The following is a 112,489-nucleotide window of genomic DNA, read 5'->3' on the forward strand; positions in this document are numbered from 1 at the left end:
CCGCCCGATGATGCCGGACGGTTGGCTTGCCGCGAGGGCCGATCCAGCCGGGGCGGAAGGCCCCGCTCGCGTGTCTCTGCAGACACCGACCGATCCCGACAGCTGTACCGAACCATGCCGGCTGGGTTGACCGGCCGGGCCGCCTTGGGTTCGACGGAGCCACCGCAATTGAGGTGCCGGGTCTGATGTTCGAACGCGGCGTGGGTGCGTGCCTCCACCGATCATGCCGTCGCACCGTCCTTGTCGCAGCGCCGGTAACCCGCCTCCCGCTGGAGGGCTGTGTTGCCTTGGACCCGGAACAGGAGCTCAGGCCCGAACGCATTCCCACGATCCGTCTCATGGCTGGACCTTCCTGGCAACGCGGCTCGGTGCACGTCCGGGTCCACGACACCAAGTTCAGACCGGCTGGCAACGGTCGGCGACCCGAGCCTGGACGCGACCAGGGGAGGGTGCCGAATTCCGGCCACCGTAGACGGCACCGGATAGGGGAACAGACGGCACGAGGAGCCGACGCAGCCGGCACCATGAGCGGAAGCCGGGTAAGGCCGTGTTCGAAGCAGGAGACGGATGAAGGCACCCAAGGTTCGCACCAGGCCGTTACCGGGTCGAGCCGACATACGGCCTGACCAGGCCTCAGCCGAGGCGAGCGTCAACCCGGACCAGGGTAAAAAGAAGCGGGCCGCCTGATCTGGCGGCCCGCTTCATCAACCTAGTCTATTCCTGGTTCTCCACGCCGATGATCCCGACGATGCGCTCCAGGTCGTCGACCGTTGCGAACTCTATCGTGATCTTTCCTTTGCTTCGCCCGATGTCGACCTTCACCTTGGTGTCGAACCGGTCCGACAGCCGGTCCGCCAGGTCGACCAAGGCCGGGGCGTGCGGCTTGGCGCGCCGCTTGGCGGCGGGCTGCTTGGCGTCGCTCTCCGCGTTGGCCAGGGTCACCAGCTCCTCGGTGGCCCGCACGGACAGCCCTTCGGCGACGATGCGCGTCGCCAGCTTGTCCTGGGCGTCGGCCTCGTCGAGGCTGAGCAGCGCCCGTGCATGGCCCGCGGACAGCACTCCGGCCGCCACCCGCTTCTGCACCTGCGGGGGCAGGTTCAGCAGGCGGATGGTGTTGGAGATCTGCGGCCGGCTGCGGCCGATCTTCTTGGCCAGCTCGTCGTGTGTCGCACCGAACTCCTCCAGCAGCTGCTGGTATGCCGCCGCCTCTTCCAGCGGGTTCAGCTGTGCCCGGTGGATGTTCTCGAGCAGGGCGTCGCGGAGCATGGCGTCGTCGCGGGTATCCCGCACGATCGCCGGGATCATCTCCTTGCCGACGGCCTGGGCGGCACGCCAGCGCCGCTCGCCCATGACGAGTTCGTACTTGTCCTGGCCGAGTTCGCGGACGACGATCGGCTGCAGGAAGCCGACCTCCTGGATGGAGATCTTCAGCTCGTCGAGCATCTCGTCGTCGAAGATCTGCCGGGGCTGCTTCGCGTTGGGCACGATCGAGCCGACCGGGATCTCCGCGAACCGCGCACCGGGCACCGGGGCCAGGTCCATGACCTGAGCCGGTGGTGGCATTTCCACAACCTGGGGGGCCTCCACAGCAGCGGTGGTGGCCGGGGGAGCGGAAACCGGCGCGAACTCGACCGGGGCGGACTGCGCCGGCACCGGGGCCGAGACGGGCGCGGGAGCCGACGGCTCGGGTGCCGCTGGTGCCACCGGAGCCGACGGGATCAGCGCACCGAGACCGCGACCGAGGCCTCCCTTACGTACGGGGGGCGGGGTCATGCCACTGCCTCACCCTCGACAGTGGTGCTGTTCCGCGTGCTCATGCCGCAACTCCGATCTTCGCGCCACGCTCGGCGATCTCCTGCGCGGCCTCGAAGTAGCTAGTGGCTCCACGCGAACCGGGATCATAAGTCATGACCGACTGGCCGTAGCTCGGTGCCTCGGATACGCGCACGTTGCGGGGGATGACCGAGGTCAGCACCTTCTCGCCGAAGTGGTTGCGCACGTCCTGCTCGACCGCGTCCGCAAGGCGGGTCCGGCGGTCGTACATGGTCAGCAGGATGGTGGACACGTCCAGGTTCGGGTTGAGGTGGGCCTTCACCAGGTTGATGTTGTTCAGCAGCTGGTTGAGGCCCTCCAGTGCGTAGTACTCGCACTGGATCGGGATCAGCACCTCCTGCGCGGCGCACAGCGCGTTAACCGTCAGCAGGCCTAGCGACGGCGGGCAGTCGATGAAGACGTAGTCGAACTCCATCGGGAAGCCCTGGATCGCACGGCCGAGCCGCGACTCGCGGGCAACCACGGAGACCAGCTCGATCTCGGCACCGGCGAGGTCGATGGTGGCCGGCACGCAGTAGAGGTTCGGGATGCCCTCGACCGCCTGCGCCACCTCCTCCATCGGCACCTGGTCGATCAGACAGTCGTAGACGTCCGGCACGCCCGCGTGGTGCGGCACGTTGAGTCCGGTCGAGGCGTTGCCCTGCGGGTCGAGGTCGACCACCAGGACCCGGTTGCCGTGCAGGGCCAGGGCCACCGCAAGGTTCACGGTCGTGGTGGTCTTGCCCACGCCGCCCTTCTGGTTGGCGACGCACATGACGCGCTGCCGGGTCGGGCGAGGCATGGTCACCTCGCCGCTCGGGTTAAGGATCTGTACGGCGCGCATCGCTTCCATGGCCAACGGTGGGTCCTCCGAACTACCGGACGCTGTCGTGTTCGCGTCAGAAGCACCGTACGCGGTCGCACTCTGATCCTCACCCGCGACATGCGTAGAACTGGGTTGAGGGCGGGGCGACGGCGGCCGGTTCGCCGGGGGAGCGGATACCGGCACGTAGCCGGTGGCACCGTGCGGAGCCGAGGAGAACTCCGCGGGCGGCACACTGCTCCCCGGCGGCGGCACCGAGGCCGTCGCGCGGAAACCGGTCGCGTCAGGGCTCGCCGGACCGCCGGGTGCCGGATATGACCCTGCCGCGCTCGACGAGTACGTGTTCGCGACGGTCGGCCTCATACCGGAGCCCTGGTTGGCGGCGCCTCGCTGCGCCGGGGTTGATGTTTCACGTGAAACAACGCCGTAAGAGCCCTGGGGGAGGCTCATGCCGTATTCCTGCACCGTGTCATCCCTGCCCGCATCGGATCGGATGGCTGCGCCGGCCGGTCCGGCGCGCGCTGGCGTCTCTGCCGGCGGTGCAAAGACCGCACCCGCGACAGTCGGGTCCACATTATCGACGCGCGGCCAGCCTACGGCGGACGGGCGACGGAAGCTACCACCGTCCTCCGGTTGGGCACGCGTGTGACGGCCTTCTGGCTGGACATACACCAAGAATCCCGGCACCAGTGACATGCGACATCCGAGCCGCCGCTGCGCCGGGGAAGTGCCCGGCCAACCCGCGGCTACGGGTGCGACGGGGGACGTGCGCATCACCCGCCGAGCCGGTGGCGCACCGGTCGCCAACACCGCGCCGGACAGGGGCGACCGGATGGCCGCCCCTGCACCCGGAAAGGTGCCGGCATAGGTACGCGGGCGCGGCAGGTCGGCCGAAGCGGACGTGCCGGCTCCGTCGGTTCGCAGGACACCCATCGTCGTGCGCCCTTCCGTCAGCGGAGGGCGCATCGCTCAGCGCCGGCGTCCTCCGCGCCCTGCCCGCCGGGTCGGCTTGGCAGTCTTCGGCACGACCTCGCGCTCCCGAACGATCTCCACCACCGTGGTGGGCGGGTCGATCAGGCCGACGCCGCACTGGTGGATCACGGCCGGGCTACCGCCGAGGCGGGCGACGGCGTCGCCGTGCTCCGCGATCTCCTCGGTGGCCGACATCCCCTTGAGTGCCAGCAGGCGGCCTCCCAGCGAGGCCAGCGGCAGGCACCAGCCCGCAAGCCGGTCCAGCGGTGCCACCGCACGAGCGGTGACGACGTCCGCGCTGAGCCGGCCGATCTGCTCCTCCGCGCGGCCGCGTACCACGGTGACCTGACCGGTCAGGCCGAGAGCCGCCACCGCCTCCTCCAGGAAGGAGGTCCGACGTGCCAGTGGTTCAACCAGAATGACCGAAATATCCGGTCTAGCCACTGCGAGCACGATACCGGGCAGACCCGCTCCGGAGCCCACGTCGACGACCGTGGCGGACGGGGAAATCAGCTCGGCCACGGCGGCGCAGTTCAGCAGGTGCCGCTCCCATAGCCGGGGAGCCTCGCGCGGACCGATCAGACCGCGCACCACCCCGTCGGTGGCCAGCAGGTCGACGTAGCGCGCCGCGACGTCCAGGCGGTCGCCGAACAGCGTCTCGGCCGCCGGGCGAAGGTCGGGGGAGAGCACGGAGCCGGTCACCCCGTCGGGGATGACCGGCTCCGTCTTGTCGTCGGAACTCACGCCGGACGTACCACGATCCGGCGGTTGGGCTCGACGCCCTCGGACTCGCTCTGCACCCCCGCCGCGGCGTTGACCACGTCGTGCACGCACTTGCGTTCGAAGGCGGACATCGGCTCCAGCTTGACGGCCTCGCCGTGCTGCTTGACCTTCTCCACCGCGTTCTTGGCCAGCGCGCCCAGCTCCTTGCGGCGCTGGTCGCGGTAGCCGCCGACGTCCAGCAGCAGGCGGCTCGGCTCGCCGGTCTGCTTGAAGATCGCCAGTCGGGTCAGCTCCTGCAGGGCCTCCAGCGTCGCGCCGCGCGGGCCGACGAGGGACTGCAGGCGGCTGCCGACCACCTCGACCACCGGGCGGCCACCGGAGACCAGCTCGTCGATGTCGCCATCGGCGTCCAGGATGTCCAGCAGGCCCTCGATGTAGTCCGCCGCGATCTCGCTCTGCCGGAACAGGTCGGCGTCGCTGGCGGCCTTGCGCTTGGGAGCGGCGGCCTCGTCGGCGCCCTCCTCGGTCTCCTCGGCCTCCGCCGTGCCCTGTGCCGCCTCGGTCTCGGCGAGGTCTTCGACTGCCACGTCGTCCAGCTCAGTCTGGTCGGTCACGTTCTTCTCCGGGTGTTCGGTCCGATCAAAACCCCGTGATCGGCCCCGCGCCTCACGATGCGGGGATCACGAGCAGGTCTGTGGGGTGGCAGTCAGCCGGCCCGCCGCCCGCGCCTACGGCCCCCCGGCGTCCTCCGCGGCGAGGCGGAGGACGGCTTCGGGCAGGGCCGCGATCGCAGGGCGATCATGGCTGAGGTCAGCCGACGTTCTTCTTCACCGTCTTGCGCTTGGTGTTGGTCGGCTTGGCGCCGACCTTCGGCGCGAGCGCCTTGGCGACCTCCGGGTCGATGACCTTCGGCTCCGCCTTGGCGCCGGCCATCTTCGGCGGCGGGTACTTCTTCAGCACCCACATCTGCTGGCCGAGCGTGAAGAGGTTCGTCGTGGTCCAGTAGATGATCAGACCGAGCGGGAAGGCCACCGCGGAGATGATCAGCGTCGCCGGGATGCCGTACAGCATCAGCTTCTGCATCATCTTCTGCGTGGGGTCCTCGGACCAGCCGGTCTTCAGGATCATCTGGCGGCTGGTCATGTAGGTCGTGATGATCATGACCACGCCGAGGATGCCGCAGAGCACGGCGGCCGCGCCGCCCTGGGTGAAGGTCGCACCGATGGACACACCGAACAGGTCGGCGGCCATGCCGCTCTGGAACTGCGCGGCGGTCCAGCCGTAGAGGGTCTCGTCGACGGTGCCCGTGCCGAGGCGCTTGATCACGTGGAAGACGCCGAAGAAGATCGGCATCTGGATCAGCAGCGGAAGGCAGCCCATCAGCGGGTTGGCCTTCTCCCGCCGGTAGAGCTCCATCATCTCGCGCTGGAGCGTTTCCTTGTCACCCTTGTGCTTCTCCTGCAGCGCCTTCAGCTGCGGCTGGAGGGTCTGCATGGCCCGCTGCGACCGGATCTGCTTGATGAACAGCGGGAACAGCAACACGCGCACCGTGAGCACCAGGAACACGATCGCCAGGACCCAGTCCCAGTTGGTGGCGAGCCAGGTGCCGTCGCCCCAGAGTTTGTCGAAGAGGCTGTGCCATAGCAGCAGGACCTTCGAGACGATCGTGTAGATCCAGTCCATCATGAGGGTGTTGCTCCAGTCACATCAGTACTGCGGCGGGTGTTGGGTGGCACTGGGTCATATCCGCCCGGGTGAAAGGGATGGCAGCGACCGAGCCGCTTGACCGTCAGCCAGAACCCCCGCGGCGCGCCGTGCTGCGCGATGGCCTCCAGCGCGTAGGCGCTGCAGGACGGGTAGAACCGGCAACGGGCTGGCAGGCCCGGACTCACCCAACGACGGTACGCGATGATGGGTAGGGCCAGCACGCGCCCGGCGAGTGTCGTGGGTCGCGACGGCTGCGTCATGTCTTACCCCCGGTCGACCTGCGGCGCGATGCCTGGCCGGGGTCGCGCTTGAGCGCCGCGGCGAGCGCGGCGTCGAGGTCCCGGCCCAGTTGTTCGTACGAGGCGGACGCCGCTTGCGGCTGCGCGCGCACCACCACGGTGGTCCCGGCGGGCAGCCGGTCCAGCCGGTCCGCCGCCAGATGGCGCAGCCGGCGCTTCACCGTGTTGCGGGTCACCGCGTTCCCCACCGCCTTGGAGACCACGAACCCCGCCTGTGAGACCTGCCCGGACACGGCAACGGCGTGGCCGGGATCGACTCCCTGCCACGCCGTTTCATGCTCGATGGCCGCTGCGGGCACCGTCAGGTGCACCACCACGGCGCCACGACCGGCTCGGCGGCCTGCCCGCACGGCGGCGGCGAAGTCAGCGCTTCGCCTCAACCTGTGCGCAGCCTGCAGCATCGCCAGGCCCGTCCGGGGTCTCAGACCGCCAGGCGGGCGCGGCCCTTGCCCCGGCGCGACGACAGCACCGCGCGCCCGGCGCGGGTGCGCATACGCAGCCGGAAGCCGTGGGTCTTCGCGCGCCGACGGTTGTTCGGCTGGTACGTGCGCTTGCTCACGTCAGGTCTCCTGGGGATCGCCCCGCCGTCAAGCGGGGAAGTTCTAGCTTTTCGCGGATGCACCGCCCGGTTGACGGCAGGATCGGGAAGAAGAATCTCGATCTTGTCTGAGTCAGGGCGGACGCCGCAACCGACACCCTAGCAGAGGGTGATGGAGCAACCGCTCCAGGGTACACGTGCCGTCGATGTCCGCCAAGAACTCTTCGCAGCTCACTCACCGTGTCAACAGCGTCGCCCTCACCGCAACCCACAGTGTCGTTATCAACACTCACCGAGAGTGAAGCTGTGGACAACGAGTGGACGCCTGTGGATAACCCTGTTAGCGTGCCGGAGTGCCTGGCTGACGGGGCTGGCCGTTAATTGTGGCAGTTACCGCAAAACCGGGCAATAAGGTGGCTCGTTCGGCACGGTGGGCCGTGTTGCAGGCGCTCGTGCGCCGGATAGGGCGACCCATACCAGCCGGACCCCGGATACCGATCGACACACAGCCTGTGGATAACTTGTGGAGAACCTCGTTGATTCGGGGGATAACCCGGGGGAAAACCACGGTCCGTGATGACACCGTCATTGATCGGAGCCGTCGGGCGGGAGCTGACGGGCAGCCCGGTGCGAGACCGAGCCCCGCTACACGGAATCGAAGGGTCGAGCGCATGAACGAGGCTGACAGGTGAGCGACCTCAATGCCGTGTGGCTGGCTGCCACCGACGAGCTCGCTGACGAGATCGTCTCGGCGCAGCACCGCGCTTATCTCCGGCTCACCCAGGCTCTCGCGGTGGTCGACGACCTGGTGCTGCTGAGCGTGCCGGACGCGTTCATCCGCGACATCATCGAGACGAAGCTGCGCACCGCCATCACCGACACCCTGTCGCGGATCATGGGTCGGCCGGTGCAGGTGGCGGTCAAGGTGCGCCCCCCGGACGAGTCCTCGGCCCGGCCCGCGCCCCCGCCGCCGCCCCCACCCGCCGAGTACGCCCCGGTGGCGTACACCGCCCCCGTCTACACCCCGCCGCCCGCCGAGCACTCCATCGTGGCGCCGGCCGCCGACGGCGAGGACGCGCTGTTCGCCGTCCCGGTCCCGCGGCATCCCGAGGTCGCCCCGGTGCGCGCCGCCGTGCTGCGCACGCCCGACCGCGACGGCCCGTCCGACTCGGGCCCCGGCCGGGGAACCGGCCCGGTGGACAGCCGCGCCGTGCCGCACCCGCTCGCGGCGGTACGCGAGGAGCGCGAGCGCCGTCCCGGCGCCACCCCCGGCTCGGCTGCGGGCGACGCCGGCGGCAACAAGCTGAACCCGAAGTACCGCTTCGAGACGTTCGTCATCGGCTCCTCCAACCGCTTCGCGCACGCCGCATCGGTGGCGGTCGCCGAGTCCCCGGCGAAGGCGTACAACCCGCTGTTCATCTACGGCGGCTCCGGGCTGGGCAAGACCCACCTGCTCCACGCGATCGGCCACTACGCACAGGAACTCGGCCACGCCCGCAGCGTCCGGTACGTGTCGACGGAGGAGTTCACCAACGACTTCATCAACTCGATCCGCGACGACAAGGCCAGCGCGTTCCAGCGCCGCTACCGCGACGTGGACATCCTCCTGATCGACGATATCCAGTTCCTGGAGAAGCGTGACCGGACCCAGGAGGAGTTCTTCCACACCTTCAACACGCTGCACAACGCCAACAAGCAGATCGTCATCACCTCCGACCGCTCGCCCAAGGCGCTGTCGACGCTGGAGGACCGGCTGCGCACCCGGTTCGAGTGGGGCCTGCTGGCCGACATCCAGCCGCCGGACCTGGAGACCCGCATCGCGATCCTGCAGAAGAAGGCCGCCCAGGAGCGCCTGCACGCGCCGGCCGACGTGCTGGAGTTCATCGCGTCGCGGGTGTCGAACTCGATCCGCGAACTCGAGGGCGCGCTGATCCGGGTCACGGCGTACGCGAACCTGAGCCGCGAGCAGGTCAAGCTGTCGATCGCGGAGGAGGTGCTGCGCGACTTCATCCCCGACGACGCCGCCCCCGAGATCACCGCCGACCAGATCATGCTGTCGACCTCGGAGTACTTCGGCGTAAGCCTGGAGGATCTGCGCGGCCACTCGCGCTCGCGGGTGCTGGTCAACGCGCGCCAGGTGGCCATGTACCTGTGCCGCGAGCTGACCGATCTGTCCCTGCCCCGGATCGGACAGGCGTTCGGGGGACGTGACCACACCACGGTCATGCACGCCGACCGCAAGATCCGGCAGCAGATGGCGGAGCGGCGATCCCTCTACAACCAGATCGCCGAACTCACCAACCGCATCAAGCAGATCTAACGCGGCAGCGGCGACGGCCGCGTCGTCGGACCGCTCACCTGGACGAAGGCACCGTCGCGGTACGCGTACCCCCGCTCCTGCGGGGTGATGCGCTCCGCGCCGTCATCGTTGCCGTACCCCTCGAAACGCACGACGACCATGTCTCCGCGGACCGACACCTGTCCCGGATCGACCCACGGGAAGAAGTCGAAGGCCTTCGCGTCGAGCACGAACCCGAGCGGGCGGAGCGAGCCGTCGGTGACGGTCAGCGCCAGCACCTGCTTGCGGGTGAAGATCCCTTCGATCCGGCAGCTGACGAGCACCAGCAGTTCGTCTCCGGGCACCCGGTCGAGATCGGCGCGGGCGGGCGGGGACAGCTCGGCCACGGTCAGAAAGTTGTACGGGCCCTCCCGTTCCCTGCCGTCGACGAAGGTCCGGCGGCCCGCCGGGCACAGCGCCATCGCAGGCACCTCGAACGACGCGTTGCGCACCTCCGGCGCGACGAGGCCCGTCCCCGGCGACGGCACCGTCGGGGCTAGGGTCGCCGGCCGAGCGGTCACCGGGCCGGGTGAGGTGGACGGCGTGGTCACCGGCGGCGCGGCGGACCTGCCGACGACCACCACGGTGGCCAACAACCCACCCGCCAGCGCCAGGACCGTGGCGACCGACGCGACCACCCTGCGCCGCGCCCGTCGGCGCGAGGTGGCCAGCACCCGGGGATAGAGGTCGACCGGAGTCGCCTGCGCCGCGAGCTCGGCGAGTTGGGCGCGGAAGAGGTCGCTCATCGCAGCTTCCTGTCGCTGGTCGGGAGGTCGAGCAGATGCGGCGCGACGGTGCGGAGTCTCGCCAGCGCCTTGGCGGACTGCGACTTGACCGTGCCGACCGTGATGCCGAGCAGGTCGGCCACCTCTGCCTCGGTCCGGTCCTCGAAGTAGCGCAGCACCAGGACCGCACGCTGGCGGACGCCGAGCCGGCCGAGCGCCTCCTGCAGCGCGAGCCGGGTGACGGCTCGGGCCTGCTCGTCGACGGCGACGTGAGAGGAGGAATGGACCCCGGGTTCGGGCAGGAGGTCGGTCAGCCGCTCCGGGGCGCGCCTGCGGCGACGCCACCACGAGATCTGCAGGTGATACATGATCTTTCGGGTGTACGCCTCGGGGCTACCGTCCCAGACCCGGTGCCAGACCTGGTGGGTGCGGCTCAGCGCGTCGTTGACGAGATCCTCCGCCAGATGCTGGTCACCGGTCAGCAGGTACGCGGCCCGCAGCAGGGCCGGCGTCCGCGCCCGCACGTACGCCTCGAACTCGTCGGCGTGCGATGCACTCATCGGGATCCGCCTTGTGGGTAGAGGGTGTCCGGAGCCGGGTACGCCCCCTAGAAGTCGCCCACGACGGCGAAAGGTTGCCCGTTGTCCACAGCGTTCGTGGATAAGTCCGTGGATAACCCGGTGGATTGCCTGTGGATCCGCTGTGGACGGATGTGGACGAAGAATCCGCCGAAAATCTTGCTGTGGAAAGGGTGTGGACGCCCGTGTGGACGGAGCCCTTGATCCGTGGACAGCGAGCCATGATCGGTGGATATCGCTGTGGAGGACGTGGATGCCCGGTGTCCACAGTTTGGGGAGAACTGCTGGGGATTGCCGGTGGATAACCTGTGGACGCCAGTGGACAACCGGTGGACGAAGCCCCGGCTGTGGAGAACCGGGCCGGTTATCCACCGGCCGTCCACCGCTCCTCCACACCCCTGCATGCGTGCTGAACAGGGATTACGGCGTTAATCCACAGTTTCCACAGCACCGATGATGAAGACGGGAGTTATCTCTAAGAGAGAAATCAAGAAATCATCGGGGTTCGGGAAGTTGTGGATGCTCGGCCGCCGCCGATCCACAGGGGTCGCCGAGGGGAGATCGCCCGAGGGTCCTAAGGTTTCAGTGGTCAGCTTGGCAGCATCGACGTGACCACAGGAGGGCTGAGATGAAGTTTCGGGTAGAGCGTGACGCGCTTGCCGACGCCGTGGCCTGGACCGCCAAGAGCCTTCCGAGCCGGCCCTCGGTGCCGGTCCTCGCGGGTGTGATGCTGCGGGTCGCCGACGGCCGCCTGCACGTCTCCGGCTTCGACTACGAGGTCTCCAACCAGGTGGACGTGGAGGTGCAGGCCGACGCGGACGGCGCGACCCTGGTCTCCGGCCGCCTGCTCGCCGAGATCACCAAGGCGCTGCCGGCCAAGCCGGTGGAGATCGCCGCCGTCGGCGCGCACCTGGAGCTGGTGTGCGGCAGCGCCCGGTTCACCCTGCCGACGATGCCCGTCGAGGACTACCCGACCCTGCCGGAGTTGCCTGCCAGCGCCGGGCGCGTCGACGCCGCGGTGTTCGCCTCGGCCGTGTCCCAGGTCGCCATCGCGGCCGGCCGCGACGAGACGCTGCCGATGATGACCGGCGTGCGGCTGGAGCTGTCCGGGGACACCCTGGCGCTGCTCGCCACCGACCGCTACCGGCTCGCCATCCGGGAGATCTCCTGGACGCCGGACGACCCGGAGATCAGCGTCAACGCGCTAGTCCCGGCGCGCACCCTGGCCGACACCGCCAAGACGCTCGGCCCGACCGGCGGCGACGTCACCATCGCCCTCGCCGACGGCGGCAAGGGCGAGGGCATGATCGGTTTCCTGGGCGGTTCAAAGGTCGGCGGCTCCCGTCGGACCACCAGCCGCCTGCTCGACGGCCAGTCGTATCCGCCGGTGCGCTCGCTGTTCGCGCCCAGCTACGCCTCCGAGGCCCGGGTCACCGTGTCGGCGCTGGTCGAGGTCGTCAAGCGCGTCTCGCTGGTCGCCGAGAAAGCCACGCCGGTGCGCCTGAGCTTCAGCGAGGATGGTCTCGTGGTCGAGGCCGGCGGCACCGAGGAGGCGCGGGCGAGCGAGGCGATGGACGCCACCTTCACCGGTGAGTCGATGACGATCGCGTTCAACCCGCAGTACCTCATCGAGGGCTTGGGCGCGCTCGGCGCGCCGACTGCGGTGTTCTCGTTCAACGACCCGTTCAAGCCCGCGGTGATCACCCCCGCCGACGCCGACGGTGCGGTGATCCCCGGGTTCCGCTACCTGATCATGCCGATCAGGGTGGGCCGCTGACACAGCGGCCAGGCTCCAACGCACCAAGGGGGAAGACATGCAGCTCGGTCTGGTCGGACTCGGCAAGATGGGCGGCAACATGCGTGACCGCCTGCGCGAGGCGGGTCACGAGGTCGTCGGATATGACCGCAACCCGGCCCTGTCCGACGCCGAGAACCTGGCCGACCTCGTCGCCAAGCTGGCGGCGCCGCGCGCGGTGTGGGTGATGGTGCCCGCGGGCGTCACCGAGGCCACCATCGACGAGCTGGCTCCGCTGCTCAGCCCCGGCGACCTGATCATCGACGGCGGCAACTCGCGCTTCTCCTCCGACGGCCCGCGGGCCGGTCGGCTGAGCACGCGCGGCATCGGCTACATGGACGTCGGCGTGTCCGGCGGCGTCTGGGGCAAGGAGAACGGCTACGGCCTGATGGTCGGCGGTTCCGACGAGAACGTCGCCCGGATGATGCCGGTCTTCGACGCGCTCAAGCCGGCGGGCGAGTTCGGCTTCGTGCACGCGGGCCCGGTCGGCGCCGGCCACTACGCCAAGATGGTCCACAACGGCATCGAGTACGGCCTGATGCACGCCTACGCCGAGGGCTTCGAGCTGCTGGAGGCCTCCGAGCTGGTCACCAACGTGCCGGGCGTGTTCCGGTCGTGGCGCGAGGGCACGGTCATCCGGTCCTGGCTGCTCGACCTGATGGACCTCGCGCTCACCGACGACGAGCACCTGGAGAAGCTGAAGGGCTACGCCGACGACACCGGCGAGGGCCGCTGGACCGTCGAGGAGGCCATCCGCCTCGCCGTGCCCATGCACGTCATCTCCGCGTCGCTGTTCGCCCGCTTCGAGTCCCGCCAGGACGACTCCCCGGCGATGAAGGCGATCGCGGCGCTGCGCAACCAGTTCGGTGGCCACGCCGTGCAGCAGGCCGGCTGAGTTGTACGTCAGAAGGCTCGAACTCGTCGACGTCCGCTCGTATCCACGGGTGGGCGTCGACCTCGAGCCGGGGCCGAACGTGCTGATCGGCCCGAACGGGGTGGGCAAGACCAACCTGGTCGAAGCGCTCGGCTACATCGCCACGCTGGCCAGTCACCGGGTCTCCACCGACGCCCCGCTGGTGCGGGTGGGCGCGAGCAGCGGTGTGATCCGCTGCGCGATCGTGCACGAGCGTCGCGAGCTGCTGGTCGAGCTGGAGATCGTGCCGGGCAAGGCCAACCGCGCCCGGCTCGGCCGGTCTCCGGCCAAGCGGCCCCGCGACATCCTCGGCGCGCTGCGGCTGGTGCTGTTCGCACCGGAAGACCTGGCCCTGGTGCGCGGTGAGCCCGACCAGCGGCGGCGTTACCTCGACGACCTGCTCACCGCCCGGCAGCCCCGGTTCGCCGGGGTGCGCGCCGACTACGACCGGGTGCTCAAGCAGCGCAACGCCCTGCTGCGCACCGCGTACCTGAGCCGCAAGGTCGGCGGAGCCCGCGGCGGCGACCTGAGCACCCTCGAAGTGTGGGACACCCACCTCGCCGAGCACGGGGCGCAGTTGCTGCGCGCCCGCCTCGGCCTGGTCGAGCAGCTCGCGCCGTACCTGGAGGACGCCTACCAGCAGGTCAGTGCCGGGGTCGGCAAGGCGGTCGCGGAGTACCGTGCCTCGGTGCCCGAGCCGACACCCGAGGCGATGCTGGCCGCACTGGCCGAGGTGCGCGCCGACGAGATCGCCCGGGGCACCACGCTGGCCGGGCCGCACCGCGACGACCTGGTGCTCCGCCTCGGCGACCTGCCCGTCAAGGGCTACGCCAGCCACGGCGAGTCCTGGTCGTACGCGCTCGCGCTGCGGCTGGCCGGCTACAGCCTGCTGCGCGCGGACGGCATCGAACCCGTGCTCATCCTCGACGACGTCTTCGCCGAGCTGGACACCGGCCGCCGCGAGCGGCTGGCCCAGCTCATCAGTGACGCCGCGCAGGTGATCATCACGTGTGCGGTCGAGGCCGACGTGCCCGCCGCGCTGCGCGGCGCCCGATACTTCGTGACTCCCGGGGAGGTGAGCCGTGGCTGACGCCGTACCCCCCGCGGAGCAGAACGGTCCGGAGCTGGCACGGGCCGCGCTCGACGCGGCGCTCAAGAAGCGCGCGGCGCGCCACCAGGCCGCAGCCGAGGCGCGGGCCAAGGGCGAGAGTCCCGCCCGCTACCGGCCGCGTGGCTACTCCGGCCCCGGGCCCGACCCGCGCGACCCGGCGAAGCTCGGCGACGTGCTGTCCCGGCTGATGAAGGCGCGCGGCTGGCAGCGCCCGACGGCCGAGGCGACCGTGTTCGGCGAGTGGGAGAAGTGCGTCGGACCCGACATCGCCACCCACAGCCGCCCCGTGAAGCTGGAGAACGGCGAACTGACCGTCGAAGCCGAGTCCACCGCCTGGGCGACCCAGCTCCGCCTGCTCGCCCGCACCATCCTCACCCGCATCGCGGGCACCGTGGGCAACAACGTCGTCACCAAACTCCACATCCACGGCCCCGCCGCCCCTTCCTGGTCCCACGGCCGCAAACGCGTCCGCGGCACTGGCCCCGGCGACACCTACGGCTGACCCGCCGCGAAGCAAGGGCACCTTCACATCGCCATACGTAGAGGAAGGTGCCCTTCTTAACGTGCCCGGTGGGCGCGGCGGGCGATGATCGCTGGTTCGGGTCAGGATGTGCGTTCGAACCGCACATCCTGACCACAGACGGCGATCATGAACCGGCCGACTCGCTGGTGCCGGAGGGACGGATCTTTGGAACCTCGGTGGCGGGTGGGGCATCTGAGGGCCATGCGGAGACTGTGGGGACATCTTGCGGCGCTGCTGGTGCTGACCTCGGTGCTGGTGGTCGGGCCGTCAGGGGCGGCGTGCGCGTGCAGCTGCGCCGAACCCGATCCGGTGGAGAACACAGCCTGGGCCGACCTGGTTTTCGTCGGGGTGGTCGTCGACGTCGACCGGCCCGCGTTCAGCATGTCGTCCGGCGACCTGATGACCGCCCGCCTCACCGTCGAGCAGGTGCGTAAAGGCGACGCGCAGGGTCACGTCGAGGTGAAGACCCCGGTGGAAGGCCCGAGTTGCGGTTTCGACTTCGTCGAGGGCAACCGCTACCTGGTGTACAGCCGCGAGGGTCAGACCAGCCTGTGCTCCGGCAATCAACTGCTCGGCGCGGCTCCCGAGGTCGAGTTGGAGGGCGACGTGCCGGTCGCCGTACTGCTCGGCGGCGGTGCCGTGGTGCTGCTCGCCGCGTTCGCGCTCTGGTGGGTGCTGCGCCGCCGTTCGGCGCAGCCGGCGTCCGGCCCCACGGAGGCCGGGACCGGGCAGGCGGCCGTTGCCGGGCAGGCGGACCCCGACCCCGTAGGACAGGACGAGGCCCGCCCGGATGGTCAGGACTCGGCGTAGACGGCGAAGCCGCGGTCGGCGCAGCGGCGGTAGAACTGGGCCAGCACTCCGAACTCCGACAGCGGGAAGCTCCACTGGGGGTCGCCGTCGGTCTCCTCGCGCAGCGCGTCGAGGCGCGTTTCGAGCCAGCGCAGCTGCTGCTCGGGGAGTCGGGAATCGGTCAGTGCGGCACGAAGCACCGCGGCGACGCTGTCGAACGTGACGGTGTCGCCGTGCGGTGCGTGGCCCGCGACGAACTTCTCCAGGCCACCCGCGATCCAGGCGCAGCCGTCGGGGTCGATGACCGGGTCCTCGTCCTCCTCGGCGGCCTCGGTGGCGTAGAGCACACCCTTGAGTCCGAGCAGCAGATCGACGACCTCGGTGTAGGCCGTGGCGCGGACCGTGCCGGTGCGGGCGATGTGACCCGCGAGCGCGGCGGTCGGCGCGGCGGTGCTCGGCTGTTCGGCCAGCTCGGCGAAGTCGACGAATTCCGCGGGCGCCACCGGGTCGTAGAAGCGGCCCGTGGCCGGCCACTGCACCGCGACGTTGTCCAGACCCATGTCAGCCTCTCGAGCGCTTGAGTTCCAGGCCGTGCGCAACTTACGGCATACGGAGGACATTGCGCGACCCTCTGAACCGGTGCTTCTGGGCCCGCTCGCCAGCGGCCCTCGGGAGCATCACGTCCGTGGGGGGAGTTGCGACCGGAGGCTTTCGGGCGGCTACGGGGCTGTGAGGGCCTCGAAACGACGTTCTGTGGGTGCCGCGTGCGGCAGATGTCGGCACTACACAGTAGGATCGACAGCGAGAGCAGAACACTGGGTGGACCGTGTACGCGACACCGGTGGGTTGTCCCGCACACCGCAGGTCCGCCCTGTGTTGCGCCGTGTGTCACCCCCCGTCCCGCGTATGCCTGCCCGGCGAAGCCTGTCCCCGGTGCCTGGGTATGCGGACGCGGTGGGACAGGACTGGTTGTCGTCCCCGTCGCCCCGAGCGGCGGAGGAGGGATTGAGAGTGGCAACGCCGAAGCAGAACGACAAGGCCTACAACGCGTCATCGATCACGGTCCTGGAAGGCCTGGAGGCGGTACGCAAGCGCCCCGGCATGTACATCGGCTCCACCGGTGAGCGGGGCCTGCACCACCTCGTGTGGGAGGTGGTCGACAACGCCGTCGACGAGGCGCTCGCCGGCTTCTGCGACACGATCTCCATCACGCTCACCAAGGACGGCGGGGTGCGCGTCGTCGACAACGGCCGCGGCATCCCGGTCGACATGCACCCGGTGGAGAAGCGTCCGACCGTCGAGGTCGTGCTGACCGTGCTGCACGCCGGCGGCAAGTTCGACGGGCAGGCGTACGCCGTCTCGGGCGGTCTGCACGGCGTCGGCATCTCCGTGGTGAACGCGCTGTCCACGCGCATCGACCTGGAGATCCACAAGGACGGCTTCGTGTGGCGGCAGCGCTACAACAACTCCAAGCCCGAGCCGCTGGAGAAGGGTGAGGCGACCAACCGCACCGGCACCAGCGTCACGTTCTACCCGGACCCGGACATCTTCGAGACGGTCGAGTTCAACTTCGAGACCATCTACCGCCGTGTGCAGGAGATGGCGTTCCTCAACCGGGGGCTGACCATCGCGCTGCGCGACGAGCGCGCGCTGGCCACCGACGGCGAAGAGGCCGAGATCCGCGAGGTCACCTTCTGCTACAAGGGCGGCATCGCCGACTTCGTGCGGCACCTGAACAACACCAAGAGCCCCATCCACAAGTCGGTGGTGGAGTTCGGCGCCGACGGCGAGGGCATGGCCCTTGAGATCGCGATGCAGTGGAACGAGTCGTACGGCGAGTCGGTCTACACCTTCGCCAACACGATCAACACGCACGAGGGCGGCACGCACGAGGAGGGCTTCCGCGCGGCGCTGACGACCATCGTCAACAAGTACGGCGCGGACAAGAAGATCCTCAAGAGCGACGAGAAGCTCTCCGGCGAGGACATCCGTGAGGGTCTGGCCGCGATCATCTCGGTGAAGCTGGCCAACCCGCAGTTCGAGGGTCAGACCAAGACCAAGCTGGGCAACACCGAGGTCAAGAGCTTCGTGCAGAAGGTCTGTAACGAGTGGCTGGCCGACTGGCTGGAGCGCAACCCGGCCGAGGCCAAGACCATCATCACCAAGGCCTCGCAGGCCGCCCGTGCCCGCATCGCCGCCGCGCAGGCGCGCAAGCTGGCCCGGCGCAAGTCGCTGCTGGAGTCCGGCTCGATGCCGGGCAAGCTGGCCGACTGCCAGTCCACCGACCCGAAGATGTGCGAGCTGTTCATCGTCGAGGGCGACTCGGCCGGCGGCTCGGCCAAGCAGGGTCGCGACCCGCGGGTGCAGGCCATCCTGCCGATCCGCGGCAAGATCCTGAACGTGGAGAAGGCGCGCATCGACAAGGTGCTGCGCAACAACGAGGTCCAGGCACTGATCACCGCCCTGGGCACCGGCATCCACGACGAGTTCGACATCGAGAAGCTGCGGTACCACAAGATCGTGCTGATGGCCGACGCGGACGTCGACGGCCAGCACATCCAGACGCTGCTGCTGACGCTGCTGTTCCGCTTCATGCGCCCGCTGGTCGAGCTGGGGCACGTGTACCTCGCGTCGCCGCCGCTGTTCAAGATCAAGTGGAACAAGAAGGGCGACGACGCGCAGTACGCCTACTCCGACCGCGAGCGGGACGGCCTGATCCGGCTGCGCCAGGAGACCAAGCCGAACGCCAAGCCGGACGACATCCAGCGGTTCAAGGGTCTGGGCGAGATGAACTACCCGGAGCTGTGGGAGACCACGATGAACCCGGGCACCCGGACACTGCGTCAGGTGACCTTGGACGACGCGGCAACCGCAGACGAACTCTTCAGCGTGCTGATGGGCGAGGACGTTGAGGCACGCCGCTCGTTCATCCAGCGCAATGCGAAGGATGTCCGCTTCTTGGACATCTGAGCCGGGACGGATGTCCGAGTTTGGGCATCTAAGGCCAGGAACCTGCCGACCTGTGGATAGACACACTGTTTATCCACAGGTCGGGCCCTGATCCACAGCGTTATCCACAGCTTCCTCAGCTTCATACGCAGGAAAAGAGTTTTAGACAGTGAGCGAGACTCCTGACCCTCGGCCGGAAGAGGTCGGCGTGCACGGCCGCATCGAGCCTGTCGGGCTCGAGGTGGAGATGCAGCGGTCGTACCTCGACTACGCGATGAGCGTCATCGTCGGCCGGGCGCTGCCGGACGTGCGCGACGGCCTCAAGCCCGTGCACCGCAAGATCCTCTACGCGATGTACGACGGCGGCTTCCGCCCCGACCGCGGCTACTTCAAGTGCGCCCGCGTCGTCGGCGAGGTGATGGGTAACTACCACCCGCACGGCGACACCGCGATCTACGACTCGCTGGTCCGCATGGCGCAGCCGTGGTCGCTGCGCTACCCGCTGATCGACGGCAACGGCAACTTCGGCTCGCCGGGCAACGACCCCGCCGCCGCCATGCGGTACACCGAGTGCCGGCTGTTCCCGCTCGCGATGGAGCTGCTGCGCGACATCGACGAGGACACCGTCGACTTCATCCCGAACTACGACGGGCGCAACCAGGAGCCGACGATCCTGCCGGCCCGGTTCCCGAACCTGCTCGTCAACGGCTCCGAGGGCATCGCCGTCGGTATGGCCACCAAGATCCCGCCGCACAACCTGCGCGAGATCGGCCAGGCCGTCCAGTGGTGCCTGGCGAACCCGGAGGCCACCGAGGCCGAGGTCCTCGAGGCCGCCATCGGCATCGTGAAGGGCCCGGACTTCCCGACCCGCGGTCTGATCGTCGGCACCAGCACGATCGAGGAGGCGTACCGCACCGGTCGCGGCTCGATCCGCATGCGGGCCGTGGTCGAGGTCGAGGAGGACAAGAAGGGGCGCGCCTGCCTCGTCGTCACCGAGCTGCCCTACCAGGTCAACCCGGACAACCTCGCCGAGCGCGTCGCCGAGCTGGTCAAGGAGGGCAAGCTGGGCGGCATCGCGGACATCCGCGACGAGTCGTCCGGCCGTACCGGCATGCGCCTGGTGCTCGTGCTCAAGCGCGACGCCGTGGCCAAGGTGGTGCTGAACAACCTCTACAAGCACACCCAGCTGCAGGAGACGTTCGGCGCGAACATGCTGGCGCTGGTCGACGGCGTGCCGCGCACGCTGAACCTGGCCCAGTTCCTGATGTACTACGTCAGCCACCAGATGGAGGTCATCCAGCGACGGACGGCCTTCCGCCTGCGCAAGGCCGAGGAGCGGGCCCACATCCTGCGCGGTCTGGTCAAGGCGCTGGACATGCTGGACGAGGTCATCGCCCTCATCCGTCGCTCGCCGAGCGCGGAGGAGTCGAAGACCGGCCTCATGGCGCTGCTCGACGTCGACGAGATCCAGGCCACCGCGATCCTCGACATGCAGCTGCGCCGCCTGGCCGCGCTGGAGCGTCAGAAGATCATTGACGAGCTCGCCCGGATCGAGATCGAGATCGCCGACCTCAAGGACATCCTGGCCAAGCCCGAGCGGCAGCGGAAGATCATCTCCGACGAGCTCGGTGAGATCGTGGCCAAGTGGGGCGACGACCGGCGCACGAAGATCATCCCGTTCGACGGCGAGGTCTCCATGGAGGACCTCATCGCGCGCGAGGACGTCGTGGTGACCATCACTCGAACCGGGTACGCCAAACGGACAAAGGTTGACCTGTACCGCTCGCAGAAGCGGGGCGGCAAGGGCGTCTCCGGCGCCACGCTGCGCCAGGACGACATCGTCAGCCACTTCTTCGTCTGCTCGACGCACGACTGGATCCTGTTCTTCACGAACAAGGGCCGGGTCTACCGCGCCAAGGCGTACGAGTTCCCCGAGGCCTCGCGCATCGCGAAGGGCCAGCACGTGGCCAACCTGCTCGCCTTCCAGCCCGACGAGCAGATCGCCCAGGTGATCGAGATCCAGAACTACGAGGTCGCGCCGTACCTGGTGCTGGCCACGAAGAACGGTCTGGTCAAGAAGACCGCGCTGGCGGAGTTCGACTCCAACCGCAGCGGCGGCATCATCGCGATCAACCTGCGCGACGACGACGAGCTCGTCGGCGCGGCCCTGATCGCCGCGGAGGACGACCTGCTGCTGGTGAGCAAGCAGGCCCAGGCCATCCGCTTCAACGCCACCGACGAGGCACTGCGCCCCATGGGCCGCGCCACGTCGGGCGTCATCGGCATGCGCTTCGGCGACGGCGACGAGCTGCTGGCCATGGAGGTGGTCCGGGACGGCATGGATGTCCTCGTGGCGACCAACGGCGGCTACGCCAAGCGCACCCCGATCGACGAGTACCCGGTGCAGGGCCGGGGCGGAAAGGGCGTACTGACCGCAAAGATCACCGAACGCCGTGGCGGACTGGTGGGTGCGGTCGTTATCAGCCCGGAAGACGAGCTCTTCGCTATCACGAGCAACGGCGGAGTTATCCGAACTCCGGTGAAGCCCGTGCGGCGGACGCGCGATCGGAACACAATGGGTGTCAAGCTGATGGACCTCCCAGAAGGCGTAACCCTCGTCGCCATTGCCCGCAATGCCGATGAGCCGGACGAACAGGACTAGTGCATGACGGAGACACAGGCGATGTCGGAGACCGCGGGGGCTCCGGCGAGTCCGGTCGAGAAGGACGGCGGCGACGCCGCCTCGTCGACCGGCCGGGCGGCCGTAGGCCGCGCGACAGTCCCCGCTGATCAGTCCGAGCCGACCCCGGCCCGGTCCGCGACCGGGGGTGACGAGCCGGCCGGCAGCACCGCTGCTGCTGCCGCCACGACCACCACCGGCACCTTCACCCGGCCGGCGGGCATGCCCGTCCCGGATTCGGAGCCCACGGGCGCCATCGCGACCTCCGACCGGCCGGCGACGGCCACCGGTCGGGCCGCGGCCGGCTCCTCGACGCTGCGCTCGGTGGTCAACAGCGCCAGTGCCGGCGCGGTACGGGTCACCGAGGCCGTGCGTGCCGCTCGGACCAGTGCCGGCTCGGCCGCCTCGCGCGGCCCGCGCCGGGCCCGGCTGAGCATCAAGCGCATCGACCCGTGGTCGGTCATGAAGTTCTCGTTCGCCGTGTCCTTCGTGCTCCTGGTCGTCATCGTGGTCGCCACCTCGGTGCTGTACCTGGCGCTGGACGCGATGGGCGTGTTCAACTCGCTGAACACGACCCTGGCCGATCTGTTCGCCTCGAACGGCAGTGCGGGCGACTTCCGCATCAGCGCCAGCGCGGTGATCGGGACGTCGGCCATCCTGGGCGCGATCAACGTGGTGCTCTTCACCGCGCTGATGACCCTGGGCGCGTTCATCTACAACGTCTGCGCCGACCTGGTCGGCGGCGTCGAGATCACGCTCGCCGAGCGCGACTGACCTCACGCCACACCACAGCGGTCCGCGGCTCGCCCACGGACCGCTGTGGTGCGCCCGCACCCCGCGCGGGCCGGCGTCTTTCAAGATCGCTGTTTGCGGTCAGAACCTTGCGTGAGACAGCAGGTTCTGACCGCAAACAGCGATCTTCCGGCTCGGCCGGAGCCCGAACGGGACACGCCACGCGGGGAGGGGATACCGGTTTGGAAGAGCCGAGACGGGTGCGGTAAGGTTCGTTGTCGCACGGGGCTATAGCTCAGTCGGTTAGAGCGCAGAGCTGATAACTCTGAGGTCGCTGGTTCGATTCCAGCTAGCCCCACTCCCGAGCGTAAGGTGCTCATCATGTGGAAGAAGTTGCTGATCGTCGCCGGAGTCGGCGTGGCGGTCGCACTGGTCGCCAAGAAGCTCAAGGCGGCCAGCGACGAGCGGGAACTGTGGCACGAGGCCACCACCGCACCCGACCTCCGCTGAGTCAGACGGGCCGAGCCCGTCCCTCGGGGCCTTAGCTCAATTGGCAGAGCACCGCCTTTGCAAGGCGGGGGTTAGGAGTTCGATTCTCCTAGGCTCCACTCACTGCCCAAGCTGGTCACCGCCGTCATTCGGCGAGTGGCCAGTTTCGTTTTCCGGGTCAGGAAGATCCAAAGTCAGCATTTCGCCAGCGGCAGGCATGAGCGAGGTGGCAGGTTCAGTGTCCTGCATCGGTCTTGACCTCGTTTGCGAGTTCGCCCACCGTGACGATGCACCGTACCGGGGTGGGCCGCGACGAACGAGCCCAAGCGGCGGAATTCAAGCGGAGACCTTGCGCTTGAGCAACAGGAACTGCACAGGCACACATTCTCGGTGCATGTTGTTGTCGTCCACCGGTGTTGTTTGAACAGGTCCTACCGCCTCCCAGCCTTGCTGGCCGAGGGCGTTCAAGGCTAGTACCCATTCCTCGACCGACTTGGCCAAGTGATCCATCGGAGATGGTAAATAATTTCCCATGCCGTGGTGGACCGGAAATATGGCGTACTCCCATCGATCGCTCACTGGCAGAGGGTCGCATCCGTCTCAACGATTGACCATCGGGGATACGGCCCTTCAACCGGCTCGTGCGGCTGGTCGGTCAGGTGAGCAGTCGCCTTCCAACGGCTCACCGAAGCGGATACCGGCTGGTACGTCAGCCTGGTTGTGGGAGAACGACGCGCAGTCCATGAGGAACCCGGCGCGCTGCTGACCCGGTGTCCAACCACGGTTCGGTCCTACTCGGTACGGAAGGCCGCGGGTTCAACTTCCGGTGCCGCGCTCTGTGCCGTGGGGTCAGGCGTACGTGTCGAAGAGGGCGTTGCGGAAGACGGGAAGGGGATCGATCCGGGATTTGGCGGCCATCGCGGCCTCCCAGCCCGGGTAGGCACGGCGTACCTGCTCGCGCGCGGCGTGCAGCCGGTACGGCAGGTAGAAGGTCCCGTTCACCTCCAGCGCCGCGTCGACCAGTTCCCGGGTCAGCGCCCGCATCCGGGCGTCCGCCTCCGCGGTGCGTTCCTGCCGGAAGTTCATGACCAGCCCGAACACGTCCTCGCGGGCGTACGCGAGCACGCTGCGGGTGTCCGCCGTACGTCGCGGACGGTGACGTTGAGCAGTTCCTGCCCCGAGCGCTGGATGATCTCGCGGGCGCTGGCGATGAACTTGGCCAGCGTCGCATGCGGCACGAAGTACTCGTGGAGGATGTCGGACGTCTGCTCGGAGTGGTCCGCGAACACGGCCGCGGGCTGGTTCTGGATGCTGTTGCGGCTGAGCGGCCCGGCCAGCCATGGTGCGGCCTCCCGTTCCAGGGTCCAGCGCAGCATCTTGCCCAGGCCGCTGCCGGCGGAGTTGCGGAAGACGGCCCGCTGCAGCGACGAGGTGTCCGGGCCGGCCAGCGGCAGCACGGTGCCGACGGTGCCCGCCTCGGGCGTGAACCGGACGATGATCGCCTCTTCGAGGAAGCTGCGCGGGTCGACCGACAGCCGTCCGTACGCCATCTCGGCGGTCGAGTCCGAGCCCGGCACGAGCCGGGTGAACTCCTCGACGTAGTCCAGCGCGGGCACGCTGTCGAAGTGCGGGACGTAACGCGCGTTGGGCCACACCTCCAGGTCGGCTTCGAGGATCACCCCGAACATCCCGTAGCCGCCCAGCACCAGCCCGAACAGTTCGGCGTTCTCGGCCGGCCCGCAGTCGACGACCTCGCCGGAGGCGGTGAGCAGGCGCAGCCCGCGTACCGTGCTCGCGATCGGCGGGTGGCCGGCGTGCCAGCCGTGGCAGTTGACAATGAGCGAGCCGCCGACGGAGAAGTCGTGGTTCGACTGCATGACCTTGGGCGAGAACCCGGCGGCGTTGAGCACCGGGATCAGGTCGCGCCAGGTGGCGCCCGCGCCGACCCGGACGACCCGGGCCGCGCTGTCCAGGGAGATCCGGTTCATCGGGCGGGTATCGAGCACCCAGCCGCCGGCCAGCATGCTCTGCCCGCCCATCGAGTGGCGTACCCCCGCGACGGCGAGGGCCGGATCGTCCCCGGCGGTGATACGGCGCAGTAGTGGGCCGACCACCCGTGCCGTTTCGTCCGGGTCCGGGGCTGCGTACAGGACACCGCGGACCGCGGTCGGGTTGATCCGGCTGGCGTCGTCGAGCAGGGCGCCCGGCGGCGGCCCCGGCGGGATCACGCCCTCCGCGGCCCAGTCGCTGACCGCGAGGGTGGCGGCGCTGCCCAGGGCCAGTGCCCCGGCCGCGGTGGCGCCGTGGGTGAGCACCTGCCGCCGCGTCGGACGCCACCGCGTCATGCCGCCACCTCCGGGTGGGTATGGGGGACCGGACTCTTTCTACCGCCGGAGTCCGTCGTGCACAGGCGGGCGAACGGCCAGGAACCTGATGCGCCGCAATGGGCCGTGAACTGCGCACACACATACCGCGGAAAATGAGGTTGCCTCGTCGACTCGGCGCCAATACGGTATGCCCACACCAAGAACGACACCGCTAGAAAACGGACCGGAGACAGACATGAGCAGCTTCTCGAACGCGATGCAGCGGCTGACGCCGTGCGTTCAGTGCGCCATGCCCGCCGCCGCCCGACGCGGTGCGGGTTATGGCTGGGAACTCGTCCCCGGACGAGGCGGATGGCGCTGCTGACGCGCCATGACAAGCGGCTTACGCCGCCCGCCTCCGGACTCGGAAGCGGGCGGCGTTTTCGTTATCCGGCAGCTGTGAGCAGTGAAGACAGCACGAAGCCCCGGCCCCGGCCGGTGATGTCGCACCTTGAGAACTCCACAGTGGATGGCGTAAGAGAAAGCGTGTCGCATTTCGCGGCGCAGCGGTCGATTCGGCTATGGGTAGGCCTCCGCGCTCTCGACGCGGGAAAGCGGGTTCGAGTCCCGCATCGACTACGCAAGGAAAGAAGCTCGCGGTTGTCGCACAACGGCAGTGCGCTGCCTCGCCATGGCAGAGATCCGGGTTCGACTCCCGGCTACCGCTCCGTATCCATCACAGCATTCCAGGAGGTGACCCGATGAACGCAGTACTCGTCCTCAACGCCGATCTCGGCCCGCTCCACCGGGTCAGCCTGCGTCACGCCCTGCGCATGCTGTGGCGGCAGGTCGCGGTGGTGCACGAGGCTGAGCCCGACCAAGCCATCGGCGTCTGGCCGATCCCGAAGGTGGTGCGCCTGGTCAGCTACGTGGTGACCCGCTGGCGTTACCACGGCGGGCCGACCTGGTCGCGGCGCGGCGTGCTCGCCCGTGACCAGCACCGGTGCGCTTACTGCGGCGGTCCGGCGTACACCATCGACCATGTCATGCCCAGCTCCCGGGGCGGACGTAACACCTGGCTCAACACGGTGGCCGCCTGTGGCGGCTGCAATCAGCGCAAGGGTGACCGTACGCCCGCCGAGGCGCGGATGCCGCTGCGGTTCAACCCGTCGGCACCCTCGTGGACGGTGCTGGCCAGGCGCTGACAAGAGCTGCGGGGACCACGGGGGTCCTGCGGCTCCGGGCTGCGGGATGGGGGTCCCGCAGCCTGTTCCGTAGTCCAACGGCAGGACACCTGACTCTGGATCAGGGAATCGAGGTTCGAATCCTTGCCCGCGAGCGTTGTACACGGGCCTGTAGCTCATCTGGTAGAGCGCCGCTCTTGCAAAGCGGAGGCGGCCGGTTCGACTCCGGCTGGGTCCACGGTTCCACCCGCCCTGATGGCGCAACTGGACAGCGCACCGGTCTACGAAGCCGGGGGTTGCAGGTTCGAATCCTGCTCAGGGCACGCAGTGAAGAACGGGATGTGGCGCAGCTTGGTAGCGCGCTGCACTGGGGGTGCAGAGGTCGTCGGTTCGAGTCCGGCCATCCCGACCAGCAAGTCCACGGCGCGGTGGACGAACGGAAGAGTCACCCGCCTTTCAAGCGGGAGTGTTGCGGGTTCGAATCCCGTCCGCGCTGCTCGAAGGCAACACCACGCGGATGCGCCGACGTAGGAGAGTCGGGCCTGGCTGTAAACCAGGTGCTCTGCTGAGGGAGTTCGAATCTCCCCATCCGCACGTTCTCGGCTTCGTGACGTCCCGGGTGGGGCGCTCCGTCTGCAAAACGGATGGTCTCGGGTTCGACTCCCGGCGAGGCCTCTTTCGCTACGCCATCCACCGTGGGTTCCCGCTGCTCGGTTATGGTGCCCGAGTGATCACGAAAGTCGACGTGGCCGACGCGGCCGCCCGCATCGCCGGGCGTTTCCGGCGTACGCCGCTGGCCTCGATCGAGCCCGGCGGGCTGTTCGGCACGACCTGGCTCAAGTGCGAGTACATGCAGCACACCGGCAGTTTCAAGGCGCGCGGTGCGCTCAACCGGGTGCTCGCGGCGCAGCAGGCCGGCGAGCTCGACCCGGCGGTCGGCGTCGTCGCGGCGTCGGGCGGCAACGCGGGGCTGGCGGTGGCGTACGCGGCCCGGGCCTGCGGGGTGCCCGCGACGGTATTCGTGCCGGCGACCGCTCCCGCCTTCAAGGTCGGCAAGTTGCGCGGCCTCGGTGCACGGGTGGAGCAGCACGGCACCGAGTACGCGATGGCGTACGAGGCCGCCGTGAAGCATGCCGCGGACGCGGGTGCGGTGTACTGCCACGCGTACGACCAGGCGGAGATGGCTGCCGGGGCCGGGACGATCGGGTTGGAACTGCTGGCCGACATTCCCGGCGGGTTCGACACCGTGCTCGTCGCCGTGGGCGGCGGCGGCCTGATGGCGGGGCTCGCCACCGCGGTGGCAGGCCAGGCCAGGGTGGTCGCCGTCGAGCCCGAACGCGCGCCGAGCCTGCGCGCCGCGCTCGCGGCGGGACGACCGGTGGACGTCGCGGTGTCCGGGGTCGCGGCCGACTCGCTGGGCGCACGCCGGGTCGGCGACATCGCGTACGCGGTCGCGGTCCGCGACGGGGTGCACAGTGTGCTGGTCAGCGACGACGACATCGTGGCCGCCCGCCGCGCGCTCTGGGCCGACCGGCGCATCGTGCTCGAACACGGGGCCGCCGCCGCACTCGCCGCCCTGAGCGGCGGCGCCTACCGCCCCGCCCCCGGCGAACGCGTCGTCGTCATCGCCTGCGGCGCCAACACCGACCCCACCGACCTCTGACCTGCGGGGTCAGAAGACCTGCGTGAAGTATTCGCGGCTGAGGATGCGGAAGTAGATCCAGGACGGGAGCTTGTCGTAGCCGGGCTGGACGGCCTGCAGGACGGTGACCTGGCTGACGTGGGCGTCGAGGGCGGCGCGTTTCTCGCTCGCCACGCTGTCGATGGTCATCGCGACGGTCGGCGCGGGCAGGCCCTGTGCGGGGTCGGTCGGGTACATGTCGCGGAAGGTGGGGGACAGGTCCTTCGCCACCGAGATCATCGACTCGGGCAGGGTGGCCTGGTAGAAGTGCTTGACCGGAAAGTCCGGGGCATGCCGCCGGGTGTTCAGCACCGTCTTGACCCACACCCCGACCTGGGCGTGATCCGGGTGGCCGTAGAAGCCGACCCGGTCGTCGAAGCTGATGACGACGCTGGGCCGGTACTCGTCGATCAGGTTCGAGATGGTCTTCTGCGCCTCGTCGGCGTCGGCCGCGGGCAGGCCGCTGTCGCGGAAGTCGAACAGCTCGACGTTGTCGGCCCCGAGCACCTTGCCGGCGTTGTCCGCCTCGACCGTACGCCGCTGCGCGAGGTCGGACAGGGAGGTCTTGGGCACGTTCGCGGCCTCACCGCGGGTGAGGTACGCGATGGTGATCTCGGCGTCGGCCTCCTCGCTCATCCGGCGCAGCGAGCCCGCCACGGTGATCTCGTCGTCGGGGTGCGCGAAGATCGCCAGCAGCCGCTTGGGGGCGCTTTCCGGGAAAAGGCTGTCGGTCAGCGGCACCGAGGTGTCGTTGACGTACCGGTTGAGGCCGAAGACGGTGACCACCGGCAAGACCAGCAGGCATGCCAGCACCGACAGGAGGATCTTGTTTCGCCGGGTGACGCGCATGTGCTGTTCCGTTCCGAGGGGGTGGGCGGAACCCGCCGCTCCCGGCGCGGCGACCCGCCACACCCGGACCAGGCCTGCTCCGGTCGGACCACCTTAATGGGTGTTCAGACTCGTCAGCGGGCCGGACCGCGATAACGCAGGAACGCGGGCACGGCCAGAGCGAGCGCCGTCATCGCGACGATCACGAGCACGCCGCCGCCGGCCACCGCCGCACTCGCCCCGGCCACCGGCACCGCGACGCCGTGCAGCAGGTCGGCCAGGCGCGGCCCGCCCGCCACCACGACGGTGTGCACGCCCTGCATCCGGCCGCGCATCTCGTCGGTCGCCGCGGCCTGCAGGATCGCCCCGCGGAACACCATGGAGACCATGTCGGCGACGCCAGCGATGCCCAGGAACACCACGGCCAGCCACAGTGAGCTGCTCATCCCGAAGCCCGCGATCGCCGCACCCCAGGCGCAGACCGCGATGACCAGCATCAGCCCGTGCCGGCGTACGTGCGAGAACGTGCCGGAGAGCAGGCCGCCGAGCAGGGCGCCGATCGGGATCGCGGCGTAGAGCAGACCCAGCGCGAAGTTCTCGTCCACGCCGGGGAACGCGGTGTCGGCCAGCTGCGGGAACAGCGCGCGGGGCATGCCGAAGACCATGGCGATGACGTCCGCGGCCATGGAGACCATGAGCAGCCGGTGGGTCGCCAGGTAGCGGAAGCCGTCCAGGATGTCGCCCAGCCCGGCCCGGCGGGCGACGCCCGACAGCGGGGGAAGCGACGGCAGCCGCCAGACGGCGTACAGCGCGGCGCACAGCGCGATGGCGTCGAACAGGTACAGCAGGGGCAGGCCGAGCAGCGGGATCAGCGCGCCGGCCAGCATCGGGCCGACGATCTGGCCGCCCTGCATCACGGTCGAGTTCAGCGCCCCGGCCGCGGGCAGTTCCGCGGCGGGCACCAGCCGGGCGACCGATGCGGTGCGGGCCGGCATGTTCATGCCGAACAGCGCCTGCTGCACCGCGACCAGCACCAGCAGCAGCGGGATGGAGCGTACGTCCAGCGCCGCCTGCAGCCAGAAGACCACGCACAGCAGGGCGATGCCCGAGTTGGTGAACAGCAGCATCCGGCGGCGGTCGACGGTGTCCGCGATCGCGCCGCCCCACAGCGCGAAGACGATCAGCGGGGCGAGCCCCGAGATGCTGGCGATGCCGACCCAGACCGAGGAGCCGGTCATGTCGTAGATCTGCTTGGGCACCGCGACCGCGGTCAGCTGGCTGCCGAGGGCGGTGACGATGGTCGAGGTCCAGAGCCGGCGGTACGGCCGGTGCCGCAGCGGCCGGGTGTCCATGAAGAACCGGCGACGCTGCGCGGGAACGGCCGTGCCCGGTTCGGCCTGCTTCTCGGCTACCTCGCTCACGCGCAGAACCTTAGCCGAGCAAACGATCTGCGGGCCAGGGCTGGTGACCGAGGCAACGGGCCTGCGAAGAATATTCAGTCGGCGGCGGCAACCTTCCGCGCGGAGCACGCATCTTGCAGGTCGTCAATACGGCAGGAACACCTCGCCTGCCGCCACTCCTCATTCAACGGGGGCATACGTGGTCGACTCGCCATCAGCGGAGTTCGACAGCTTCATCCGACACCGCTCGCCGGCGCTGCTGCGCGCCGCCTACCTGCTCACCGGGGACCAGCATCTGGCCGAAGACCTGGTGCAGTCCGCACTCGCCCGCACCCACCGGTCCTGGCGGCGGCTGCACGACAGCGGCAACGCCGAGGCGTACACCCGCAAGGTCATGTATCACCTGCAGGTCGCCTGGTGGCGCCGCGGCAAGGTCGCCGAGGTGCTGCCCGGGGAGCTGCCCGAACGCGGGCGCGGCGGGGATCACTCCGGTGCGTCGGCGCTCAAACTCAGCCTGCGTGCCGCACTGCTGAAGCTGTCCGACAAGCAGCGGGCGGTGCTGGTGCTCCGCTTCTTCGAGGACCGGACGGAGGCCGAGGCCGCCGAGGTGCTCGGCGTGTCCGTCGGCACCGTGAAGTCCCAGACCGCCAAGGCGCTCGCGCGGCTGCGTGTGATCGCCCCCGAACTGTCCGACCTGCACGTCGCGAACGGAGCTGCCCGATGAACGCCCCGATGGACAACCTGCGGTCCGGCCTGGCAAACCTCGCCGACGACGTGAACCCGGTGGACCTGCGCGACCGCGCGCTGCGGACCTCGCACCGGATCGGCGTGCGGCGCACCGTGCTGACCTCCGCGCTGTCGCTGGTCCTGCTGGGCAGCGCCGGCGTCACCGCCGTCGCGATGACCGGCGGGGGCGGCGGAGACGTCGTTCCAGGCGCGACGGCTTCCGCCTCGGTCGCGCCGCCGTCACCGTCCGCCGCCGCACGACCCGCGGTGACGGGCGACTACTACTTCCTTCGGGCGGTGGGGGCCACGAAACTCGAACTCCACGTGCAGCGGGAGACCTACCCGTGCGGCACGCCGGAGCCGGGGACCTGCGAGCCGGTCACCCGCACCGAGAAGCTGCGGACGATCACCCACCCGGCCGACGACCGCTGCCCGTCGAACTCGATCGTCGTGTCGCCCGACGGCCGGCAGGTCGCGTGGGTGGTCAGCGCCGGTGACTCGTACGGGAGCGGCGGCGACCTCATGATCGCCGACACCCGCGGCGGGCAGGCGCAGAAGCGGGGCAGCACGGTGATGTGCCTCGGCACCCGGGGCCTGGTGTGGACGCCGGACTCCACCGGCCTGTACGTCGGCAAGGTCAGCAACACCGCGACCGCCGGCGTGGTCGAGGCGAGCACCGGCAAGTTCACTCCGCTGGAGCGCGAGGCGTGGGTGGAAGCGCAGACGCTGGCCACCGGTCCGTTCCGGGGTACGGTCGCCGACGGCCGGCTGACCGTCACCACGGCAGACGGCACCGCGCCGAGGTCGGTCGCCTACCAGCCCGAGCACGACACGGACGTGGTGGTGATGGCCGTGTCCCAGGACGGCCAATACGCGTCGGTGAGCACCGGGGGCAGCGATCCCAGCCGGCAGCTGAACGTCGCCGACGTCATCGACATGACCACGGGCAAACCGGTCGAGTTCCCGGTCGGCAAGGTCTCCCGGGTGTGGTTCCAGGCGGACGGTTCGCTGGCCGTGGGCGTGGCGGGTGATCCGGGCAAGCTCTACCGCCTTGCCCCGGACCTGCGGGTGATCTCCGAGATCACGGTCGACGGGGCCGCCGTCGAAGGCCGGCTGCCGTTCCAGGTGATCCTCGGCTGAGCGGGCCAGGGCACGCCGCTGCCAGGCGAGGCGAAGCGGTGCGGGACTGCGGTCCCGCGCCGCCTTTTGCATGTTCGGCCAGTGTCTGGCTTCGGCCGGCCACCGTAGGCTCCGCGGCCATGGGCATCCTGGGACGGATCGAGAACTGGCGGGCGAAGTTCTTCGTGTGGATCGGCCTGCCGGTCATCGCGGCGATCGGCCTGCTGTACGGCACCCAAGATCTGGTGCCGGCCTGGCAGGCGCACTCCGGCAGCGGCACTCCCGGCCTGTTCACCGCGATGCGCGAGGACTGCGGCAAGTACAGCTGCTCTTTCTACGGCGAGTGGGAGACCGCTGACGGCAGCACCCGCAAGGACGTCATCCTGTACGACGAGCCGGACTCGATGCGGGTCGGCAAGACCGTCGACGCGCTCGACACCGGTGCCCGCAAGGGCGTCTTCGCCACCGCGGGCGGCTCCACGTATCTGCTGATCACAGGGTTCACGCTCGCGGGGATCGCGGCGGCGATCGGCTGGGTCTTCGTGGTGGTCCGCGCCCTGCGCCGGCGGCAGGCGAAGGCGCGGGCGAAAGAGGACGACAAGGCGCTCTTCCGCATCGGCAGTTGACGATCTTGTTTCACGTGAAACATCGACAAAACGGATGAAAAAGGGCCCCCCATTCCGGGGGCCCTTTCGTGTCGTGCCGCAGGTCAGATCGTGCAGGAGTCGTCGTCGCACACCGCGCCACGCGGCGTCGGCAGGACCGTGAGCGGTGCCTTGCCCTCGCGGCGGTGCACCTCGTCCAGCACCTCGCGCAACGTGGACGGGTCCTGTGCGCCGCTGATGCCGTACTTGCCCGCGAAGACGAACATCGGCACGCCGGTGATGTCGAGTTCACGGGCCATGGCGAGCTCACCCTGCACCTCGGCGACACCATCGGTCGAGTCGAGCAGCGTGCGCATCTGCTGCTCGTCGTGGCCGAGTCCGGCCGCGACCGCCGCCAGCACGGCACGGTCGCCGATGTCGAGGCCGTCAGTGAAGTGGGCCCGGTGCAGCGCCTCGACCATCGGCCGCTGCTCGCCGTGCTGACCGGCCCACCAGATCAGCCGGTGGGCGTCGAAGGTGTTCGCGTTGATCGCGCGGTCGAAGTTCATGGTCAGACCTTCGCCCTTGCCGACCTCGGTGACCTGGGTGAACATCCGCCGGACGTTCGACTCGCCGCCGTAGCGCCGGCCCAGCCACTCCACCAGCGGCCCGGACTCGGCCGACGGGTCGAGCTGGAAGGCACGCCAGGTCAGGGTCACCGGCTCGGCGAAGCCGTCGAGCGCCTTCAACAGGCGCTGCTCGCCGATCCAGCACCAGGGGCATACGACGTCGGAGTAGATCTCGATCTGCACGTCCCCATGAAACACGGTGGCGAGGGGTTCTGTTCCCCACACCGCGCGCGGGTGTGCGCAAGGGCACTACCCGCCGGTAGGCCCGGCGGTGGCAAGATGTCGCGGTGAGTTGGAGCAGGTATGTGGCGCTGGGGGACAGCTTCACCGAGGGCATGGACGACCCGTACGCCGACGGGGTGTTCCGGGGCTGGGCCGATCTGGTCGCCGGGCGGCTCGGCCAGGTGACCCCCGGGTTCGGTTATGCCAACCTCGCCATCCGCGGGCGGCTGTTCGACGGCATCGTCGGCGAGCAGCTCGAACCGGCGCTGGCCATGAAGCCCGACCTGATCAGCTTCGCGGCCGGCGCGAACGACGTGCTGCGCCGCAAGTGCGACCCGCCGACCCTGATGGCGCGGTTCGACGCGACCGTGGCCAGGCTCCGGGACACCGGCGCGGACGTGCTGCTGTTCCGGTTCGCCGACGTGATGTCGCGGCTGCCCGGCAACAACCTCGTCGCGCCGCGGATCCGGTACCTCAACCAGGCCGTCGGCGAGGTCGCCGACCGCAATGGCGCGCGCCTGGTCGACCTGTGGAACGACCACGAGTACGCCAACCCCGCGTTGTGGAGCATCGACCGGCTGCACCTGTCGGCGGCCGGGCACCGGCGCACCGCCGCCCACGTGCTCGCGGCGCTCGGCGTGCCGACCGACCCGACCTGGTGGGACGTGCCGCCCCGGCCGACGGTGAAGTCCTGGCCGGCGGCCCGCGCCGACGACCTGGCCTGGGCCGGCCGCTACCTCGCCCCCTGGATCAAGCGCCGCCTCACCGGCCGCTCCTCCGGCGATACCGTCACCGCGAAACGCGCCGAGCTCGGTCCGATCGATCCCACCGCCTGACCACCGGGTCAGGGCCGGGTCATGGGGCGATGTTCAGGTGGTCGAGGACGCTCTCGGCCAGGGCGACGTCGCCGGTGAGCCAGACCTGCTGCCGGTCCCGGGTGCTGCGTCCCGTCGCGAGCAGGGTGTACGCCTCCCAGCTCAGCGTGGCGTGGGCGGTGCACCGATGGCTGTCGCTGGGCACCACCGAGGCGCGACCGTGCTCGTCGACGTACACCGTGAAGTCCTGCGGCAGCTCGCCCAGGGTGGTGAAGCGCACCGCGGCGCCGGGTGGCGCACCGGCCTTCTTGACCACGATCCGCGGTAGCGCCTGCAGGACCAGGTCCCGGGCGTTCTGCGCGCCGGGGGAGCCGAGGTTGCCGGGCCGGCGCAGGGCGCGGCGCACGTCCTGCTCGTGCACCCACAGGTCGAACGCGCGCGCCGACAACTGCACCGCGAACGGCACGGCCGTGTTCGCCCACACCCACCAGCCGGGCGCGTCCGCCGCCCGCAGCTCGTCGGTGAGCTGACGCTCGCGCACCGGCAGCAGCTCGTGCAGGGCCGCGAGCACCTCGCCGCGGGTCGTGCCGCGCCACCGCTCGACCCCGGAGTCGATCAGCTGCTGCGGCGGGCTGTCCGGGGGCATACCGCCGTCGGCCATCCACTGTTCCAGGCTCACCACGTGGGCGTACACGTCGGCCACGGACCACCCGGGACAGTCGGTCGAGGCGGCCCACTGCTCGTCGGTGAGCTGGTCACCGATCTTGGCCAGGGCGTGCAGGCTGTGGCGGCAGGCCGCGGCGGCGCGGTCGTGTGCGGACATGGCCGCAGCCTTCCGCGTTCACCCCCTCGATGCAAGCTTCCGCGGGACGGCACGATGTCGGGCACGGATCGGGGTGCAACCGGTACCGGAGATCGCGCGTGTTGGTGCCATCCACCGGATCCGACCGGTGACATCGGGGAGGAAGGACCGTGTGACCGCCATGGCCACGCAACACGGGGAGGTCTGGGTCGCGGACTCGGCGGCATCCGCCGTGTCACGCGACTTCGACGAGTTCTACGCGGCGAGTTTCACGCCGCTCAGCCTGCAGCTGTACGCCTACCTCGGTGATCTCGGCGAGGCGCAGGACCTGGTGCAGGAGGCACTCTGCCGGGCGTACGCCCGCTGGAGCCGGATCAGCAGGTACGACGAGCCGGTCGCCTGGGTGCGCCGGGTCGCCTGGAACCTGGCGACGAGCAACTTCCGCCGCAAGCGGACGGCGCTGAACTTCCTGCGCCGCCAGCGTGAGGAGCACACCGCGGGACCCGACCCGGACCGGGTCGCGCTCACCCGGGCCCTCGCGAAGATCCCGGCCCAGCAAAGGCGGGCGGTCGTCCTGCACTACATGGCGCAGCTGCCGGTCGCGGAGATCGCGGCGCAGGAAGGTGTCGCCGAGGGCACCGTCAAATCCTGGCTCAGCCGTGGCCGCGCCGCCCTGGCCGCCCAGCTCAAGAAGGAGAACTGAGATGACCGACTTCGACGACGACCTGATCACGGACGCCTTCGCGGGCTTCGCCGCCGGTGCCGCGCCCTCGGTACGCCCCATTGGTGCGGGCGCGGTGCGGCACACCGTCAAGCGCCGCCGGGCCCGCACGACAGCAGCGCTGAGCGTGCTCGGGGTGCTGCTGCTGGCCGCACCGGCGCTGGCGTACGCCTCCCTGGACCGGGGCAGCCAGGGCCCGCCCGACCCCATGGCGTCGACGCAGGTCGCGGTGTCGCCGAGCGGTGCGTCGTCCCCCTCCGCGACGCCTTCGCGCTCGGCGACCCCGTCGCCCGCGAACACTGCCGCGAAACTCGTGCTCGGGCCGCGCGGCTACGGCGATCTGCTGCTCGGGCAGAGCCCCGCCGAAGCCGTCGCGACAGGCCTGGTGGTCGGGAACGGGACGATCGACGACGGTATGACGTGCGACAGTTCTGCCGTCCTCAAGGGAACGCCGACGCCGGAGGACGACCGCGACATCGACGGGAAGTTGTTCTTTTCCCAGCGGCTGGGCCTCGCGGCGATCTACGCCATGCCGGGCGTCGAGACCCCCGAAGGGCTGCGTCTGGGCATGACCTACGAGGAGCTGATCGCGATCTACCCGAGCTGGGAATCGGTCGTGGAGCCGGATCGCCCGCTCGGTCGTGGTTACGTGGACGTGCCCGGCAACCCCGCGGCCAGATATCGGATCGAGATGGGCCACACATCGGTGATCCAGATCAGCCTGCAGCTGCGCAATCAGGACTGCTACGAGTGACCGGGTGCTGCTGAGGGTCGGCGGGCGGCTCCCCCTGGGGAGTCGCCCGTTCGGCTGTGTCGCGCGCGCGTCGCCGCGTCCGGGTACGGTGTCCGACGTGGAGCACTCGTTCCAGGGCGGTTCACGGGACGCGATCGACCTGTCGGGCCTGCGGCTTGCCGCCGTGCGGGCCGTGCCGTCGTGTCCGCAAGTGGTCGCGGTTCGCCGCCACCCTTTGCCCCCGCCCAGCGCGTCTCTACCTGAGCCGGACCCAGGGAGCCGGGTGTGAGCACCGACGAGGAGAACCCCGCTCCATGACCAACCCCAACCCCGACCGGATCCGCGCGCTCATCGAGCAGTGCTGGGACGCCCCCCGAGGTGCGGGTCAGGTGGCGCTGGCCGAGGAGGCGATCGCCCAGGCGGACGCGCTCGGTGACGAGCAGCTGCGGTTCCACGCCCGGATGGCGGCCACGGAGGCGTACCAGCGCGCCGGGCGGCCGGCCGAGGGGTTCGTGACGTTCTCCTGGTGCCTGGCCCGCTTCGACTCGTATCCGGAGCGGTACGGGGACCAGGAGTACCTGCTGCTCTGGCACTACAAGTACGTGATCAACTCGGCGACCCGGTTTCCGGACGTGCCGCTCGCCCGGACCCATGCGGTGCTCGACGACATGCAGCGCCGTTATGAGGAGGGCGGGCACAGCCCGCAGGCCGTGCACAAGCACCGCTGGCTGCTGGCGTTCCATCTCGGTGACCGTGCGGCCGCTGACCTGCACTACGAGCAGTGGTTGGCGGCTCCGCGCGACGGCAACTCGGACTGCGTCGGATGCGACCCGACCGACCAGGTGCGGCACCTGACCGAGCGCGGCCGTGACGCGGAGGCCATCGAGCTCACCGAGCCGGTGCTGGCGGGGCGGCTGACCTGCGCCGAGCAGCCGCAGGAGATCCTCACCGCGCTGCTGTTGCCGTATCTGCGTACCGGTCGGCTCGACGAGGCGCGCAAGGCGCACCATCAGGCATACCGCGCGATCCGGGGGGACCGCGGCAAGCTCGGCACGATCGCCGAGCACGTGTACTTCCTCGCGGTGAGCGGCAACGCCGTACGCGGCCTGGAACTGGTCGAGCGGCACCTGCCGTGGCTGGCCGAGGCGCCCTCCCCGATGGTCGAGCTGGAGTTCGCCGCCGCGGCCGCGCTGGTGCTGCGGCAGTTGGCCGCCGCCGGGCAGGGGGCGCAGCCGGTGCACGGCACGGAGCAGAGCATCGCGGAACTGGCCGAGCACCTCGCGGAGCGGGCCGGCGTGCTGGCGAAGCGCTTCGACGCCCGCAACGGCACGCTCGCCCAGAGTGCCCGGGTGGCTGCGCTGCTGGCGGCCGAGCCGCTGGTGGAGCGGCTGCCGTTGAGCCTGACCGCGCGGGTGGGCGCGGCGGCGCGGCGCACGCCCGAGGTCGCGGCCCCGCCGGTCGTGGCGGACCTGCCGGACGTGCCCGCGGACGCCGGCCTCGACCGGCTGCTCGATCTGATCGAGGAGGCGCTGCGGTGTGACGACGAGCCCCGGTCCGAGGCGCTGTGGCAGCGCATCGAACCGTTCACCGGCGCGGCCGGGCTGACCGCGCTGCAGCAGGGGCGGCTTGCCGACCTGCGTGGTATGCGGCTGCACGGCGAGACGGCCGAGCAGACCGAGCACGCCTGGACCGAGGCGTTGGAGCGTTACACCGCGGCCGGCGACGAGGTGCGCTGCCAGCGGATCCGGGGGCGGCTGGGGCTGCACCGCAGCCGGCACGGCCAGCCGGAGGAAGGGCTGGCGCAGGTCCGCGCCTCCTCGGACTACCTGCTGGCGCACGGCGGGCCGAAGGACCAGGCCGGAGCGCTGCGGCGGCTCGCGGTCGCGCTGCTCCACGCCCAGCAGCCGGGGGAGGCGCTGCGCGAGCTGGACCGTATCGCCGGAGTCGGCGAACCCGACCCGGGGGCGCGGGTGCGGCTGCAGGTCATGCTGCTGCGGGCGCAGGCGCTGGGCGCGGACGGCCGGGTGCAGGAGTCCGTGGACGCGGCCCGGCACCTGATCGTGCAGGCCGTCGCCGAGGACCAGGACGAGATGACCGGGCTGGGCGAGTTCTTCCTCGGCCAGGGCCTGAGCATGCTCGACGACAACGCGGGCGCGGCGGCGGCCTTCGACCGGGCGCTGGCGAGGGTGCTGCCCGAGCCGCTGGAGCGTGAGGTCCGCGAGCGGCGGGCCGTCCTGCTGGCGGGCACGCCGCGGGCCCGGGAAGTGGTCGACGACCTGGCCGCCATGGTGGTCAGGCTCACGGGTGAACCCGAGGCGGGGGAGGAGCACGGCGACGACGCCGAGCACGCCCGCTTCCACCTGTCCGTGGCGCTGTTCAACACCGGCCGGGTCGAGGAGGCCGCCGAGGTCGCCGAGGAGGCGGTGCACGGCGCGGACCGGGCCGGCAACCAGAACCTCGCCGATCAGGTGCGCCACTTGCTGGCCGCGATCCACCAGCGGCTGGGAGAGACCGACCAGGCGCTTTCCTACCTTGATCAGCTCGCGGCGAACCTGGACGGGTTCGACAACGCCGCGGGGCGGGCGCGGGTCCTGGAACAGGCCGGTGAGCTGCTGTTCGACCTCGATCGCGACGCGCTCGCGGCGACCCGGCTCGGTTCGGCCGCCGCCGCGTACCGGTTGGCGCGGCTGCCGCTGGACGAGATGCGCGCCCGGCGCCGGCAGGCCGTGGCGGCGATGTACGCCGACGACCCGGACCGGGCCCGCCAGGCGGTGGAGTTGGCCGACGCCGCGGCGGCGGAGCTGCCACCGGGGCTGGCCAAGGAGCCGGAGGCGCAGTACGAGCTGGCCTGGCTCGCCTTGGACGGGGCGCGGGCCGTGGCCGGCGCGGGTGACCCGGAGGCGGCGCTGACCCGGGTGCGCGGCGCGGCCGAGCGCTTCCGCGGGCTGGAGGCGTTCGGGGAGGCGTTCCTCGCCGACCTGACCATGGGCGAGGTGCTGCTGACGCTGGGCCGGGCGGAGGAGGCCGAGCGGCTGCTGCGGGAGGTGCTCAACGGCCTGCCCCGCGACTCGGCGACGCTGCCGCGGGCGGCGTACGCGCTCGCGCACGCGTTGATGCAGTGCGGCCGGGGCGAGGAAGCGCGCGAATTGGCGGGCGAATATGGGTTCGAACTGGACTAAACGGACGTTAAGCTGCGGCTTGACCGGCGAGTAGCATGTCTCGGGTGACGGCAGTGGAGCAGCAGGTAGACACCCCCCCAGCGAAGCCGGCGCGCAGGTCGCGACGTGAGGAGATCCTCGAGATCGCCGTCGGCCTGTTCGCCGCGCGCGGCTATCACGGCGTGTCCATGGACGACATCGGCACCGCGGCCGGTGTCACCGGGCCCGCCCTCTACCACCACTTCGCCGGCAAGGAGGCGATGCTTGTCGCCGCGCTGATGCCGGTGAGCGAGGGCCTGCTGGCGGGCGGCCGCGGACAGGTCTCCGCGCACCCCGGCGACCCGCGCGCCGCGGTCGAGGCCCTGGTCGACTTCCACGTCGAGTTCGCGCTGGCCAACCCCGCCGTGATCGCCCTGCACCTGCACGAACTGGACCGCCTGCCCGAGGAGCCCCGCCGGGAGATCCGCCGCCTGCAGCGCCAGTACGTCGAGGAGTGGGTCCAGGTGCTCACCTCGGTGCGCAGCGACGTCACCGGCGGCGAGGCCCGCGTCCTCGCCCACGCCGCCTTCGGCCTGATGAACTCCACCCCGTTCCTCGGCGGCGAGGTCGAGCGCCAGCGCCGCGCCACCCTCCTGCGCGCCGCCGCCCTGGCCGCCCTGCTGGGCTGACCCGCCCATCCCGTTTTCGCAGTTTCGGGGAAACTGCGCCTTCGGCGTGCCCGGAAGCCGCAGTTTCCCCGAAACTGCTGGTCCGTGCCGATGCGGCGGCCCCGGTGGGTGCGCCGAACTTAACGTGCGTTTAGGCTCAGGTGTGGTTGGCTGAGCGTAGGAGGGACGCGGGCATGATCGAGTCGTTGCTGGTCGCGAACCGGGGAGAGATCGCCCGGCGCATCATCCGCACCGCCAGGGGCCTGGGGATCCGGACCATCGCGGTGTACTCCGAGGCCGACGCCGAACTGCCGTTCGTGCGCGAGGCCGACGAGGCGGTGTGCGTCGGACCGGCCAACCCGGCCGAGTCGTACCGCAACGCCGAGGCGATCCTCGCCGCCGCGAAGCAGACCGGCGCGCAGGCGATCCACCCCGGCTACGGCTTCCTCTCCGAGAACGCCGACTTCGCCCGTACCGTCGCGGCCAGTGGTCTGATCTGGGTCGGGCCCGGCGCCGAGGCGATCACCGCGATGGGCGACAAGATCAACGCTCGTAACCTGATGGCCGCCGCGGGCGTGCCGGTCGCCCCCGGCACCGCCGACCCGGCCGTGACTGTCGAGGCCGCGCTGGCCGCCGCCGAGGAGATCGGCTATCCGGTCATGGTCAAGGCCGCGGCCGGCGGCGGCGGCATGGGCATGGCCGTCGCGAACGACGCCGCCCAGCTGACCGCGCAGTACGAGCAGGTGCGCGGCTTCGCCGAGCGCACGTTCGGCGACGGCTCCGTGCTGCTGGAGCGCTACTTCCCCCGGGTGCGCCACGTCGAGGTGCAGATCCTCGGCCTGGCCGACGGCACCGTGCTCGCCCTGGGCGAGCGCGAGTGCTCGGTGCAGCGGCGCAACCAGAAGCTGGTCGAGGAGTCGCCGTCCCCGGCGCTCACTCCCGAGCAGCGCGAGAAGCTGCTGGCCGCCGCGGTTCGCGCGGGCGAGGCGGTCGGCTACCGCAACGCCGGCACCGTCGAGTGCCTGTTCGACCCGGCCACCGGCGACTTCTTCTTCCTGGAGATGAACACCCGGCTGCAGGTCGAGCACCCGGTGACCGAGCTGGTCTTCGGCATCGACCTGGTCGAGGCGCAACTGCGCGTCGCCGCCGGCCTGCCGGTGCAGTTCGAGCCGTCCACGCTGGCCTCCCAGGGCCACGCCATCGAGCTGCGGATCAACGCCGAGGACCCGAAGCGCTTCCTGCCCGGCCCCGGCGCGATCAAGACCTGGGTCGAGCCGCACGGCGAGGGCGTGCGGGTGGACTCCGGCTACGCGGAGGGCAATGTCGTCACCCCGAGCTACGACTCGCTGATGGCCAAGGTCATCGTGTACGGGGCCGACCGGGCCGAGGCCATCGCGCGGGCCAAGGCGGCGGTCGACGCGTTCGAGCTGATCGGCCCGAAGAACAACCTGCCGTTCTTCGCCGAACTGATGGACAACGCCGAGTTCGTCTCGGGCGACTACGACACCGGCCTGGTCTCGCGGATGCGCTGAGCAGACATGACAAAGGGGGCCCAGCGACCGCCGGGCCCCCTTTGTCGCATGATCAGCGGATCTCGTACGCCCGGATCACGGTCTGGTCGAAGGTGTTGCCCTTCGAGTCCGCACCCGTTGCCTGCAGCGACACGAAGCCGCCCGCCTTCGGGTGCGCGACCATGACGACCCATTCGCCGCCGACGCACAGCACCGGCACCTTGACCCAGGTCTTGCCGTCGTCGTACGACGCCTTCACCGACAGCTTGACCACGCGGCCGGAGCCCTCGGTCTGGGTGAAGGTCGCCGGGTAGACACCCAGGCCGCCGGCCTTGCCGACGTTGTTCGCGTCCAGCTTCGGCGCGAAGGCGACCGCGGTCAGCGGCAGCGATGCCCGCGTGTCCGCGTGGCCGGAGCGGAACGTCCAGCTCACCGACATCTTCGTGGTGAGCCGGGAGTCACGCTCCAGGCTGCCGTCGAAGCGGAACGAGGCCTTGGCCGCGTCCACCTCCTCGGCGTAGACGTACGGGCCGTCCGTCGCCTCGGCGATCAGCTCGCCGTTGCGGTAGAGCGCGCCCCGGCCCGCGGTGATCGTTCCGAAGCCGGGCCGGCCCTGACCGTCGCCGAGCAGGGCAGGGCCGACGTACATGACGTCGCCGTCGCGCTCGGCCGGCACGATGCCCGGCCAGAAGTCCGCCACACTCGGCCCGAACACGCCCTTGTTCCACTGCTCGTGGTAGGTCCGGCCGGCCTTGTACGCCACGTTGGCGGTGTTGTCGGAGACGGTCTCCGGCCACTCCCCGCCCTCGGCCGCCTTCTCGACCATGAACTCGACCTGCCACCGCACGTTGCCCGCGTAGTAGTCGGTGCGGGTGAACGGCAGCGGCGTCTGCCAGCCCGTGGCCCAGCCGCCCCCGCCGTCCGGCGGCGCGAGGAAGTTGAGCTTCACGCCGTAGGTGCCCTTGTCGAGCAGGCCGTGGCCGGCCTTGACGGTGGCGAGGTCATTGGGCTTCAGGTGCTTGACCAGGCCGTTCCAGATGCCGTCGGCCTTGTGCCAGCCGAGGTTGTAGACGAATGGCGACGCCGCCGGGCTGCCCTCCTCGTCGAGCTGGGCCAGGGTGCCGGTGACCGCCGAGCTGAGACCGGGCACCTTCTTCGGGCCGAGCTGCTTGGCGTGGATGCCCTCGTAGCTCTCGCCCATCACGCTGACCCCGATGCCGGCGTCCCCGTAGTTCATGTTGACGTCGAAGGACGCCATGAGCACGTCGGCCTTCGGGTCGGGCACGGTGATGTCGAAGTCGGAGCCGTTGCGCGCGTCCATGTGCAGCGACTGGTCACCGGCGACGGTGTACAGCGGGTACATCACCTGGGTGACGCTGTCCTCCTCGTAGACCCAGGTGAACGCGAAGTACTTGCCCGGCGGCAGGCGCAGGTCGGCGCCTGCCCCTTCCACGATGTAGTCACGGAAGGTCTGGAAGTCGAACAGCACCGTGAACGCGTCCGCGGCCGGGTCGCCGTCCCGCTCGGTCGCGGTGATGTGGACCTTGTGCTTGAGCTCCTCCCGGACGATGCCGAACGGGGTCTGCACGGAGACGCCGTCGGCGGTCGCGGTGATCCGGCCGCCGATGCCGCCGGTCAGGTCGCCGCCCTGGCGGGTGTCGGCCGAGATGGTCACGGAGGCGTCGCCGCCGGCCGGGACCGTCACGGTGTCGGCGCTGAGCGAGAAGACCCCGGCGGGCGCGCCGGTGAGGGCGAGCTGCAGGGTCACCGCGGCGCTGCCGCCGTTGTGGTACGTGACGGTGCTGGTGCGTACGTCGTCGTCCTCGTGCGGCCACTCCTGCAGGCCGAACGTGACCGACGCCGGGCTGGTGGTGACCTGCTGGGTGATCGCCCGAGCCACGTCGACCCGGCCCGCGCCCTGCGCGAACACGCCGATGTCCGCGGACGGCTTGGCCGAGGCCATCAGCACCGACTTGCGCTGCTCGGCGGTCCACTCGGGGTGCACCTGGGTCAGCAGCGCGGCCGCGCCCGCGACGTGCGGGGTGGCCATGGACGTGCCGTCGAGCGGCATGTACAGCTGCCCCGGCTCGCCGAGGAAGCCGTCCTTGCTGCGCGCCGCCACGATGTCCTGGCCGGGCGCGGCGATCTCCGGCTTGACCGCCCAGCCGTCGGCGCTGGGGCCCCGGCTGGAGAACACGGCCAGTTCGTCGGTCTTGGTGAACGCGCCGACGGCCAGGGCGGCCTCGGCGGTCGCCGGCGAGCCGACGGTCTCGTCCGCGCCGGCGTTGCCCGCCGCGATCACGAACAGGGTGCCGTACTGCGCGGTCAGGTCGTTGACGGCCTGCTCCAGCGGGTCGATCTCGGGGGTGTTGGTGCCGCCGAGGCTCATGTTGGCCACGTCGGCTCCGGACTCGGCGGCCCACTGCATGCCGGCCAGGATCCAGGACTCGGCACAGCCGTACTCGACGCAGACCTTGCCGTCGAGCAGCGAAGCGCCGGGCGCGACACCCTTGTACTTGCCGCCGGAGCCGGCCCCGCTGCCCGCGATGGTCGAGGCGACGTGCGTGCCGTGACCGACCCGGTCGAGGTCGTCCTCCTCACCCTCGGTGAAGTTCTGCCGGGCACTGATCTTGCCGGCCAGGTCGGGGTGGGTGATGTCGACGCCGGTGTCCAGCACGGCGACCTTCACACCCGTGCCGTCGAACCCGGCGGACCAGGCCGCGGGCGCGCCGATCAGCGGGACGCTCTGGTCCAGCGCCGGCTTGCGTACGGCGTCGAGCCAGATCTTGCCGGTGGCCGCCTTGCGGGTCGCCTGCCACTGCGAGGCCAGGTTCTCCTCGGCCACCTCGGCGGCGAAGCCCTTCACCGCGGGCAGCCTGCGCTCGGCGGTCAGGCCCGGTGCGGCGCTCGCGCCGGAGACGATCAGCGGCAGCGAGGCCTTGCGCGCGGCCTTGACCGCGAGCAGTTCGGTGACGTCGAACAGGCGCTTGTCCAGGCGGTTCGCCGCGAGCAGCGGCACCGCGTCGGACGGGATGACGTACTGGTGGTCCTTGATCCGGTAGCTCTGGTAGGTGACCCCGTCGCGCGGCGTCAGGCTGATCCGCCCGTTGCCGTGCACGGAGATCCGGTCACCCGTGATCAGTGCCACGGTCTGCGTCTTCGCGTTGTCCGGTGCGGGTCTGGCGGCCAGTGGTGCGCCGGCCTGTCCTGCGCCCGCGGTGCCGGGCGCTGCCATCAGCAGCGCGGCGACGATCCCCCCGGCCAGCATTGCCCTCGTACCTCTGCTGGATCGCATGTTCCTCCCCGTCCATTCGATCAGTCCGCCTTGGACTGTCGTTGGTAGAGACGTGCCGATAGGCCGATACGTTGGGCAGCGACATGAGTGAATACCTCAAATCCTTGTGAAGGTATGGCGAACGGCGAGGTCAGGGGAGGGGTGGGCAGGTGAGATTAACGAGGGTTAAGGTGGCCGCATGGGTGCTGTGCTGCCGGACCGGGTGTCGATTCGTGAGGTGGGCCCGCGTGACGGGCTGCAGAACGAGGACCCCGTGCCCACCGCCGACAAGGTCAGGCTGATCGACGCGCTGAGCGCCACCGGCGTCGGCCGCATCGAGGCGGTGTCATACGTGCACCCCAAGGCCATCCCGCAGATGGCCGACGCCGACGAGGTCTGGAGCACGGCCACGCGTGACCCGAAGGTGCGCTACAGCGCGCTGGTGCCCAACCTGCGCGGCGCCCAGCGGGCCCTGGCCGGCGGCTTCACCGAGGTCGAGGTGGTCGTCTCGGCCAGCGACACGCACAACCGGCGCAACATCAACCGCGCCACCGAGGAGTCGCTGGACGAGATCGCCCAGCTCATCCCGGTCCTGCACGAGGGCGGCTCCACCGCTGAGGTGATCATCGCGACGACCTTCGGGTGCCCGTACGAGGGGGACGTGGACCCGAAGCGGGTGGCCGGCATCGTCGACCGCGTCGTCGCCGACGGCGCGGACCGGGTGGCCTTCGGCGACACCACCGGCATGGGCACCCCGCGCCGGGTACGCGAGTTGCTGTCGATCGTCCGCGAGCGGCACCCGGACGTGCCGATGCTGCTGCACTTCCACAACACCCGCGGCACCGGCCTCGCCAACATCCTCACCGCGTTGGAGTTCGGCATCACGGAGTACGACGCCAGCGTCGGCGGCCTGGGCGGCTGCCCGTACGCGCCGGGTGCGTCGGGCAACGTGGCCACCGAGGAGGTCGTGCACATGCTGCACGACATGGGTGTCGACACCGGCATCGACCTGGAGAAGCTGATCGACGCGGCCCGGCTGGCCGAGCAGATCGTGGGCCGTGAGCTGCCGTCCGGCGTGCTGCGGGCCGGTCCGCGCAGCCGCACCGTGAGCTGATCTACCCGCTGTGCGAATTCCGTACGCAACCGGCCGCCGGGTGCGGGCGTGACTTGTGGGTGACCTGACACCCACCACCGGGGGAGCCCTGGATGTCACCACCCGTGTTCGATGAGTTCTATCTGGGCAGCAGGCAGCGGATGCTGCGCTGCGCGTACGCCGTCACCGGGGACGTGCAGGAGGCGCAGGACGTCGTGCAGGAGGCCTACGCGCGGGCCTGGCAGAACTGGCGCAAGGTCGGCGCCTACGACGATCCCGAGGCGTGGGTGCGCACCGTGGCGTTCCGGATCGCGGTGAGCCGCTGGCGGCGTGCCCGCAGCATGTTCACCGCGCACCGCCGGCACGGCGGGGAGCCGAGCGCGGCACCACCGGACGAGAACACCGTCGCGCTGGTGACCGCACTGCGCGGCATCCCCGAGGCCCAGCGCACGGCGATCGTGCTGCACCACATCGCGGGCCGGTCGGTCGCCGAGATCGCGGCCGAGACCGGGGTGGCCGAGGGCACGGTCAAGGCACGTCTGTCCCGGGGGCGGCAGGCCCTCGCCCACCTGCTCCGCACCGAGACGGGGAACAGCTATGCGTGACGACATCTCCCAGCAGCTCGACGGGTTCGGAGCGGACATGCCGGCGATGACCTGGGCCTCCCCCGAAGAGATCCGCGGCCGGGGGGAGCGCCGCCGCCGCGTGCGCGCCGTGGGCATGACCGCCGCCGGCGTGGTGACCGCCGTCCTGGTCGCGGGCACCGCGTTCGCACTCGGCGGCCGGCCCGGTGAGCCCGACCCCACCATGACGGCCCGCCCGACGATCACCGCGGTTCCGCAGCTCAGCACGTCGCCCTCGGCGCGGCCCGCGCTGACCTCGCCGAGCCCGGAGGAGGCGCCGTTCGACACGGTGATCCCACTGGCCGCCATGCTCCGGGCCGCCGACGTCAGCCCCGCGCACCGGGTGCAGAGCGGCGAGTACATGGGCGAGAGCTACCGGTACGTCACCGGGCTGTGCCAGGAGAAGGGCCAGTGGGACGGCACGCCCGCCAGGCCGCAGTCGACCGGGGAGCGGGATTCGTTCCGGCGGCTGGTGCTGGAAGCGGGCCCGGAAACCGTGAATGTCGTCCAGGAGGTGAAGGGTTACGCGTCGGCCCGGTCGGCCGGGGAACTGATCGCCCACGAACGGGCCGGGTTCGAGCACTGTGCGGTCGTGGACCACGGGGAGACCCATGTCGAGTTCGAGATCATCGCCACGGGATTCGCCGGTGACGAGGCGCTGCTGGTCCGGATGACGCCTCGCACGCTGCTGGTGCTGGTGCGCGCGGGTGCGGTGTACGCCGAACTCGCCCTCTGGTTCCCGACCGCTCCCGGTCCTGATGACGTCGCGTTCGCCCAGGACCTCGCGGAGAAGGCGGTGGCACGGATCTGCGCAGCCACTACGGCCTGCTGAAAACGGGCCGTGCCAACAATGACAGGGAGTGACCGATGGTCACTCCCTGTCGGCTATCCGACGCTCAACGGTTCTTCAATTCACAGCAATTCGGACATAAGCCATAAATAGTGCCAGGAATGGCATTTGCCCCCCGGGTTGATCCGTTGGGTGATCCGTGTCCGAGGAATGGCAGGCTCGTTGACCCTTGCGATGTCATAAATGCCCTATTTGTACGAGCCGAATCAGGTGACTACGGGCGCGCGTCGACAGCCGGAGCAACCGCGCTCCGGTGCGCTCATCGTGCACACAGGACGCTCCGCAAAGTGGCCGTGACATGGCAAGACACTGCATCTCCCCGTGGCAATTCCAGATCGAAAGGCACTGCGATTCACATGACTGCGACTTCGCTGGGCACGTGGACCAAGACGTCCGTGAAGGTCGGCGTCCTGTCCGCCGGTGTGCTGCTCATCGGCGGTACGGGCGCGCACGCGGCTGACAACTGGAACTCTTCCTTCAACAGCGGTATCGGCAGCGGAAACCAGATCAAGCTGCCGGTGCAGGCCCCGATCAACATCTGCGGGATCGCCATCGGCATCCTGGGCAACGCCAACGCCAGCTGCACCGGCGGCAGTGAGGCCAACTACGGCGAGGACGCCCTCGCCACCGACTGGAGCAGCCTCGGCAACTCGGGCATCCTGAGCGGCAACCAGGTGCTCGCGCCGATCCAGGTCCCGATCGACGCCTGCGGCGTGGGGGTCGGGGTGCTCGGCAACGCCAACGCGTGGTGCGTCGGCGGCTCCGAGGCCAACCTGCCCGGCGAGGACGGCGACGAGAACCCGTACCCGCAGCCGTACGGCGAGCCGAACTGGCACAAGCACAAGAACAAGAAGAAGGACTTCGTGTCCACGGCGGCCCCGATCGAGAGCACCGTGGCCGAGAGCTCCCCGCTGGACGTCATCACCGGCCTGCTGCCGATCAACGGGCTGACCAGCGGCCTGACCAGCGCGGTCGGCAACACCAGCGCCAGCGTCGGCATCGGCGCGAAGCAGCAGCAGCTGATGAACCAGCGCAAGAACAAGAAGTGGCAGCACTCCGCGCCGAGCACCTGCGAGCTGAACTGGAACACCTTCGGCAACTCGGGGATCCTGAGCGGTAACCAGGTGTTCGTTCCGGTGCAGGCCCCGATCGACGTGTCGGGCGTGGCCGTGGGCGCGCTGCTGGGCAACGCCAACGCCTCCAGCGTCGGCGGCTCCACCGCCAACTTCTGCTGACAGATCTTCCCCACCAGAAAGGGCCGGCGCGGACGCGCGCCGGCCCTTTCCCATGCCCGGCCGCCGCCGACCCCCCCAAGATCGCTCGACTTGCCAGGCACCTGTGCGAATGCGGGCTCAAGATACGCACGGTTGCCTGGCAAGTCGAGTGATCTTGAGGTGCGCGACTGGTCGGGGGAGGCGGGCTGTCTCACCTGGTGGTAACTTAACTATCGTTCAGGTTGGGCCTGTGGGAGGAGTGGGTGCGGCATGCACGAGGGGCTGGATGAGCTGAGAGAGCGCATCGGGGCCGGTGGGGCGCCGAAGTACCACCAGGCCAACGAGGCCAAAGGCAAGCTCTTCGCGCGCGAGCGTATCGCGCGGCTGGTGGACAAGGGCTCGTTCGTCGAGGACGGGATCTTCGCCAACGCGCTGGCGCACGGGCTGCCCGCCGACGGTGTGATCACCGGTCAGGCGACCATCGACGGCCGCCCCGTGTGCCTGATGGCCAACGACTCCACGGTCAAGGCCGGCAGCTGGGGCGCGCGCACCGTCGAGAAGATCATCAGGATCATCGAGCGGGCGTACGGCCAGGGTGTGCCCATGGTCTACCTCGTCGACTCCGCCGGGGCGCGCATCACCGACCAGGTCGACCTGTTCCCCGGCCGCCGGGGTGCGGGCAACATCTTCTACCAGCAGGTGAAGTCCTCGGGCAGCATCCCGCAGGTGTGCGCCCTGTTCGGGCCGAGTGCCGCGGGCGGGGCTTACATCCCCGCCTTCTGCGACGTCGTCGCCATGGTCGACGGCAACGCCTCGATGTACCTGGGCTCCGACCGCATGGTCGAGATGGTCACCGGCGAGAAGACCACGCTGGAGGCGATGGGCGGCGCGAAGGTGCACACCGAGCAGTCCGGCGTCGGCCACTTCCTGTGCAAGGACGAGGACGAGGCGCTCGGCGTGGTGCGGCGCTACCTGTCCTTCCTGCCCGCCAACTGGACCGAGCAGCCGCCCGCGCTGGAGCCGATGCCCGCGCCGGAGACCGACCTGGCCGCGATCGTGCCGGAGAGCGAGCGCCGCGCGTTCGACATGCGCAAGCTGGTCAAGGGCCTGCTCGACGGCGGGGAGTACTTCGAGATCCAGGCGCGCTGGGCCAAGGAGCTGACGGTCGGCTTCGGCCGGCTCGACGGCCAGGTCGTGGGCGTCGTGGGCAACAACTCGTTGCACAAGGGTGGGGTGCTCTTCGTCGACTCCGCCGACAAGGCCAGCCGCTTCGTGCAGCTGTGCGACGCGTTCAACGTGCCGCTGCTGTTCCTGTGCGACGTGCCCGGCTTCATGGTCGGCAGCGCGGTGGAGAAGCAGGGCATCATCCGGCACGGCGCGAAGATGGTCACCGCGATCAGCGAGGCGACCGTGCCGAAGATCTGCGTCGTGGTGCGCAAGGCGTACGGTGCCGGCCTGTATGCGATGGCCGGGCCCGGCTTCCTGCCCGAGGCGACCATCGCGCTGCCCACCGCCAAGATCGCCGTCATGGGCGCCGAGGCCGCGGTGAACGCCGTGTACGCCAACAAGATCGCCGCGATCGAGGACGAGGCCGAGCGGGAGGCCTTCATCGCCGCCAAGCGCGCCGAGTACGAGACCGACATCGACATCGTCCGGCTCGCCAGCGAGCTGGTCATCGACACGATCGTGGAGCCCGACCGGCTCCGCGACGAGCTCATCCAGCGGTACCGCGCCGCACAGGGCAAGGACCGTCACTTCTCACGCCGCCGACACGGCGTGACTCCCGTTTGAGAGAGGCCGTGATGACCGACTTCGGGCTGTCCGAGGAGCACCGCGAGCTGCGTGACACCGTGCGCCGCTTCGCCCAGGACAAGGTGGCGCCGGTGATCGGCGACCTGTACGAGCGGCACGAGTTCCCGTACGACCTGGTCCGCCAGATGGGCGAGATGGGGCTGTTCGGGCTGCCCTTCCCAAGCGAGTTCGGTGGGATGGACGGCGATTACCTCGCCCTGTGCATCGTGCTGGAGGAGCTGGCCCGGGTCGACTCCTCGCTGTCCATCACGCTGGAGGCGGCGATCTCGCTGGGCGCGATGCCGATCTACCGGTTCGGCAGCGACGAGCAGAAGAAGCGCTGGCTGCCGGCCCTGATCAAGGGCGAGGCGCTGGCCGGGTTCGGGCTGACCGAGCCGGGCGCGGGCTCCGACGCGGGCGGCACGCGCACCACGGCGCGGCTGTCCGAGGACGGCAGCGAGTGGATCATCAACGGCAGCAAGGCGTTCATCACCAACTCCGGCACGACGATGACCAGCCTGGTCACCGTCACCGCGCGGACCGGCGAGAACGAGATCTCCTCGATCATCGTGCCGTCGGGCACCCCCGGCTTCACGGTCGCGCCCGGCTACTCCAAGGTCGGCTGGTGCAGCTCGGACACCCACGAGCTGACCTTCACCGACTGCCGGGTGCCGGTGGAGAACCTGCTCGGCCAGCGGGGCCGCGGCTTCGCACAGTTCCTGCAGATCCTCGACGAGGGCCGGATCGCCATCGCGGCGCTGTCCACGGGCCTGGCCCAGGGCTGCGTCGACGAATCGCTCAAGTACGCGTCGCAGCGGGAGGCGTTCGGCCACGCCATCGGCTCGTACCAGGCGATCCAGTTCATGATCGCGGACATGGAGACGCGTGCCCACACCGCGCGGCTGGCCTGGCGCGACGCGGCGCAGCGGCTGGTCGCGGGCGCGGACTTCAAGCGCCAGGCCGCTATCGCGAAGCTGCACGCCAGCACGGTCGCGGTGGACAACGCCCGGGACGCCACGCAGATCCACGGCGGGTACGGCTTCATGAACGAGTTCCCGGTCGCCCGCATGTGGCGCGACAGCAAGATCCTGGAGATCGGCGAGGGCACCTCGGAGATCCAGCGCATGGTCATCGCGCGGGACCTTGGCCTGCGCTGACCGGTGCGGGTGAGGCCCTCCGTGGGCCTCACCCGCACCGCGGTCTCCGGCCGCTGTGGCGACCGGAGACCCCCCGTCGGTGTCGCGACATGTCCCGGCAGCCGCCGAGACATGTCGATGCCTGAAGACACGCGTTGTCCGGACGGAAGGTTGCGCATGTCGGCCGTCCGACACCGGTCATCGGAAGGGTTGCGGTGTGACACCGGTCATGTCCGGCGAGTGCGCCAAAAAGTAGACGCTCGACTCCCACGTTCGGCTTCGGATGCGTAGTCTTTGCGGCCATGGCCCCAGGTCACCCGGTTCACGTTGAGGCCGCCGACGCGTCGGCGGCCTCCTTCAGCGCGCTCCTGCGCGCGCACCGGGACACCGCGCGGCTGACCCAGTCGGAGCTCGCCGCGCGAGCCGGGCTGGGGGTGCGCACGGTCCGGGATCTGGAGCACGGCCGAGCCTCGCGACCCCAGCGCAGCACGGTCGAGCTGCTGGTGAGCGCGCTGGGGTTGACCGGCGACGAGGCCGCGGAGTTCTACTCGGCCGCCCGGGGCCAGCTCCCACCACAGCCCAGGCCGGCGGCGTACACCCTGCCCACGCCGCCGGAACTGCACGGCCGGGCCGAGGAGTCGGCCGCGCTCGGGGCGCACCTGGTCGCCCAGCCGGGGCTCACCACTCTGGTGGGGCTCGCCGGGGTCGGCAAGAGCGCGCTGGCGATCAGCGTCGCCCACCGGATGCAGCCGCACTTCCCGGCCGGCGTGGGCGCGATCAGCGTCGCGGCGGGCGACACCGTCACCGACGTCCGCGACGTCGTCTGCGCAGTGCTCGGCGTCAACCGGCCGGCCGACCTGCCGGCCCGGCTGGAGCAGCCGGTGCTGCTGATGGTGGATGCGGTGGACCGCTCCCCGGACGCGTTCCGGACCGTGCTGGCGGAGCTGCTCGCGGCCGCGCCCACGTTGCGAGTGCTCGCCTCGGCCCGGGCACCGCTGGGGCACGCGGGCGAGCAGGTGTGGCCGCTGGGCCCGCTGGCGCTGCCCCCGGCCGGGACGCGGGTGCTGGCCGAGGCGGAGCGGCACCCGGCGAGTGCGCTGTTCCTGGCCCGGTGGCGGCGGGTGCGCCGCGCTCCGGCCGACGTCGAGGTGGAGGCACTGGTCACGCTGGTACGCCGCCTCGGCGGGCTGCCCCTGGCGATCGAACTGGCGGCGGCCCGGGGCCGGGTGCTCGATCCCGCAGAGATGCTCGCCCGGTACGGCAACCGCCTGCTGGAGTTGGGCAGCGCCGACGTGGCCGCGTCGCCGCCGCTGGTGACCCTGCGCGATGTGGTGACGGCGAGCTACCGCCTGCTGGAGCCCGCGCAGCGGGAGGCGCTGCGGCGGCTGGCCGTGTTCGGCTATCGCTGGTCCGTGGAGCTGGCCGAGGACCTGCTCGGCCCGCAGGTCGACGTGGTGCCGGTGCTGGAGCGGCTGGTCGAGCTGGGGCTGGTGCAGGTGCGCGGCTCGGGGGCGTTCCGGTTCGTGCTGCTGGACGTCGTGAAGGAGTACGCCACCGAGCAGGCCGAGGTGGCCGGGGAGCTGGCCGAGGCGCGCCGGCAGCATGGTGTGGTCTTCGCCCGGTTCGCCGCGCGCACCGCGCCGACGATGGTGGGGTCCACGCTGGCCGCGGCGGTGGCCCGGTTCGACGACGTGGCCAGCGACCTGTGGGCGGCACTGGCCCACGCGGCCGAGCACGACCCGCACACCGCGCTGTGCCTGGCGTCGAACCTGCCCCGCTGGTGGCGCTTCCGCGGCCGGGACCAGCAGGGCAGGCAGTGGTTGCTGCGGCTGCTCGACGACCCGCGTACCGCCGACGCGGACCCGATCATGCGGGCCTGGGCGAACCTGGGCGTGGTGCAGCTCGCGGCCGAACACGGCGCGGGCCGGGCCGAACTCGACCGGGGCGAGGCAGCGCTCGCGGCGTTCCTGCTGGTGGGGGATGTGACCGGGGAGCTGGCGGCGCGCGGCGTGCTGCAGGTGGTGCACCAGAGCGCGGGGGAGTACGACGACGCCCGCCGCCACGGTGAGGCGACCCTCGCGCTGGCCACCCGGACCGGCCGGGTCGGCGACATGGCGGTGGCCCAGCACAACCTGATCTGGCACGACCTGCGCGAAGCGGATCTCGCCGCGGCACAGCGGCGGCTGGCGGCGGTGGACCGGCTGTCGGCCCGGTCCGGGGAGCACAAGCTGCGGGCGCTGGCGCGGGCCAACCTGGCCGAGGTGCTGCGCCTGGACGGCCGCTACGACGAGGCGGTGCGGGTGGGGTTGCAGGCCGTGGAGATGCTGGCCGAGGTCGGCAACCCGGGTGAGCGCCGGCGGCTGGTGGGCGTGGTGGGGCTGGCGTACGCGCAGGGCGGGCGGCTGGAGGAGGCGGAGAAGACGCTGACCGACATGCGTGCCGCGCTGCTGGAGGAGCCCGGTCCGGAGACCGATGTGCCCGGCTCGGTCGAGCCCGAGGAGGACTGGCACTGCGCCATGATCGAGGCCACGGTGGCCTGGCAGCGGGGTCACCGCACGCTCGCGGCCTCGTGGTTCGCGGCGGCGGCGCGGTTGACCAGCGGTCTGCACGACCGGCGGGACACCATGGAGGCGCTCGTCGGGCTGGCGGCGACCAGCGACGAGCCGGCCGAGGTCGTGACCCGGCTCTACGTGCTGCGTGACAGCACGGGCATCTCGCTCACGCCACGGGCATTGGACCTGCTCAGCCACCTCTGATCGGTGGCGGGCCGTAGTGCTGTGCTCGGCGCGGGCGGCCCCCCGACGGATGATGTCCCTCCGCGGCCCGCCGTGGCGAACCGCGCCCCCCGCCGTCTCCGCCCGCGCCGATGCAGCTCCTGTGCCGGACCGCCGACCAGCCTGACCGGCCTGCCGTCCCTCCACAGGGCCATGACGCTAGCAGCCCGGTTCACCCGATTCGGGGCTTAAACCGTCCTTTCTGGCAGGACCGTGGCACTTCTGCCGCCGGTTCTGCCGCAGCGGCAGCACCACCCCGCCGCATCTGGTCGTCACTGGTCATGCACGCCCGCGGTCGCCTCGGGGCGGACCGCGTCGCGCACCACGCGCAGCCCGACGAGCAGGCCGTGCAACTGGCGCTGGGTGAGGGGGCCGATGAGCCATTCGTCAAGCAGTTCCAGGTGGCCGGGGACTGTCTCCTGCAGGCGGGCCAGGCCTTTGCTGGTGAGTGCGGCATACGAGCTGCGCCGGTCGATGTCGCAGGGAACCCGGCAGACCAGGGCCTCCCGCTCGAGCCGATCGATCATGCGGGTCACCCCGCTCGTGCTCATCGCGGTCTGTCGGGATAGGTCGGTCATGCGGAGTCGTCGCGCGGGCGAGCGGGCCAGCCGCACCAGCACTTCGAACTCGACAGGTGCCAGGCCGTGCGCGGCGAGCTGCTCCGCGCAGAGGGTGTTGAGGCTGGTGAACGCCTCTGTCAAAAGGCCCATGGCGGTGAGCCTCGAATCCTCGAGTAGCTCCATTTGCGCATCGTATATGGAGAGATGGCACATTTGTTGCCCTTCGTTTCCCGCAGAGTGGGACGACGGGTATGCCAATCGGGACGACCACCCGATACGACTGTCGCCCGCGAACCGTACTCTGAGGGTTCGCTTGGTCACCGTGTGTCGGGGAGGGCTCATGGGCAAGGACGTTTCGCTGCAGACGTTCACCCGCCAGGAACGCGAGCACTACCGCCAGAAGGTCAGACGCTGCCTGGACGTGTTCGCGTTGATGCTCAACGACTTCAGCTTCGACGCCGACCACCCGACCACCGGGCTGGAGATCGAGCTGAACCTCGTCGACCCGGAGCACCTGCCGACGATGGTGAACGAGGAGGTGCTGCACGACCTGGCTGATCCGCAGTTCCAGACCGAACTCGGCCGGTTCAATCTGGAACTGAACGTGCCGCCCCGGCTCATCTCCGACGACGGGCTGGTCCAGTACGAGCAGCAGATCATCGAGAGCCTGCGCCGCGCGGACGCGCACGCGCGCAAGCACGACGCGGCCGTGCTGACCATCGGCATCCTGCCGACGCTCACCACCGACCACGCGGTCACCGAGAACCTGTCCGTCAACGGGCGCTACCGCTCGCTCAACGAGGAGATCCTGGCCGCCCGCGGCGAGCAGATCGGCGTCGACATCCGGGGAGCCGACCGGCTGCGCATCCGCACCGACTCCATCGCGCCCGAGGCGGCCTGCACCAGTCTGCAGTTCCACCTGCAGGTGTCGCCGGCGGAGTTCGCCGCCTACTGGAACGCCTCGCAGGTCATCGCCGGGGTGCAGGTCGCGGTCGGGGCCAACTCGCCCTACCTGTTCGGCCACCAGCTCTGGTCGGAGACCCGGATCGCGTTGTTCGAGCAGGCCACCGACACCCGCCCCGACGAACTGAAGGCCCAGGGCGTTCGGCCCCGGGTGTGGTTCGGCGAGCGCTGGGTCACGTCGATCTTCGACCTGTTCGAGGAGAACGTGCGCTACTTCCCGCCACTGCTGCCGATCGCCGAGGAGGAGGACCCGCTGGCCGTGCTGCGCAGCGGTGGAGTGCCCCGGCTCGGCGAGCTGCGCCTGCACAACGGCACCATCTACCGCTGGAACCGGCCGGTGTACGACATCATGGGCGGCCGCCCGCACCTGCGCGTGGAGAACCGGGTGCTGCCCGCGGGTCCGACCGTGGTCGACATGCTGGCCAACGGCGCACTCTACTTCGGACTCGTCCGCGCGCTGGTCGAGGAGGACCGGCCACTCTGGACGCAGTTGCCGTTCAGCGTCGCGCAGGACAACTTCCACGCCGCCGCCCGCCGGGGCATCGCCGCGCCCGTGTGGTGGCCGCGCCTCGGTGAGATCCGGGTGACCGACCTGGTGCTGGAGATGCTGCTGCCGAAAGCCGCCGAGGGACTCGACCGGTTCGGCGTCGACCCCGCACAGCGCGACCGCCTGCTCGGCATCATCGAGCAGCGCTGCCTGCTCGGGCGCAACGGTTCGACCTGGCAGGTCGACACCGTACGGGCACTGGAGGCGAAGGGCGCGACCCGGCCCGCGGCGCTGCGGGCCATGGTCGGCCGGTATGCCGAGCACCAGCGCACCAACGAACCGGTGCACACCTGGCCCGTGGGCTGACTCGGCCTGACAGCGGATGGCGTGACCGTCGACCCCGGGGGAGGGTGCAGCCGTGACCGGTGACCGTAGTGACGTCAGTCCCTGGGCGCTGACCGCGATCCTGGCCGTGCTGCTGGCCGTGGTCGCCGCCGCGGCACTGCCGCCGTGGCTGCCCGGCGGGGCACCGCAGCCTGCCTCGACGCAGGTCCTGCCGACGGCGAGCGTGCCGGTGCCGCGGCCCGCGCCGAGCAGCACGGCCGCTCCTGGCCGGTCGGCGGAGCCCTCGCCCAGCCCGTCAGGCCCTGGCGGGACGTTCGTGCCGCGTACGTTCACCGTCGTCGGCAGCGGGGACGTGCTGCTGCACGGCGGCCTCTGGCGGCAGGCGCAGCGCGACGCGGGCGGGCGCGGCTACGACTTCGCGCCGCTGCTGAAGGGCGTACGCCCGGTGATCGAGGCAGCCGACCTGGCGATCTGCCACCTGGAGACGCCGCTGGGCGGCCCGCAGGGCCCGTTCACCGGATATCCGATCTTCAAGGTGCCGCCGCAGATCGTGCCCGCCCTGCAGCAGACCGGCTACGACGCCTGCTCCACCGCGTCCAACCACTCCCTGGACGGCGGCGAGGCCGGCATCCGGCGCACGCTGGCCGCACTGGACGCGGCCGGGATCGCCCACGCGGGCATGGCCCGCAGCCGCGCCGAGCAGGACAAGCCCACCATCGTCACGGTGCGCGGGGTGCGGGTGGCGCTGTTGTCGTACACCTTCTCCTTCAACGGGCTGACCCGGCCCAGGGGCAAGGAATGGCTGGTCAACTCGCTCGACCCGCAGCGCGTCCGGCAGGCGGCGGTCCGGGCCCGGCAGGCCGGGGCCGAGGTCGTCATCGTGTCGATCCACTGGGGCACCGAGTATCAGCAGCGCCCCAACGAGCAGCAGGTGTCCGTCGCCCGGCAGCTGCTGCGCGACGGCGCGGTGGACCTGATCCTCGGCCACCACGCGCACGTGGTGCAGCCGTTCGAGCGGATCGAGGGCCGCTGGGTCGCCTACGGTATGGGCAACCACGTCTCGAACCAGAGCTTCTCGGACGTCACCCGGGACGGGGTGATCAGCCGGTTCACCTTCGTGGAGACGGCACCCGGCCGGTTCACCGTGTCCGCGGCGGCGGCGCTGCCGACGTACATGCAGCTCGACGGTGGTCCGGTCCGGGTGCTGCTGGTGTCGGCGTGCCCGGCCGCCCGCCGTGCGGCCTGCCGCGCCAGCGGTGAACGCTCCGCCCGGGTGCTGCGCTCGCGTGGTGCGGGCAGCGCGGGCCTGGTTGTCGTGCGTTGAGGTACGCGGGTCAGCGCTTCTTGCGAGGCTGCTTCGGGCTCGGCGCGTCCGCCGCGGGAGAGACGGCGTCGCCGGTGCCGACCGGTGTGCCGGTGGTCGGCTCATCCGCCGACTTCTCGGCGGTCGCCTGGGCCGCCTTGGCGACAGAGGCCCTGCCCTGAGCAGGCTTGGCGGCGCTGTCCTTGGCGGCCGCGGGCTTGGCCGCGGCGTCCTTGGCCGACACGTCCTTGTCCGTGGCGGACCGGTCCGGGCCGGTCTGCGCGGGCACGGCCGGCGCCGGCACGGCGTCCCAGCCGGTGTACTGCGGCGGGACCGGCTCGGCCGCGGCCGGCACGGGGCGCGGGCGGCGCGGGCCGCAGAGCACCAGCGCGAGCACCGAGCCGAGCAGTCCGGCGAACACGGCGTACGGCGCCACCAGGTATGCCGACAGCTGCTCGGGCAGCGCGCCGGTCAGCTTCGGTGCGGCCAGCAGGTAGGCCACGGCGACCAGGGCCGGTCCGGCGGCACCGGAGAGCGCCACCCCCGCCTGGGCGTCGCGGCGGCGGGCCGCGGGCAGCGCGGCCAGGAATCCGATCAACACGGCGGCGACCCCGGCGATGGCCGCACCGGGCAGGTAGACGCTGCGGAACCAGGGCCCGTCGGTGGTGACCGGCCAGGAGCCGAGCTGCGCCACGACGGAGTCCCGTCCGGCCGCGATGCCGTCGGCCACCGCCGTGACCGCGAGCAGCCACAGCCAGCCGCCGGTGGCCAGCACGTTCGCGGCGATCGAGCGCGCGATCAGCGCAGCCACGGCGACGAACAGGCCGAGCAGCACCCCGGCGATCGCGTATCCGCCGACGATCAGGTGCGGCGCGAACGTGTCCGCGCGCTCGGCCACCCGGGCCGGCACCGCGGTCAGCGCGACGACGACCAGGCCGCCCAGCGCCGCGGCGATGGACAGCGCGGCACGGCGCAACACGCGGACCGCTGTCGACGACTGGACAGTCGGGCGGCCGACACGATCGGCCACAACGGCACCGAGCACCACCGACAGGGCGGAAATCCACACCGTCCAGGCCAGACTCGCCAACCACGCGGCTTCGTCGCCACCGTGCACGGTGGGCACCCAGGAGAAGACCCCCAGGCCGTATCCGACACCCAACTGCGCTGCTCCCGCCGCGGCGGCAACGCCCACCGCGACGGCGACGGAGCTCAGTCCCAGCCGCGTACCCGGGCCCTGAAGTGACATGACGCGAGCGTATAGCAATGCGAGGGCGGTTCGTGTGAACGGTTTACTCTCGTTGCGGCGTAGCGTTCGCCGGGCGTACCCGAAAGAGGAGAGCATCATGACCGACCCGTGGGCACAGACGGCGCCGCTGACGCCGCAGCGACCACGTGGGTTCAGCCCCGGCACCGTCGCGATCCTGGCGACGGCCACGGTGCTGCTGGCCGTCGCGGGCCTCGCGATCGGATGGTTCGTCGCCGGCGACGGCGAGCCGAACGCCCAGCCCAGCGCCACTCCGTCCGTCGCCGTGTCGGCGGAGGCGAGCCCGTCCCCGAGCGAGGCGCCCACGCCGACCCCGACAATCGAGCCGAGCACCGCCTCGCCCGCGCCGGACGGCCCCCGCATGCCGAACGTGGCCGGGGAGGAGTTCCAGGCGGTTCGCCGCCAGCTCATGGCGAATCTGAAGGTGACCGTGAACGTCGTCTTCGACCAGGAGGGCGAGGCCGGCAAGATCACGAAGACCGAGCCCGCCGCGGACGCCCCGGTGCGGCCGGGCACGAGTGTGAAGCTCTTCGTCGCCGGTCCGATCGTCGACGTCGACGTGCCGACGCTGGTCGGCCTGTCCTGCGAAGAGGCGAAGAACGCACTGGTCGGGGCAGGTCTGCAGGTCGGGCCGTACCCGGCGGAGAAGACCGGCACGGTCACCGCGGCCACCGCCGAGGCCGGCACGAAGCTCAAGTGGAACAGCGGCGTCTCGATCACCTGCGAGACCGCCCCACCGCCCTCTCCGGCCGCAGGCTGATCGACGGTGCGTGGCGTGCCGGCACGCCACGCACCCAGGTAAGGCGTAACCGACCCGGCGACGTGGTAGGACCTCAGCATGTCCGATGAGCAGCGGCACGACGACAACGATCCGGCGGCGCGCGGGAGCGGCCCCGGGTCGTCTCCCTCCGACGAGACCGCCCCGATGGCTGCTCACCGCCGTGACGACGAGCCCGGGCCCGGCGACGAGCCGACCACCGTGCTGCCGTCGGGCGGGCAGGGCGGTGACGAGGCGACGACCGTGCTCCCGGCTGGGGGCAGGCCTGGCGATGACGCCACCACCGTGTTTCCCGCAGGTGGAGGACCCGGTGACGAGGCGACGACCGTGCTGCCCGCGGGCGGGCCCGCCGCGGTGCCTCCGGGCGGCGAGCCGACCTCCGTGCTGCCGCCTGTCGGCGGTCGGCACGTGCCGCCGGACGAGCACACCTCGGTGATGCCCGCGCAGGACGTCTGGACGGGCCGGGCGGGCGTGCCCACTCCGGAACCCCGGTCGATGCGCGACGCCACCCCGCCGCCCGGCATCGAGTACGGCGAAGGCCAGCGCACCTGGCGGGCGCCGCTGATCATCATCGGGATCGCGCTGCTGCTGCTGGCGCTGTTCGCGGTGGCGGCCTGGTTCGTGCTGCGCGGCACGGGACCCACGCCGACCCCGAGCGCGTCGCCGACTCCGGCACTGACCACGGCCGCGCCCACCAGCGCCGCCCCGAGCCCGTCGGCGTCGGTGTCGCCGTCGCCGGAGGTGTCCGCGGTCCCGGTGCCGGGCAACCTGGTCGGCCTGTCGCAGCAGGAGGCGATCGACGTGCTGAATGCGGCGGGCCTGAACCCGCGCATCAGCGTGCGGGTCACCGGCGACGCCGATCCGGGCACCGTCGTGGACGTGGAGCCGGAACCGGGCACGCTGCTGGAGCCGGGCTCGACGGTGATAATCGTGGTGGCCTCGGCGCCGACCAGCCCGTCGCCGGAGCCGAGCCCCAGCGCGGAGGCGAGCCCGAGCCCCGACGGCGACGACGACTGACCGGCAGGTTCGACTCCACGTCGTGACATGAACAGCGCCCATGCCGTACGGCATGGGCGCGTTCTGTCTGCCGGCCCGTCACCATTGGCGGCGTCGGTGCGTGACGATGACGATCCCGCCCAGCGCGAGACCGATACCGATCATTCCGGTGGAGATCAGTGAGCGTGCCATCAGCTCAGGCGGCACGGAGTGGGCGGTTACTGCGGCGGGCGGCGGTGCCTGCCGGGTGGATGCGTCCGCGACCGTTGCGGCTCGCACCTCGGTCGTGCCGGCCGTTGCGGGCACCGGCGTGAACAACGCCGCCGCCAGCGCCGCACCGCACAGTGCGGCAAGCCGGTGAGGCCGATGTGGAATGGTCGCCCTGGGCTCCCGTCCAGATGCGATCGTTCGAATGTCCATGGCGCCGTCCCCCGGGTGAGCGGGTGCCGTGCCACGCGAGGGCCGGAACGTGGGAGTCCGTTGGCGCGCCGCGAGAGCGGCGGCGCGCCGGGACCGGCCATGTTCCGCGACGGGGAGATTCGTCGCGGCCGCCTGCTGACCGCAAACGGCCGGGCGAGTCGCCACCGTCGTTCAACTAGGGTCATTCGAGCGTAGATCCGGTACAGGCCGACCGGAGGCGGATCGCGAGAAATTCTCAGCGTGCGCCGGCGGTCGCGGGGCGCAGGTTCGGGCGGCTCAGCGTGGGCCGCTGCCCGGCGCGGGCGGGTGCCGTGCGGGCACGGGCCGCGGCACTGTTATCGGGCACGATGCGCAGGCCGGCGCGCTGCACGAAGATCGAGCGGCGCTCCACGGCGTCACCTGCGGCGTTGAGCTGGTAGCCGTCGAGCCACACCCAGCCCTCGTACGTCGGCCAGTCGTGCACACGGATCACCCGGAACATCATCGGGCGGAGGAACTGAACGCTGGCTTCGCGAGTGACGTGGAGGATGTCGCCGGCTTGGGGAGTCACCTTTTCTCCTGCTCTCTCGTACCGGTGCGATCTGGACAACACGTAATCGGGAGTCGCTCGTTGAACGCTAGAGGTGAAGCCGCGCCCACCGTGCGTGATCATGAAAACGGAAGATCAGCACAGCGGGGGCCATAACAGACACTGTGCCGGAAGACTTTGCTGAATGCAAGTTGCAAAGTGCGTATGCGCTCTGGTGTCCTTCGTCCGGTATGTGACAAGCTGGTGTCGGTCTCCCCGGTGATGCCGAGTCGCACCCTCTGTGCGTTCGGCCGGTTGATGATTCGCCGATCGTCGGAGCAGACTCGCAACACGACATATGCAAGTTCCATCGGGCGGGGGCATCGACTTTCGTGCCTCCGCCGACGTGCGTCGCGGAGGTGCGCCGTGACAACCCGACAGAGCCCGACAGTGCGCCGACGAAGACTCGGTGCCGAACTGCGCAAGCGGCGCGAACATGCCGGCATCACGCTGGAGTTCGTGGCCGAGAGGATGGAGTGTTCGCAGTCCAAGATCTCGCGGATCGAGACTGGACACAGCTCGGTGACCAGTCGCGACGTCCGCGACATGCTGACGATCTACGGCACGCCGACCGACGAGGTCGACGTGCTTGTGGAGATCGCCAAGGAGGCGCGGCAGAAGGGCTGGTGGCATCCGTACAGCAGCGTGCTGGTGGGTGCCTACGTCGGGCTGGAGGCTGCGGCCAGCTCCATCCGCGCGTACGAACAGCAGGTTGTCCCCGGCCTGCTGCAGTCAGCGGAATATGCGGAGGCGATGATTCGCGGCGCCTGGCCGGACTGGGACGAAGAAGCGATCATGAATCGTGTCCGTGTCCGGATGGGTCGTCAATCGTTGCTCACGCGACAAGACGATGCGATCAGGTTTCAGGTGGTGCTCGATGAGTCGGTGGTGAGCCGGCCCGTGGGCGGCGACAGGGTCATGCGAGACCAGCTTCGGTTACTGGCCGAAGCAGCCTCGTGGCCTAACGTGACCTTGCAGGTGTTGCCGTTCGAGGCAGGTCCACACGCCGGTATGGACGGTACTTTCGCCATCCTGGAGTTTCCCGAACCCGGGGACTCAGATGTCGTTTACGCGGAGAATGCGACCGGGGGACTCTTCCTGGAGAAGAACGACGAGCTGGGGAAGTACACCAAGATCTTCGAGAACATCCGAAAGGCTGCGTTGAGCCCCGAGGAGTCCGCCGAGCTGATCGCACAACTGGCGGAGGAGCCACTATGGAAATCGAGACCAAGGGGTTTCGAGTCGATCTGAGCGAAGCGCGTTGGTACAAGAGCACGCGGAGTGGCCCGAACTGCGACAACTGCGTTGAAGTCGCGTTCGTGGGTGGTGCGATCGCGCTGCGCGATTCCAAGAACCCCACCGGGCCGGCATTGATCTTCACGCCGGACGAGTGGGACGCCTTTGTGGAGGGTGCCAAGGACGGGGAGTTCGATCTCTAGGTCGAGCCCCGTTGCTGGTAACAGCTCTGGATCACGTTCAGGTGGGACCCCCTTCCGCGCCGTTGTCAAGGGCGCCGAAGGGGGTCCTTCGCCGTACCAGGGCTGATCACAGCAGCACCCGGTGCAGGTTGGCCCGCCGCCGTTCGACCATCGCCTCCCGGGCGTGCTGCAGCCACTCCCGGCGCTGCCCCGGCTCCGGCGGGTAGTCCAGGCCGAACTTGAACCAGGCGGGCGGCTGCGACATCCGGGCGTACCGGTCGATCAGGTCGTCGAGCACCCGGGTCAGCTCCACCCGCGCGTTGCGCCCGGCCTCCAGCGTGGCGCGGTGGGCCGACAGGTAGTCGGCTCGCCGGTTCGTGACGGCGCGCAGCCGCCCCCGGATCTCCTCGATCCGCCCCCGCTGGATCGCGGTCAGCACGGCGGCGGCCCGGTCCTCGCGCAGGTGCCGGGCCAGCGCGGCCCGATGGCGGGGCCGCAGCCACGACGACGGCTGGGCCAGCGCCGCGATGGTGGCGTGGATGCGGGCCTGGACCTTCTGCTCCGCCTCGTACGCCTCCTGGCAGCGCTGCTCGGCGAGCGCGACCTGGCGCGGATCCGGCCCGGGCGGCGCCGCCGCGGCGACCCGCTCGGCCTCCTCGACCAGGCGCCACAGCCAGCGCTCGTCGTCGCCGATCTCGTCCAGCGGGTCGATCGGCGCTATGTCGTCGTAGGGCTCCCGGGCGGCCGGGACCAGTGCCTGGGAATGGACCGGCGTGGAGTGGGCGCTCTCCTGGCCGCAGTGCGGACAGGGCAGTTGCCGCACGAGGCGGCTGATCTCGCCGATCAGCTGCGCCGGCGTGACTTGGGCTGGCAATGGTGTGGACGCCGGTTCAGCGGCCATCGTGGTTCCCCCGCACGTGATGCACAACTGGTTAGCTTGCGCTTAGTCACGCAAGCAACACGTGCAGTGACGATAGCGGGTAGACCGTCGCCTGCGTTCCGTTGCGGTCGTTGTACCAGACGGCGCCCCACCACACCGCGAAACTCGCCGACCGGGTAGGACGAAGATGACGATGCCTGAACACGTGCCCAGCCAGAACACCAGCCCCACCCCGCGCGAGCGCGGCCTGCGCGACTCCGAACGGGTCCAGCTGCCGGGAGACACCCTGCTGGAGCCCGGCCCCGGACCGCTGCAGTCGCTGGGCCTGGATCGGTTCGGCGAGCAGTCGTTCACGCCGTCGAGCTGGCTGGACATGCCCGCCGAGTTGACCCTCGTCGACCACCCGCTCCTGCGCGGCCTGCTCCTCGAACTCCCGCCCCGCAACACCCCGCCCACCGACGAATGGGTCGACCGCTGGTTCGAAGCCACCCGCTCCGTCCTGGGCCTCATCTACCTCCGCCGCTGACCCCGGCCCCCTTCGGGCGGCAACTCTTAAAGAGTCGCGGCATCGGACTCCCCCTGATGCCGCGACTCTTTAAAAGTTGCGGCAGAAGCGGCTGCTCTGACCCGGCTACACAGCGAAGGTCGAGGGGGACTCGGTGGCCGGGGTGACCGGGGTGGCGCGCCAGAGGCGGGTCTTCTGGGCACCGAGGCGGGCGAGGTACTTCGGGTTCAGGATCAGGTAGCGACGCCACAGGCGCTTGGGCTCCAGGCCCAGGCGCCACAGCCACTCCAGGGCGTGCCGCTGCATCCACGCGGGCGGCTTGCGCAGCCCGCCGGCGTGGTAGTCGAACGCCGCACCGACCGCCAGCAGCGGCATCCCCAGGTACGGGCGCATCGCGTACGCGAACTTCTCCTGCCGCGGGCAGCCGAGCCCGACCAGCACGATGCGCGCGCCCGAGCCGGTGATGCGCGCCGCGATCTGCTCGGCCTCGCCGGGCTCCACGCCGCGGAACTTCGACGGCTCGCTGCCCGCGATCTTGAGCGCCGGGTACTTCGCGATCAGCGCCGGGATCAGCAGGTCCAGCACGGGCTGGGTGGAGCCGTAGAGGTACACCGGCAGGCCCTGCTCGGCGGCGCGGCCGAGCACCCGCAGGGTGAGCTCCGGGCCGTACACCCGGTCGCGCAGGCCGGCGCCGTGCAGCAGGTTGAGCGCCCAGCGCACCGGTTGGCCGTCCGGGGTGATCAGGTCGAAGCTGTTGAGCTGCGCGCCGAGCCTGCCGTCGGCGACGCCCTCCATCACGCCGTGCACCGCGAGCGCGGTGACCGCGTACGGCCGGCCCTCCGTCGCCGCGCGGATGATGCGGTCGGTGGCGTCGGCGTAGTCGGTGGCGTCGACGAGGACGCCGAGCACATTGCGCTTGCTGCCGCTGTTCAGCGTCGTCGTCATGACGTTCCTAGGGTGTGCGCGCCGATGGGGGCTACATCCACTTGTCGGCGTTGGCCTCGTAGATCTCGTTGAGGATAGCGGGCACGTTGTAGGTCATCTGCCAGTCCGGGTAGTGCGCCTGGAACTTGGCCATGTCGCTGACGTACCACTGGTGGTCGCCCATGCGCGCCTGCTCCACGTAGTTGACCTTCGCCTCCTTGCCCGCGATCTTCTCGGCGATGGCGAAGGCCTCCAGGTGGGAGGTGTTGGAGAAGCGGCCGCCGCCCAGGTTGTAGACCTCGCCGGAGCGCGGGTTGCGGAAGAACGCCTCGAACGCGGTGAGCACGTCGTGCGAGTGGATGGCGTCGCGGACCATCTTGCCCTTGTAGCCGAACAGGTTGTACGTGCGGCCTTCCATGACGCAGCGCATCAGGTAGGCCAGGAAGCCGTGCAACTCGGCGGCGCTGTGCGCGGGGCCGGTCAGGGTGCCGCCGCGGAAGGAGGCCGTCTTCATGCCGAAGTAGCGGCCGTACTCCTGCACGGCCACGTCCGCGGCGACCTTCGACACGCCGAAGATCGAGTGTATGCTGTTGTCGATCGTCATGTCTTCGGTGATGCCGTCGGCGAACTGGTGGTTCGCGTCGATCTCGTACCGGGTCTCCTGCTCGATCAGCGGGAGGCGGTTCGGGGTGTCGCCGTACACCTTGTTCGTCGAGCAGAAGATGAACGCGGCGTCGGGGCAGTGCTGGCGGGTGTACTCCAGCACGTTCAGGGTGCCGACGGCGTTGACGTCGAAGTCGGTGAACGGCTCCTTGGCCGCCCAGTCGTGGCTGGGCTGGGCCGCGGTGTGGATCACCAGGGAGATGTCCTTGCCGTACCGCTCGAAGATCTTGTTGAGCACGTCACGGTCGCGGATGTCGACGTCGTAGTGCGTGTACGAGTCGCCGAGCTTGCTGGTGAGGTTCACCAGGCTCCAGGCGGTCGAGCCGTCCTCGCCGAAGAAGTACTTGCGCATGTCGTTGTCGAGGCCGACGACGTGCATGCCCAGGCCGGCGAAGTGGCGGGCTGCCTCGGAACCGATCAGACCGGCCGAACCGGTCACCAGCGCAACGCTCACCAGATACTCCCTGTAACCAATCGACGAACTCGACCAGCGGAGAGCTTACCCTGACCGGCCCCGCCCGTCCGCCCACCGTCCGCCCCGCAGCCGCCCGTTACACGGAGCGTTAAGAAGGGCACCTTCCTATACGAAAAACGATGGGAAGGTGCCCTTCCTTGTTCTCTGGGTGGTTTGGGGGCTAGCGGGGCAGCGTGACCGTTACGACGAGGCCGCCGCCTTCGCCCGGCCGGGCCGCGACCGTGCCGCCGTGCGCCCGCGCGATCGCGCGCACGATCGACAGGCCGAGCCCCACCCCCTGGTCGGAACGGGTGCGCTCGCTGCCCCGGCGGAACGGCTCGAACAACCCCTCCACCTCGTACGCCGCCACCACCGGCCCGCTGTTGGACACCTCCAGCTCCACCCGGTCGCCCCGGGTGGCGGTCGCGGCCCGGACCCAGCCGCCCGCGGCGTTGTGCCGGATGCCGTTGCCGATGAGGTTCTGCGCGACCCGTTCCAGCAGCACCGGGTCACCCGCGGTCTCGGCGGGGGCGGCCTCGACCGCCACCGACACGCCAGCCTCGGCCGCCGCGCCCGCGCTCTGCAGCCCGACGTGGTCGACGACGTCGGCGAGGTCGACCGGCCGCCGCTCCACCACCTCGTTCTCCGAGCGCGCCAGCAGCAGCAGCCCTTCGATGAGCCGCTCGTGCCTGCCGTTGATGTCCAGCAGCGTCTCGCCGAGCCGTTTGACGTCCTCGGACGCGGTCCGGCGGTGCATCGCCAGCTCCACCAGCGACCGGTTCAGCGTCAGCGGCGTACGCAGCTCGTGCGAGGCGTTCGCGACGAACCGCCGCTGCCCGTCGAAGGCCTGGTCCAGCCGGGCCAGCATGGCGTCGAAGGTGTCGGCCAGCTCCCGGATCTCGTCGTTCGGGCCGCGCAGCGCGATGCGCTCGTGCAGCCCGCGGTCGGCGGCCGGGGCGGTGCTGATCCGCCGGGCCGTGTCGGTGATCCGGTGCAGCGGCGACAGCAGCCGGCCCGCGATGAGCCAGCCCAGCGCGATGGCCACCGTGCCCACCACCACGAGCGCGATCGCGCCCTGCTGGAGCAGCGCGAGCATGGTCGCGTGGCGCAGCGACTCGGCCTGCTTGTCCATGTAGTAGACGAGGTCGGGGTTGTTGTCGATGAGCACCCGCACTCGGGAGCCGCCCGATCCGGCCAGGCCGGTCACCCCGGGCGCCTTGCCCAGGTCGGGCAGCGGGGCCTGGAAGGTGAACTTCTGCAGCAGCGACTGGTCGACCAGGAAGTAGGTCACCACCAGCAGCGCCAGCCCGGCGAGGAAGAACAGGCCGCCGTACACCAGCGTGAGCCGGGCGCGGATGGTCAGCCGGTACGACGGAAGTCTCAGCGGACGCAGTCTCACGGGAGGCGATACCCCACTCCGGCGACGGTGGCGATGACGGGCGGGTCGCCCAGCTTGCGGCGCAGTTTGAGGATGGTCAGCCGGACCGCCGAGGTGAACGGGTCGGCGTTCTCGTCCCAGACCTTCTCCAGCAAGGTCTCCGCGGAGACCACCGCGCCCTCGGCCCGCAGCAGCTCGGCCAGCACGCCGAACTCCTTGCGGGACAGCGGCACGTAGTAGCCGTCTCGGAAGACCTCCCGGCGGGCCTGGTCGAGCCGGATGCCACCGCGCACCAGCGTCGGCGCGGCAGCCGGCCGGGCGCGCCGGCCCAGCGCGTGCACCCGGGCGGCCAGCTCGGCGAACGCGAAGGGCTTGGACAGGTAGTCGTCGGCGCCCAGGGTCAGCCCGGCGACCCGGTCACCGACCTCGGCGGCCGCGGTGAGCATCAGCACCCGGGTGTCGGCCTGCGAGGCCACGAGCGAGCGGCACACGTCGTCGCCGTGCACCACGGGCAGGTCCCGGTCCAGCAGCACCACGTCGTAGTCGTGCACGGCCAGCCGTTCCAGCGCCGCGTCACCGTCGTACACCACGTCGACGGCGTGGGCGTCGTCACGCAGCCACTCGGCGATGGCATCGGCGAGCAGCGCCTCGTCTTCGACCACGAGTACCCGCATGTCCGGATCCGCCTCCCCCGCCGGTCGGTCCGGCGAGCCAATAGTTACCCGACGTGATGTTTCCTCGCCGTTATCGCGAGCGGAAACGGCCGGGAAACGGCCGCCCGCGTGGACTGGGCACCGTGCCGCCGGCGACCGGCCGGCGGCCCGACGAAGGAGACACGCGATGAAGCGAGGGCTGCTGGGGGCGGCGTTGGCACTGCCCCTGATGGCGGCGCTGGCGCTGGCCGGCTGCGCACAGCCGGACGGCGGCGACGGCATCGCCTCGGCCGGCAACGGGACCGCCGCGGCGACGCCCAGCACCGGGCCGAGCCTGAGCCAGGCGGAGAAGGGCCTCAAGTTCGCGCAGTGCATGCGCGAGAACGGCGTCGACATGCCCGACCCCGATCCGAACGGCGGCCCGGTCCGGATCCAGATCAGCGGCGGCCCCGTGGACCGGGACCGGTTCGAGGCGGCGCAGCAGGCGTGCAAGCAGTACTCGCCGTTCGGCGAGGGCGGGCCCGGCCAGGCCGATCCGGAGGCGGCGGAGAACATGCGCAAATTCGCCCAGTGCATGCGCGACAACGGGGTGCCGAACTTCCCCGACCCGGACGGCGGCCGCGTGATGATCGACAAGTCGATCGGCGAGGACCCGGACTTCGAGGCGGCGCAGAAGCTGTGCCAGGAGAAGTTCATGCCGGGCGCGTTCCAGAAGAAGGCGCCGTGACCGAGACCGCGCAGCTCGCCCCGCCGCACACCGCGACCGCGGCGGCACCCCTACGGCGCCGCCGCCGGCGCGGGGCACGTACCGCGCTGCTGGTCTTCGGGGCGCTGGCCGCCGGTGGGGCCGCGGCCGCCGCCGCGGTCGGCTTCGGGGGCGGGGACGGCACCACGCCGCCCGCGAGCAACCTGCCGCCGGCCACGGCACCCGTGACCAGGCAGACCCTGCAGGACACCCAGACCCTCGACGGCGAGCTCGGCTTCGGCCCGACCCGTTCGGCCGTGAACCGGCTCAACGGCACGGTGACCTGGCTGCCGGAGTCCGGCGCGGTGATCTCCCGCGGCAAGCCCCTCTACCGGATCGACAACACCCCGGCCGTGCTGATGTACGGCGACGTGCCCGCGTACCGCGAGCTCAAGGTGGGTGACGAGGGTGCGGACGTCAAGCAGCTGGAGCAGAACCTCAAAGCGCTCGGTTACAGCGGCTTCACGGTGGACCGGGAGTTCACCTCGTCCACGGCCACCGCGGTCAGGCAGTGGCAGGAGGACCTGGGGCTCAAGGAGACGGGTCGGGTCGAGTTCGGCCGGGTCGTCTTCGCGTCGGGGCAGATCAGGGTGGAGAGCGTCGAGGCCACGGCGAGCGCGCCGGCGCAGCCCGGGGCCGCCGTGCTCAAGTACACGGGCACGGTCCGGGTCGTGGTGGTGCAGCTGGACGTCGCCGACCAGCGGCTGGCCAAGGTGGGCGCGGCCGTGCGGGTCGAGCTGCCCGCGGGCGGCACGGCGGAGGGCAGGGTGGCCAAGGCGTACACCGTCATCGAGGCGGGCGGCCAGGGCGAGGAGGCCACCACGAAGATCGAGGCGGTGGTCTCGCTGGCCGATCAGAAGGCGGTCGCCGCCTTCAACCAGGCGTCCGTCGACGTCACCTTCACCGCCGCCGAGCGCCCCGGCGTGCTCACCGTGCCGGTCTCGGCGCTGGTCGCGCTTCGCGAGGGCGGGTACGGCGTCGAGGTGGTCGAGAACGGCACGAGCCGCTACGTCGCCGTGCGGGCGGGCCTGTTCTCCGGCGGCCGGGTCGAGGTCAGCGGCGACGGCCTCGCCGAGGGCATGACCGTGGGAATCCCGCGATGATCGCGCTGGACGGCGTCACCAAGGTGTATCCGCAACATGGCTCGTCCCGGCGCGCCGCCGCTCTCGCGGCGCGCCAAGCGACTCCCCACGTTGCGCCCGGTGGGGTGGCTGCCCTGGACGGGGTGTCGCTGGCCGTGGGCGCGGGGGAGATGGCGGCGATCGTCGGGCCCTCCGGGTCCGGCAAGTCGACCATGCTGCACATCGTCGGCACCCTCGACCGGCCCACCACCGGGTCGGTACGCATCGCCGGCTACGACGTGGCAGCCCTGTCGGACCGGCAGCTGTCGGCGCTGCGGGCGGCCCGGGTCGGCTTCGTGTTCCAGCAGTTCCACCTCGCCGCCGGGGTCAGCGCGCTGGACAACGTCGCCGACGGTTTGCTCTACGGCGGTCTGGGCCTCGGTGAGCGCCGCCGCCGGGCGGCCGCCGCCCTGGACCGGGTCGGCCTGGCCCACCGGATGGACCACGAGCCGCACGAGCTGTCGGGCGGCGAGCGCCAGCGCGTCGCCATCGCCCGGGCCGTGGTCGGCAACCCGCCACTGCTGCTGGCCGACGAACCCACCGGCAACCTGGACTCGGCCTCCGGCGCGGGCATCATGGCGCTGCTGCGGGAGCTGCATGCCGCCGGCACCACCGTGGTGATCATCACGCACGACCGGGAGATCGCCGCAGGCGCGCCCCGCCAGGTGCAGATGCGCGACGGCCGGGTGATCGCCGACAGCGGCCCGACAGCCGGTCGCGCCGTCCTGGCGGCGGACCTGTCCACCGGCGGTCGGGCGATTCCGCCGACTGGACCGGGGACGCATCCCGCGAGCGTCGGCGGGAGGGCGCGATGACGGCCCCCGCGCTACCGAGGTTGTATCCAGCCCGGATGCGGCCGCGCGACGTGCTGCGCGTCGGAGGAGTGGGCCTGCGCACCCGTCCAGTACGGGCGTTCCTGTCGGCGCTGGGTATCGCGATCGGCATCGCGGCGATGATCGCCGTGGTCGGCATCTCGTCGTCGTCGCGGGCGGAACTGGACCGCACCCTGGCCGCCCTCGGCACCAACCTGCTCACGGTGACCCCGGGCCGGACCATGTTCGGCGCGGACGCCCAACTGCCGGTGGAGTCGGTCGACATGATCGCCCGGATCGCGCCGGTGGAGCAGGTGTCCGCCATCGGCAAGGTCGACGGAGCCAAAGCCTATCGGTCCGACCGCATCCCCGCGGCGCAGACCAACGGCCTGGCCGTGTACGCCGCCCGGCTCGACCTGCCGACCACGGTGGGAGCGAAGCTGCACGCCGGGACCTGGCTCAACGCCGCCACCGAGCGCTACCCGGCGGTGGTGGTCGGGGCGGACACGGCCACCCGGCTGGGCATCGGGGCGGTCGGCCCGGACACCCAGATCATGGTCGGCGGCAAGCGGTTCACCGTGGTCGGCGTGCTGGAGCCGGTGCCGCTGGCCCCGGAGCTGAACGCCGCGGTGCTGGTCGGCTGGCCGGCAGCGGCGGAACGGCTTGCCTTCGACGGGCACCCGACGACCGTCTACACCCGCTCGGTGGAGTCGGCGGTCGCGGCGGTGCAGGGCGTGCTGGCGGCGACCGCGAACCCGGAGGCCCCGAACGAGGTCGACGTGTCGCGGCCGTCCGACGCGCTGCAGGCCAAGCAGGCCGCCAACCAGGCCTTCACCGGCCTGCTGCTGGGCCTGGGCGCGGTGGCGTTGCTGGTCGGCGGGGTCGGGGTGGCCAACACCATGGTCATCTCGGTGCTGGAGCGGCGGGCCGAGATCGGCCTGCGGCGCTCGCTGGGCGCGACCCGGGGCCAGGTCCGGGTGCAGTTCCTGGCCGAGTCACTGCTGCTGTCCGCGCTGGGCGGGGTCGGCGGAGTGCTCCTGGGCATCGCGGTGACGTCGGCTTACTCGGCGTACCAGGGCTGGCCGACGGTCGTCCCGGCCTGGGCCATGCTCGGCGGCCTCGCCGCCACCCTCGCCATCGGCGGCCTGGCCGGCCTTTACCCCGCCATCCGAGCCTCCCGCCTCTCCCCCACGGAGGCCCTCGCCACCCCCTGAGAAAGGAAGGGCACCTTCACAACGCTCCACGTTGTAGAAGGTGCCCTTCCCACCATCAGACCCCTACCGCGGGGCCAGGATCGTCGGACTTGCCGGGCACCTGTGCGTATCTTGACCGGACATTCGCCCACCTGCCTGGCAAGTCGGACGATCAAACGGGCCGACGGCAGCGGGTCCGGAGACTCGACATCGAATCGTGATCTTCCGGGGTGCGTTCGGCGTCCGAGGAGGTCCAGGTGAGGCCGTGGTGAGGTGCTTCTGACCGAAAACGGCGATCTTCCTGTGAACGGCCGACAGTTCGGTGGCCGACACCGAGCTGAGATAAAAAGAAGAGGTCTCCCGGAGGAGACCTCTTCTTGCTGGTGGGGAAGGGGGGAGTTGAACCCCCACGCCCTTTCGGGCACACGGACCTGAACCGTGCGCGTCTGCCATTCCGCCACTTCCCCGCGGCGTGTGCAGGAACTTTAGCAGTCCCGGCGGCTCGCCCGGGAGTCACCTCCCGTTGCGTGCTGGCACAGCTTACGCTATGCCTGCTCCGCCTCGCCAACCGGTTAACCCGGCGGGCGTTGCGGGGAGAACACTAACACGACCACCTGGCCAAGGGTGAAATCGGAGGCAAGGATGGTCGTCATGCTGGCGTGGCGTCGGCAACGGCGGACGTATTGGGCGAAGACGCGGGAGTGGAGGGCAGATAACATCATGTCCTCGGAACCCGAGGAGGACCGGTGAGCGTGTTGCAACGCTTCGAGAAACGCCTGGAAGGCCTGGTTGAGGGCGCCTTCGCGAAGGTATTCAAGGGGGTCGTCCACCCTGTGGAGATCCTGAATGCCATGCAGCGTGAGGCAGAAGCTCACAAGGCGATCCTGGTTGGTGGGCGCACGCTCGTGCCGAACCGCTATGTGATCGATCTCTCGCCGTACGACCACAGCCGGCTCGCGCCGTATGCGGCCGCGCTGGCTCAGGAGCTGGCGCAGTCGCAGGCCGAGTTCATCGGCGAGCAGGCCTGGACGGTGTACGGCGACGTGATCGTCGAGATCGAGCGTGGGGACGGCCTGGACACGGGCATGTTCCGCGTCTCGGCCGAGGTCTACACGGCCGACCAGGCGCCGCAGGCGAGCTACGAGGCCCCGCCGCAGTACCCGCCGTACGGCGGCCAGCAGGCGGGCCCGCCGCCCGGTGGCGGCGGCGCGCGCAACGTGCGCCTCGTCTCCGGTGACGGGCGGACGTTCCCGCTGGCCATCGGCTCGACGACGATCGGTCGTGGGGACCAGGCCAACCTGCGCCTGCCCGACGTCGGCATCTCGCGGCGGCACGCCCGGCTCGACTTCGACGGCTCCCAGGTGGTGCTGACCGATCTCGGATCGACCAACGGGACGATGGTCAACGGCCAGCGGGTCTCCGCGGTCGCCCTGAACCCGGGCGACATGATCCAGATCGGCACGACCACCCTGACGTTCCGCGTGGACGGCTGATCGGCCTTGCCCGAAATCGTTCTCACCGCCGCCCGGTTCGGTTTCCTCGTACTGCTGTGGATCTTCGTGTTCACGGTGGTCGGGGTCATCCGACGGGATCTGTTCGCCGGCTCGCGCACGAGCCGGCTGGTCGCCGCACCCCGCGGAGTCGCGGGGACCGCGCAGGCGGCGGGCAGCGCGCGCCCGGCCAAGGTCAAGAAGGGCCGGGCCGCGCACACCTTGGTGGTCACGGCGGGCTCGCTCGCCGGCACCAAGATCACGCTGGGCGAGGCTCCGATCACCATCGGCCGGGCGGAGGACTCCACGCTGGTCATCACCGACGACTACGCCTCCGCCCGCCACGCCCGCCTGGTCCCCCGGGACGGGCAGTGGATGGTGGAGGACCTCGGCTCGACCAATGGCACGTATCTGGACCGCAGCAAGGTGAGCGGACCTACTCCCGTACCCCTCGGCGTGCCGATTCGCATCGGCCGCACGTCCCTCGAATTACGGCCATGACAATCATCCTGCGCTACGCGGCCCGCAGTGACCGCGGCCTCATCCGTGACGGAAACCAAGACTCCGTCTACGCCGGGCCGCGGCTGCTCGCCGTCGCCGACGGCATGGGCGGCATGGCCGCCGGTGACGTCGCCAGCAACATCGTCATCGGCGCCATGGCCCCGCTCGACGAGGACGTCCCCGGCGATGCGATCGTCGACGCCCTCCGGTCGGCCGTCAACCTCGCCAACCAGCAGCTTCGCGACACCGTGGACGCCAACCCCCACTTGGAGGGGATGGGCACCACGCTCACCGCGATGCTCTTCACCGGCTCCAAACTGGGCATGGCCCACATCGGCGACTCGCGGGCCTACCTCCTGCGCGACGGCGAGTTCAACCAGATCACCAAGGACGACACGTACGTCCAGATGCTGGTGGACGAGGGTCGCATCAGCGCGGAGGAGGCCAGCAGCCATCCTCAGCGCTCGCTGCTCACCCGCGCGATGGACGGGCGCGACATCGAGCCGGACTACACCGTCCGGCCGGTGCATCCCGGCGACCGCTACCTGATCTGCTCCGACGGTCTGTCGGGCGTGGTCAGCGCGGAGACCATCGGCCAGACCATGCGTGAGTACGTCGACCCGACCGCGTGCGTGGAGCGCCTCATCGCGCTCGCCCTGCGCGGCGGCGGGCCGGACAACATCACCGTGATCATCGCGGACGCCACCGACGAGGACATCGTGGAGCAGGCGCCCGTGGTCGGCGGCGCGGCCGCCCGTGATCGCGGCAACACCAGCGAAGCCCAGGTCGAGTCCACCCCGGCGGCCCGCGCCTCGGCGCTGACCGCCACGCCGCGCCCGGCCGCCGCCGAGCCCGCCGCCCCGCCCGCGGAGCCCGCGGCGCGGCGCGGCCGGCATCCGGTGCGCGCCGGGCTGCTCGTGCTGGGCCTGCTCGTGGTGCTCGGTGCGGGCGTCTGGTTCGCCTGGGACTACTCGCAGTCGCGCTACTACATCGGGGCGACCGAGGCCGGGCACGTGGCGATATTCCGCGGCGTGCCAGGCCAGATCGCGGGCTTCGACCTCTCCCAGCCGGAGCAGGTCAGCGAGGTCACCCTCGACGACCTGACCACCGTCGCGCAGGAGCAGGTGCGCAAGGGCATCCAGGCCGACAACGAGGCCGACGCGGTCTCCCGACTGGAGAACCTGATCCGCGACGACCCGGCGAACATGAACATCCTGCCCAGCTGCCCGACCTCGGCCAGCCCCTCCCCGTCGGCGACGCCGTCGCCCGGGGTCACGCCGACGGCCACCCCGCTGCCGGCCGCCGACGCGAGCAGCCCGCCCAGCGAGCCGGTGGTGCCGAGCCCGGTGCCCTGCCGGCCGAATTGAGCATGAGGACGTCGTGACCACCCCCCATACCGCCCCTCCCGCAGCAGCCGCAGCCGTCCCCGAGACGCCTGCGGCGGCGAAGCCGTCGCTGCTGCGGCTGGATCCGGCGGCCCGCCGGGTGCGCCGCACCGAACTGTGGCTGCTGCTGCTGGCCATGGCCATGGTCGCCGGTTACCTGGCGGCGGTCGAGGCGAACATGCTCGACACGGTCACGATGGACTTCTGGTACCCGGCCGGTGTGCTCACCGCCGTGTTCCTGGCGCTGCACGTCGTCATCCGGCTGCGCGCGCCGTTCGCCGACCCGGTGCTGGTGCCGACCGTGGCGCTGCTCAACGGGCTGGGTGTGGCCTTCCTGCGCCGACTCGACCTGGGCCGGGCGAAGATCGACGACCGGCCGGAGCTCGCGATCTTCGCGGGTGACGGCGGCAAGCAGCTGCTCTGGACCCTGATCGCGGTGACCGGCGCGATGGTGCTGCTGTGGTTCGTCCGCGACCACCGCGAGGTCTCCAAGTACGCCTGGACGCTCGGCCTGGCCGGTATCGTCCTGGTGCTGCTGCCCGCGGTGCTGCCCGGCAGCGTCTCCGAGGTCAACGGCGCGAAGCTGTGGATCCGGTTCGGCAGCTTCTTCGCCATCCAGCCGGGTGAGTTCGCGAAGCTGATGCTGCTGGCCTTCTTCGCGTACTACCTGGTCCGCAAGCGCGAGGTGCTGGCCCTGGCCAGCCGCCGCTTCCTCGGCATCGACTTCCCGCGCGGGCGCGACCTGGGCCCGGTCATCGTCGTCTGGGCGATGAGCCTCCTGGTCCTCATCTTCGAGAAGGACCTCGGCACCTCGCTGCTGTACTTCGGCATGTTCGTGGTGACGCTCTATGTGGCCACCGAGCGGGTCAGCTGGCTGATCATCGGTCTGGTGCTGTTCTTCGGCGGCGCGGTGCTGGCATACGTGCTGGCCGGCGCCGTGGGCGGCCCGTTCACCAACTTCGGCCAGCGGGTCGAGATCTGGCTGGACCCGTTCGCCGAGCCGTACGACCGCGGCTATCAGCTCGTCCAGTCGATGCTGGGCCTGGGCACCGGCGGCATGTTCGGCACCGGCCCCGGCGCGGGCAACCCGCTGCTGGTGCCCGAAGTGCGCAACGACTTCATCTTCGCGGGCATGGGTGAGGAGATCGGCCTGTTCGGCCTCACCGCGATGCTGGCGCTGTACCTGCTCGTGGTCTCCCGCGGTCTGCGTGCCGCGCTGGCCGTGCGCGACTCGTTCGGCAAGCTGCTGGCCGGCGGTCTGGCGTTCACGCTGGCGCTGCAGGTGTTCGTGATCATCGGTGGGGTGAGCAAGCTGATCCCGCTGACGGGTCAGACCACGCCGTTCCTGTCCGCGGGCGGCTCGTCACTGGTGGCCAACTGGCTGCTGGTCGCGCTGCTGCTGCGGATCTCTGACGCGGCGCGCACGCCCGCATCGACGGGAGGTGTCCGCCGGTGAACGCCCCTCTCCGTCGCGTCGGCGTGGTCGTGATGGTGCTGTTCGGCCTGCTCTTCGCCAACCTGAACTGGGTCCAGGCGTACAAGGGCAACGACTACCGGACCAGCCCCTACAACGGCCGCGTGCAGATCGACGAGTACGACCGCCAGCGCGGCTACATCATGGTGAGCAACCCCGGCAGCAAGCCGATCGCGCTCTCCGAGGCCACCAAGGGCAACCTGAAGTACCTGCGCAGCTACCCCGGCGGCGCGGCGTACGCGCACGTGATCGGCTACAAGCCGGTCAACGGCACGGCGACCGGTGTGGAGCAGCTGGAGAACGACTTCCTCTCCGGCAGCTCCGACAAGCTCTTCGCCGACCGGCTGCGCGACATCTTCACCGGCTCGCACACCGCCGGCGGCAACGTGACGCTGACCCTGTCGAAGACCGCGCAGGACACCGCGTACAAGGAGCTGGCCAACAACAAGCTCGGCGCGAAGTCGGGCGCGGTGGTGGCGCTGGACCCGAACACCGGCGCGATCCTCGCCATGGCGTCCTTCCCGAGCTTCGACCCTAACCCGCTGGTCTCCCACGACGGCAAGGCGGCCGACGCGTACAAGCGGCTGGAAGGCCAGGCGGGCAACCCGCTGCTGAACCGGGCGCTGCAGGAGACCTACCCGCCGGCGTCGACGTTCAAGGTGCTGGTCTCGGCAGCCGCGCTGTCCGCGAACCGGAACCCGGACACGCCGCTGCAGGCCGGCCCCGGCTACCAGGCGCCCGGCACCACGCACGTCATCAAGAACGCGACGTCGTCGACCTGCCCCCAGGAGCAGATGACGCTGAAGGAGGCGCTGACCGTCTCCTGCAACACCGCGTTCGCGCGCCTCGGCGTGGAGCTGGGCTCGCAGCGGCTCAACGACACCGCGCGGGCCTTCGGCTTCTACGACAACAGCCTGCGGGTGGGCAACCTGTCCGCGACCGACCGGGGCCTGCGGGTCGAGGAGAGCGTGCTCGGCCCGCTGACCACCAGCTCGGGCGGCGACGACAAGCCGAACATCGCGATCTCGTCGATCGGCCTCAACGAGGTGCGGGTGACCCCGCTGCAGAACGCGATGGTCGCCGCGTCGATCGCCAACGACTGCTCGCAGATGCGGCCCTATCTCGTCGAGCGGCTGGTCGGGCCGGACCTGACCACCGGGCTCTACTCCGCTGCGCCGAAGGAGCTGCGCCGCAGCTGCACGGCGAGTGAGGCCGCGCAGCTGCGCGAGATGATGGTCAGCGTCGTCGAGAACGGCACCGGCAAGAAGGCGCAGATCAACGGGTACGTGGTCGGCGGCAAGACCGGCACCGGCACCGCCGACGAGGAGGCCAACGCGGGCTCCGACGGCTGGTTCATCGGGTTCGCGATGAAGGACGGCCGAGCGGTCGCCGCTGTCGCAGTCATCCTGGATGATGCCGGCAAGGGCGGCAGCGGTGAGGCGGCTCGTATCGCCGGGCTGGTCATGCACGGCGTGATCAAGGACAAGGGTGGCAACTGATGGTCTCCCCTGGCACTGTGCTCAACGGCCGCTACCGCATCGAATCGCGGATCGCCTCCGGCGGCATGGGCGACGTCTGGAAGGGCACCGACGACGTGCTCGACCGCACCGTCGCCATCAAGATCATGCTCTCGGCGCTGCTGGAGGAGCCGGGCTTCGTCAAGCGCTTCCACGCCGAGGCCAAGACGATGGCGGGCATCAACCACCCGGGCGTCGTGCGCATCTACGACTTCGGCAACGACCAGCACCTGGCATACCTGATCATGGAGCTGATCGAGGGCGATCCGCTCTCGCGCACGCTCAACAAGGTCGGCCGGCTCACCCCGGCCCGCACCATGCTGCTGGTCGCGCAGGCCGCCGACGCGCTCCAGGCCGCCCATGACAAGGGCATCGTGCACCGCGACGTGAAGCCGGGCAACCTGCTGGTGCGTTCCAACGGCACGCTGGTGCTGACCGACTTCGGCATCGCCCGGTCGGCCGCGGCCAGCCAGCTCACGGCCACCGGCGCGGTCATGGGCACCGCCTCATACCTGGCTCCGGAGCAGGCCTCCGGGGTCGGCGCGTCGGCCGCGTCGGACGTCTACTCGCTGGGCGTGGTGGCGTACCAGTGCCTCACCGGGCACCGGCCCTACGACGGCGACACGCCGCTCGAAATCGCGATGAAGCACGTCACCGGCACGCCCAAGGCGATGCCGAACGACATCCCGCCGGTGGTGCGGCAGATCGTCGAGCGCGCCATGTCCAAGGAGCCGGGCAACCGGTGGCCGACGGCGGCCTCGTTCGCCAACGCCGCCCGCCAGGCCGCCGGCGCGCTGACCCACGGCAGCGGACCGACCCTGCCGGTGCAGCCGGTGTCGCCGAGCCCGGTCTCGGCCACCCCGGTCTCGCCCGGCCCGTCGCGCCCGCTGAGCCCCGCGACCCCCGCTCCGGTTCGCCCCAACGGGGGCTACCAGCGAGGATCTGCGCCCGTCCCGGCTGCGCCTGCCCCGCTGACCCCCGTCCACGGGGTACCGTACGGGCCGCAGGCTCCCGCACCCGCCGGCAGCGGCGGGCGGACCGCCCTGACCGTGATCCTGGTGGTCCTCGGGATGCTGGCGGTGCTCGCGTGCGCCGGCTACATCGGCTACCTGGTTCGGGAGAACGAGAAGAAGAAGGGCAATGCCCTCGGGGGCAGCGCCGTACATTCCGAACAAGTCACACTTTCGGCTGGCGGATGGCTGAACGGGGCTGACCACGTGAGCATGGACCAAATGACCGAAGGACGACGTACGCGATGAACGCGCAGGCCCGCCTGCTGGGTGGCAGGTATCAAGTCGGCGAGTTGCTCGGCTACGGCGGCATGGCCGAGGTGCACCGGGGACGCGACCTGCGCCTCGGGCGCGACGTCGCGATCAAGATGCTGCGCACGGACCTGGCCCGCGACGCGACGTTTCAGATGCGCTTCCGCCGCGAGGCGCAGAACGCCGCCGCGCTGAACCACCCGGCGATCGTCGCGGTCTACGACACCGGCGAGGAGCGGGCGGCGACCGGCGAGGTGCTGCCCTACATCGTCATGGAGTTCGTGGCCGGCCGCACCCTCAAGGAGGTGCTGGCCGCCGAGGGTCGCCTGATGCCCCGCCGCGCCATGGAGATCACCGCCGACATCTGCGCGGCCCTGGAGTTCAGCCACCGGCATGGCATCATCCACCGGGACATCAAGCCTGGCAACGTCATGTTCACGCCGAACGCCCAGGTCAAGGTCATGGACTTCGGCATCGCACGGGCGCTGGCGTCCGGTGCGACCACCATGACGCAGACCTCCGCCGTCATCGGCACGGCCCAGTACCTCTCCCCGGAGCAGGCGCGCGGTGAGGCCGTGGACGCCCGCTCCGACGTGTACGCCGCCGGTTGTGTGCTGTTCGAGCTGCTCTGCGGGCACCCGCCGTTCGTCGGCGACTCCCCGGTGGCGGTCGCCTACCAGCACGTGCGGGAGGAGCCGCCGGCCCCGAGCGAGTCGAACCGGGACGTCACCCCCGACATCGACGCGGTCGTGCTCAAGGCGCTGTCCAAGAATCCGGCCAATCGTTACCAGTCGGCCGGCGAGATGCGCGCCGACCTGCTGCGCGCCGCCGCGGGCCGCCCGGTCCTCGCGACGCCGGTGCTCCGCGAGGAGCAGACGATCCCGATGACGGCCCCGGCGCGGACCGGCACCAACCGCAACGCCCCGGCCCGGGTCGGCGACGCCCGCCGCCGCCGCGCCTCCGGCTGGGTCATCGCGACCCTGACCGCGCTCGGCGTGCTGGCCGTGGTCGCGCTGACCGCCGGTCTGATCCTGGCGAGCCAGCCCAAGGACGTCGCGGTTCCGGACCTGTTCGGCAAGACCGAGGCCCAAGCAAGGGAGGCCCTGGTCGCGAAGGGCCTCAAGCCGACCCTCGGCGACCCGATCCTGGAGTCGAACTGCCAGGAGAACACCGTCGCCAAGCAGGACCCGGCAAAGGGTGCCGAGGTCCGGGAGAAGTCCGAGGTCAAGTACCAGATCTGCGGCGGCAAGCCGCTGAAGACGATCCCGCCGCTGGAGAACTCGACCCAGGCCTTCGCGGAGAACGCGCTGCGCGAGCTGAGCCTGGTGCCCGAGGTGGTCGCCGAGGACAGCGAGAAGCCCGAGGGCACCGTGCTGTCCACCAACCCTGGGGCGGGCGAGAAGGTCGCTGAGGGCTCGAAGGTCACGCTCAAGGTCTCCAAGGGCAACCGCAAGCCGGTTCCCCCGGTGACCGGCAAGACCGAGGCGCAGGCGATCGCGGCCCTGGAGCAGGCCGGCTTCCGGTACAACGTGAAGCAGGGCAGCCCCACCGAGGACGCGAACAAGGTCGGCACGGTGGAGTTCCAGGACCCGGCCGCGGGCACCCTCAAGGCGGTCAACTCGGTCATCACGATCTTGGTGTTCCGGGAGGCGGAGCAGTCGCCTCCGCCGTCTCCCACCCCGACACCCACGCAGTGATCCACAGAAGCCCGGACGGTGCGCCTGAGCGGCGTACTGTCCGGGCTTTTTGCTGTCTGGGTAGGCCTCAGGCAGGGAAGGCGGCCAGGCGGCGCTGCTCGACCTCTTCGGCCAGTTCGGGTGCGCGATCCAGGGCCTGCGGGTGGCCGCAGGAGGCCAGCCAGTTCGCGAGCATCAGGTGGCCGCCCTGGGTGAGCACCGACTCCGGATGGAACTGCACGCCCTCGATGGGCAGCGAGCGGTGCCGCATCGCCATCACGACACCCGATTCGGTACGCCCGGTGACCTCGATCTCGACGGGCAGGGTCTCCTCCAGCACGGCCAGGGAGTGGTACCGGGTGGCCGTGAACGGGTCCGGCAGGCCCGCCAGCACGCCCGCACCGGTGTGCGTGACCTGCGACGTCTTGCCGTGCAGCAGCTCCGGGGCGCGGGTCACCGTGCCGCCGAAGGCCTGCCCGATGGCCTGGTGGCCCAGGCACACCCCGAACAGCGGAATCTTCCCGGCGTACTCGGCGATCACGTCGAGGCAGATGCCGGCCGACTCGGGCGCACCCGGGCCGGGGGAGAGCAGCACGCCGGCCGCCCCGACCCGCCCGACGTCGGCGACGCTGATCTCGTCGTTGCGCCGCACCTCGCAGTCCACCCCGAGCTGGCCGAGGTACTGCACCAGGTTGTAGACAAACGAGTCGTAGTTGTCGATCACTAGTACGCGCATGGGCCTCACCTGCTCGCGCTGGGCGCCGGGGTCTCGCCGGTGTCGTACGGGATGTCGTGGCCGTCGCCCGGCTCGCCGGAGGGCGAACCCGACGGCTCCGGGATCGTCTCGTCCAGCTGCGTGTATCCGCTGTCGGGGTCGCCGACCTGGACGTCGTCGAAGGGCAGCAGCGGCTCGGCCCACGGGAAGATCACGTACCACAGCAGCGCGCCGAGGATGCCGAGCAGCACCAGCGAGCCGCCCAGCTTGCCGCCGAGGCCGAAGGGCAGCTTGCGCCAGATCCACGCGTACATCAGGACATCCCCGCCAACTCGACCGGCCGGCCCTCGGACCGCGGCTGCTCGTCGACGAGCTTGCCGTGGATGATCAGCCGCTGGTAGTTGTCGAGCTTCGGGTTGCAGGTGGTCAGCGTGATCAGCTTGCCGGCCTCCATGGTCGGCGGCACCGCGCGCACCACCTCCACCGCGGTCGGCAGCACGATGCGCTGCTTGACCACCTCGTACACATAGAAGGTGGTCTTCGTCTCCACGACCATCTTGTCGCCCGGCTTCAGCTGGTCCAGGTTCCAGAAGGTGGCCCGGTTGCGGTGGCCGGCCACCGAGAAGTTGCCCTTCTGGCCCGGCATCGCGCTGTTGGGGTAGTGGCCGGGGGCGAACCGGATGTCCTTCTGGGTGACGCCCTGCACCACCACCCAGTGCTTCTTCAGCGTGGGCAGGTAGAGCTTGGCCACGGCGTTGCCGGGCAGCGGCGCGAGCGGGGACGCCGACGCCGACGGGGTCGGGCCGACGACCGGCTCGTCCCAGTCCAGCTGCTGCTCCAGCTCGGTCTGGTGGGCGTCGACGATGGCCGTCTTGCCCCACACCTCGTAGGCGGCGAACAGCAGGATGACCAGGCCGAACGTGATCATGAGCTCGCCGGTGCCGCGCAGCGTCGTCCGGATCACCGAGCCCACGGTGGTCCGGGTGTACTCGGAGTGGATGCTCCGGTAGTTCTTCTCCCCGGCCCGGATCGCCTTGACCGGCGCCGGTGGCGGCTCGCCGCTCCAGCGGGGCCGCGGCGACGGCTTGGCGTCGTCCGAGGGTGACGAGGGCGGCGCGGGCGGGATCGCTCCCAGCAGACCGGTCTCGTCGGTGGCGACGGCTCGACCGCTCGCCACGGCGGGCGCGGGCCGGGCGACCCGGGGCGGCGGCACGGTCTGGTCTGTGATCCGGGGCAGCTGCGTCGTCTCGTCCGCAGCCGCCTGGCCGAACTGCGTCGCCGGGCTGACCGGGGCCGCGGGGCTGGTCGGCGCTGCCGGGCTGACCGGAGCGGCCTGGTTCGGCGGCGCGGTGGCGGAGGTGATGACCGGCAGCACCGTGGTCGCGTCCGCCGGGAAGACCGGCAGCACGCTGGTGATGGAGGAGGCGTCCGCCGCCGGCGCGGCGTCGGCCACGCGGGGGAACGTGGTCGTCTCGTCGTCCTCGGGTTCGTTTGCCCGATGCCTGCTCATCCGTGTCTCCGGCTCTTACTAACGCGGCACCGAGGCATGGCGCAGCAGCACCGATCCCTGGTACGCGGGAGCGACGATGTCGGTCTCGCGGGTGACGCTATATCCCAGGCCGTATGCGCGTACAGCGTCCCGGAAGGCCTGTACGCCGAGGGCGGCGTCGAGCGAGGCCTGCATCTTGGCCGGGTCGCCGATCGCCGAGATCACGAACTCGGGGGAGTAGCGCCGCCCTTCGAGCAGCAGGGTGTTGCCGACGCACTGCACGGCGGTGGTCGTGACGACCCGTACGCCCATGATTGTCATGGCCTCGGCCCCGCCCGCCCACAGCGCGTTCACCACGGCCTGCACATCTTGCTGGTGCACGACCAGGTCATCCTGCGTGGCTCCGGTGGACAGGCCGTTGCCGCCGGGCGGCGCGTCGTCCATGCGAACGGTCAGACCAGTGCCGTGCATCGCGGTCAGCCCGGCGTCGCTGAGGTAACCCTCGCCGCGGGTGCGTTCGGCCGAGAGCGGGCCGTCGCCGCCGGCCTGCGCGCCGGCCAGCGCGTCGATGTCGGCGCGCAGCTGGTTCACATCGCGGACGTACGTGCCGACCTCGGCTTCCTTCTTTCCCACCAGTTGATCCAGCCGAACGCTGTTGTCCTCGCGTAGCGTGGTTCCCTGGGAGGTGGTCGCGCTCACAGTGAACAGCAGGCCTGCGGTGGCGGCGATCAGCGGCACGCCGAGGGTCCACCCGCTGCGGCGATGGCCGGGCAGGGGATTGAACGCGCGCCCGACCCGGAGCACGGCTTTCCGCCATGACGAGGTGCCGGATGTGTATTCCACCACTCCCCCTCCGTGCCAAAACGCGACGATCTGACTACGCTATCTGTCGAACATTATTCAGGCCCATGCCCTAGGTCATCGACCGGTGTGGGCAGGGCCCCTCCAGGAGACAACCGTGCCGAAGTCGCAGGTCCGCAAGAAGAAGATCTACACGCCGCCCACCGACGTGCTGCCCTCGTCGACCGCCACGGACAAGAAGCCGAGTCCGATCTGGCTGCCGATCACCGCGGTCAGTCTGATCGTGTTCGGCATCGCCTGGCTGGTTGTGTACTACCTGTCCGAAACGCTGTACCCGGTGGCGGGCTGGGGGTACTGGAACCTCGCCGTCGGCTTCGGCGCCATGGTCGGCGCGCTCGGCCTCCTCTCGAAGTGGCGCTGAGCTTCCGCAGCCGACCACGATAGCTCGCGATCCGGGGTCGCGGCCTCCTGCGTGGAGGCCGTGACCCCGGATGCTGTCCGGAGCTGTCCGCGACACCGGTGACCTGCCGCTGGCCTAGGGTGAGGGCAGCGCTGTGCCAACCCTCACATTACTGAACGGTAACTAGGGCGTAGGCTGCGGTGGGGTTTATACACAGGGCTGTTCCGACGCAGGGAGGCGTGGGTATGGGCGGCGTTCAGATCGTCAGTACGGTCATCGCGGTGGCCGTGACCGCGGTCGCGGTGGCGCTGGTCGTACGGGCGGTGCGGCAGATGCTCGCCGTCATCCGGCTCGGCCAGCCCGATCCCACGCGCTCGGGGCAGCGGGCAGCCCGGTGGAAGACCATGCTGACCGAGACCTTCGGCCACACGAAGATGTTCAAGTGGTCCGTGGTCGGCGCGGCGCACTGGCTGGTGATGATCGGCTTCATCGTGCTGTCGACGCTGGTCGCCGGCGCCTACTTCGAGGTCGTCAACCCCGAGTGGGAGCTGCCGATCCTCGGCGGCTGGGACGTGTTCGCGTTCGTGACCGAGTGGATCGGCATCCTCGGCATCCCGGCGATCATCGTGCTGATCGTGATCCGCCTGCGCCAGCTGCCGTCGCGCACCTCGAACTCCCGCTTCGCCGGCTCGACGATGTGGCAGGCCTTCTTCGTCGAGTACGTCATCCTGTCCGTGCTGGTGCTGGGCTTCGGAATCCGCGGCTTCAAGGTGTCGTCCGGGCTGTTCCACCACCCGGTGTGGGCCACCCCGTTCTCGCACGCGCTCGGCGCGATCCTGCCCGCCTCGCTGACCGCGATCACGATCACCGCTCTGATCAAGATCCTGGTGTCGATGGGCTGGGCGATCACCATCGGCCTCAACCCCACCATGGGCGTGGCCTGGCACCGCTTCCTGGCCTTCTTCAACATCTACTTCAAGCGAAACGCCGACGGCGCGCCCGCCCTCGGCGCGCTCAAACCGATGACCTCCAACGGCGCGCCGATCGACCTGGAGGAGGCCGACCCCGAGAAGGACACCTTCGGCGTCTCCCAGGTCGAGCACTTCGGGTGGAAGGGCCTGCTGGACTTCTCCACCTGCACCGAGTGCGGCCGCTGCCAGTCGCAGTGCCCGGCCTGGAACACCGGCAAGCCGCTGTCTCCCAAGCTGATCGTCCTGTCGCTGCGCGACCACGCCTACGCCAAGGCCCCCTACCTGCTGGCCGGCGGCGGCAAGGACCTGTCCGGCGAGGAGAAGGGCACCGCCGAGCAGCTCGCCGGCGTCAACGTGCTCGCCCTGGCCGAGGCCGAGCGGCCGCTGATCGGCGGCGCGGCCGAGCTGGGCGTCATCGACCCCGACGCGCTGTGGTCCTGCACCACCTGCGGTGCGTGCGTCGAGCAGTGCCCCGTCGACATCGAGCACGTCGACCACATCGTCGACATGCGCCGCTACCAGGTGATGATCGAGTCGTCGTTCCCATCCGAGGCCGGCGCGATGCTGCGCAACCTGGAGAACAAGGGCAACCCCTGGGGCGCGCCGCCCAACACCCGCGAGGACTGGACCAAGGGGCTGGACTTCGCCGTGCCCCGGGTCGGCGAGACCGACGAGTTCGAGTACCTGTTCTGGGTCGGCTGCGCCGGAGCGTTCGAGGACAAGGCCAAGAAGACCACCCGCGCCGTCGCGACGCTGCTCAACGAGGCCGGGGTCTCCTTCGCCATCCTCGGCAACAACGAGACCTGCACCGGTGACCCGGCGCGGCGCATCGGCAACGAGTTCGTCTACCAGATGCTCGCCCAGCAGAACGTCGAGACGATCAAGGAATCGGGCGCGCTGAAGATCGTCGCGACCTGCCCGCACTGCTTCAACACCATCGGCAACGAGTACAAGGAACTGGGGCTCGAGGTCGAGGTCGTGCACCACACCGAGCTGCTGGCGCACCTGGTCAAGACCGGCAAGCTCACCCCGGTCGCGCCGGTCGACGGCGGGCTGACCTACCACGACCCGTGCTACCTGGGCCGCCACAACCGGGTGTTCACCCCGCCGCGCGAGGTGCTCGGCGCCGCCATCGGTGCGGGAGCCGCCCCCACTGCGGGCACCGGCATCCTGGAGATGGGCCGGCGCGAGGAGCGCTCGTTCTGCTGCGGTGCCGGTGGCGCGCGGATGTGGATGGAGGAGCGCATCGGCAAGCGGATCAACGTCGAGCGCACCGAGGAGGCCCTGGCCACCGGTGCGAAGACCATCGCCGTTGGCTGCCCGTTCTGCTCCACGATGATCACCGACGGCGTGCGCTCCAAGGGCCAGGAAGAGGTCGAGGTCATCGACGTCGCCTCGGTCCTGCTCCGCTCCGTCAAGCCCACCACCTGACCCCCGCCCACCCGCCGGGGCGCGCCCCAGGTTTCGCAACTCTTAAAAAGTCGCGCCCTCAGCACTTGTCTGAGGGCGCGACTTTTTAAGAGTTGCGCCAAGCGGGTGGGCTCGCGCCGGTGGCAGAAGGCGGCGTGACCGGTTCTGGCAGAATCGGGCGCGAGGTGATCTCGTCATCGACGCGTTGTCGGCAATCCTGCCCATCCTGTTCTTCGTGCTGCTCACGGTCGGCACGGCATTCTTCGTGGCGGCTGAGTTCGCGCTGGTCACGGTTGACCGGGCGGAGATCGACACGCGGGCCGACCGCGGCGAGCGCCACGCCCGCACGGTCCGCCGCGCGTTGCGCGAGCTGTCCTTCCAGCTCTCCGGCGCGCAGCTGGGCATCACGCTGACCGCGCTGCTCACCGGTTACCTCGCCGAGCCGGCGCTGCGCCCGCTGGTCGAGCCGCTGGGCGCGCCTCCCGGGCTGAGCCACGTGATCTCGCTGGCCATCGCGACGCTGTTCTCGATGCTGTTCGGCGAGCTGGTGCCGAAGAACGCGGCACTGTCCCGCCCGATGCCGGTGGCGCTGCGTACGGCTGGACCGATGCGGATCTTCTCTCGGATCTTCAAACCGCTGATCTTCGCGCTGAACGGCACCGCCAACTGGCTGGTCCGCCGGATGGGCATCGAGCCGCAGGAGGAGCTGGCCAGCGCCCGCTCGCCCGAGGAGCTGGGCCTGCTGGCCGCGATCTCGGCACAGGCCGGCGCGCTGCCGTCGGAGACCGCCCTGCTGCTGCAGCGCACGGTGCGCTTCGGCGACAAGCACGCGGCCGAGGCCATGACCCCGCGTATCGACGTGGTGGGGCTGGCCGGCTCGGCGACCGTCGCGGAGCTGTTCGAGGCGGCCCGGGAGACCGGCCACAGCCGCTTCCCGGTGTACGAGCAGACGCTGGACACGGTCACCGGCGTGGTATCGGTCAACGACGCGCTCGCGGTGCCGCCGGCCCGCCGCTCGCTGACCACGGTCGCCGCGGTGGCCCGCGAACCGGTGCTGGTCCCGGCCTCGCTCGACCTGGACAAGGTGGTCGCCGCGCTGCGGGAGAGCCGCTCCGACTTCGCCATCGTGGTGGACGAGTACGGCGGCACCGATGGTGTCGTCACCATCGAGGACCTGGTCGAGGAGCTGGTCGGCGAGATCGCCGACGAGCACGACACCGCCGAGGAGGAGGAGTCGGGCTCGATCGAGGTGACCGTGCCGGGCGGGGTGCGCACCTGGCTGGTCGACGGCATGCTGCGCGAGGACGAGTTGGACGAGCAGACCGGGTTCCGGCTGCCCGAGGGCCCGTACGAGACGCTGGGCGGATACCTGATGGCGGAACTGGGCCGGATCCCGGTGGTCGGCGACGCCCTGGTCGCCAACGACTGGGAGTTCACCGTGGTGGAGATGGACCGGCACCGGGTGGAGCAGGTGCGGCTGGTCCAGCTGGCGGGCGACGACGATGAGTGAACTGCTGATCACCGCGGCGCTGCTGCTGGGCAACGCGTTCTTCGTCGGCGCGGAGTTCGCGCTGATCGCCTCCCGGCGTACCGTCATCGAGCCGAAGGCGCAGCACTCGCGGCCCGCGGCCTGGGCGTTGTCCGCGATGAACCAGATCCCGCTGATGATCGCGGGCGCGCAGCTGGGCATCACGCTGTGCTCGCTGGCGCTGGGCGCGATCGCGGAGCCCGCGCTGGCGCACTTCATCGAACCGCTGTTCCACGCGCTCAACCTGCCGCAGAACATGCAGCACCCGATCGCGTTCGTGCTGGCGCTGCTCATCGTGGTCTTCCTGCACACCGTGATCGGCGAGATGGTGCCGAAGAACATCACGCTGGCCGGGCCGGAGGCGAGTGTGCTCTGGCTGGGCCCGCCGATGCTGGCGTTCTGCATCGCCACCAAGCCGCTGCTGGTGGCGATGAAGTGGGCGTCGCGCAAGGTGCTGCGGCTGTGGCGGGTCGAGGCCGCGGACGCGGTGAAGACCGTGTTCACCGCCGAGGAACTGGCGGGGCTCGTGCAGCAGGCGCACACCGAGGGGCTGTTGGACCCGGAGCAGCATGCCCGGATCGCGGGCGCGCTGGCGCTGCACCAGCGCACCGCCGCGGACGCGCTGCGGCCGTGGTCGGCGGTCACCATCGTCACCGACGACACCTCCCCGGCCACGTTGGAGGTGCTGGCGACGCGCACCGGCCGGTCCCGGTTCCCGGTGGTGGCCCGGGGCACCCGGCGGGTGCTGGGCTTCGTGCACATCAAGGACGTGATCGGGCTGGAAGGCGCGAGCCGCCGCGAGCCGATCCCGGGCGGGCTGGTCCGGCCGCTGGCGGTCGTGCCGCCGGACCGTTCGCTGGCCGAGCTGCTGCTGTCGATGCGCCGCGAGCGGCGGCACATCGTGCTGGTGAGCGAAGGCCAGCTGCCGGTGGGTGTGGTGACGCTCGACGATGTGCTCAACGCCATCATGGCCCCGGCGGTATGACGCCTCCTGACGCTGCGTGACCGCCGCCGACACCTGCGCAGGTCAGCGCGGCTGTCGGCGGCGGCGCGAATCGCCCTCTCCGGGGCACGCTGAGTGACATCAGGGCAGCTCAGCGAAGTTGTCTCGCTTCCGGCTTGAAACCGGCTCACCTTCTTTTCTAGGGTTGGTGACCGTCTGGTGCGTACGCCGGGTTGTGACCCCTCGCGACCCCGCCCTGGACACCGCGCCCGGGTTCACCCCCTGTTCCACCGGTCGCGGTCGGCGGAAAAGGAGCTCCGGTGACCCCCCTCCGTACCGCGTCGCGCACGCTCACCCGTGCGCTTGTGCTGGTCGCAGCCATGCTCGTCGGCGTCGCGCCGGCCCTGCCCGCACACGCCGAGCCGTCGATCAGCGAGATCGAGGCCGAGATCGCCAAGACGTGGGAGAAGCTCGAGCCGCTGGTCGAGGACTACAACAAGGTCCACAGCGAGCTGGTCAAGCTGCAGAAGAAGGCCGCCGGCCTGGAGACGAAGCTCCAGCCGCTGCGGCTGACCGTCGAGGTGACCCGGACCCGGGTCGGCGTCATCGCCGCCGAGTACTACAAGGGCGGCCGCAACGCCGAGGTGAACGCGCTGCTGAGCAGCGGCTCGCCGAAGCAGTTCGCCGACCAGTTGATGATGCTGCAGCAGATCGCGCACGGTAAGCAGGAGCAGATCTCGGCGACCTCCGAGGCGAAGGCCAAGTACGACGGCGAGAAGGCGACGCTGGACAAGGCCATCGCGGACACCAAGCTCAAGGACGCCGACCTGGCCGCGAAGAAGAAGGTCATCGAGGGCGAGATGAGCCGCCTGCAGAAGCTGCGGACGCAGGCTTACGGCACCGGCGGCTCGGGCGGCTCGCTGAAGATCGGCGCGGCCTGCCCGGCGCAGATGGGCTCCGGCAAGGGCCAGACCGCCGCCGCGTGGGCCTGCAAGCAGATCAGCAAGCCGTACGTGTGGGGCGCGGCCGGTCCGAGCAGCTTCGACTGCTCCGGCCTGACCCAGTGGGCGTACGCCAAGGCGGGCGTCAGCCTCACCCACTACACCAAGGACCAGTGGGGCGAGACCACGAAGGTGTCCACGCCCGCGGTCGGCGACCTGGTCTTCTTCTACGGCGACCTGCACCACGTCGGCATGTACGTCGGCACGGTCAACGGTCGCCGGGTGATGGTGCACGCGCCGCACACCGGCGACGTGGTGCGGATGCAGTACATCGACGTCATGCCGGTCGCCGGCTACCGCCGGGCCTACTGACCTCTCAGCACGACGAAGGGCTCCCCGCAAATGTGGGGAGCCCTTCGTGTTGCGTCGGACGGGTCAGAACGACACGGCCGGCTTCAGCACCACGTCGGCGCGCAGCACGTACGCGATGCGCTGGCCGAACTGGATCTGCACGTACTGCTGCTCGCCCCGGATGACGGTGCGGTCACCGGGACCGGATCCGTCGAACGTGGCAGCGCGGTAGTACTCGCCGGTGAGCACCGGCCCGGCCGCGTACCGCTGCCCGGCCGTGATCGTGTACTGGGCCAGCGGGCTGACCGCCTGCACCGGCACACCGGCCGGGTAGGCCGCCGCCTCCGGGTAGGCCCGGCCGAACACCGGGATGCTCGCCAGGCCCGGCTTCGGCTCGACGACGAACCCCACGTTCCACAGCGGTCCCGCGTCGGCGTTGCGGAACCAGGCCTTCTGGCCGAGGTACCAGATCGCGGTCCACTCGGCGGTGCGCTCGGCGACGGCGTACGTCTGGCCCGCCGAGGCCCGTGCGCAGTGGTCGCTGACCACCATGGTGCTCGCCTTGGTGCCGCACCGGCCCGGGTCGCGGACCAGCGGGGCGCTCAGGTCGGGCGCGCTGCGCAGGATGACCGACGAGCTGGAGCGCAGCGGGCACGGGTTGCTCGCCGCGCCGGTGCAGCCGGTGAACGCGGGCTTGTTGGTGGCGAAGTCGGGGTTGACGGTGACCAGCCCGGCGTGGCCCGCCAGCGGCTCCGGCAGCCCGCGGAACGGGGCCTTGAGCAGGTCGAAGTAGTGCGACCAGTCCCAGTACGGGCCCGGGTCCCAGTGCATGCCGGCGACCGTGGAGGTGATGGTGCCGGGCACGTTGTCGTGTCCGATGATGTGCTTGCGGTCCAGCGGGATGCCCAGCCGCAGCGCCAGGTGCCGCACCAGCTTCGCCGAGGTGCGGTAGAGCGCCTCGGTGTACCAGCCGCCCTGCGCCGCGAAGCCTTCGTGCTCCAGGCCGATGGACTTGGCGTTGACGTACCAGTTGCCCGCGTGCCAGCCGACGTCCTTGGCCTTCACGTGCTGGGCGATGTGCCCGTCGACCGAGCGCAGCGAGTAGTGCCAGCTGACGTAGGTCGGGTCGGCGACCAGCTTCAGGGTCGTGGCCCAACTCGCCTCGGTGTCGTGGATGACGATGTACTCGATGCGCTGCGACTGCGGCCGGTTGCCCAGGTCGTGGTTGCCGTAGTCGCCGTCGCCGAACGCCTCGTACGGCGCGGGCAGCGACTCGCACGAGATGTCGATCGGGCACTCGATGCCGTCGGGGCGGGCCAGCTTGCGCAGGCCGAGCCGGATCAGCCAGTCCTTGACCGGGGTCACCGACCGGGGGGTCAGGCTGAGGGCGTGGCCCTCGTCGGTGGTGCGGGCGACACCGTCGCGCAGCGTCGCGTACACCTCGTCGGCGAACGCGGCCGCGGCCTGCTCGGTGTCCGCTCCGGAGTAGCGGGCGACCGCGCCGTACCAGGCCGCCGGGTCGGTGTCCGCGCCCTGCGGCGCGTTCAGCTGCTGCTGGTACGAGGCCAGCAGCGCGGCTCCGCCGCGGATGTTCGCGACCGGGTCGGTCCGCAGCGTCTCGGCGGACAGGCCGGTCAGCTCCGCCGCGGCCGGCAGGGTGCGCAGCGCTGCCTCGGCCGGAGCCGGGGTGCCGTCGGGGTGGCCGACCGCCTTCGGGCGGCTGTCGTCACCCCGGGAGTCCTCCTCGGGGGCGGGCTCCGACTCCGGCTCGGCGGCCGGAGCCAGCGCGGCGACGTACGCCGCGTCGGTGAGGTGCATCGGGCCGTAGCCGCCGGAGGTGCTGGGCGTGCCCGCGTTGGCGTCCCAGCGGGACTCCAGATAGGAGACGCCGAGCAGCACGTCCACGGGTACGCCGTATTCCTGGGCGGCCGCCAGGTAGTCGTCCTGCCGGGTGGGTGGCGACTCGGCCTGGGCGGCCACCGGCGTTACGCCGGCGCCGAGCCCCAGACCCACCGCGGTGAGCAGCGCCAGCCGGCGCAGGGGGATTCGGGGTGACACGTACGGCTCCCTTCGAGTGTCCGATGCGGTCACCCTGCCCTCGGCCGTACGGTTAGTCAATAGTTACCGATACGCGTTGCTGATATGAAACTATCCTTCATCGCTCGGGTGGGCCGTTCCGCCAGGTGCTACGGCTGTTCACCGGGTGTCCGGGGATGACGCCGCTCTGGTAAATATGAGCGAATGCGATTCAAATGGCCCGCGATCATTGCCGGACTGGTGCTACTGGCCGTGGTCGCCACGGTCCTGGTGGTGCAACTGACCGGCGACGAGCCCGAGCCTCCGACCGCGACCCCGGCGTCGCCGTCCGCGGTGCCCAGCCCTAGTGCGCCCGCGCCGAGCCCGTCCGCGCAGACCATCGGCGAGGGCGTGGTGTTCGACTTCGCGAACGGCCTGGAGCAGGCACGCGTGGTCGGCTCGGACGCCGGGACCCTCGCCGTGCGCGAGGAGAGCCAGACCGGCGGCGACGTCTCCCTCGTGCCGCGCGACGGCGACTTCGCGGTGCGTTTCCCCGGCCCGTGCGCGAGCAAGGACGACAAGCAGTGCCCCCGCGCGATCCTCGACGCCGGCGCGAACCCGGCGCTCAACCCCGGCCTGCGGGCGTTCCGCTGGGGCGCGGCGGTGCTGATGGCCCCCGAGGAGACGGCCAAGGGCGCGAACGTGCTGCAGAAGGGCTACTCGCAGTTCGGCACGCAGTTCAAGCTCCAGGTCGACGGTGCCAAGGGCATGCCCTCCTGCGTCGTGGCCGGCCCGCAGAACGGCAAGAACGTCATCCACGTCGCGCAGGCGACGCAGGGGATCGCCGACGGGAGCTGGCACACCGTCGAATGCGCACGTGACGGGGCAGTCCTGCGCATCACCGTGGACGGCGTGGCGCAGGGCGAGGCCGCCATCCCGGCCGACCTGAACATCTCCAACGACGCCCCGCTGCGTATCGGCGGCAAGGGTGTCGCCCCGAACAACGACCAGTTCCACGGCACGCTCGACGACCTGTTCGTCGCGATCGGATAGACGCCCTGGTGACACGCGACGACATCGACGGAATTGCGTTCTTGTAACGGTCTTGCCTAACGTGAATCCCCGTGTGTAGCCATAATCGGCCCCACGCGGGGCTTCCCAGCGCACCACGAATACGCCGCGGCCTGCTGACGGTCGGCGTCGTGCTGCTGGGCCTGCTCGCGCCAGCGGCACAGGCCCACGCGGCACCGACCCCCGCCGAGATCGAGAAGCAGATCGACGAGCAGTGGGCCAAGCTCGAACCGGTCATCGAGGAGCACAACGCCACCAAGGCGAAGCTGGCCAAGCAGCGCAAGAAGGCCGCCGAACTGGAGGCGCAGCTCGCGCCCCTGGAGCTGCAGGTGCAGGCCACTCGGACGCGCATCGGCGTGCTGGCCGACCAGCTCTACCGCGGCGGCACCCTGGCCCAGGTCAACGCGTTTCTCAGCAGCGGTGACGCCAGTGTCATGGCGAAGCGGCTCGTCGTGCTCGACCAGCTCGCCCACGACAAGAAGGCGCGCATCGCCGACACCCTCACCGCCAAGGCGGCATTGGACGCGGTGAAGCAGCCGCTCGACGAGACCATCGCCCAGCTCGCCAAGACCGAGGCGGAGCAGGGGACGCGGACCAAGGCCATCGAGGCCGAGATCACGAAGCTGAACAAGCTGCGGCTCCAGGCGTACGGCAGCGGTGCCGGCACCGGCGAGCTCGCCCCCGTGCCCTGCCCGACGGCGTACCCCGGCGGCCCGGCCGGCAAGGCGGTCCAGTTCGCCTGCCGCCAGATCGGCAAGATGTACGGCTGGGGCGACGACGGCCCGAGCACCTTCGACTGCTCCGGCCTGACCAAGGCCGCGTGGGCCCAGGCGGGGGTCTCTCTGCCGCACAACGCCCGATCCCAGCGCGCCGCCGTGAAGTCCGTCAGCCGCGCCGACCTCAAACCCGGCGACCTGGTCTTCTACTACAGCGACCTGCACCACGTCGGCATGTACGCCGGCAACGGCTGGATCGTCCACGCCTCCCAGACCGGCAAACCCATCGCCATGCGCCGCATGGACGCCGCCCCCATCCACAGCTTCGGCCGCCCCTCCTGACCCACCTCCCGCCCGGCCCTCCGGCCCGGCCTCACGCACAACTCTTAGAAAGTCGCGGCCTCAGACGCCCTCTGAGGCCGCGACTTTTTAAGAGTTGTGCAGGCGGGGCGGCAGGCGGCGGGGGTCAGGGGGTGGGGCGGAGCATGGGCGGGTGGAGGAGGCGGGCGGGGCCGCGGCGGAAGAGTTGGGCGGGGCGGCCGCGTTCGGCGGCGATGCTGCGGCCCACGGGCTCGATGAAGCCGGGGGTGCTGGTCACTTTGCGGTGGAAGTTGCGGGGGTCGAGCCGGGCGCCCCAGACCGTCTCGTAGACCTCGCGCAGCTCGCTGATGGTGAACTCGGGCGGGCAGAACGCCGTCGCCAGCGGGGAGTATTCCAGCTTGGCGCGGGCGCGCTCCACTCCGTCGGCCAGGATGCGCGCGTGATCGAACGCCAGCTCCGGGACCGGTAGCGCCGTCCAGGCCGCGCCCTCCGCGTCGCTGCCCGCGACCGGGGCCGGCAGGTGCGGCAGCAGTGCCAGGTAAGCCACCGTCACCACCCGGCCGCGCGGGTCCCGTCCGGGCGCGCCGTAACTGGCCAGCTGCTCCAGGTGGCCCACCGGCGCGGTCAGCCCGGTCTCCTCTCGCAGCTCGCGGGCGGCGGCCGCGTCGAGGTCCTCGTCGGGCAGCACGAAACCGCCGGGCAGCGCCCACTGCCCCCGATAGGGCTCGATGCCCCGGCGCACCAGCAGGACCCGCATCTCGTTGTCCTGCACCGTCAGCACCACCAGATCGGCTGTGACGGAGAACGCTGGATAGTCGGCCATCTGATTTATCACCACCTTGACGAGAATGTATCACGAAGCTTATCGTCATCATGACGAAAAAGGGACCGGGGAATCCTCCTAAGGAGAACGATCACGATGGCTGACGTGTCCAAGCGCTTCTTCCTGCGCCACCTGCGCAGCACGCCGACGAACTGGGTGCGCCACAGCGTCCGCGGCCGGGCCAAGCGGGAGGGCATCGGCCTGGCCTTCTGGTACCGGCCGCTGACCGCCGTGCTCAGCGAGGTGCCGGTCGACGACCGCGAGCTGCCGCTGCTGTTCCACGCCCGCACCAGCGACTTCACCGACGTCACCGTGCAGGCCACGGTGACCTACCGGGTGGCCGACCCCGCCGTCGCCGTCGGCCGGCTGGACTTCTCGATCGACCCCTACCTCGGCACCGCGCGGGCCCGGCCGCTCGACCAGATCGCCACCCTGCTGGCCGAACTGGCCCAGCAGCCCGCGCTGGACCTGCTGACCCGGCTGCCGCTGGCCGAGGCACTGAGCGAGGTCGCCGCGGTGCGCGAGGCAGTGTCGGCCGCGCTGGGCGCCGAGCCGCGCCTGACCGATCTGGGCGTCCAGGTGGTCAGCGCCCGCGTGGTGGCGATCCGGCCGGAGCCGGAGTTGGAGCGCGCGCTGCAGACCCCGACCCGGGAGGCGGTGCAGGTGGAGGCCGACCGGGCCACCTTCGCCCGTCGGGCGCAGGCCGTCGAGCAGGAGCGCGGCATCGCCGAGAACGAACTCCAGAACAAGATCGAGCTGGCTCGGCGCGAGCAGCAGCTCGTCGAGCAGAACGGCGCGAACACCCGCCGCAAGGCCGAGCTCGTCGCCGCCGCCCAGCTCGTCGAGGCACAGGGCAAGGCCGAGCGGGAGAAGCTGCTCAATGCCGCCGAGGCGGAGAAGGAGCAGCTGCTCGCCGAGGCCAAGGCCGCGGGTGTGCGAGCACTCGGCGTCGCCCAGGGCGAGGCCGAGGCCGCCAAGCTCGCGGCCTACCGGGACCTGCCGCCGGCGGTGCTGCAGGGCCTTGCGCTTCGGGAGCTGGCCGGGCAGCTCCCGGAGATCGGCCAGCTCACCGTCACGCCCGACGTCATTACCGGCCTGCTCTCGCGCTTCGGCGCGGGCTCGTCGGACCGCTGAGCGAGCGGAGCGAGGAGGAGGCATGAGCGCGACGCTGGCTCCACGGGTCGTGGTGGTCTCCCGGCGCAGTGAGCTCGACGAGCTGCTGGGTCGGCACGGCACGCGCGCCGCCGCGGCGTACTTCCTGAAGGAACGGGGGAGGGAGATCGCCGAGGTGGAGGCGCGGCACGCCGCGCAGGAGGCGGCGCTGGCCGCGGTCAGCGCCGCCCTGCCGGCGGACTGGCGGCGCGGGCAGGTGCACCGCGACGACCTGTCCCGCTTCCTGTTCGCGCCGGAGGACATCGTGGTCACCGTCGGGCAGGACGGGCTGGTCGCGAACGCGGCGAAGTACCTCGCCGGGCAGCCGGTGCTCGGCGTCAACCCCGAGCCCGAACGCAACCCCGGCGTGCTGGCCCGGTTCGCCGCCCGCGACGTGGCAGGCCTGCTGCCTGCGGTCCTCGCCGGCCGCGCCGCCACGCAGTCGCGCGCGATGGCCGTGGCCACACTCGACGACGGCCAGCAGCTCGCCGGCCTCAACGAGATCTACGTCGGTCACCAGACCCACCAGTCCTCCCGCTACCTGCTCACCACGCCGCAGGGCGAGCAGGAACGGCACTCGTCGTCAGGCGTGCTGGTCGGCACCGGCACGGGCGCCACCGGCTGGTGCGCGTCGGTGGCCCTGATGCGTGACCTGGCGAACACTCTGCCCGGCCCGGACGCGTCCGAGCTGTGCTGGTTCGTCCGCGAAGCCTGGCCCTCGCCCGCCACCGGCGCACGCCTCACCGCCGGCCGCGTCGGCTCCGGCCAGCGCCTCACCCTGACCAGCGAGAGCGAGCGCCTGGTCGCCTTCGCCGACGGCGTCGAATCGGACCACCTCGTACTTGCCTGGGGCCAGCGCATCACCATCGCCACCGGCACCCGCCACCTCACCCTCGTCGTCCCTTGAGGAAAGGAAGGGCACCTTCACAACGCTCCGCGTTGTAGAAGGTGCCCTTCCTTTCATCGAGGCCTGTCTGAGCTGCGGCGACGTGCACGAACTCCGTGAGTCGCCTCACAAAACCGTACGACCGATCGGTCTTCTTAATAGCCTGGCTCCATGACCGGAACGGACGGGCGGCTGGCCCGCGGCGAGCGCACCCGCACCGCGGTGCTCGACGCCGCCGTGGCGCTGGCCAGCGAGGCAGGGCTCGACGGCCTGTCCCTGGGCCAGCTCGCCGACCGGTTGCACGTCAGCAAGTCAGGGCTCTTCGCGCACTGGTCCTCCAAGGAGGAACTGCAGCTCGCCGCGATCGAACACGCCCGCGACCAGTGGGCCCGCCGCGTCGTCGGCCCAGCCCTGGACCGGCCTCGCGGCCTGCGCCGCCTGTTCGCGCTGCACGAGTCACGCCTGGCCTTCTACAGCGAGCGGGTGCTCCCCGGCGGCTGCTTCTTCGCCATCGCCGAGTTCGAGTCGACCGGCCGCACGGGCGTCGTGCCCGATCGGCTCGCCGCGGTGCTCGCGGAGTGGATCACGCTGCTGGAGCGCCTCGTCACCGAGGCCGTCGAGCTGGGCGAACTGCCTGCCGACACGGTGCCCCGGCGGCTGGCCTTCGAGGTCGACGCGGCCGGTGTCGCCGCGCTGCTGCACTCGCGCCTGCTGGAGCGCAGCCCCGACGACGCCCGCCAGGCCGTGCTCGCCCGCCTGCGCGGCCTCGCCACCGACCCCGACCTGCTGCCGTACGACTGAAAGGCCCGAGATGACCACCGCCACGCTCGACACCACCACCGGCACGGTCCGCCGGGCCGTCGTCCACATCGACGACCTCGACATCGTCGGCATCATGCACAACGCCCGCTACGCCCTGATCCTGGAGCGGGCCATGTCGGAGTTCTGGGCCGAGCACGGCTACGGCTTCCGCGACGGCGCGCCGAGCAGCCCTGACATGATCGCCGCGGTGCGTGAGTTCACCATCACCTACCACGCTCCGGTCCGCGGCACCGGCCCGATCCTGGTGCACTTCTGGCTGGACAGCATGGGCGAGACCAGCGCCGTCTACGGCTTCCGTTTCCTGTCCGAGGACGGCGGCACCGTCTTCGCCGACGGTCGCCGGGTCATGGTCAAGATGGACCGCACCGGCCGCCCCGCGCCGTGGACCCCGCAGGGCCGCGAGATCGCGAGCAGCCTGCTGCGCTGAGTTCCGGGAGGGGCGGCGCGGGTGGCCCGCTTGCTGCGATCATTGCCGCGTGCGCCTCCCCTCGGCTGTACCTACGCTGCTTGCTGCAGTCTTCCTACTGGCCGCATGCGGCGCAGAAGCGGATATACCGACCTTCGTGGCCGCTTCCGCCAGCAGCGCCGCCTCGCCGTCCGCCGCCGCGCCCTCGCCGACGCCAAGCCCGTCCGCGTCGCCGAGCGCCCGGCCGGGGCGGCCCGGCCAGACCAAGCCCGGCCTGCTGCCGCCGGTGGTGAACCACGGGCCGCGCACCGGCAACCTTGTCGCGCTCACCTTCGACGCGGACATGACCGACAGCATGCTGGCCCAGCTCAAGAGCGGCCGCGTCAAGTCGTACGCCAACGTCCGGATCATCGAGATGCTGGAGCACGACAAGATCCCGGCCACCTTCTTCCTGACCGGCAAGTGGGTGCAGCGTTACCCCGCGCTGACCGAGCGCCTCGCCGGCAACCCTCGCTTCGAACTGGCCAACCACACCTACGGCCACCAGGCATTCACCGCCGACTGCTACACCCTGCCGCGCATCCCCGCTGCCGCGATGACCGAGGACGTCGCGAAGACCTTCAAAATCATCGAGCGGTACGGCGGGCGCCAGACCCGCTACTTCCGCTTCCCCGGCCTGTGCCACGACCGGGCGGCGCTGCGCGCCATGTCCTCGCTCGGCCTGACCGTCGTCGACGGCGACGTCGTCAGCGGCGACCCGTTCGCCACCGACTGGCGGCCGATCGTGAACGCGGTGCTCAAGAAGGTCAAGCCCGGTTCCGTGATCATCCTGCACGTCACCGAGGCCAACGCCCAGTTCACCGACGAGGCCCTGCCGCACATCCTCAAGGGACTCGCCGAGCGCGGCCTCAAACCGGCCACCCTGTCCGAGGTGCTCGCAGGCTGAGCCGGGCGGGGAGCACATCGGCGATCGATCTCCCGTACGCTCCGGCCACCTCTCGTGATCGGAGCAGCCATGACCCGCGCCATTCTCCGGACCGGCGTATGCGCCGCAGCCGTCAGCGCGATCGTTGCCCTGGGTGCCGGTTGCTCGCCGTCAGTGGCAGAACCGCCGGTCACGGCCTCCCCCTCGCCGTCCGCCCGGCACGTGGCACTGCCCCTCGACCTGGACGGCAAGCGGATGATGATCGTCCCCGACAAGGACGACTGGGGCAAGGACTTGCAAGCCGTGCTCGTGTACGCCTTCCCGGAGGGCGAGTCGGCCGTAGGGGCTTCGTACAAGGACCCTGGCGGCAAGGACATCGTGCTGGCCGGGGTGGTGGCGACGCAGGTCGCGGACCGGCAGGCGGCCCTCGTCACGGCGCTCGAATCGCTGCGCCCCGTCCCCGACCGGCGCAATCCCGGGCTGACCATGGGCTCGACCGTCAAGGTCGAGGCGGTCGGTCCGGCCGCCGAGATGGAGTGCGGCCTGGCCGACGGCGGTGGGGCCGCCTTCCCGGTGTGCGCCTGGGCCACGGACACCGTCGTCGGGGTCGTGGTGTTCACCTACAAGAAGCTCGCCGCCCAGATCGAGGCGGAGTTCCACCGGATCAGGGCGGCCCTGGAGGCGTCCGCAGCCTGACGGCCGCCCCCACGCGTGCGCCGAAATGTCGTAGCGTCCCCGCAATGGGGGCGTCGAAATGGCTGCGCAGAGGTATGGGTGTCCTGGTCGGACTGTCACCGGCCGTACTGATGTTCCTGCTGCAACCCGCACAGTTCGGCAACTGCGCACGGGCGTGGTACCTCAGCGCCGCATGCCTCGGCGTGGTTCCCTGCGCCATCCTGTTCATGGGTGCCGTGTCCACGTTCTTCACGACCGACTCGGCGAAGTCCCGCAACTTCGCGCTCGGCGCGATCCTCGGCATGGTCACCCTCGTGGCGATGTTCGCGCTCGGCTTCCTCACGGACACCGCGCCACCCGGGGTGCCCACCACGCCCTACTGCCACGACAACTCCACACCGGCAGGCGGCTGACCCGCCCCGGCCAGAGGACGAATGCGGCAGCCTGCCCCATGCGCTTGCCGACCACCTGGTGGACCATGATTTCCTCGTAGCCTGGGACACGTCCGTGGCGGAGAGGAGGCTGAGGTGGCCGAGACGACGGTGGCCGAGGTGATGGCCGAGCTGGCTGCGCTGGAGGACCCCAAGGTCCGCCAGGTGAATGAGAAGCACGGCGACGATCACGGGGTGAACCTCGGCAACCTGCGCGAGGTCGCGAAGCGGCTGAAGACGCAGCAGGAACTCGCCCGGCGGCTCTGGGACACCGGCGACACCGCGGCGCGGCTGCTGGCGCTGCTGATCTGCCGCCCGAAGGCGTTCGAGCGTGCCGACCTGGACGCCATGCTGCGCGATGCCCGCACGCCGAAGGTGCACGACTGGCTCGTGAACTACGTGGTGAAGAAGAACCCGAACGCCGAAGTGCTGCGGATCGCGTGGTTCGCCGACCCGGATCCCGTGGTCGCCAGCGCCGGCTGGGCATTGACCACCGAACGCGTGGCGAAGAAGCCCGAGGGTCTCGACCTCGGCGGGCTGCTCGACACCATCGAGGCGGAGATGAAGGACGCCCCGGACCGCCTGCAGTGGGCGATGAACCACTGCCTGGCCCAGATAGGGATCGAGCACCCGGAACTCCGCGCCCGCGCCCTCGACATCGGCGAGCGGCTGGAAGTCCTCAAGGACTACCCGACCCCGCCGAACTGCACGTCCCCATTCGCCCCCATCTGGATCACCGAGATGGTGCGTCGGCAGCAGGACAGGTAACCGGCCGCGAGAGCAGATCAGCAGACCGCTTCGAAGGTCAGCCTGCTGCTGACGGGTCTCATCCGCCACATGGCCCGCAGTTGTCGGTACTGGTCGGCTTCGGCCCGCGCCTCAGCAAGATCGGCAAGCCGGTCCGGCCCGACGACGCTGAAGCTGAAGCCGGTGTTCCGGGTGTTCAGCGCCTCCACACCGGCCAGCTCGGCATGGTCGCCGAAGCACATCTCCAGGCTGAGCTGCCAGTACATCGGGTACGGGTCGCCGTCGGTGGCGGCCGCGAGCTGTCGAGTGAAGCTCAGCATCGGCAGGTTGTCGGTCCACTGGTCGCGGCCCCACTGAACGATGAAGCCATCGGCATCGCCGTCGGCGTCGGTTCCGCTCACTTCGATCTGCAAGAACTCCGTGAACGCCTGCCAGGCGGCCGCCACGTCCGCAACCGCCGCGGGCTCGACGCGGTGCCGCCGCAAGACCTCGGCGAACGCGTCCGCGCTGTCACGCCACGGGACGGGCATGGTCGATCACCTCGGATGTCTCGATGGCCTGGACGACCTCTCTTTCACGTCGGCTGATGGCCCGTGGATGGCTCGGCTGTGGCGGCATGATCCGTGGTGTCCACCACCGCCTGAGCTGCCTCCCAAAGATCACGGCGGAGGGCTTCGTTCGACTCGCGCCGGTCCTGCCACGCTGGACTGGCGTCGATCGCCTGCTTTGCCTCGGCCAGGCTGAGGCCGGCCGTATGCGTGAGCAACTTCATCGAGTCGATCTGTCCGAAACCCTCGTCGCGCAGGAAGGTGATCACATCGTCGAGCGATGCGCCTTCCTCCAGCCGACCAGTGAGCATCGACGCGGCGACGTCGAATCCTTTGTCGGTAAGCACAGGGCCAGTATCGTCCGGTGGCCCAGGTCGAGTCTGTGAGTAAGCCGCCAGATCTGTCGCTCGCCATGGAGCTGGATCAGCGTGGCTTCCCTCGGCGGGCGCACGGATCTGCCGATGCACGCTCCTCGCAGGTTTCGTCCGGTAGAACGGCAAGCGACCGCGACTGGTGTGGGAGAAGGAGAAGGTGAATTGGTGTGGAGAACCCAGACGTGCGTTCGGCCGGCATATCGCGGGTCTACGTCGACATGGTGGGAGACCTGTTCCACGCGGGCCACGTCTCGCTCCTCCGGGAGGCGCGCCGCCATGGTGACTGGCTCGTCGTCGGCGTGCTGTCGGACGACACCGCAGCCTCCTACAAGCGTCGTCCCGTCATGACCCTTGCCGAGCGTGTCGCCGTGATCGAGTCGTGCAGGTACGTCGATGAGGTCATCGAGGACGCCCCGTTCCAGGTGACCGAAGGGTTTCTTGCCGAGCACGGGATCACCACCGTGGTACACGGCGACGACTTGTCGCCCGAGGCGGCCGAGTTCGTATACGGACCCGCTGCAGCCGCCGGCAAACTCACCTACGTTCGGCGTACGGAAGGAATCTCGACTACCCAGCTGATCCAGCGGGTGCTCGACGCGGCCGCCTCGCGAGGTGCGGCGTCGGAGCCGTGATGAGTCGGTGGCCCGTGGACGGCCCGATGGATCATCGCGGACGCTGGGGTAAACGAAAGCCCAGGTCGGAATTGCTTCCGACCTGGGCTTTTCGCGTGGAGCGGGTGAAGGGAATCGAACCCTCACTGTCAGCTTGGGAAGCTGATGTTCTGCCATTGAACTACACCCGCGAGCGGCCACCACTGTACCTGACGTCACGGGTCGCGTGCACGTAGGTAACCGCGGCAGTTCGCCACGGCGTTCGCTTACGCGGCCACGAGCTGCAGGAACGGTTTGCGGGGCCGGCGTTCGTGCGCCGGCCCGTTCCTGCCCGCCGCCGGGTCGCGCCACGTGCTCGGGTATGCCCCCGCCTCGTGCCGGTGCAGCAGCGCCGACTCGACGGTGAGCTCGTAGAGCCGCCAGTCGAGGGTGGGCGCGGCCCGGTGCCGGCGGGCGAGGTGCTCGACGGTGGCGATGCTCGTGACGGGGTGGGCACGGCCGCTGACGTACGCCTCGACGTCGCTGTCCTCGGCGGGGAAGGCGTGCAGGGCGTAGCGCCCGTCGCGTTCGAGGTCGCGCCGCTTCGGTGAGTCGATCACGAAGCAGTAGAGACCCTCGTCGGTGACGATGGGGGAGACGGGGTGCACCCGTGGCCCGCCGTCGGCCCGTACGGTCGCCAGGTAGCCCATGCCCGGCCCGTACTGGTGCAGCAGGGCACGGATCGACGAGGCCAGCCACGGTGTGGCGGCGGCGAATTCGGTCCAGGTTGCCATGGGGTGGACTTTATCGAACACATGTTCTAGTCCGCCATCGAGACACGCGGTGCGTCCCCTATCGGGTGATCGATGTCCGAAGAAGCCCTTGTGGCCTGCGCGGGAGTGCAGAATTCCGGCCGTTCGGGTGGGCCGCGGCGGCGAAGGGGCAAGCCGAGGACGGTAGGCTCCCTGCGTGTTGCTTTCCGACCGGGACCTCGTGGCCGAGATCAAGTCCGGCCAGCTGCAGCTGGAGCCGTTCGAGCCGAGCCTGGTGCAGCCGTCGAGCATCGACGTCCGGCTGGACCGCCTGTTCCGGGTGTTCAACAACCACCTTTACACGCACATCGACCCGGCCGAGCGGCAGGACGAGCTGACGACGCTGGTCGAGGTGCAGGACGGGCAGCCGTTCGTGCTGCACCCGGGCGAGTTCGTGCTCGCCTCCACGCTTGAGGTGGTCACCCTCGGCAACCAGCTCGCGGCGCGGCTGGAGGGCAAGTCGAGCCTGGGCCGGCTGGGCCTGCTGACGCACTCGACGGCCGGCTTCATCGACCCGGGCTTCTCCGGCCACGTGACGCTGGAGCTGTCCAACGTGGCGACGCTGCCGATCCGGCTCTGGCCGGGGATGAAGATCGGCCAGCTGTGCGTGCTGCGGCTGTCGTCGGAGGCCGAGCACCCGTACGGCTCCAGCGTGAACGGCTCGCGGTATCAGGGCCAGCGCGGCCCGACGGCGTCGCGCTCGTATCTCAACTGGCGCACCTGGCCGACCGCCTGAGGGCCGTCGCGCCTCCGTTCGACGGAGATCCGGTGCAAGCTGCCTGTTTCCAAAACCGGCCAAACAGTTTCTGAAAAATCGTGAAAGAGCGTCTCGTCCGACCGTACAGAATGCGGTCCGCCGACGAGACAATCTGAGCGGTGTGGCGGAGTTGATCAGGCATGCTGGTTGCCGTACGCATTCCACTTGTCCTGTCGGGCGGCCGCCCGCTAAGCCCTGGATTCCGCGCCGGACTCGGCGCGGCCTTCGTGCTGCTCTTCTTGATCAGCGCGGTGGAGCTGGCAGACGGCCGCGAGGCGCGCTTCGTCGGCCTGATGGCGACCGTGCCGTTCCTCGCCGCGGTGTTCGCGCCGTGGCAGGCGGTGCTGCTCGCGGGCGGGGTCGCGACGGCGGTGGGCACGGTCTTCGCCTTCTTCGGCATGAGCCAGGACGATCTGTCGGCGTTCATCAACGTCATCGGCATCGGTCTGGCGACCGGCATCGCGGCGCTGGTGGCGGTGGTCCGGCAACGGCAGGCCGAGCGCATCGCCGAACTGGCCAAGCTCGCCACCATCGCGCAGCAGGCGGTGCTGCGGCCGCTCGGCCCGAAGGTGGGCACGCTGGCGGTGGCCGGCCGGTACATCTCCGCGACCGCCGCGGCCGACATCGGCGGCGACCTTTACGAGGCGCTGGATACGCCGTACGGCGTGCGCATGATCATCGGTGACGTGCGGGGCAAGGGCCTGGACGCGGTGCGTACGGCGAGCATCGTGCTGGGCTCGTACCGCCATGTCGCCTTCGAGCGGGCCGACCTGCGCGCGATCGTCGCCGACCTGGACCGGGCCGTGGCCCGCAGCGTGGGCGACGAGGACTTCGTCACCGCGTGCCTGGTCGAGGAGCGCGGCGGCACGCTGACTATCGTCAACTGCGGCCACCCCGCGCCGATCCTGATCCGGCGCGGCGAGGTGATCACCCTTGATCCGCCCTCGCCGGCGCCGCCGCTGGGTTTCATGCCGGTGGTGCGCAGCCGCGTGGAGCGGCTGGAGCCCGGTGACCGGCTGCTGCTGCTGACCGACGGTTTGGCCGAGGCGCGGCGTGACGGAGAGTTCTTCCCGATCACCGAGCGGGCCTGGAAGCTGCTCGGCCACGGCACCGTCGGCGACGGTCTGGCCTCGGTCGAGTCGGCGCTGCTGGAGTGGGTGCACAACCGGCTGGACGACGACATCGCGCTGATCCTGATGGAGTACGCGGGCCCGTCGCAGCCGACCCTGGCCCCGGTGCCGAGCTGGGAACTCGGCGCGACGAACTAGGCGACCGAGGTCGTGCGGCTGCGGCGCACGGCCAGCGTCAGCGAGGGCAGCGCGCTCGGGGCGCGGTGGCGGCCGATGTAGCGGATCGGGTAGCGCGGCTCGAACATCAGCTTGCGCAGGTTCTCGATCATCTTTCTTCCTCCCCTGTGGCCGGCGGGGCGAGGGTGCCCGCGCGTCACCCGGAAGAACGACGTCGATGCGGTTAGGTTGCGGCATCTCGGCGTGGTGCCTTGCATGTGTCCGTTTTATTCACTATGTCCGCCACGGGTCGCGCGGCGGCGCGCTGAAGGGTGGGGGATTTCACCTGGTTGTGATGTGAACTTCTCGGCAGTTCGCTTGCCGATGGTTACTGACGAGTAATAGAGTCGTACTTACTGGTCGGTAACTGAATGCGCTGAGGGCGGGAAGAATGAGCCACTACCAGAGCAACTTGCGGGATCTTGAGTTCAACCTGTTCGAGGTCTTCGACACGCCCTTCGGCGAGGGCCCCTTCGCCGAGGTCGACGCGGACACCGCGCGCAGCGTGCTGAGCGAGATCGACCGCATGGCGCGCGTCGACCTGGCCGCGAGCTACGCCGACGCCGACCGCAATCCTCCGGTGTACGACCCGGCGAACTACACCGTGACCATGCCGGAGAGCTTCAAGCAGTCCTTCCAGACCTGGATGGACTCGGAGTTCTGGCGCCTGGACCTGCCGCCCGCCCTCGGCGGCAGCTCCGCTCCGCGCACCCTGACCTGGGCCTTCGCCGAGCTGGTGCTCGGCTCGAATGCGCCGGTCTGGATGTTCGGCTCCGGCCCGTCGTTCGCACACGTGCTCTTCCTGGAGGGCACCGACGAGCAGAAGAAGTGGGCGGAGCTGTTCGTCGACAAGAAGTGGGGCTCGACGATGGTGCTCACCGAGCCCGACGCGGGCTCGGACGTGGGCGCGGGCCGCACCAAGGCGGTCAAGCAGGACGACGGCTCCTGGCACATCGAGGGCGTGAAGCGCTTCATCACCTCGGCCGAGCACGACATGTCCGACAACATCATCCACTACGTCCTGGCCCGCCCCGAGGGCCACGCGGCGGGCACCAAGGGCCTGTCGCTGTTCGTGGTGCCCAAGTTCCACTTCGACGCCGAGACCGGCGAGCTGGGCGAGCGCAACGGCGTCTTCGTCACCAACGTCGAGCACAAGATGGGCATCAAGGTCTCCACGACCTGCGAGACCACCTTCGGCGGCCACGGCGTCCCGGCCAAGGGCTGGCTCGTCGGCGAGGTGCACGAGGGCATCCGGCAGATGTTCCTGATCATCGAGAACGCCCGGATGATGGTCGGCACCAAGGCCATCGCGACGCTGTCGACCGGTTACCTCAACGCGCTGTCCTACGCCAAGGAGCGCGTGCAGGGTGCCGACCTGCTGAAGATGACGGACAAGACCGCCCCGCGCGTCGCCATCACCAACCACCCGGACGTGCGCCGCTCGCTGCTGCTGCAGAAGTCGTACGCCGAGGGCCTGCGAGCGCTGGTCGCTTACACGGCGTACTGGCAGGACCGGGTCTCCATCGCCACCGCCGCCGGGGACGAGAAGGCCGCCAAGCGCGCCTCGAAGATCAACGACTTCCTGCTGCCGCTGGTCAAGGGCTGCGGCTCCGAGCGCGCGTTCGAGCTGCTCGGCTCCGAGTCGCTGCAGACCTTCGGCGGTTCGGGCTTCCTGCAGGACTACCCGCTGGAGCAGTACGTCCGCGACGCGAAGATCGACTCCCTGTACGAGGGCACCACCGCGATCCAGAGCCTCGACCTGGTGTTCCGCAAGATCGTGCGGGACAACGGCCGGGCCCTGATGTCGGTCGCCGGCGAGATCCAGGAGTTCCTCACCAACGAGGCCGGCAACGGCCAGCTCAAGGAGGAGCGCGCGTCCCTGGCCGCCGCCCTCGGCGACGTGCAGGCCATGCTCGGCACGTTCACCGGCTGGCTGGCCGAGTCGCAGGGCGACGACCCGCGGGCGCTGTACAAGGTCGGCCTGCACTCGCGCCGCCTGCTGCTCGCCATCGGCGACCTGGTCGTCGGCTGGCTGCTGCTGCGCCGCGCCGAGGTCGCGCTGCGCAAGCTGTCCGGCGAGCCGGGCACCGACCAGGCGTTCTACACCGGTGTCGTGGCCACCGCGCGTTTCTTCTCGCGCGAGGTGCTGCCGCGGCTGGGCTCCGACCGGCGCATCGTCGAGCTGGCCACGCTCGACGCGATGGACCTGGACGAGGCCTCCTTCTGACCCCACGGGGTGCGGCCCCGGCCGCGCCCCGCACCCATCCCACGAATAGGTGAACGGCGCCCCTCCTCACGCGGGGGCGCCGTTCCCGTATGCGCCGTTCAGCCGGGTGCCGAGCGGTTATCGCCGAAGTTGGGATGCGCAACCGTCGCGCTTGCGGCAAGCTGGGCACATGGCCCCGCTGTCCGGCGCCGGAACGCGCCCACGCACCCTGGTGCTGCTGCGTCACGCCAAGGCCGACCGCCCCGCGGGGCTGGCCGACACCGACCGCCCGCTGACCGACCGCGGCCACGCCGACGCCGCCGCGGCCGGAGCCTGGATGGTCAACCACGGCTACGTGCCCGACCTCGTGCTCTGCTCGCCGGCCAGGCGCACCCGCCAGACCTGGCACTCGGTCGCGGTCGCGCTGGCCGGCGCCGGGTCGCCGGTGGTCCGCTACGAACGCCGGCTGTACGAAGGCTCGCCCGACGAGCTGCTCGCCCTCATCCGGGAAGTGGAACCCGAGTTCCGCACGGTCCTGGTCATCGGGCACAACCCGACCATCTCCCAGCTCTCCGCGCAGCTCGACGCGGGCGGCGGCGAGGTCGACTCCGACGGCCTGCGCACCTGCGGCCTAGCCGTCCACCAGCCCGAAACCGACTGGCCCGACACCACCACCGCCAAACTCATCGCCGCCCACACCGCCCGCGCCTGACCCCTAGATCATCAGAATTGCCGGGCAGGTGTGCGTATCTTGACGACTCAATCGCCCATCTGTCTGGCAAGTCGAGCGATCATGCGGTGGGGTCAGGCGAAGAGGGCGAAGTAGATGGCGATGTGGTGGGAGATGGCGGCGAGCAGGGTGCAGGCGTGGAAGAACTCGTGGTGGCCGAAGACCTCGGGCCACGGGTTGGGGCGGCGGAGTGCGTAGAAGATCGCGCCGACGCTGTAGGCCAGGCCGCCGACGATCAGCAGGACCAGGGCGGTGACGCCGCCGTTGTGCAGGATGTCGGGCAGCACGGCGACGGCGACCCAGCCCAGGGCCAGGTAGAGCGGCGCGGAGACCCAGCGCGGCGCGTGCGGCCAGATCAGCGACATGGCAGCCCCGCCCAGCGCGCCCGCCCAGACCAGGGCCAGCAGCAGCGCGGCCTTGCCGGACGCCAGCAGGAGCAGGCAGAACGGGGTGTACGTGCCCGCGATGAAGATGAAGATCATGGCGTGGTCGAGCCGCCGCATGAGCTGGTAGCCGCGCTCGCTCCAGACCCGCCGGTGGTAGAGCCCGCTGACGCCGAACAGCCCGCACACGGTGAGGCTGTAGACCGCCACGCTGATCACGGGTGTGCCGCCGGGCCGGAACGCGGCGATGGTGACCAGGACGATGCCGCACACCAGGGCGACGAAGAAGGCGTACGCGTGCAGCCAGCCACGCATCCGTGGCTTGCCGATGTCGACGGGGCGCAGACGTCGCGGGGCGGACGTATCGGTCATGCCCCCTAGGCTACGGCACCGTAGGTTACTCGTGCGTAGCCTCGGCGCGTGAGGCCGGTAACATCTGCGTCGTGCTGGTCCGGAAGTACGGTTGGGACTCGCTGCTGCTGGAGGTCGACGACCCGGCGGCGTGGTTCCGCGCACTGCGCGCCGCCCGCGAGCGCGGCGAGCTGGCCTGCGAGGAGATCGTTCCCGCGGCGCGCACGGTGCTGCTGCGCGGGGTGCGGGGCGAGCCGCGCTGGGCGGACCTCGCACCCGAGGCCGCACCGTCCGGGCCGCCGTCGCGCGTGGACGTTCCGGTGCACTGGGACGGGCCCGACCACGACGCCGTCGCGGCGGCGTGGCAGGCCGATCCGGCGCGGGTGCTCCGGGAGACCGAGTTCACGGTCGCGTTCTGCGGGTTCGCGCCCGGCTTCGGCTATCTGACCGGGCTGCCCGAGCGGCGGTGGCTGCCCCGGCTGGCCAGCCCGCGGGCCAGGGTGCCGGCGGGCTCGGTGGCGCTCGCGGGGCCGTACGCCGGAATCTATCCGCGCAGCTCGCCCGGCGGCTGGCAGCTGGTGGGCCGCACCGAGCTGGTCCTGTTCGACCTCGACCGTGACCCGCCCGCGCTGCTCGCGCCGGGGACGCTCGTCAGGTTCGTCGATGCTTGAGGTGCTGAAGCCAGGCCCGCTGGCCACCGTGCAGGACCTGGGCCGCCTCGGCTACGCCGAACTCGGCGTGTCGCGGTCCGGCGCACTCGACCCGGCGGCGCTGCGGCTGGCCAACCGCCTCGTCGGAAACTCGGAGACCTGCGCCGGGATCGAGGTCACCTACGGCGGAGCGGTCCTGCGGGCGCAAGCGTCCGTCTGGTGCGCGCTCACCGGCGCGCCGGGTCCGGTAAGCGTCGACGGCCGCCCGGTGCCCTACGGGGTCGCGTTCGGGCTGCCCGCAGGTTCGCGCGTCGAGATCGGACCGCCACGCCACGGTATTCGCAGCTATCTCGCCGTGTCGGGTGGCATCGCCGTCCCGCCGGTGCTCGGGTCGCGCAGCACCGACACCCTCTCCGGCATCGGACCTGAACCGCTGCGCGTGGGCCAGGTGCTTCCGGTCGGCCAGGCAGGCATCGGCGATGCCCAGGCACCGCCCGGCTGGCCGTCCCACCGTGCGGCAGGGACCGCAAGGCAGGGCACGACAGCGTTCGTGGGCCCGGCCGGTTCCGGACGGCAGGGCCCGGCGGTGCAAGGCGGCGGGGGCGGGAGCGGCGGTGGACCGCTCGGGGTCGACTTCGTGCCGGTGTCCGCGCCCGCCGAGGAGATCCGCTTGCGGGTGCGCTTCGGGCCACGGGACGACTGGTTCGCCGACCCTGGTGAGCTGCTGCGCACCGCGTACACGGTCGACCAGGGCGACCGGATCGGGGTGCGGCTGGACGGGCCGCCGCTGACCCGGTCCGTGGCCGGGGAACTGCCCAGCGAAGGGCTGCTCGCAGGGGCGATCCAGGTGCCCGGCGACGGGCGGCCGCTGGTGTTCCTCGCCGACCACCCGACCACCGGCGGATACCCGGTCGTCGGGGTCGTGCACCCCGCCGATCTCGGGCTGCTCGCGCAGGCGCGTCCAGGCACTACTGTGTTCCTCTATGGATCTCAACGCTGACCTCGGTGAGGGTTTCGGCCGCTGGGAACTCGGTGACGACGAGGCCCTGCTCGACCTGGTGACCAGCGCCAACGTCGCCTGCGGCTTCCATGCCGGGGACGCGGCGACCATGCGCCGCACCTGCGAACTGGCCGCCCGGCAGGGCGTCGCGGTGGGCGCGCAGGTCGGCTACCGCGACCTGGCCGGCTTCGGCCGCAGATTCATCGA

General features: G+C 70.5%; 108 protein-coding genes and 13 tRNA genes (1 of these 121 cut by a window edge). 80 read left to right on the top strand and 41 right to left on the bottom strand.

All coding sequences use genetic code 11. The features are described 5' to 3' along the window. Positions 1-714: 714 nt before the first annotated feature. From AB0B66_RS05675 to rpmH, 8 genes are all read right to left on the bottom strand, one after another. Entirely contained in the window at positions 715-1,773 is a 1,059-nt protein-coding gene (locus AB0B66_RS05675; protein WP_360523426.1) for a ParB/RepB/Spo0J family partition protein, read from the bottom strand. A gap of 40 nt (positions 1,774-1,813) precedes the next feature. Then, positions 1,814-2,998 carry a ParA family protein gene (locus tag AB0B66_RS05680; protein ID WP_360524140.1) on the bottom strand — a complete coding sequence of 395 codons (1,185 nt, stop codon included), beginning with the start codon at positions 2,996-2,998 and terminating at the stop codon, positions 1,814-1,816. 606 nt (positions 2,999-3,604) lie between these two features. Continuing rightward, positions 3,605-4,309, bottom strand: a complete 705-nt coding sequence (gene rsmG / locus AB0B66_RS05685; protein ID WP_360524143.1) for a 16S rRNA (guanine(527)-N(7))-methyltransferase RsmG — start codon at positions 4,307-4,309, stop codon at positions 3,605-3,607. Between the two features lie 38 nt (positions 4,310-4,347). Continuing rightward, positions 4,348-4,944 carry a R3H domain-containing nucleic acid-binding protein gene (locus AB0B66_RS05690; protein ID WP_360523430.1) on the bottom strand — a complete coding sequence of 199 codons (597 nt, stop codon included), beginning with the start codon at positions 4,942-4,944 and terminating at the stop codon, positions 4,348-4,350. A gap of 196 nt (positions 4,945-5,140) precedes the next feature. Further along, positions 5,141-6,016, bottom strand: coding sequence for a membrane protein insertase YidC (yidC, locus tag AB0B66_RS05695; protein ID WP_360523433.1), 876 nt, complete (start codon positions 6,014-6,016; stop codon positions 5,141-5,143). Then, positions 6,013-6,297 carry a membrane protein insertion efficiency factor YidD gene (gene yidD, locus AB0B66_RS05700; protein WP_166381194.1) on the bottom strand — a complete coding sequence of 95 codons (285 nt, stop codon included), beginning with the start codon at positions 6,295-6,297 and terminating at the stop codon, positions 6,013-6,015. The genes yidC and yidD overlap by 4 nt, the downstream gene beginning before the upstream one ends. Next, positions 6,294-6,737, bottom strand: coding sequence for a ribonuclease P protein component (rnpA, locus tag AB0B66_RS05705; RefSeq protein WP_360523436.1), 444 nt, complete (start codon positions 6,735-6,737; stop codon positions 6,294-6,296). The genes yidD and rnpA overlap by 4 nt, the downstream gene beginning before the upstream one ends. Positions 6,738-6,757: 20 nt before the next feature. Next, complete coding sequence (rpmH, locus tag AB0B66_RS05710) at positions 6,758-6,895, bottom strand: 50S ribosomal protein L34 (protein WP_120317612.1); 138 nt, start codon at positions 6,893-6,895, stop codon at positions 6,758-6,760. Between the two features lie 667 nt (positions 6,896-7,562). Between rpmH and dnaA the strand changes: the two genes are divergently transcribed. Next, positions 7,563-9,194, top strand: coding sequence for a chromosomal replication initiator protein DnaA (dnaA, locus tag AB0B66_RS05715; protein ID WP_360523439.1), 1,632 nt, complete (start codon positions 7,563-7,565; stop codon positions 9,192-9,194). Here dnaA and AB0B66_RS05720 read toward each other — a convergent pair. Then, complete coding sequence (locus AB0B66_RS05720) at positions 9,191-9,958, bottom strand: hypothetical protein (RefSeq protein WP_360523442.1); 768 nt, start codon at positions 9,956-9,958, stop codon at positions 9,191-9,193. The genes dnaA and AB0B66_RS05720 overlap by 4 nt on opposite strands. After that, positions 9,955-10,497, bottom strand: coding sequence for a SigE family RNA polymerase sigma factor (locus AB0B66_RS05725; protein WP_360523445.1), 543 nt, complete (start codon positions 10,495-10,497; stop codon positions 9,955-9,957). The genes AB0B66_RS05720 and AB0B66_RS05725 overlap by 4 nt, the downstream gene beginning before the upstream one ends. A 646-nt stretch (positions 10,498-11,143) precedes the next feature. Here AB0B66_RS05725 and dnaN point away from each other — a divergent pair. The 5 genes from dnaN to AB0B66_RS05750 all read left to right on the top strand — a co-directional run bounded on the left by dnaN (position 11,144) and on the right by AB0B66_RS05750 (position 15,667). Then, entirely contained in the window at positions 11,144-12,292 is a 1,149-nt protein-coding gene (gene dnaN, locus AB0B66_RS05730; RefSeq protein ID WP_360523448.1) for a DNA polymerase III subunit beta, read from the top strand. 37 nt (positions 12,293-12,329) lie between these two features. After that, entirely contained in the window at positions 12,330-13,205 is an 876-nt protein-coding gene (gene gnd / locus AB0B66_RS05735; protein WP_360523451.1) for a phosphogluconate dehydrogenase (NAD(+)-dependent, decarboxylating), read from the top strand. A 1-nt stretch (position 13,206) separates the two neighbouring features. Continuing rightward, positions 13,207-14,313 (top strand): DNA replication/repair protein RecF, encoded by a 1,107-nt coding sequence (recF, locus tag AB0B66_RS05740; protein ID WP_360523453.1) that lies wholly within the window; start codon positions 13,207-13,209, stop codon positions 14,311-14,313. Continuing rightward, positions 14,306-14,836 carry a DciA family protein gene (locus AB0B66_RS05745; RefSeq protein ID WP_360523456.1) on the top strand — a complete coding sequence of 177 codons (531 nt, stop codon included), beginning with the start codon at positions 14,306-14,308 and terminating at the stop codon, positions 14,834-14,836. Before recF ends, AB0B66_RS05745 begins: the two co-directional genes overlap by 8 nt. 222 nt (positions 14,837-15,058) lie before the next feature. Then, entirely contained in the window at positions 15,059-15,667 is a 609-nt protein-coding gene (locus tag AB0B66_RS05750; protein WP_360523459.1) for a hypothetical protein, read from the top strand. Here AB0B66_RS05750 and AB0B66_RS05755 read toward each other — a convergent pair. After that, on the bottom strand, positions 15,652-16,206 hold the full coding sequence (locus tag AB0B66_RS05755) for a hypothetical protein (RefSeq protein WP_203695040.1): 555 nt from the start codon (positions 16,204-16,206) through the stop codon (positions 15,652-15,654). The two genes, AB0B66_RS05750 and AB0B66_RS05755, sit on opposite strands and share 16 nt — an antisense overlap. Positions 16,207-16,657: 451 nt before the next feature. Between AB0B66_RS05755 and gyrB the strand changes: the two genes are divergently transcribed. The 6 genes from gyrB (at position 16,658) to AB0B66_RS05785 (ending at position 22,615) form a co-directional block, all read left to right on the top strand. Beyond that, on the top strand, positions 16,658-18,616 hold the full coding sequence (gene gyrB, locus AB0B66_RS05760; RefSeq protein WP_360523463.1) for a DNA topoisomerase (ATP-hydrolyzing) subunit B: 1,959 nt from the start codon (positions 16,658-16,660) through the stop codon (positions 18,614-18,616). Positions 18,617-18,764: 148 nt separating this feature from the next. Next, complete coding sequence (gyrA, locus tag AB0B66_RS05765) at positions 18,765-21,257, top strand: DNA gyrase subunit A (RefSeq protein WP_360523466.1); 2,493 nt, start codon at positions 18,765-18,767, stop codon at positions 21,255-21,257. Positions 21,258-21,260: 3 nt separating this feature from the next. Next, entirely contained in the window at positions 21,261-22,049 is a 789-nt protein-coding gene (locus AB0B66_RS05770) for a DUF3566 domain-containing protein (RefSeq protein ID WP_360523469.1), read from the top strand. A gap of 242 nt (positions 22,050-22,291) precedes the next feature. Next, a tRNA-Ile gene (locus AB0B66_RS05775) sits at positions 22,292-22,365 on the top strand. Between the two features lie 23 nt (positions 22,366-22,388). After that, positions 22,389-22,517, top strand: coding sequence for a DLW-39 family protein (locus AB0B66_RS05780; RefSeq protein WP_239167697.1), 129 nt, complete (start codon positions 22,389-22,391; stop codon positions 22,515-22,517). A 25-nt stretch (positions 22,518-22,542) separates the two neighbouring features. Beyond that, positions 22,543-22,615: transfer RNA gene (locus AB0B66_RS05785), tRNA-Ala, on the top strand. Between the two features lie 217 nt (positions 22,616-22,832). On the opposite strand, the gene AB0B66_RS05790 is transcribed toward AB0B66_RS05785, so the two are convergent. The 3 genes from AB0B66_RS05790 to AB0B66_RS05800 form a co-directional block, all read right to left on the bottom strand. Next, complete coding sequence (locus AB0B66_RS05790; RefSeq protein ID WP_360523472.1) at positions 22,833-23,075, bottom strand: hypothetical protein; 243 nt, start codon at positions 23,073-23,075, stop codon at positions 22,833-22,835. A gap of 270 nt (positions 23,076-23,345) precedes the next feature. Further along, positions 23,346-23,621, bottom strand: coding sequence for a hypothetical protein (locus tag AB0B66_RS05795; RefSeq protein ID WP_360523475.1), 276 nt, complete (start codon positions 23,619-23,621; stop codon positions 23,346-23,348). Beyond that, positions 23,579-24,841, bottom strand: a complete 1,263-nt coding sequence (locus AB0B66_RS05800; protein WP_360523477.1) for an FAD-binding oxidoreductase — start codon at positions 24,839-24,841, stop codon at positions 23,579-23,581. Before AB0B66_RS05800 ends, AB0B66_RS05795 begins: the two co-directional genes overlap by 43 nt. 529 nt (positions 24,842-25,370) lie before the next feature. On the opposite strand from AB0B66_RS05800, the gene AB0B66_RS05805 reads away from it, so the two are divergent. The 11 genes from AB0B66_RS05805 (at position 25,371) to AB0B66_RS05855 (ending at position 27,649) form a co-directional block, all read left to right on the top strand. Beyond that, positions 25,371-25,441: transfer RNA gene (locus AB0B66_RS05805), tRNA-Glu, on the top strand. Positions 25,442-25,458: 17 nt separating this feature from the next. Next, positions 25,459-25,529: transfer RNA gene (locus tag AB0B66_RS05810), tRNA-Gly, on the top strand. A 34-nt stretch (positions 25,530-25,563) separates the two neighbouring features. Continuing rightward, on the top strand, positions 25,564-26,007 hold the full coding sequence (locus AB0B66_RS05815; RefSeq protein ID WP_360523480.1) for an HNH endonuclease: 444 nt from the start codon (positions 25,564-25,566) through the stop codon (positions 26,005-26,007). A gap of 67 nt (positions 26,008-26,074) precedes the next feature. After that, positions 26,075-26,141, top strand: a tRNA-Gln gene (locus AB0B66_RS05820). 10 nt (positions 26,142-26,151) lie between these two features. Beyond that, positions 26,152-26,224: transfer RNA gene (locus tag AB0B66_RS05825), tRNA-Ala, on the top strand. Positions 26,225-26,235: 11 nt separating this feature from the next. After that, a tRNA-Arg gene (locus tag AB0B66_RS05830) sits at positions 26,236-26,309 on the top strand. Between the two features lie 12 nt (positions 26,310-26,321). Next, a tRNA-Pro gene (locus AB0B66_RS05835) sits at positions 26,322-26,398 on the top strand. A gap of 10 nt (positions 26,399-26,408) precedes the next feature. After that, positions 26,409-26,482 (top strand) — tRNA-Glu (locus tag AB0B66_RS05840). Between the two features lie 17 nt (positions 26,483-26,499). Then, positions 26,500-26,580: transfer RNA gene (locus tag AB0B66_RS05845), tRNA-Tyr, on the top strand. Positions 26,581-26,587: 7 nt separating this feature from the next. Further along, positions 26,588-26,661, top strand: a tRNA-Cys gene (locus AB0B66_RS05850). A 52-nt stretch (positions 26,662-26,713) separates the two neighbouring features. Next, on the top strand, positions 26,714-27,649 hold the full coding sequence (locus AB0B66_RS05855) for a threonine/serine dehydratase (RefSeq protein ID WP_360523483.1): 936 nt from the start codon (positions 26,714-26,716) through the stop codon (positions 27,647-27,649). Positions 27,650-27,658: 9 nt separating this feature from the next. Here the strand turns inward: AB0B66_RS05855 and AB0B66_RS05860 are convergent, their stop codons facing one another. Beyond that, positions 27,659-28,516 carry a PIG-L family deacetylase gene (locus tag AB0B66_RS05860; RefSeq protein WP_360523486.1) on the bottom strand — a complete coding sequence of 286 codons (858 nt, stop codon included), beginning with the start codon at positions 28,514-28,516 and terminating at the stop codon, positions 27,659-27,661. A gap of 113 nt (positions 28,517-28,629) precedes the next feature. Then, entirely contained in the window at positions 28,630-29,916 is a 1,287-nt protein-coding gene (locus tag AB0B66_RS05865; RefSeq protein ID WP_360523489.1) for an MFS transporter, read from the bottom strand. A 178-nt stretch (positions 29,917-30,094) separates the two neighbouring features. On the opposite strand from AB0B66_RS05865, the gene AB0B66_RS05870 reads away from it, so the two are divergent. From AB0B66_RS05870 to AB0B66_RS05880, 3 genes are all read left to right on the top strand, one after another. After that, positions 30,095-30,619 carry a SigE family RNA polymerase sigma factor gene (locus tag AB0B66_RS05870; protein WP_360523492.1) on the top strand — a complete coding sequence of 175 codons (525 nt, stop codon included), beginning with the start codon at positions 30,095-30,097 and terminating at the stop codon, positions 30,617-30,619. Next, positions 30,616-31,761 carry a hypothetical protein gene (locus AB0B66_RS05875; RefSeq protein ID WP_360523495.1) on the top strand — a complete coding sequence of 382 codons (1,146 nt, stop codon included), beginning with the start codon at positions 30,616-30,618 and terminating at the stop codon, positions 31,759-31,761. Before AB0B66_RS05870 ends, AB0B66_RS05875 begins: the two co-directional genes overlap by 4 nt. A gap of 119 nt (positions 31,762-31,880) precedes the next feature. After that, positions 31,881-32,366, top strand: a complete 486-nt coding sequence (locus AB0B66_RS05880; protein ID WP_360523498.1) for a hypothetical protein — start codon at positions 31,881-31,883, stop codon at positions 32,364-32,366. A gap of 83 nt (positions 32,367-32,449) precedes the next feature. Here AB0B66_RS05880 and AB0B66_RS05885 read toward each other — a convergent pair whose 3' ends face one another. After that, complete coding sequence (locus AB0B66_RS05885) at positions 32,450-33,136, bottom strand: DsbA family oxidoreductase (RefSeq protein WP_360523501.1); 687 nt, start codon at positions 33,134-33,136, stop codon at positions 32,450-32,452. A 104-nt stretch (positions 33,137-33,240) separates the two neighbouring features. On the opposite strand from AB0B66_RS05885, the gene AB0B66_RS05890 reads away from it, so the two are divergent. Continuing rightward, the gene (locus tag AB0B66_RS05890; RefSeq protein WP_360523504.1) at positions 33,241-34,011 is read left to right on the top strand and encodes an SGNH/GDSL hydrolase family protein; all 771 of its coding nucleotides are present in this window, start codon (positions 33,241-33,243) and stop codon (positions 34,009-34,011) included. Positions 34,012-34,030: 19 nt separating this feature from the next. Here the strand turns inward: AB0B66_RS05890 and AB0B66_RS05895 are convergent, their stop codons facing one another. Then, positions 34,031-34,813: a maleylpyruvate isomerase family mycothiol-dependent enzyme gene (locus tag AB0B66_RS05895; protein ID WP_360523507.1), complete on the bottom strand. Its 783-nt coding sequence runs from the start codon at positions 34,811-34,813 to the stop codon at positions 34,031-34,033. Positions 34,814-34,973: 160 nt separating this feature from the next. On the opposite strand from AB0B66_RS05895, the gene AB0B66_RS05900 reads away from it, so the two are divergent. The 5 genes from AB0B66_RS05900 (at position 34,974) to AB0B66_RS05920 (ending at position 41,583) form a co-directional block, all read left to right on the top strand. Then, a complete protein-coding gene (locus tag AB0B66_RS05900) occupies positions 34,974-35,495 on the top strand; it encodes a SigE family RNA polymerase sigma factor (RefSeq protein ID WP_360523510.1) in 522 nt (173 codons plus the stop codon). A gap of 1 nt (position 35,496) precedes the next feature. After that, entirely contained in the window at positions 35,497-36,267 is a 771-nt protein-coding gene (locus AB0B66_RS05905; RefSeq protein ID WP_360523513.1) for a hypothetical protein, read from the top strand. A gap of 293 nt (positions 36,268-36,560) precedes the next feature. Further along, positions 36,561-39,425, top strand: a complete 2,865-nt coding sequence (locus tag AB0B66_RS05910) for a hypothetical protein (protein ID WP_360523516.1) — start codon at positions 36,561-36,563, stop codon at positions 39,423-39,425. 53 nt (positions 39,426-39,478) lie between these two features. Then, positions 39,479-40,072, top strand: a complete 594-nt coding sequence (locus AB0B66_RS05915; protein ID WP_239167297.1) for a TetR/AcrR family transcriptional regulator — start codon at positions 39,479-39,481, stop codon at positions 40,070-40,072. Positions 40,073-40,245: 173 nt separating this feature from the next. Then, entirely contained in the window at positions 40,246-41,583 is a 1,338-nt protein-coding gene (locus tag AB0B66_RS05920; RefSeq protein ID WP_360523519.1) for a biotin carboxylase N-terminal domain-containing protein, read from the top strand. Positions 41,584-41,635: 52 nt separating this feature from the next. Here the strand turns inward: AB0B66_RS05920 and AB0B66_RS05925 are convergent, their stop codons facing one another. Then, entirely contained in the window at positions 41,636-44,857 is a 3,222-nt protein-coding gene (locus tag AB0B66_RS05925) for a S8 family serine peptidase (RefSeq protein WP_360523522.1), read from the bottom strand. A 190-nt stretch (positions 44,858-45,047) separates the two neighbouring features. Between AB0B66_RS05925 and AB0B66_RS05930 the strand changes: the two genes are divergently transcribed. From AB0B66_RS05930 to AB0B66_RS05960, 7 genes are all read left to right on the top strand, one after another. Then, positions 45,048-45,950 carry a hydroxymethylglutaryl-CoA lyase gene (locus AB0B66_RS05930; RefSeq protein WP_360524146.1) on the top strand — a complete coding sequence of 301 codons (903 nt, stop codon included), beginning with the start codon at positions 45,048-45,050 and terminating at the stop codon, positions 45,948-45,950. 92 nt (positions 45,951-46,042) lie between these two features. Further along, positions 46,043-46,534 carry a SigE family RNA polymerase sigma factor gene (locus AB0B66_RS05935; RefSeq protein WP_360523525.1) on the top strand — a complete coding sequence of 164 codons (492 nt, stop codon included), beginning with the start codon at positions 46,043-46,045 and terminating at the stop codon, positions 46,532-46,534. Beyond that, positions 46,527-47,384, top strand: coding sequence for a hypothetical protein (locus tag AB0B66_RS05940; RefSeq protein WP_360523527.1), 858 nt, complete (start codon positions 46,527-46,529; stop codon positions 47,382-47,384). Before AB0B66_RS05935 ends, AB0B66_RS05940 begins: the two co-directional genes overlap by 8 nt. A 374-nt stretch (positions 47,385-47,758) precedes the next feature. Beyond that, a complete protein-coding gene (locus AB0B66_RS05945) occupies positions 47,759-48,637 on the top strand; it encodes a chaplin family protein (RefSeq protein ID WP_360523530.1) in 879 nt (292 codons plus the stop codon). A 249-nt stretch (positions 48,638-48,886) separates the two neighbouring features. After that, positions 48,887-50,407, top strand: coding sequence for an acyl-CoA carboxylase subunit beta (locus AB0B66_RS05950; RefSeq protein ID WP_360523533.1), 1,521 nt, complete (start codon positions 48,887-48,889; stop codon positions 50,405-50,407). Between the two features lie 11 nt (positions 50,408-50,418). Then, positions 50,419-51,564, top strand: a complete 1,146-nt coding sequence (locus AB0B66_RS05955) for an acyl-CoA dehydrogenase family protein (RefSeq protein WP_360523536.1) — start codon at positions 50,419-50,421, stop codon at positions 51,562-51,564. Between the two features lie 281 nt (positions 51,565-51,845). After that, entirely contained in the window at positions 51,846-54,299 is a 2,454-nt protein-coding gene (locus AB0B66_RS05960; protein WP_360523539.1) for a helix-turn-helix domain-containing protein, read from the top strand. Between the two features lie 290 nt (positions 54,300-54,589). On the opposite strand, the gene AB0B66_RS05965 is transcribed toward AB0B66_RS05960, so the two are convergent. Further along, positions 54,590-55,060 (bottom strand): MarR family transcriptional regulator, encoded by a 471-nt coding sequence (locus tag AB0B66_RS05965; RefSeq protein ID WP_360523542.1) that lies wholly within the window; start codon positions 55,058-55,060, stop codon positions 54,590-54,592. 157 nt (positions 55,061-55,217) lie between these two features. Between AB0B66_RS05965 and AB0B66_RS05970 the strand changes: the two genes are divergently transcribed. After that, a complete protein-coding gene (locus AB0B66_RS05970) occupies positions 55,218-56,693 on the top strand; it encodes a glutamate--cysteine ligase (RefSeq protein ID WP_360523545.1) in 1,476 nt (491 codons plus the stop codon). 52 nt (positions 56,694-56,745) lie between these two features. Further along, positions 56,746-57,996, top strand: coding sequence for a CapA family protein (locus AB0B66_RS05975; protein ID WP_360523548.1), 1,251 nt, complete (start codon positions 56,746-56,748; stop codon positions 57,994-57,996). Positions 57,997-58,006: 10 nt separating this feature from the next. Here the strand turns inward: AB0B66_RS05975 and AB0B66_RS05980 are convergent, their stop codons facing one another. Beyond that, complete coding sequence (locus AB0B66_RS05980; RefSeq protein WP_360523551.1) at positions 58,007-59,224, bottom strand: hypothetical protein; 1,218 nt, start codon at positions 59,222-59,224, stop codon at positions 58,007-58,009. A gap of 97 nt (positions 59,225-59,321) precedes the next feature. On the opposite strand from AB0B66_RS05980, the gene AB0B66_RS05985 reads away from it, so the two are divergent. Then, a complete protein-coding gene (locus AB0B66_RS05985) occupies positions 59,322-60,002 on the top strand; it encodes a PASTA domain-containing protein (protein WP_360523554.1) in 681 nt (226 codons plus the stop codon). 78 nt (positions 60,003-60,080) lie between these two features. Beyond that, a complete protein-coding gene (locus AB0B66_RS05990) occupies positions 60,081-61,037 on the top strand; it encodes a PASTA domain-containing protein (protein ID WP_360523557.1) in 957 nt (318 codons plus the stop codon). A 78-nt stretch (positions 61,038-61,115) separates the two neighbouring features. Here AB0B66_RS05990 and AB0B66_RS05995 read toward each other — a convergent pair whose 3' ends face one another. Next, positions 61,116-61,436, bottom strand: a complete 321-nt coding sequence (locus AB0B66_RS05995) for a hypothetical protein (RefSeq protein ID WP_360523560.1) — start codon at positions 61,434-61,436, stop codon at positions 61,116-61,118. A gap of 235 nt (positions 61,437-61,671) precedes the next feature. Beyond that, the gene (locus AB0B66_RS06000; protein WP_360523563.1) at positions 61,672-61,986 is read right to left on the bottom strand and encodes a hypothetical protein; all 315 of its coding nucleotides are present in this window, start codon (positions 61,984-61,986) and stop codon (positions 61,672-61,674) included. 384 nt (positions 61,987-62,370) lie between these two features. Between AB0B66_RS06000 and AB0B66_RS06005 the strand changes: the two genes are divergently transcribed. Together AB0B66_RS06005 and AB0B66_RS06010 are read left to right on the top strand one after the other, a co-directional pair. Beyond that, positions 62,371-63,255, top strand: coding sequence for a helix-turn-helix transcriptional regulator (locus tag AB0B66_RS06005; RefSeq protein ID WP_203691951.1), 885 nt, complete (start codon positions 62,371-62,373; stop codon positions 63,253-63,255). Further along, the gene (locus tag AB0B66_RS06010; RefSeq protein ID WP_120321590.1) at positions 63,225-63,443 is read left to right on the top strand and encodes a DUF397 domain-containing protein; all 219 of its coding nucleotides are present in this window, start codon (positions 63,225-63,227) and stop codon (positions 63,441-63,443) included. The genes AB0B66_RS06005 and AB0B66_RS06010 overlap by 31 nt, the downstream gene beginning before the upstream one ends. Positions 63,444-63,549: 106 nt before the next feature. On the opposite strand, the gene AB0B66_RS06015 is transcribed toward AB0B66_RS06010, so the two are convergent. Further along, on the bottom strand, positions 63,550-64,323 hold the full coding sequence (locus tag AB0B66_RS06015) for a hypothetical protein (protein ID WP_360523566.1): 774 nt from the start codon (positions 64,321-64,323) through the stop codon (positions 63,550-63,552). Between the two features lie 166 nt (positions 64,324-64,489). Here AB0B66_RS06015 and AB0B66_RS06020 point away from each other — a divergent pair, with 166 nt between their 5' ends. Further along, a complete protein-coding gene (locus tag AB0B66_RS06020; protein WP_360523569.1) occupies positions 64,490-64,828 on the top strand; it encodes a hypothetical protein in 339 nt (112 codons plus the stop codon). 105 nt (positions 64,829-64,933) lie between these two features. Here AB0B66_RS06020 and AB0B66_RS06025 read toward each other — a convergent pair whose 3' ends face one another. The 4 genes from AB0B66_RS06025 to AB0B66_RS06040 all read right to left on the bottom strand — a co-directional run bounded on the left by AB0B66_RS06025 (position 64,934) and on the right by AB0B66_RS06040 (position 68,900). Further along, the gene (locus AB0B66_RS06025) at positions 64,934-65,752 is read right to left on the bottom strand and encodes a WecB/TagA/CpsF family glycosyltransferase (protein WP_360523572.1); all 819 of its coding nucleotides are present in this window, start codon (positions 65,750-65,752) and stop codon (positions 64,934-64,936) included. A gap of 31 nt (positions 65,753-65,783) precedes the next feature. Beyond that, on the bottom strand, positions 65,784-66,848 hold the full coding sequence (locus AB0B66_RS06030) for an NAD-dependent epimerase/dehydratase family protein (protein ID WP_360523575.1): 1,065 nt from the start codon (positions 66,846-66,848) through the stop codon (positions 65,784-65,786). Positions 66,849-67,029: 181 nt separating this feature from the next. After that, on the bottom strand, positions 67,030-68,247 hold the full coding sequence (locus AB0B66_RS06035; protein WP_360523578.1) for an ATP-binding protein: 1,218 nt from the start codon (positions 68,245-68,247) through the stop codon (positions 67,030-67,032). Beyond that, positions 68,244-68,900 (bottom strand): response regulator transcription factor, encoded by a 657-nt coding sequence (locus AB0B66_RS06040; protein ID WP_360523581.1) that lies wholly within the window; start codon positions 68,898-68,900, stop codon positions 68,244-68,246. Before AB0B66_RS06040 ends, AB0B66_RS06035 begins: the two co-directional genes overlap by 4 nt. Before the next feature lie 166 nt (positions 68,901-69,066). On the opposite strand from AB0B66_RS06040, the gene AB0B66_RS06045 reads away from it, so the two are divergent. From AB0B66_RS06045 to AB0B66_RS06060, 4 genes are read left to right on the top strand one after another with little or no spacing between them, the layout of a single operon-like run. After that, positions 69,067-69,606: a hypothetical protein gene (locus AB0B66_RS06045; RefSeq protein WP_360523584.1), complete on the top strand. Its 540-nt coding sequence runs from the start codon at positions 69,067-69,069 to the stop codon at positions 69,604-69,606. After that, a complete protein-coding gene (locus AB0B66_RS06050) occupies positions 69,603-70,727 on the top strand; it encodes a peptidoglycan-binding protein (RefSeq protein ID WP_360523587.1) in 1,125 nt (374 codons plus the stop codon). The genes AB0B66_RS06045 and AB0B66_RS06050 overlap by 4 nt, the downstream gene beginning before the upstream one ends. Continuing rightward, the gene (locus AB0B66_RS06055; protein ID WP_360523590.1) at positions 70,724-71,560 is read left to right on the top strand and encodes an ABC transporter ATP-binding protein; all 837 of its coding nucleotides are present in this window, start codon (positions 70,724-70,726) and stop codon (positions 71,558-71,560) included. Before AB0B66_RS06050 ends, AB0B66_RS06055 begins: the two co-directional genes overlap by 4 nt. After that, positions 71,557-72,771, top strand: coding sequence for an ABC transporter permease (locus AB0B66_RS06060; protein WP_360523593.1), 1,215 nt, complete (start codon positions 71,557-71,559; stop codon positions 72,769-72,771). The genes AB0B66_RS06055 and AB0B66_RS06060 overlap by 4 nt, the downstream gene beginning before the upstream one ends. Positions 72,772-73,131: 360 nt before the next feature. Here the strand turns inward: AB0B66_RS06060 and AB0B66_RS06065 are convergent. Continuing rightward, positions 73,132-73,217 (bottom strand) — tRNA-Leu (locus tag AB0B66_RS06065). Positions 73,218-73,496: 279 nt separating this feature from the next. Between AB0B66_RS06065 and AB0B66_RS06070 the strand changes: the two genes are divergently transcribed. The 7 genes from AB0B66_RS06070 (at position 73,497) to pknB (ending at position 82,076) form a co-directional block, all read left to right on the top strand. Continuing rightward, on the top strand, positions 73,497-74,243 hold the full coding sequence (locus AB0B66_RS06070; RefSeq protein ID WP_203691934.1) for a DUF3662 and FHA domain-containing protein: 747 nt from the start codon (positions 73,497-73,499) through the stop codon (positions 74,241-74,243). Between the two features lie 6 nt (positions 74,244-74,249). Beyond that, positions 74,250-74,741 carry an FHA domain-containing protein gene (locus AB0B66_RS06075; protein WP_360523597.1) on the top strand — a complete coding sequence of 164 codons (492 nt, stop codon included), beginning with the start codon at positions 74,250-74,252 and terminating at the stop codon, positions 74,739-74,741. After that, complete coding sequence (locus AB0B66_RS06080) at positions 74,738-76,108, top strand: PP2C family serine/threonine-protein phosphatase (protein ID WP_360523600.1); 1,371 nt, start codon at positions 74,738-74,740, stop codon at positions 76,106-76,108. The genes AB0B66_RS06075 and AB0B66_RS06080 overlap by 4 nt, the downstream gene beginning before the upstream one ends. Before the next feature lie 154 nt (positions 76,109-76,262). Beyond that, positions 76,263-77,582 carry an FtsW/RodA/SpoVE family cell cycle protein gene (locus AB0B66_RS06085; protein ID WP_360524149.1) on the top strand — a complete coding sequence of 440 codons (1,320 nt, stop codon included), beginning with the start codon at positions 76,263-76,265 and terminating at the stop codon, positions 77,580-77,582. Further along, positions 77,579-79,099, top strand: coding sequence for a penicillin-binding protein 2 (locus AB0B66_RS06090; RefSeq protein ID WP_360523603.1), 1,521 nt, complete (start codon positions 77,579-77,581; stop codon positions 79,097-79,099). Before AB0B66_RS06085 ends, AB0B66_RS06090 begins: the two co-directional genes overlap by 4 nt. Continuing rightward, positions 79,099-80,376: a serine/threonine-protein kinase gene (locus AB0B66_RS06095; RefSeq protein WP_360523606.1), complete on the top strand. Its 1,278-nt coding sequence runs from the start codon at positions 79,099-79,101 to the stop codon at positions 80,374-80,376. Before AB0B66_RS06090 ends, AB0B66_RS06095 begins: the two co-directional genes overlap by 1 nt. Continuing rightward, complete coding sequence (gene pknB, locus AB0B66_RS06100; RefSeq protein WP_360523609.1) at positions 80,373-82,076, top strand: Stk1 family PASTA domain-containing Ser/Thr kinase; 1,704 nt, start codon at positions 80,373-80,375, stop codon at positions 82,074-82,076. The genes AB0B66_RS06095 and pknB overlap by 4 nt, the downstream gene beginning before the upstream one ends. Positions 82,077-82,143: 67 nt before the next feature. Here pknB and AB0B66_RS06105 read toward each other — a convergent pair whose 3' ends face one another. Genes AB0B66_RS06105 through AB0B66_RS06120 form a run of 4 tightly spaced genes read right to left on the bottom strand, consistent with a single transcriptional unit; the run spans position 82,144 to position 85,102 of the window. After that, positions 82,144-82,791, bottom strand: coding sequence for an aminodeoxychorismate/anthranilate synthase component II (locus AB0B66_RS06105; protein WP_360523612.1), 648 nt, complete (start codon positions 82,789-82,791; stop codon positions 82,144-82,146). Positions 82,792-82,796: 5 nt separating this feature from the next. After that, complete coding sequence (locus AB0B66_RS06110; protein ID WP_360523615.1) at positions 82,797-83,084, bottom strand: hypothetical protein; 288 nt, start codon at positions 83,082-83,084, stop codon at positions 82,797-82,799. Beyond that, positions 83,084-84,280 (bottom strand): class E sortase, encoded by a 1,197-nt coding sequence (locus tag AB0B66_RS06115; RefSeq protein WP_360523618.1) that lies wholly within the window; start codon positions 84,278-84,280, stop codon positions 83,084-83,086. Before AB0B66_RS06115 ends, AB0B66_RS06110 begins: the two co-directional genes overlap by 1 nt. Positions 84,281-84,298: 18 nt before the next feature. Next, complete coding sequence (locus AB0B66_RS06120; RefSeq protein ID WP_360523621.1) at positions 84,299-85,102, bottom strand: DUF881 domain-containing protein; 804 nt, start codon at positions 85,100-85,102, stop codon at positions 84,299-84,301. A 115-nt stretch (positions 85,103-85,217) separates the two neighbouring features. Here AB0B66_RS06120 and AB0B66_RS06125 point away from each other — a divergent pair, with 115 nt between their 5' ends. The 5 genes from AB0B66_RS06125 (at position 85,218) to AB0B66_RS06145 (ending at position 91,625) form a co-directional block, all read left to right on the top strand. After that, a complete protein-coding gene (locus AB0B66_RS06125; RefSeq protein ID WP_360523624.1) occupies positions 85,218-85,481 on the top strand; it encodes a cell division protein CrgA in 264 nt (87 codons plus the stop codon). 224 nt (positions 85,482-85,705) lie between these two features. Next, the gene (locus AB0B66_RS06130) at positions 85,706-87,862 is read left to right on the top strand and encodes a (Fe-S)-binding protein (RefSeq protein WP_360523627.1); all 2,157 of its coding nucleotides are present in this window, start codon (positions 85,706-85,708) and stop codon (positions 87,860-87,862) included. Positions 87,863-88,046: 184 nt separating this feature from the next. Next, entirely contained in the window at positions 88,047-89,351 is a 1,305-nt protein-coding gene (locus AB0B66_RS06135) for a hemolysin family protein (protein WP_360523629.1), read from the top strand. Further along, positions 89,344-90,354, top strand: coding sequence for a hemolysin family protein (locus tag AB0B66_RS06140; RefSeq protein ID WP_360523632.1), 1,011 nt, complete (start codon positions 89,344-89,346; stop codon positions 90,352-90,354). The genes AB0B66_RS06135 and AB0B66_RS06140 overlap by 8 nt, the downstream gene beginning before the upstream one ends. Positions 90,355-90,632: 278 nt before the next feature. Further along, on the top strand, positions 90,633-91,625 hold the full coding sequence (locus tag AB0B66_RS06145) for an NlpC/P60 family protein (RefSeq protein ID WP_360523635.1): 993 nt from the start codon (positions 90,633-90,635) through the stop codon (positions 91,623-91,625). Positions 91,626-91,688: 63 nt separating this feature from the next. Here the strand turns inward: AB0B66_RS06145 and AB0B66_RS06150 are convergent, their stop codons facing one another. Continuing rightward, complete coding sequence (locus tag AB0B66_RS06150; protein ID WP_360523638.1) at positions 91,689-93,662, bottom strand: peptidoglycan recognition family protein; 1,974 nt, start codon at positions 93,660-93,662, stop codon at positions 91,689-91,691. A 183-nt stretch (positions 93,663-93,845) separates the two neighbouring features. Between AB0B66_RS06150 and AB0B66_RS06155 the strand changes: the two genes are divergently transcribed. Continuing rightward, the gene (locus AB0B66_RS06155; RefSeq protein ID WP_360523641.1) at positions 93,846-94,673 is read left to right on the top strand and encodes a LamG-like jellyroll fold domain-containing protein; all 828 of its coding nucleotides are present in this window, start codon (positions 93,846-93,848) and stop codon (positions 94,671-94,673) included. Between the two features lie 149 nt (positions 94,674-94,822). Continuing rightward, a complete protein-coding gene (locus tag AB0B66_RS06160) occupies positions 94,823-95,749 on the top strand; it encodes an NlpC/P60 family protein (protein WP_360523644.1) in 927 nt (308 codons plus the stop codon). 124 nt (positions 95,750-95,873) lie between these two features. Here the strand turns inward: AB0B66_RS06160 and AB0B66_RS06165 are convergent, their stop codons facing one another. Next, positions 95,874-96,551, bottom strand: coding sequence for an NUDIX domain-containing protein (locus tag AB0B66_RS06165; protein WP_360523647.1), 678 nt, complete (start codon positions 96,549-96,551; stop codon positions 95,874-95,876). A 96-nt stretch (positions 96,552-96,647) separates the two neighbouring features. On the opposite strand from AB0B66_RS06165, the gene AB0B66_RS06170 reads away from it, so the two are divergent. The 8 genes from AB0B66_RS06170 (at position 96,648) to AB0B66_RS06205 (ending at position 102,616) form a co-directional block, all read left to right on the top strand. Further along, entirely contained in the window at positions 96,648-97,685 is a 1,038-nt protein-coding gene (locus AB0B66_RS06170; RefSeq protein ID WP_360523650.1) for an SPFH domain-containing protein, read from the top strand. Between the two features lie 22 nt (positions 97,686-97,707). Further along, positions 97,708-98,610, top strand: a complete 903-nt coding sequence (locus AB0B66_RS06175) for a hypothetical protein (protein WP_360523653.1) — start codon at positions 97,708-97,710, stop codon at positions 98,608-98,610. A 150-nt stretch (positions 98,611-98,760) separates the two neighbouring features. Beyond that, positions 98,761-99,390: a TetR/AcrR family transcriptional regulator gene (locus tag AB0B66_RS06180; RefSeq protein WP_360523656.1), complete on the top strand. Its 630-nt coding sequence runs from the start codon at positions 98,761-98,763 to the stop codon at positions 99,388-99,390. 10 nt (positions 99,391-99,400) lie between these two features. After that, positions 99,401-99,838: a thioesterase family protein gene (locus AB0B66_RS06185; RefSeq protein WP_360523659.1), complete on the top strand. Its 438-nt coding sequence runs from the start codon at positions 99,401-99,403 to the stop codon at positions 99,836-99,838. A gap of 136 nt (positions 99,839-99,974) precedes the next feature. Beyond that, entirely contained in the window at positions 99,975-100,763 is a 789-nt protein-coding gene (locus AB0B66_RS06190; RefSeq protein WP_360523662.1) for a polysaccharide deacetylase family protein, read from the top strand. A 201-nt stretch (positions 100,764-100,964) separates the two neighbouring features. Further along, on the top strand, positions 100,965-101,438 hold the full coding sequence (locus tag AB0B66_RS06195; protein ID WP_360523665.1) for a hypothetical protein: 474 nt from the start codon (positions 100,965-100,967) through the stop codon (positions 101,436-101,438). A gap of 44 nt (positions 101,439-101,482) precedes the next feature. Next, the gene (locus tag AB0B66_RS06200) at positions 101,483-101,830 is read left to right on the top strand and encodes a hypothetical protein (RefSeq protein WP_360523668.1); all 348 of its coding nucleotides are present in this window, start codon (positions 101,483-101,485) and stop codon (positions 101,828-101,830) included. A 114-nt stretch (positions 101,831-101,944) separates the two neighbouring features. Beyond that, a complete protein-coding gene (locus AB0B66_RS06205) occupies positions 101,945-102,616 on the top strand; it encodes a DNA alkylation repair protein (protein WP_360523671.1) in 672 nt (223 codons plus the stop codon). A 17-nt stretch (positions 102,617-102,633) separates the two neighbouring features. Here AB0B66_RS06205 and AB0B66_RS06210 read toward each other — a convergent pair whose 3' ends face one another. Beyond that, a complete protein-coding gene (locus AB0B66_RS06210) occupies positions 102,634-103,041 on the bottom strand; it encodes a hypothetical protein (protein WP_360523674.1) in 408 nt (135 codons plus the stop codon). Between the two features lie 128 nt (positions 103,042-103,169). Further along, the gene (locus AB0B66_RS06215) at positions 103,170-103,490 is read right to left on the bottom strand and encodes a hypothetical protein (protein WP_360523677.1); all 321 of its coding nucleotides are present in this window, start codon (positions 103,488-103,490) and stop codon (positions 103,170-103,172) included. Positions 103,491-103,684: 194 nt separating this feature from the next. Between AB0B66_RS06215 and AB0B66_RS06220 the strand changes: the two genes are divergently transcribed. Further along, complete coding sequence (locus tag AB0B66_RS06220) at positions 103,685-104,149, top strand: adenylyltransferase/cytidyltransferase family protein (RefSeq protein WP_360523680.1); 465 nt, start codon at positions 103,685-103,687, stop codon at positions 104,147-104,149. A 96-nt stretch (positions 104,150-104,245) separates the two neighbouring features. Here AB0B66_RS06220 and AB0B66_RS06225 read toward each other — a convergent pair. Together AB0B66_RS06225 and AB0B66_RS06230 are read right to left on the bottom strand one after the other, a co-directional pair. Then, a tRNA-Gly gene (locus AB0B66_RS06225) sits at positions 104,246-104,319 on the bottom strand. A gap of 75 nt (positions 104,320-104,394) precedes the next feature. Then, positions 104,395-104,901 (bottom strand): pyridoxamine 5'-phosphate oxidase family protein, encoded by a 507-nt coding sequence (locus tag AB0B66_RS06230; RefSeq protein ID WP_360523683.1) that lies wholly within the window; start codon positions 104,899-104,901, stop codon positions 104,395-104,397. A gap of 175 nt (positions 104,902-105,076) precedes the next feature. Here AB0B66_RS06230 and dcd point away from each other — a divergent pair, with 175 nt between their 5' ends. Both dcd and AB0B66_RS06240 read left to right on the top strand, forming a co-directional pair. Further along, positions 105,077-105,655, top strand: a complete 579-nt coding sequence (gene dcd, locus AB0B66_RS06235; RefSeq protein ID WP_360523686.1) for a dCTP deaminase — start codon at positions 105,077-105,079, stop codon at positions 105,653-105,655. 161 nt (positions 105,656-105,816) lie between these two features. Further along, positions 105,817-106,944, top strand: a complete 1,128-nt coding sequence (locus AB0B66_RS06240) for a SpoIIE family protein phosphatase (protein WP_360523689.1) — start codon at positions 105,817-105,819, stop codon at positions 106,942-106,944. On the opposite strand, the gene AB0B66_RS06245 is transcribed toward AB0B66_RS06240, so the two are convergent. Beyond that, the gene (locus AB0B66_RS06245; RefSeq protein ID WP_360523691.1) at positions 106,941-107,075 is read right to left on the bottom strand and encodes a hypothetical protein; all 135 of its coding nucleotides are present in this window, start codon (positions 107,073-107,075) and stop codon (positions 106,941-106,943) included. The genes AB0B66_RS06240 and AB0B66_RS06245 overlap by 4 nt on opposite strands. A gap of 278 nt (positions 107,076-107,353) precedes the next feature. On the opposite strand from AB0B66_RS06245, the gene AB0B66_RS06250 reads away from it, so the two are divergent. Together AB0B66_RS06250 and AB0B66_RS06255 are read left to right on the top strand one after the other, a co-directional pair. After that, positions 107,354-109,189 (top strand): acyl-CoA dehydrogenase, encoded by a 1,836-nt coding sequence (locus tag AB0B66_RS06250; protein WP_360523694.1) that lies wholly within the window; start codon positions 107,354-107,356, stop codon positions 109,187-109,189. Positions 109,190-109,367: 178 nt separating this feature from the next. After that, positions 109,368-109,880, top strand: coding sequence for a histidine phosphatase family protein (locus AB0B66_RS06255; RefSeq protein ID WP_360524152.1), 513 nt, complete (start codon positions 109,368-109,370; stop codon positions 109,878-109,880). 92 nt (positions 109,881-109,972) lie between these two features. Here the strand turns inward: AB0B66_RS06255 and AB0B66_RS06260 are convergent, their stop codons facing one another. Then, the gene (locus AB0B66_RS06260) at positions 109,973-110,653 is read right to left on the bottom strand and encodes a hemolysin III family protein (RefSeq protein WP_360523697.1); all 681 of its coding nucleotides are present in this window, start codon (positions 110,651-110,653) and stop codon (positions 109,973-109,975) included. A 71-nt stretch (positions 110,654-110,724) separates the two neighbouring features. Here AB0B66_RS06260 and AB0B66_RS06265 point away from each other — a divergent pair, with 71 nt between their 5' ends. The 3 genes in view from AB0B66_RS06265 to AB0B66_RS06275 are tightly spaced (each overlapping or abutting the next) and all read left to right on the top strand, a layout consistent with a single transcriptional unit that may run on beyond the window. After that, on the top strand, positions 110,725-111,303 hold the full coding sequence (locus AB0B66_RS06265) for a carboxyltransferase domain-containing protein (protein WP_360523700.1): 579 nt from the start codon (positions 110,725-110,727) through the stop codon (positions 111,301-111,303). Further along, the gene (locus AB0B66_RS06270) at positions 111,296-112,282 is read left to right on the top strand and encodes a biotin-dependent carboxyltransferase family protein (RefSeq protein ID WP_360523703.1); all 987 of its coding nucleotides are present in this window, start codon (positions 111,296-111,298) and stop codon (positions 112,280-112,282) included. Before AB0B66_RS06265 ends, AB0B66_RS06270 begins: the two co-directional genes overlap by 8 nt. Further along, positions 112,266-112,489, top strand: partial view of a 5-oxoprolinase subunit PxpA gene (locus AB0B66_RS06275; RefSeq protein WP_360523706.1) — the start only. The gene runs 511 nt beyond the window's last position; 224 of the gene's 735 nt are visible here — the first part of the coding sequence; it begins with the start codon at positions 112,266-112,268; its stop codon lies beyond the right edge, outside the window. The genes AB0B66_RS06270 and AB0B66_RS06275 overlap by 17 nt, the downstream gene beginning before the upstream one ends.

The sequence above is a fragment of the Catellatospora sp. NPDC049111 genome (assembly GCF_040648615.1).
Classification (GTDB): domain Bacteria; phylum Actinomycetota; class Actinomycetes; order Mycobacteriales; family Micromonosporaceae; genus Catellatospora; species Catellatospora aurea.

Excerpts from the sequence above, each read along its gene's own strand:
- AB0B66_RS05675 (WP_360523426.1), bottom strand. The coding sequence starts at position 1,773 with ATGACCCCGCCCCCCGTACGTAAGGGAGGCCTCGGTCGCGGTCTCGGT.
- AB0B66_RS05680 (WP_360524140.1), bottom strand. The coding sequence starts at position 2,998 with ATGAGGCCGACCGTCGCGAACACGTACTCGTCGAGCGCGGCAGGGTCA.
- yidC (WP_360523433.1), bottom strand. The coding sequence starts at position 6,016 with ATGATGGACTGGATCTACACGATCGTCTCGAAGGTCCTGCTGCTATGG.
- yidD (WP_166381194.1), bottom strand. The coding sequence starts at position 6,297 with ATGACGCAGCCGTCGCGACCCACGACACTCGCCGGGCGCGTGCTGGCC.
- rnpA (WP_360523436.1), bottom strand. The coding sequence starts at position 6,737 with ATGCTGCAGGCTGCGCACAGGTTGAGGCGAAGCGCTGACTTCGCCGCC.
- AB0B66_RS05720 (WP_360523442.1), bottom strand. The coding sequence starts at position 9,958 with ATGAGCGACCTCTTCCGCGCCCAACTCGCCGAGCTCGCGGCGCAGGCG.
- AB0B66_RS05725 (WP_360523445.1), bottom strand. The coding sequence starts at position 10,497 with ATGAGTGCATCGCACGCCGACGAGTTCGAGGCGTACGTGCGGGCGCGG.
- dnaN (WP_360523448.1), top strand. The coding sequence starts at position 11,144 with ATGAAGTTTCGGGTAGAGCGTGACGCGCTTGCCGACGCCGTGGCCTGG.
- gnd (WP_360523451.1), top strand. The coding sequence starts at position 12,330 with ATGCAGCTCGGTCTGGTCGGACTCGGCAAGATGGGCGGCAACATGCGT.
- AB0B66_RS05750 (WP_360523459.1), top strand. The coding sequence starts at position 15,059 with ATGCGGAGACTGTGGGGACATCTTGCGGCGCTGCTGGTGCTGACCTCG.
- AB0B66_RS05755 (WP_203695040.1), bottom strand. The coding sequence starts at position 16,206 with ATGGGTCTGGACAACGTCGCGGTGCAGTGGCCGGCCACGGGCCGCTTC.
- AB0B66_RS05770 (WP_360523469.1), top strand. The coding sequence starts at position 21,261 with ATGACGGAGACACAGGCGATGTCGGAGACCGCGGGGGCTCCGGCGAGT.
- AB0B66_RS05780 (WP_239167697.1), top strand. The coding sequence starts at position 22,389 with ATGTGGAAGAAGTTGCTGATCGTCGCCGGAGTCGGCGTGGCGGTCGCA.
- AB0B66_RS05800 (WP_360523477.1), bottom strand. The coding sequence starts at position 24,841 with ATGACGCGGTGGCGTCCGACGCGGCGGCAGGTGCTCACCCACGGCGCC.
- AB0B66_RS05815 (WP_360523480.1), top strand. The coding sequence starts at position 25,564 with ATGAACGCAGTACTCGTCCTCAACGCCGATCTCGGCCCGCTCCACCGG.
- AB0B66_RS05860 (WP_360523486.1), bottom strand. The coding sequence starts at position 28,516 with ATGCGCGTCACCCGGCGAAACAAGATCCTCCTGTCGGTGCTGGCATGC.
- AB0B66_RS05875 (WP_360523495.1), top strand. The coding sequence starts at position 30,616 with ATGAACGCCCCGATGGACAACCTGCGGTCCGGCCTGGCAAACCTCGCC.
- AB0B66_RS05880 (WP_360523498.1), top strand. The coding sequence starts at position 31,881 with ATGGGCATCCTGGGACGGATCGAGAACTGGCGGGCGAAGTTCTTCGTG.
- AB0B66_RS05895 (WP_360523507.1), bottom strand. The coding sequence starts at position 34,813 with ATGTCCGCACACGACCGCGCCGCCGCGGCCTGCCGCCACAGCCTGCAC.
- AB0B66_RS05900 (WP_360523510.1), top strand. The coding sequence starts at position 34,974 with ATGGCCACGCAACACGGGGAGGTCTGGGTCGCGGACTCGGCGGCATCC.
- AB0B66_RS05905 (WP_360523513.1), top strand. The coding sequence starts at position 35,497 with ATGACCGACTTCGACGACGACCTGATCACGGACGCCTTCGCGGGCTTC.
- AB0B66_RS05910 (WP_360523516.1), top strand. The coding sequence starts at position 36,561 with ATGACCAACCCCAACCCCGACCGGATCCGCGCGCTCATCGAGCAGTGC.
- AB0B66_RS05920 (WP_360523519.1), top strand. The coding sequence starts at position 40,246 with ATGATCGAGTCGTTGCTGGTCGCGAACCGGGGAGAGATCGCCCGGCGC.
- AB0B66_RS05925 (WP_360523522.1), bottom strand. The coding sequence starts at position 44,857 with ATGCGATCCAGCAGAGGTACGAGGGCAATGCTGGCCGGGGGGATCGTC.
- AB0B66_RS05935 (WP_360523525.1), top strand. The coding sequence starts at position 46,043 with ATGTCACCACCCGTGTTCGATGAGTTCTATCTGGGCAGCAGGCAGCGG.
- AB0B66_RS05940 (WP_360523527.1), top strand. The coding sequence starts at position 46,527 with ATGCGTGACGACATCTCCCAGCAGCTCGACGGGTTCGGAGCGGACATG.
- AB0B66_RS05945 (WP_360523530.1), top strand. The coding sequence starts at position 47,759 with ATGACTGCGACTTCGCTGGGCACGTGGACCAAGACGTCCGTGAAGGTC.
- AB0B66_RS05950 (WP_360523533.1), top strand. The coding sequence starts at position 48,887 with ATGCACGAGGGGCTGGATGAGCTGAGAGAGCGCATCGGGGCCGGTGGG.
- AB0B66_RS05955 (WP_360523536.1), top strand. The coding sequence starts at position 50,419 with ATGACCGACTTCGGGCTGTCCGAGGAGCACCGCGAGCTGCGTGACACC.
- AB0B66_RS05960 (WP_360523539.1), top strand. The coding sequence starts at position 51,846 with ATGGCCCCAGGTCACCCGGTTCACGTTGAGGCCGCCGACGCGTCGGCG.
- AB0B66_RS05965 (WP_360523542.1), bottom strand. The coding sequence starts at position 55,060 with ATGGAGCTACTCGAGGATTCGAGGCTCACCGCCATGGGCCTTTTGACA.
- AB0B66_RS05970 (WP_360523545.1), top strand. The coding sequence starts at position 55,218 with ATGGGCAAGGACGTTTCGCTGCAGACGTTCACCCGCCAGGAACGCGAG.
- AB0B66_RS05980 (WP_360523551.1), bottom strand. The coding sequence starts at position 59,224 with ATGTCACTTCAGGGCCCGGGTACGCGGCTGGGACTGAGCTCCGTCGCC.
- AB0B66_RS05985 (WP_360523554.1), top strand. The coding sequence starts at position 59,322 with ATGACCGACCCGTGGGCACAGACGGCGCCGCTGACGCCGCAGCGACCA.
- AB0B66_RS05990 (WP_360523557.1), top strand. The coding sequence starts at position 60,081 with ATGTCCGATGAGCAGCGGCACGACGACAACGATCCGGCGGCGCGCGGG.
- AB0B66_RS05995 (WP_360523560.1), bottom strand. The coding sequence starts at position 61,436 with ATGGACATTCGAACGATCGCATCTGGACGGGAGCCCAGGGCGACCATT.
- AB0B66_RS06015 (WP_360523566.1), bottom strand. The coding sequence starts at position 64,323 with ATGGCCGCTGAACCGGCGTCCACACCATTGCCAGCCCAAGTCACGCCG.
- AB0B66_RS06020 (WP_360523569.1), top strand. The coding sequence starts at position 64,490 with ATGACGATGCCTGAACACGTGCCCAGCCAGAACACCAGCCCCACCCCG.
- AB0B66_RS06025 (WP_360523572.1), bottom strand. The coding sequence starts at position 65,752 with ATGACGACGACGCTGAACAGCGGCAGCAAGCGCAATGTGCTCGGCGTC.
- AB0B66_RS06040 (WP_360523581.1), bottom strand. The coding sequence starts at position 68,900 with ATGCGGGTACTCGTGGTCGAAGACGAGGCGCTGCTCGCCGATGCCATC.
- AB0B66_RS06045 (WP_360523584.1), top strand. The coding sequence starts at position 69,067 with ATGAAGCGAGGGCTGCTGGGGGCGGCGTTGGCACTGCCCCTGATGGCG.
- AB0B66_RS06055 (WP_360523590.1), top strand. The coding sequence starts at position 70,724 with ATGATCGCGCTGGACGGCGTCACCAAGGTGTATCCGCAACATGGCTCG.
- AB0B66_RS06060 (WP_360523593.1), top strand. The coding sequence starts at position 71,557 with ATGACGGCCCCCGCGCTACCGAGGTTGTATCCAGCCCGGATGCGGCCG.
- AB0B66_RS06080 (WP_360523600.1), top strand. The coding sequence starts at position 74,738 with ATGACAATCATCCTGCGCTACGCGGCCCGCAGTGACCGCGGCCTCATC.
- AB0B66_RS06085 (WP_360524149.1), top strand. The coding sequence starts at position 76,263 with ATGGCCATGGTCGCCGGTTACCTGGCGGCGGTCGAGGCGAACATGCTC.
- AB0B66_RS06095 (WP_360523606.1), top strand. The coding sequence starts at position 79,099 with ATGGTCTCCCCTGGCACTGTGCTCAACGGCCGCTACCGCATCGAATCG.
- pknB (WP_360523609.1), top strand. The coding sequence starts at position 80,373 with ATGAACGCGCAGGCCCGCCTGCTGGGTGGCAGGTATCAAGTCGGCGAG.
- AB0B66_RS06105 (WP_360523612.1), bottom strand. The coding sequence starts at position 82,791 with ATGCGCGTACTAGTGATCGACAACTACGACTCGTTTGTCTACAACCTG.
- AB0B66_RS06110 (WP_360523615.1), bottom strand. The coding sequence starts at position 83,084 with ATGTACGCGTGGATCTGGCGCAAGCTGCCCTTCGGCCTCGGCGGCAAG.
- AB0B66_RS06115 (WP_360523618.1), bottom strand. The coding sequence starts at position 84,280 with ATGAGCAGGCATCGGGCAAACGAACCCGAGGACGACGAGACGACCACG.
- AB0B66_RS06130 (WP_360523627.1), top strand. The coding sequence starts at position 85,706 with ATGGGCGGCGTTCAGATCGTCAGTACGGTCATCGCGGTGGCCGTGACC.
- AB0B66_RS06140 (WP_360523632.1), top strand. The coding sequence starts at position 89,344 with ATGAGTGAACTGCTGATCACCGCGGCGCTGCTGCTGGGCAACGCGTTC.
- AB0B66_RS06155 (WP_360523641.1), top strand. The coding sequence starts at position 93,846 with ATGCGATTCAAATGGCCCGCGATCATTGCCGGACTGGTGCTACTGGCC.
- AB0B66_RS06165 (WP_360523647.1), bottom strand. The coding sequence starts at position 96,551 with ATGGCCGACTATCCAGCGTTCTCCGTCACAGCCGATCTGGTGGTGCTG.
- AB0B66_RS06170 (WP_360523650.1), top strand. The coding sequence starts at position 96,648 with ATGGCTGACGTGTCCAAGCGCTTCTTCCTGCGCCACCTGCGCAGCACG.
- AB0B66_RS06175 (WP_360523653.1), top strand. The coding sequence starts at position 97,708 with ATGAGCGCGACGCTGGCTCCACGGGTCGTGGTGGTCTCCCGGCGCAGT.
- AB0B66_RS06180 (WP_360523656.1), top strand. The coding sequence starts at position 98,761 with ATGACCGGAACGGACGGGCGGCTGGCCCGCGGCGAGCGCACCCGCACC.
- AB0B66_RS06185 (WP_360523659.1), top strand. The coding sequence starts at position 99,401 with ATGACCACCGCCACGCTCGACACCACCACCGGCACGGTCCGCCGGGCC.
- AB0B66_RS06200 (WP_360523668.1), top strand. The coding sequence starts at position 101,483 with ATGGGGGCGTCGAAATGGCTGCGCAGAGGTATGGGTGTCCTGGTCGGA.
- AB0B66_RS06230 (WP_360523683.1), bottom strand. The coding sequence starts at position 104,901 with ATGGCAACCTGGACCGAATTCGCCGCCGCCACACCGTGGCTGGCCTCG.
- AB0B66_RS06240 (WP_360523689.1), top strand. The coding sequence starts at position 105,817 with ATGCTGGTTGCCGTACGCATTCCACTTGTCCTGTCGGGCGGCCGCCCG.
- AB0B66_RS06245 (WP_360523691.1), bottom strand. The coding sequence starts at position 107,075 with ATGATCGAGAACCTGCGCAAGCTGATGTTCGAGCCGCGCTACCCGATC.
- AB0B66_RS06250 (WP_360523694.1), top strand. The coding sequence starts at position 107,354 with ATGAGCCACTACCAGAGCAACTTGCGGGATCTTGAGTTCAACCTGTTC.
- AB0B66_RS06260 (WP_360523697.1), bottom strand. The coding sequence starts at position 110,653 with ATGACCGATACGTCCGCCCCGCGACGTCTGCGCCCCGTCGACATCGGC.
- AB0B66_RS06270 (WP_360523703.1), top strand. The coding sequence starts at position 111,296 with ATGCTTGAGGTGCTGAAGCCAGGCCCGCTGGCCACCGTGCAGGACCTG.